This is a genomic window from Klebsiella sp. 64, assembly GCF_018223915.1.
Classification (GTDB): Bacteria; Pseudomonadota; Gammaproteobacteria; order Enterobacterales; family Enterobacteriaceae; genus Klebsiella; species Klebsiella pneumoniae.
Window position 1 is genome coordinate 113,714 of the sequence record NZ_JAGRQZ010000012.1, and the last position, 90,136, is coordinate 203,849.

The 90,136-nt window shown below is 57.0% G+C and carries 90 protein-coding genes, 1 other RNA gene and 1 pseudogene (1 of these 92 only partly in view); 42 read left to right on the forward strand and 50 right to left on the reverse strand.

Going from position 1 to position 90,136, the window contains the following annotated elements:
• Together rsmI and KHQ23_RS09670 are read left to right on the forward strand one after the other, a co-directional pair.
• Positions 1-789, forward strand: partial view of a 16S rRNA (cytidine(1402)-2'-O)-methyltransferase gene (rsmI, locus tag KHQ23_RS09665; RefSeq protein ID WP_015959049.1) — the 3' portion only. It extends 75 nt beyond the left edge of the window; only the last 789 of its 864 coding nucleotides appear in the window; the start codon falls outside the window, past its left edge; the stop codon is at positions 787-789.
• 114 nt (positions 790-903) lie between these two features.
• A complete protein-coding gene (locus KHQ23_RS09670; RefSeq protein ID WP_004150941.1) occupies positions 904-1,794 on the forward strand; it encodes a Fic family protein in 891 nt (296 codons plus the stop codon).
• A 34-nt stretch (positions 1,795-1,828) separates the two neighbouring features.
• On the opposite strand, the gene KHQ23_RS09675 is transcribed toward KHQ23_RS09670, so the two are convergent.
• The 10 genes from KHQ23_RS09675 to KHQ23_RS09720 all read right to left on the reverse strand — a co-directional run bounded on the left by KHQ23_RS09675 (position 1,829) and on the right by KHQ23_RS09720 (position 11,477).
• Positions 1,829-2,602: a DeoR/GlpR family DNA-binding transcription regulator gene (locus KHQ23_RS09675; RefSeq protein WP_002918124.1), complete on the reverse strand. Its 774-nt coding sequence runs from the start codon at positions 2,600-2,602 to the stop codon at positions 1,829-1,831.
• A 110-nt stretch (positions 2,603-2,712) separates the two neighbouring features.
• Positions 2,713-3,756, reverse strand: a complete 1,044-nt coding sequence (gene gatD / locus KHQ23_RS09680) for a galactitol-1-phosphate 5-dehydrogenase (RefSeq protein ID WP_004149917.1) — start codon at positions 3,754-3,756, stop codon at positions 2,713-2,715.
• A gap of 49 nt (positions 3,757-3,805) precedes the next feature.
• Positions 3,806-5,188, reverse strand: coding sequence for a galactitol-specific PTS transporter subunit IIC (locus tag KHQ23_RS09685; protein WP_002918121.1), 1,383 nt, complete (start codon positions 5,186-5,188; stop codon positions 3,806-3,808).
• Between the two features lie 5 nt (positions 5,189-5,193).
• Complete coding sequence (gene gatB / locus KHQ23_RS09690) at positions 5,194-5,478, reverse strand: PTS galactitol transporter subunit IIB (protein WP_002918119.1); 285 nt, start codon at positions 5,476-5,478, stop codon at positions 5,194-5,196.
• A 26-nt stretch (positions 5,479-5,504) separates the two neighbouring features.
• Positions 5,505-5,972, reverse strand: a complete 468-nt coding sequence (gatA, locus tag KHQ23_RS09695) for a PTS galactitol transporter subunit IIA (RefSeq protein WP_002918116.1) — start codon at positions 5,970-5,972, stop codon at positions 5,505-5,507.
• Positions 5,973-5,986: 14 nt separating this feature from the next.
• Entirely contained in the window at positions 5,987-7,258 is a 1,272-nt protein-coding gene (gatZ, locus tag KHQ23_RS09700; protein WP_002918071.1) for a tagatose-bisphosphate aldolase subunit GatZ, read from the reverse strand.
• A gap of 176 nt (positions 7,259-7,434) precedes the next feature.
• The gene (locus KHQ23_RS09705; RefSeq protein ID WP_009484028.1) at positions 7,435-8,250 is read right to left on the reverse strand and encodes an HPr family phosphocarrier protein; all 816 of its coding nucleotides are present in this window, start codon (positions 8,248-8,250) and stop codon (positions 7,435-7,437) included.
• A 10-nt stretch (positions 8,251-8,260) separates the two neighbouring features.
• Entirely contained in the window at positions 8,261-9,673 is a 1,413-nt protein-coding gene (locus tag KHQ23_RS09710; RefSeq protein ID WP_004149915.1) for a PTS fructose transporter subunit IIC, read from the reverse strand.
• 10 nt (positions 9,674-9,683) lie between these two features.
• Positions 9,684-10,598 (reverse strand): 1-phosphofructokinase, encoded by a 915-nt coding sequence (gene pfkB / locus KHQ23_RS09715; protein ID WP_002917970.1) that lies wholly within the window; start codon positions 10,596-10,598, stop codon positions 9,684-9,686.
• Between the two features lie 24 nt (positions 10,599-10,622).
• Positions 10,623-11,477, reverse strand: a complete 855-nt coding sequence (locus KHQ23_RS09720) for a tagatose bisphosphate family class II aldolase (RefSeq protein ID WP_002917968.1) — start codon at positions 11,475-11,477, stop codon at positions 10,623-10,625.
• Positions 11,478-11,827: 350 nt separating this feature from the next.
• On the opposite strand from KHQ23_RS09720, the gene KHQ23_RS09725 reads away from it, so the two are divergent.
• Together KHQ23_RS09725 and KHQ23_RS09730 are read left to right on the forward strand one after the other, a co-directional pair.
• Positions 11,828-12,631 (forward strand): DeoR/GlpR family DNA-binding transcription regulator, encoded by an 804-nt coding sequence (locus tag KHQ23_RS09725; protein ID WP_004218217.1) that lies wholly within the window; start codon positions 11,828-11,830, stop codon positions 12,629-12,631.
• Complete coding sequence (locus KHQ23_RS09730) at positions 12,631-13,581, forward strand: sugar kinase (RefSeq protein ID WP_002917963.1); 951 nt, start codon at positions 12,631-12,633, stop codon at positions 13,579-13,581. Before KHQ23_RS09725 ends, KHQ23_RS09730 begins: the two co-directional genes overlap by 1 nt.
• A gap of 54 nt (positions 13,582-13,635) precedes the next feature.
• On the opposite strand, the gene garD is transcribed toward KHQ23_RS09730, so the two are convergent.
• Positions 13,636-15,207, reverse strand: coding sequence for a galactarate dehydratase (gene garD / locus KHQ23_RS09735; protein WP_002917960.1), 1,572 nt, complete (start codon positions 15,205-15,207; stop codon positions 13,636-13,638).
• A gap of 392 nt (positions 15,208-15,599) precedes the next feature.
• Between garD and KHQ23_RS09740 the strand changes: the two genes are divergently transcribed.
• The 5 genes from KHQ23_RS09740 (at position 15,600) to rnpB (ending at position 20,270) form a co-directional block, all read left to right on the forward strand.
• A complete protein-coding gene (locus KHQ23_RS09740; protein ID WP_004149911.1) occupies positions 15,600-16,931 on the forward strand; it encodes an MFS transporter in 1,332 nt (443 codons plus the stop codon).
• 26 nt (positions 16,932-16,957) lie between these two features.
• A complete protein-coding gene (gene garL, locus KHQ23_RS09745; protein WP_002917954.1) occupies positions 16,958-17,728 on the forward strand; it encodes a 2-dehydro-3-deoxyglucarate aldolase in 771 nt (256 codons plus the stop codon).
• A gap of 26 nt (positions 17,729-17,754) precedes the next feature.
• Positions 17,755-18,645 carry a 2-hydroxy-3-oxopropionate reductase gene (garR, locus tag KHQ23_RS09750; protein WP_002917952.1) on the forward strand — a complete coding sequence of 297 codons (891 nt, stop codon included), beginning with the start codon at positions 17,755-17,757 and terminating at the stop codon, positions 18,643-18,645.
• A gap of 64 nt (positions 18,646-18,709) precedes the next feature.
• Entirely contained in the window at positions 18,710-19,855 is a 1,146-nt protein-coding gene (garK, locus tag KHQ23_RS09755) for a glycerate 2-kinase (RefSeq protein ID WP_004900844.1), read from the forward strand.
• A gap of 32 nt (positions 19,856-19,887) precedes the next feature.
• Positions 19,888-20,270, forward strand: an RNA gene (rnpB, locus tag KHQ23_RS09760) — RNase P RNA component class A.
• A 344-nt stretch (positions 20,271-20,614) separates the two neighbouring features.
• On the opposite strand, the gene KHQ23_RS09765 is transcribed toward rnpB, so the two are convergent.
• Complete coding sequence (locus KHQ23_RS09765; RefSeq protein ID WP_004150939.1) at positions 20,615-21,079, reverse strand: OB-fold putative lipoprotein; 465 nt, start codon at positions 21,077-21,079, stop codon at positions 20,615-20,617.
• A gap of 307 nt (positions 21,080-21,386) precedes the next feature.
• Between KHQ23_RS09765 and KHQ23_RS09770 the strand changes: the two genes are divergently transcribed.
• On the forward strand, positions 21,387-21,797 hold the full coding sequence (locus KHQ23_RS09770; RefSeq protein WP_004149907.1) for a Spy/CpxP family protein refolding chaperone: 411 nt from the start codon (positions 21,387-21,389) through the stop codon (positions 21,795-21,797).
• 73 nt (positions 21,798-21,870) lie between these two features.
• Here KHQ23_RS09770 and KHQ23_RS09775 read toward each other — a convergent pair whose 3' ends face one another.
• Both KHQ23_RS09775 and KHQ23_RS09780 read right to left on the reverse strand, forming a co-directional pair.
• The gene (locus KHQ23_RS09775) at positions 21,871-22,038 is read right to left on the reverse strand and encodes a hypothetical protein (RefSeq protein WP_002917926.1); all 168 of its coding nucleotides are present in this window, start codon (positions 22,036-22,038) and stop codon (positions 21,871-21,873) included.
• A 24-nt stretch (positions 22,039-22,062) separates the two neighbouring features.
• Positions 22,063-22,764: a pirin family protein gene (locus tag KHQ23_RS09780; RefSeq protein WP_047693955.1), complete on the reverse strand. Its 702-nt coding sequence runs from the start codon at positions 22,762-22,764 to the stop codon at positions 22,063-22,065.
• Between the two features lie 104 nt (positions 22,765-22,868).
• Here KHQ23_RS09780 and KHQ23_RS09785 point away from each other — a divergent pair, with 104 nt between their 5' ends.
• The gene (locus KHQ23_RS09785) at positions 22,869-23,765 is read left to right on the forward strand and encodes a LysR family transcriptional regulator (protein ID WP_004144865.1); all 897 of its coding nucleotides are present in this window, start codon (positions 22,869-22,871) and stop codon (positions 23,763-23,765) included.
• 41 nt (positions 23,766-23,806) lie between these two features.
• Here the strand turns inward: KHQ23_RS09785 and KHQ23_RS09790 are convergent, their stop codons facing one another.
• The 11 genes from KHQ23_RS09790 to KHQ23_RS09840 form a co-directional block, all read right to left on the reverse strand.
• Positions 23,807-24,175, reverse strand: coding sequence for a DUF805 domain-containing protein (locus tag KHQ23_RS09790; protein WP_002917923.1), 369 nt, complete (start codon positions 24,173-24,175; stop codon positions 23,807-23,809).
• Positions 24,176-24,301: 126 nt separating this feature from the next.
• Complete coding sequence (locus KHQ23_RS09795; protein WP_002917922.1) at positions 24,302-25,288, reverse strand: glutathione S-transferase family protein; 987 nt, start codon at positions 25,286-25,288, stop codon at positions 24,302-24,304.
• 80 nt (positions 25,289-25,368) lie between these two features.
• Positions 25,369-25,761, reverse strand: a complete 393-nt coding sequence (locus KHQ23_RS09800; protein ID WP_002917920.1) for a DoxX family protein — start codon at positions 25,759-25,761, stop codon at positions 25,369-25,371.
• A gap of 345 nt (positions 25,762-26,106) precedes the next feature.
• A complete protein-coding gene (locus KHQ23_RS09805; RefSeq protein ID WP_002917918.1) occupies positions 26,107-26,403 on the reverse strand; it encodes a YqjK-like family protein in 297 nt (98 codons plus the stop codon).
• Positions 26,400-26,798, reverse strand: a complete 399-nt coding sequence (locus KHQ23_RS09810; RefSeq protein ID WP_002917917.1) for a phage holin family protein — start codon at positions 26,796-26,798, stop codon at positions 26,400-26,402. Before KHQ23_RS09810 ends, KHQ23_RS09805 begins: the two co-directional genes overlap by 4 nt.
• A 2-nt stretch (positions 26,799-26,800) precedes the next feature.
• Positions 26,801-27,106: a YqjD family protein gene (locus KHQ23_RS09815; protein WP_002917916.1), complete on the reverse strand. Its 306-nt coding sequence runs from the start codon at positions 27,104-27,106 to the stop codon at positions 26,801-26,803.
• 45 nt (positions 27,107-27,151) lie between these two features.
• Complete coding sequence (locus KHQ23_RS09820) at positions 27,152-27,520, reverse strand: DUF1090 domain-containing protein (protein ID WP_004144860.1); 369 nt, start codon at positions 27,518-27,520, stop codon at positions 27,152-27,154.
• Between the two features lie 149 nt (positions 27,521-27,669).
• Positions 27,670-28,047: an EnvZ/OmpR regulon moderator MzrA gene (gene mzrA, locus KHQ23_RS09825; protein ID WP_073553681.1), complete on the reverse strand. Its 378-nt coding sequence runs from the start codon at positions 28,045-28,047 to the stop codon at positions 27,670-27,672.
• A gap of 8 nt (positions 28,048-28,055) precedes the next feature.
• Positions 28,056-28,718, reverse strand: coding sequence for a DedA family general envelope maintenance protein YqjA (gene yqjA / locus KHQ23_RS09830; protein WP_002917909.1), 663 nt, complete (start codon positions 28,716-28,718; stop codon positions 28,056-28,058).
• Positions 28,719-29,059: 341 nt separating this feature from the next.
• Positions 29,060-29,836, reverse strand: a complete 777-nt coding sequence (exuR, locus tag KHQ23_RS09835; RefSeq protein WP_032421847.1) for a transcriptional regulator ExuR — start codon at positions 29,834-29,836, stop codon at positions 29,060-29,062.
• A gap of 127 nt (positions 29,837-29,963) precedes the next feature.
• Positions 29,964-31,265 carry an MFS transporter gene (locus KHQ23_RS09840; protein WP_002917905.1) on the reverse strand — a complete coding sequence of 434 codons (1,302 nt, stop codon included), beginning with the start codon at positions 31,263-31,265 and terminating at the stop codon, positions 29,964-29,966.
• A gap of 480 nt (positions 31,266-31,745) precedes the next feature.
• On the opposite strand from KHQ23_RS09840, the gene uxaC reads away from it, so the two are divergent.
• The 3 genes from uxaC to KHQ23_RS09855 all read left to right on the forward strand — a co-directional run bounded on the left by uxaC (position 31,746) and on the right by KHQ23_RS09855 (position 35,348).
• Positions 31,746-33,158: a glucuronate isomerase gene (gene uxaC, locus KHQ23_RS09845; RefSeq protein ID WP_002917899.1), complete on the forward strand. Its 1,413-nt coding sequence runs from the start codon at positions 31,746-31,748 to the stop codon at positions 33,156-33,158.
• Between the two features lie 18 nt (positions 33,159-33,176).
• Complete coding sequence (locus KHQ23_RS09850; protein WP_002917898.1) at positions 33,177-34,664, forward strand: UxaA family hydrolase; 1,488 nt, start codon at positions 33,177-33,179, stop codon at positions 34,662-34,664.
• A 129-nt stretch (positions 34,665-34,793) separates the two neighbouring features.
• Positions 34,794-35,348 (forward strand): YgjV family protein, encoded by a 555-nt coding sequence (locus tag KHQ23_RS09855; RefSeq protein WP_002917897.1) that lies wholly within the window; start codon positions 34,794-34,796, stop codon positions 35,346-35,348.
• Positions 35,349-35,363: 15 nt separating this feature from the next.
• Here the strand turns inward: KHQ23_RS09855 and sstT are convergent, their stop codons facing one another.
• From sstT to KHQ23_RS09880, 5 genes are all read right to left on the reverse strand, one after another.
• Positions 35,364-36,611, reverse strand: coding sequence for a serine/threonine transporter SstT (gene sstT / locus KHQ23_RS09860; protein ID WP_002917895.1), 1,248 nt, complete (start codon positions 36,609-36,611; stop codon positions 35,364-35,366).
• A 266-nt stretch (positions 36,612-36,877) separates the two neighbouring features.
• Positions 36,878-37,849 (reverse strand): TerC family protein, encoded by a 972-nt coding sequence (locus tag KHQ23_RS09865; RefSeq protein WP_004144845.1) that lies wholly within the window; start codon positions 37,847-37,849, stop codon positions 36,878-36,880.
• 271 nt (positions 37,850-38,120) lie between these two features.
• Positions 38,121-39,110, reverse strand: a complete 990-nt coding sequence (locus tag KHQ23_RS09870) for a Gfo/Idh/MocA family protein (RefSeq protein ID WP_004181399.1) — start codon at positions 39,108-39,110, stop codon at positions 38,121-38,123.
• A 73-nt stretch (positions 39,111-39,183) separates the two neighbouring features.
• Positions 39,184-39,684, reverse strand: a complete 501-nt coding sequence (locus KHQ23_RS09875; protein ID WP_004144843.1) for a M48 family metallopeptidase — start codon at positions 39,682-39,684, stop codon at positions 39,184-39,186.
• Positions 39,685-39,703: 19 nt separating this feature from the next.
• Complete coding sequence (locus KHQ23_RS09880; protein WP_004210533.1) at positions 39,704-40,306, reverse strand: XRE family transcriptional regulator; 603 nt, start codon at positions 40,304-40,306, stop codon at positions 39,704-39,706.
• 43 nt (positions 40,307-40,349) lie between these two features.
• On the opposite strand from KHQ23_RS09880, the gene KHQ23_RS09885 reads away from it, so the two are divergent.
• Both KHQ23_RS09885 and rlmG read left to right on the forward strand, forming a co-directional pair.
• Positions 40,350-41,057 carry a B3/4 domain-containing protein gene (locus tag KHQ23_RS09885; protein WP_002917889.1) on the forward strand — a complete coding sequence of 236 codons (708 nt, stop codon included), beginning with the start codon at positions 40,350-40,352 and terminating at the stop codon, positions 41,055-41,057.
• An 85-nt stretch (positions 41,058-41,142) separates the two neighbouring features.
• Positions 41,143-42,273, forward strand: a complete 1,131-nt coding sequence (gene rlmG / locus KHQ23_RS09890) for a 23S rRNA (guanine(1835)-N(2))-methyltransferase RlmG (protein ID WP_032421846.1) — start codon at positions 41,143-41,145, stop codon at positions 42,271-42,273.
• A gap of 108 nt (positions 42,274-42,381) precedes the next feature.
• On the opposite strand, the gene KHQ23_RS09895 is transcribed toward rlmG, so the two are convergent.
• The 3 genes from KHQ23_RS09895 to lsrR all read right to left on the reverse strand — a co-directional run bounded on the left by KHQ23_RS09895 (position 42,382) and on the right by lsrR (position 47,203).
• A complete protein-coding gene (locus KHQ23_RS09895) occupies positions 42,382-44,403 on the reverse strand; it encodes an NADPH-dependent 2,4-dienoyl-CoA reductase (RefSeq protein ID WP_004181395.1) in 2,022 nt (673 codons plus the stop codon).
• Between the two features lie 192 nt (positions 44,404-44,595).
• Positions 44,596-46,194, reverse strand: coding sequence for an autoinducer-2 kinase (gene lsrK / locus KHQ23_RS09900; protein ID WP_004149900.1), 1,599 nt, complete (start codon positions 46,192-46,194; stop codon positions 44,596-44,598).
• Positions 46,195-46,231: 37 nt separating this feature from the next.
• The gene (gene lsrR / locus KHQ23_RS09905) at positions 46,232-47,203 is read right to left on the reverse strand and encodes a transcriptional regulator LsrR (protein WP_004144837.1); all 972 of its coding nucleotides are present in this window, start codon (positions 47,201-47,203) and stop codon (positions 46,232-46,234) included.
• Positions 47,204-47,421: 218 nt separating this feature from the next.
• On the opposite strand from lsrR, the gene lsrA reads away from it, so the two are divergent.
• The 6 genes from lsrA to lsrG are packed head-to-tail and all read left to right on the forward strand — an operon-like array spanning position 47,422 to position 53,134.
• Positions 47,422-48,909 carry an autoinducer 2 ABC transporter ATP-binding protein LsrA gene (gene lsrA, locus KHQ23_RS09910; protein ID WP_032421845.1) on the forward strand — a complete coding sequence of 496 codons (1,488 nt, stop codon included), beginning with the start codon at positions 47,422-47,424 and terminating at the stop codon, positions 48,907-48,909.
• Positions 48,906-49,940, forward strand: a complete 1,035-nt coding sequence (gene lsrC, locus KHQ23_RS09915) for an autoinducer 2 ABC transporter permease LsrC (protein WP_032421844.1) — start codon at positions 48,906-48,908, stop codon at positions 49,938-49,940. Before lsrA ends, lsrC begins: the two co-directional genes overlap by 4 nt.
• Positions 49,941-50,939: an autoinducer 2 ABC transporter permease LsrD gene (lsrD, locus tag KHQ23_RS09920; RefSeq protein ID WP_211776878.1), complete on the forward strand. Its 999-nt coding sequence runs from the start codon at positions 49,941-49,943 to the stop codon at positions 50,937-50,939.
• A 1-nt stretch (position 50,940) separates the two neighbouring features.
• Complete coding sequence (gene lsrB, locus KHQ23_RS09925; RefSeq protein ID WP_004185763.1) at positions 50,941-51,942, forward strand: autoinducer 2 ABC transporter substrate-binding protein LsrB; 1,002 nt, start codon at positions 50,941-50,943, stop codon at positions 51,940-51,942.
• Between the two features lie 11 nt (positions 51,943-51,953).
• A complete protein-coding gene (lsrF, locus tag KHQ23_RS09930) occupies positions 51,954-52,841 on the forward strand; it encodes a 3-hydroxy-5-phosphonooxypentane-2,4-dione thiolase (protein ID WP_002917724.1) in 888 nt (295 codons plus the stop codon).
• Positions 52,838-53,134, forward strand: coding sequence for a (4S)-4-hydroxy-5-phosphonooxypentane-2,3-dione isomerase (gene lsrG / locus KHQ23_RS09935; protein ID WP_004181386.1), 297 nt, complete (start codon positions 52,838-52,840; stop codon positions 53,132-53,134). The genes lsrF and lsrG overlap by 4 nt, the downstream gene beginning before the upstream one ends.
• A gap of 46 nt (positions 53,135-53,180) precedes the next feature.
• Here lsrG and ygjG read toward each other — a convergent pair whose 3' ends face one another.
• Positions 53,181-54,560: a putrescine aminotransferase gene (ygjG, locus tag KHQ23_RS09940; protein ID WP_021465185.1), complete on the reverse strand. Its 1,380-nt coding sequence runs from the start codon at positions 54,558-54,560 to the stop codon at positions 53,181-53,183.
• Between the two features lie 257 nt (positions 54,561-54,817).
• Positions 54,818-55,372 carry a PadR family transcriptional regulator gene (locus tag KHQ23_RS09945; protein WP_002917718.1) on the reverse strand — a complete coding sequence of 185 codons (555 nt, stop codon included), beginning with the start codon at positions 55,370-55,372 and terminating at the stop codon, positions 54,818-54,820.
• A gap of 237 nt (positions 55,373-55,609) precedes the next feature.
• Between KHQ23_RS09945 and KHQ23_RS09950 the strand changes: the two genes are divergently transcribed.
• On the forward strand, positions 55,610-56,386 hold the full coding sequence (locus KHQ23_RS09950; protein ID WP_004144829.1) for a siderophore-interacting protein: 777 nt from the start codon (positions 55,610-55,612) through the stop codon (positions 56,384-56,386).
• 155 nt (positions 56,387-56,541) lie between these two features.
• Here KHQ23_RS09950 and KHQ23_RS09955 read toward each other — a convergent pair whose 3' ends face one another.
• From KHQ23_RS09955 to KHQ23_RS09975, 5 genes are all read right to left on the reverse strand, one after another.
• Entirely contained in the window at positions 56,542-58,191 is a 1,650-nt protein-coding gene (locus KHQ23_RS09955) for a glycerone kinase (protein WP_032421842.1), read from the reverse strand.
• A 75-nt stretch (positions 58,192-58,266) separates the two neighbouring features.
• A complete protein-coding gene (dhaM, locus tag KHQ23_RS09960; RefSeq protein WP_023317298.1) occupies positions 58,267-59,688 on the reverse strand; it encodes a dihydroxyacetone kinase phosphoryl donor subunit DhaM in 1,422 nt (473 codons plus the stop codon).
• A 10-nt stretch (positions 59,689-59,698) separates the two neighbouring features.
• Positions 59,699-60,331 carry a dihydroxyacetone kinase subunit DhaL gene (gene dhaL, locus KHQ23_RS09965; RefSeq protein ID WP_004181378.1) on the reverse strand — a complete coding sequence of 211 codons (633 nt, stop codon included), beginning with the start codon at positions 60,329-60,331 and terminating at the stop codon, positions 59,699-59,701.
• 10 nt (positions 60,332-60,341) lie between these two features.
• Positions 60,342-61,412: a dihydroxyacetone kinase subunit DhaK gene (gene dhaK, locus KHQ23_RS09970; RefSeq protein ID WP_002917682.1), complete on the reverse strand. Its 1,071-nt coding sequence runs from the start codon at positions 61,410-61,412 to the stop codon at positions 60,342-60,344.
• A 155-nt stretch (positions 61,413-61,567) separates the two neighbouring features.
• Positions 61,568-61,753: a hypothetical protein gene (locus tag KHQ23_RS09975; protein ID WP_025367873.1), complete on the reverse strand. Its 186-nt coding sequence runs from the start codon at positions 61,751-61,753 to the stop codon at positions 61,568-61,570.
• 269 nt (positions 61,754-62,022) lie between these two features.
• On the opposite strand from KHQ23_RS09975, the gene KHQ23_RS09980 reads away from it, so the two are divergent.
• Together KHQ23_RS09980 and dhaR are read left to right on the forward strand one after the other, a co-directional pair.
• Entirely contained in the window at positions 62,023-63,120 is a 1,098-nt protein-coding gene (locus KHQ23_RS09980; RefSeq protein WP_002917681.1) for a glycerol dehydrogenase, read from the forward strand.
• 101 nt (positions 63,121-63,221) lie between these two features.
• Complete coding sequence (gene dhaR / locus KHQ23_RS09985; protein ID WP_002917680.1) at positions 63,222-65,147, forward strand: dihydroxyacetone kinase operon transcriptional regulator DhaR; 1,926 nt, start codon at positions 63,222-63,224, stop codon at positions 65,145-65,147.
• On the opposite strand, the gene KHQ23_RS09990 is transcribed toward dhaR, so the two are convergent.
• Genes KHQ23_RS09990 through KHQ23_RS10005 form a run of 4 tightly spaced genes read right to left on the reverse strand, consistent with a single transcriptional unit; the run spans position 65,125 to position 67,643 of the window.
• The gene (locus KHQ23_RS09990; RefSeq protein WP_002917679.1) at positions 65,125-65,655 is read right to left on the reverse strand and encodes a cob(I)yrinic acid a,c-diamide adenosyltransferase; all 531 of its coding nucleotides are present in this window, start codon (positions 65,653-65,655) and stop codon (positions 65,125-65,127) included. The genes dhaR and KHQ23_RS09990 overlap by 23 nt on opposite strands.
• Complete coding sequence (locus tag KHQ23_RS09995) at positions 65,656-66,009, reverse strand: glycerol dehydratase reactivase beta/small subunit family protein (protein WP_002917678.1); 354 nt, start codon at positions 66,007-66,009, stop codon at positions 65,656-65,658.
• 20 nt (positions 66,010-66,029) lie between these two features.
• A complete protein-coding gene (gene dhaT, locus KHQ23_RS10000) occupies positions 66,030-67,193 on the reverse strand; it encodes a 1,3-propanediol dehydrogenase (protein WP_004150927.1) in 1,164 nt (387 codons plus the stop codon).
• Between the two features lie 21 nt (positions 67,194-67,214).
• Positions 67,215-67,643: a heme-binding protein gene (locus tag KHQ23_RS10005; protein WP_032421841.1), complete on the reverse strand. Its 429-nt coding sequence runs from the start codon at positions 67,641-67,643 to the stop codon at positions 67,215-67,217.
• A gap of 413 nt (positions 67,644-68,056) precedes the next feature.
• Here KHQ23_RS10005 and KHQ23_RS10010 point away from each other — a divergent pair, with 413 nt between their 5' ends.
• Genes KHQ23_RS10010 through KHQ23_RS10030 form a run of 5 tightly spaced genes read left to right on the forward strand, consistent with a single transcriptional unit; the run spans position 68,057 to position 73,442 of the window.
• On the forward strand, positions 68,057-69,724 hold the full coding sequence (locus tag KHQ23_RS10010) for a propanediol/glycerol family dehydratase large subunit (RefSeq protein ID WP_032421840.1): 1,668 nt from the start codon (positions 68,057-68,059) through the stop codon (positions 69,722-69,724).
• A 12-nt stretch (positions 69,725-69,736) separates the two neighbouring features.
• Positions 69,737-70,321 carry a propanediol/glycerol family dehydratase medium subunit gene (locus KHQ23_RS10015; protein ID WP_021440746.1) on the forward strand — a complete coding sequence of 195 codons (585 nt, stop codon included), beginning with the start codon at positions 69,737-69,739 and terminating at the stop codon, positions 70,319-70,321.
• 2 nt (positions 70,322-70,323) lie between these two features.
• Positions 70,324-70,749, forward strand: a complete 426-nt coding sequence (locus KHQ23_RS10020; protein WP_002917670.1) for a glycerol dehydratase small subunit DhaB3 — start codon at positions 70,324-70,326, stop codon at positions 70,747-70,749.
• Between the two features lie 12 nt (positions 70,750-70,761).
• Positions 70,762-72,585 carry a diol dehydratase reactivase subunit alpha gene (locus tag KHQ23_RS10025; RefSeq protein ID WP_002917661.1) on the forward strand — a complete coding sequence of 608 codons (1,824 nt, stop codon included), beginning with the start codon at positions 70,762-70,764 and terminating at the stop codon, positions 72,583-72,585.
• Positions 72,586-72,638: 53 nt separating this feature from the next.
• Positions 72,639-73,442 (forward strand): MIP/aquaporin family protein, encoded by an 804-nt coding sequence (locus KHQ23_RS10030; RefSeq protein ID WP_002917658.1) that lies wholly within the window; start codon positions 72,639-72,641, stop codon positions 73,440-73,442.
• A gap of 52 nt (positions 73,443-73,494) precedes the next feature.
• On the opposite strand, the gene hdeB is transcribed toward KHQ23_RS10030, so the two are convergent.
• Both hdeB and KHQ23_RS10040 read right to left on the reverse strand, forming a co-directional pair.
• Entirely contained in the window at positions 73,495-73,800 is a 306-nt protein-coding gene (gene hdeB, locus KHQ23_RS10035) for an acid-activated periplasmic chaperone HdeB (RefSeq protein WP_002917655.1), read from the reverse strand.
• Between the two features lie 26 nt (positions 73,801-73,826).
• Complete coding sequence (locus KHQ23_RS10040; RefSeq protein ID WP_002917651.1) at positions 73,827-74,402, reverse strand: HdeD family acid-resistance protein; 576 nt, start codon at positions 74,400-74,402, stop codon at positions 73,827-73,829.
• 240 nt (positions 74,403-74,642) lie between these two features.
• Here KHQ23_RS10040 and KHQ23_RS10045 point away from each other — a divergent pair, with 240 nt between their 5' ends.
• Positions 74,643-75,305 carry a YfdX family protein gene (locus KHQ23_RS10045; RefSeq protein WP_004144810.1) on the forward strand — a complete coding sequence of 221 codons (663 nt, stop codon included), beginning with the start codon at positions 74,643-74,645 and terminating at the stop codon, positions 75,303-75,305.
• Positions 75,306-75,395: 90 nt separating this feature from the next.
• On the opposite strand, the gene KHQ23_RS10050 is transcribed toward KHQ23_RS10045, so the two are convergent.
• Together KHQ23_RS10050 and evgA are read right to left on the reverse strand one after the other, a co-directional pair.
• Positions 75,396-78,638: an ATP-binding protein gene (locus KHQ23_RS10050; RefSeq protein WP_211776877.1), complete on the reverse strand. Its 3,243-nt coding sequence runs from the start codon at positions 78,636-78,638 to the stop codon at positions 75,396-75,398.
• A gap of 4 nt (positions 78,639-78,642) precedes the next feature.
• On the reverse strand, positions 78,643-79,257 hold the full coding sequence (evgA, locus tag KHQ23_RS10055; protein WP_211776876.1) for an acid-sensing system DNA-binding response regulator EvgA: 615 nt from the start codon (positions 79,255-79,257) through the stop codon (positions 78,643-78,645).
• A gap of 301 nt (positions 79,258-79,558) precedes the next feature.
• Between evgA and KHQ23_RS10060 the strand changes: the two genes are divergently transcribed.
• A complete protein-coding gene (locus KHQ23_RS10060) occupies positions 79,559-79,924 on the forward strand; it encodes an HdeA/HdeB family chaperone (protein ID WP_004900718.1) in 366 nt (121 codons plus the stop codon).
• 68 nt (positions 79,925-79,992) lie between these two features.
• On the opposite strand, the gene KHQ23_RS10065 is transcribed toward KHQ23_RS10060, so the two are convergent.
• On the reverse strand, positions 79,993-80,265 hold the full coding sequence (locus KHQ23_RS10065; RefSeq protein WP_004889691.1) for a hypothetical protein: 273 nt from the start codon (positions 80,263-80,265) through the stop codon (positions 79,993-79,995).
• Between the two features lie 759 nt (positions 80,266-81,024).
• Here KHQ23_RS10065 and KHQ23_RS10070 point away from each other — a divergent pair.
• The 3 genes from KHQ23_RS10070 (at position 81,025) to KHQ23_RS10080 (ending at position 83,416) form a co-directional block, all read left to right on the forward strand.
• On the forward strand, positions 81,025-82,464 hold the full coding sequence (locus tag KHQ23_RS10070) for an integrase family protein (protein ID WP_064166689.1): 1,440 nt from the start codon (positions 81,025-81,027) through the stop codon (positions 82,462-82,464).
• The gene (locus tag KHQ23_RS10075) at positions 82,457-83,098 is read left to right on the forward strand and encodes a hypothetical protein (RefSeq protein WP_077267714.1); all 642 of its coding nucleotides are present in this window, start codon (positions 82,457-82,459) and stop codon (positions 83,096-83,098) included. Before KHQ23_RS10070 ends, KHQ23_RS10075 begins: the two co-directional genes overlap by 8 nt.
• 111 nt (positions 83,099-83,209) lie before the next feature.
• The gene (locus tag KHQ23_RS10080) at positions 83,210-83,416 is read left to right on the forward strand and encodes a helix-turn-helix domain-containing protein (protein WP_074192852.1); all 207 of its coding nucleotides are present in this window, start codon (positions 83,210-83,212) and stop codon (positions 83,414-83,416) included.
• A 154-nt stretch (positions 83,417-83,570) separates the two neighbouring features.
• Here the strand turns inward: KHQ23_RS10080 and KHQ23_RS26295 are convergent, their stop codons facing one another.
• Positions 83,571-83,762 carry a toxin-antitoxin system HicB family antitoxin gene (locus KHQ23_RS26295; protein ID WP_121598668.1) on the reverse strand — a complete coding sequence of 64 codons (192 nt, stop codon included), beginning with the start codon at positions 83,760-83,762 and terminating at the stop codon, positions 83,571-83,573.
• Between the two features lie 133 nt (positions 83,763-83,895).
• On the opposite strand from KHQ23_RS26295, the gene KHQ23_RS10085 reads away from it, so the two are divergent.
• From KHQ23_RS10085 to KHQ23_RS10115, 7 genes and pseudogenes are all read left to right on the forward strand, one after another.
• On the forward strand, positions 83,896-84,156 hold the full coding sequence (locus KHQ23_RS10085) for a host cell division inhibitor Icd-like protein (RefSeq protein WP_121598667.1): 261 nt from the start codon (positions 83,896-83,898) through the stop codon (positions 84,154-84,156).
• Entirely contained in the window at positions 84,149-84,349 is a 201-nt protein-coding gene (locus KHQ23_RS10090) for a hypothetical protein (RefSeq protein WP_127900054.1), read from the forward strand. The genes KHQ23_RS10085 and KHQ23_RS10090 overlap by 8 nt, the downstream gene beginning before the upstream one ends.
• 4 nt (positions 84,350-84,353) lie before the next feature.
• Positions 84,354-84,653, forward strand: a complete 300-nt coding sequence (locus KHQ23_RS10095) for a DUF4222 domain-containing protein (RefSeq protein ID WP_121598666.1) — start codon at positions 84,354-84,356, stop codon at positions 84,651-84,653.
• Positions 84,650-86,773 carry a DUF927 domain-containing protein gene (locus tag KHQ23_RS10100; protein WP_121598665.1) on the forward strand — a complete coding sequence of 708 codons (2,124 nt, stop codon included), beginning with the start codon at positions 84,650-84,652 and terminating at the stop codon, positions 86,771-86,773. The genes KHQ23_RS10095 and KHQ23_RS10100 overlap by 4 nt, the downstream gene beginning before the upstream one ends.
• 478 nt (positions 86,774-87,251) lie before the next feature.
• Entirely contained in the window at positions 87,252-87,446 is a 195-nt protein-coding gene (locus KHQ23_RS10105) for a hypothetical protein (RefSeq protein WP_044067013.1), read from the forward strand.
• Positions 87,443-89,356, forward strand: a complete 1,914-nt coding sequence (locus KHQ23_RS10110) for a ClpP-like prohead protease/major capsid protein fusion protein (RefSeq protein ID WP_121598664.1) — start codon at positions 87,443-87,445, stop codon at positions 89,354-89,356. Before KHQ23_RS10105 ends, KHQ23_RS10110 begins: the two co-directional genes overlap by 4 nt.
• A gap of 391 nt (positions 89,357-89,747) precedes the next feature.
• Positions 89,748-90,136 (forward strand): annotated as a pseudogene (locus KHQ23_RS10115) (tail assembly protein); the annotation flags it as partial.

Below are 90,136 nucleotides of genomic sequence, written 5' to 3' on the forward strand. Positions count from 1 at the left end.
GATATCACGCAGCGTGCACTGGAAGTGCTGCAAGCCGTTGATTTAATTGCAGCGGAAGATACCCGTCATACCGGTTTGCTGCTGCAACATTTTGCGATAAACGCCCGTTTGTTTGCGCTTCACGACCATAATGAGCAGCAAAAGGCGGAAACCCTGCTTGCCAAACTGAAAGAAGGGCAAAACATCGCGCTGGTTTCCGATGCCGGCACGCCGCTGATTAACGATCCTGGTTACCATCTGGTGCGCACCTGCCGCGAAGCGAATATTCGCGTGGTGCCGCTGCCGGGCCCCTGTGCGGCTATCGCCGCCCTGAGCGCCGCCGGCCTGCCTTCCGACCGTTTCTGTTATGAAGGCTTCCTGCCGGCGAAATCGAAAGGCCGCCGCGATACCCTGAAAGCGCTGGAAGAAGAGCCGCGCACCCTTATTTTCTATGAGTCGACCCACCGTCTGGTGGAGAGTCTGGAGGATATCTGCGCGGTACTGGGAGAATCCCGCTATGTGGTGCTGGCTCGTGAGCTGACCAAAACCTGGGAGTCGATCCATGGCGCGCCGATTGGTGAGCTGGTGGCGTGGGTGAAGGAAGATGAAAACCGTCGCAAAGGCGAGATGGTGCTGATCGTCGAAGGTTTCAAGGCTCAGGAAGAGGCGCTGCCGGCGGCCGCGCTGCGTACTCTGGTGCTGCTGCAGGCGGAGCTGCCGCTGAAGAAAGCCGCCGCGCTGGCCGCGGAAATCCACGGCGTGAAGAAAAACGCGTTGTATAAGTACGCCCTGGAGCAGCAGGGGGAGTAAACGATGAGCCGTTACCAACCGCCGTTTAGCATCACACCCTCGGTCCTCAACCTTGTCGTTGAGATTGGGGAATTGCTTGGGCATTGGTCGGCGAAACGTGGACAAGCATCGCCGTTGCTGCGTAAAGAAAACCGCATTCGTACTATTCAGGCGTCACTCGCGATTGAACATAATAGCCTGAGCATGGAACAGGTAACGGCGCTGCTGGAAGGCAAACGGGTTCTGGCGCCGGCTAAGGATATTCAGGAAGTGAGAAATGCCATTCGTGCTTATGAATTAATGCCCGGATGGCATGCGGCAAACATTAGCGATCTTCTGACGGCGCATAAAACGCTGATGACCGGGCTGGTTGATCGTCCAGGCGCTTTACGTGGCGGAAACGTCGGCATTTATCGCGGTACGCAGGTGATACATATGGCTCCGCCTGCTGCCCAGGTCCCAAGATTGATCGCTGATTTACTCAGTTGGCTGGAACACACCGAGCTACATCCTTTAATTGCCAGTTCAGTTTTTCACTACGAGTTTGAGTTCATTCACCCTTTCGCTGATGGCAATGGTCGGATGGGGCGTTTATGGCAGACGTTGATTCTAAGCCAGTGGCGTCAGGAATTGGCCTGGCTGCCGGTTGAAACGCTGATCCACCATCAGCAAGAACGTTATTACGACATTTTAGGTGCTTGTGATAAAACCAGTGATTGCACGCTATTCGTGACCTGGATGTTGCAAAATATCCTGGCGGCGCTGAAAGAAGGTCTGGAAACTTCATTCATCGTGTCGGAAGAAATGTCGGAAGAAATGTCGGAAGAAATCGACGTCAAATTAGCCCCACCGGAAAACGCAATTTTGCGTTTGCTAACCGAAAAGCCGGAATTAACGGCGAGAGCGCTGGCGGAGATCTTGGGGATATCAGCACGTACGGTTGAGCGTCATCTGCAAGGGCTACAGGCGAAAGGGAGATTGATTCGCATAGGCGCCAAAAAAGGTGGAAGCTGGCTGGTTAAGTAGAACCAGCCGCCATGATGTTCCACTCAGCGTGCAATTACACTATCTTCAGTTCCACCTTTTTGCTGCTTAACGCTGCACGGTCATTTTCACTAATGCCGTCGTCGGTGATCACGCAGTCTATCTTTTCCATCGGCAGTACCTGGTTAAAGCCCCGGCGATTGAATTTGCTGGCGTCGAGCACGGCGATCACCTGATGCGCGGCGGCGGCCATCACGCTGCTGATGGAGTAGCCTTCGTTAAAGGTGGTGATGCCATTGGTGGCGTCGATACCGTCGGCGCCGACAAACATCAAATCGGCGCAAATACCTTGCAGCGAACGTTCGGCAATCGTGCCGTGCATCGAATGCGTTTTGTGCCGCACGGTACCGCCGCACACCACCAGGGTGATATCTTTATTTTCTGCCAGAGTAAACGCGGCGGGCAGGCTGTTGGTGATGACGGTGATATTGGTCATCCGTACTAATGCCTCGGCGATAAGAAGAGTGGTGCTACCGCTATCGAGGATTACCGTCATACCTTCACGGATCATCGCTGCCGCGGCATGGGCGATGCGCTTTTTGGGATCGCTGGCAAGCTGATAGCGGTCTTCAAGCACCACTTCCTGATTCTCGGCGTCGGTCAGGTCGCTACCCGCACGGGCGGCGCCGCCGTGAAAACGGGTTAACAGTCCTTTTTCTTCCAGTAAGCGGAGATCGGCACGGATCGTTACCTCAGAGATGCCAAAGAGATTCGAAAGGTCTAGAACCAATACGCTACCCTGCGTATTCACCATATCGACAATTTTGTTCCTTCGTTCAAATGAGTTCATCTTGATTTGCCTGATAATTAACTCATCTCAGTGTAATCGAAGGGTAACGAAAGGTGAACGATAATTTTCGAAAGGTTGGATGAGCCAGCGCTGATGGCTGGCTCGGGCGGTCAAGAGAGTTTGAGCAGGATTTTGCCTTGCATTGGCGCGCCGTTGAGCGCCTGCACTGCACGAGCGAAGCTTTCTGCGTCGCCACGATGGGCGATCAGCGGCGCCAGCTGCAGGCGTTTTTCAGTCAGCAGACGGGTGGCCGTTTGCCACTCTTCTCCCGGCCACGGGCCAGAGTAGTTCATCCAGCTACCCACAATATTCAACTCCTTACGCAGAATCTGCCCGAAGGTGGCTGCCGGGAGGGTTAAATCGTGATGAAGCGTGCCAACCAACGCCAGCTGCGCCCGCGGACCGGCGGCCTCAATCGCCAGCGCGACGGTCTGCGGCGTACCGGCGGTCTCGAGGACTAACTGGTCGAACTGAATGGATTCCAGCGCCTGCTGAATCGCCTGGCCGCTCATCTCGCGACTGTTGAACACATGGGTTGCGCCGAGGGTTTTGGCCAGCTCCAGCTTCTGCGGATTGATATCGATCGCCGTGACGCTGTTGGCGCCCAGTTCGCGGGCGCACTGTAGCGCCAGCAGGCCGATGGTGCCGGCGCCGATAATAATCACGTTTTTACCTTCACAGCCCTGCGCCAGATGAAAAGCGTGCAGGCCAACGGTTATCGGTTCGATAAACGCGCCATCATCAATTGGCATCTGGTCCGGCAGGCGGAACAGGTTGGCGCGCTTTACCACCACATATTCGGCGTTGCCGCCTTCGCTGCGTGAGCCGACGAACTGATACTGTTTACATAAAGAGAAATACTCGCGCTGGCATTGCGGGCACTGGAAGCAAGGCAGCAGCGGCACGCAGGCGACGGCATCGCCGGGCTGCAGGTCGGTTACCGCCGCGCCGTAGGATTCCACATAACCGCTGAATTCGTGCCCCAGCGTAATAGGGTAGTAATGCGCCCCTTTGGCGAAAATGCGCGGGATATCGGAGCCGCATAACCCGGAACTGACCACTTTGACCAGGACATCGTTTTCCGTTTGCAGCGTGGGGATAGGGCGTTCTTCAACGCAGACGTTCCCCTCAGCATGGATTACCACTGATTTCATAACATTCTCCAGCTATAAGATTCAGGGGAGCGAACGCTCCCCTTTTAGATCAAGACATGCCTGTACTTTGTTGCGGGGCAGCGCTTTTTTCTGCTTTTTCCGCGGCGATGAAGCCGCGAGCGCGACGCCAGGTCAGTAGAACGCCGGCCAGATAGATGATGCCGATGACCGCGAAGCCAACCACATTTTGCCAGGTAAAGAGCTGGATCAGCAGCCAGGTAATCGGCGAACCACCCTGGTCCATTGAGGCCACCATGCCGCCGGCTTTCAGGGCCCCGGCGTTTGCCGCCAGCTGGGTGTGCAGGCCAATGGTCTGGGTGGCGATCCACAGGGTGATTCCCATAATGATGACCCCGGAAATCAACGTGCGGAACAGATTGCCCTGATGTACAGCCACTGCCATCGCTACGAAGAAGCCGATGGTGGCCAGGTCACCAAATGGCAGAACCTGGTTGCCAGGGACCACGACGGCGATAAGAATGGTCAGCGGGATGAAAATCAGGCTGGCCGAGACTACCGAGGTATGACCGAGCAGCAGCGCCGGATCGAGACCAATCAGGAATTCCTGGCCGCCGAATTTAGCCTGCAGACGTTTACGCGCCTGTTTGGCTATCGGGGTGAGGCCATCCATAATCGGTTTGATCACCCGGGGCATCAGCAGCATCACCGCTGCGGTTTTCACCGCCAGCTGAAGAATGCCCTTCAGGTCGTAACCCGCCAGCGCGCCAATCACCAGCCCCATGACGAAGCCAACGGTAACCGGTTCACCGAAGGGGCCGAAGCGTTTCTGAATGTCATCGGCGCTAAAGTGAATACGGTTAAGACCGGGGATCTTGTCGATGATGGTATCCACGAGGACGGCAACTGGCCCTAAATACGCCGAACTGCCGTGCGGGATCGCAATACCCTCGAGGCCGAAGAAATCGCGGGTATCTTTGGCAAACCAATCGCCCAGCTTATACACAAAAGCAGCATGCACCACCACGCCGAGAATACCTATCCAGTACGACCCGGTCGCGATATGCAGCATTGCGCCGGTAAAGGTCATATGCCAGATGTTCCAGATATCAACATTCACCACGCGGGTCATACGGGTAACCAGCATCACGATATTGACCGCGATGGCCACCGGGATCGCCACCAGGGCGATTTGCGACGCCCAGGTCATCGGTGATGAACCCGGCCAACCGATGTCTATCACGTGAAGATTAATCTGGAAATGCTCCGCCATCGCCTTTGCCGCCGGGCCGATGGAGTCGAGCATCAGGCCAATGACCAGCCCGATGCCGACAAACCCGATCCCGATATGTAGACCGGATTTAAAACAATCCCCGAGCTTCATCCCCAGTAATTTGGAGAAGATAATGATCACGATCGGCAGCATCACCGTCGGACCGAGATCGAGGATATAACGCATGATTTCGCTAAACATGGCGTTTACTCCGCGAGGATGCCGAGGATTTTCTGTTGTAAGGCTTCAATGCCGACGCCCGAGACGAATGGCATGCCGTGCACCACCGGAATGTCGCCGAAGGTCCGCTCCACGCGCGCGGTGGTGCAGATCAGGTCCGCCCCGTCCATGTAGGTTTCGATTTCATTGACCCGGCACTGCACCAAATCCAGTTCAATATTGTGGTCTGCACATAGCTCTTTAATCTCTTCTGCCGCCATCGTGGAGGTGGCGACGGCACCGCCGCAGGCGACGATAACTTTACGTTTCATAGGGTACCCCTTTTATTATCAGTATCTTATGAAGCCACGGCGCTAAGCTCGGGCTCAAGGATTAATTGCTGGAACCGCACCGGCAGCCGATCGTCGGAAGCGGCGAGCAGTGCCTCCAGCGTGTGCGGATTTTGTAGCTCACTAAATAACCGGCGCAGCAGCTTCAGCTGTGCCGCCGGGTTTTCAACAATCAGCGCGATGATGAGCGAAACGTCGATTTCGCCGTCGTCGTCAGCGCGCTGAAAAGAGACCGGCATGTCCGGACGTATCAGGTAAATGGCCGGTGATTTCGCGTGGATCGCTTCGCAGTGCGGGATAGCGACAGCATGCTTCTCCAGGGCGATGCCGGTGGGAAAAGTCGCTTCGCGTTCGAGCAGGGCGGCGGGATAGCTGTCATGTACGACGCCTCGCGCCAGCATCTCTGCGCCAATGTGTTCCAGTGCCTGCTGACTGGAACTGAAATGAATGCCGGTACGAACAAACAGTTGACTCATATATCCTCTTAACTTCACGCGGTTTCAGAAGAACAGCCGTAGCGATAGGCACGCAGGACATCCTGGATTTTGTCGAGGATCAGCGCGTGCGGCTCGGCGTTCAGTTCATTCAGCGACAGTCGTTCAAACTGCACCGGCATATACTGGCTGATAAGCCCCAGCGGTAGTTTAGCGTCGGTCAGATTAGCGATAAGTTTCTCAACGCTTTGGCGAATACGCGGATGCGGCCAGTAATAACGGATACGGTCGGAAAGGCTGAAGTGGATATCGACCATCGCCTGGCTCCAGGTGGGGCGATAGTATTTTTTCCAGTAGCCGGGTTCGTTAAGCATCACTTCGTCGATCACCTCCATCACGCGACTGCGAGACTCCGGGGCGATCAGCTCATTTTCCATTTGGGCGAGGGCAAAGATGGCTTCACGCAGGGCAAAGGTGAGCGCCGGGCCGACTTTCAGAATGGCGAAGTGGTCGCGGACCAGCGCACGATAAGCCTGGCGGGTCTGGTAGTCGGTGGAGTGCGCTTCGTAGACCATCGGGGTGCTTTCGATCCAGGCGGAGAGCGCTTTCGCTTCCTGCGGCTGGTAATGAATGATTTGCGTATGGTCGAACTCCACGCCGGGCTGCACGACGATGGCGATAACTCGCTCCAGCGCGGCGTCGAGCCCCAGCTTACGGAAGGCGGCTTCATGGGTTTCGAGCGTCGCGGCGGCATCCTGCGCCCGGGTGACATGTACGCTGCCGATGGTGCTGGCCTCGCCGCCAGGAACCGGAACTTCGGTCCCGATGACGTAGGTCAGGTGGCGCTTTTGCTCATCGCTGGCGGTCTCTTCGGCAGCCTGACACAGGCGAGCGGCGCGCTCAGCAACCACACCAGGATCCAGCGGCACCGGATCGTCAGCACAGGACATTGATGCATCGAGATGGATTTTACTAAAGCCGGCGGCGACGTAGGCTTTGATCAGGTCGATTGATTTTTCCATCGCCACGGCGGCCGGTTCGTCTTGCCAGCAGTTCGGTCCAAGATGGTCGCCGCCAAGAATAATGCGCTCCGCCGGAAAACCGACGGTACGCGCGATGTTGTAGACGAAGTCGCGGAAATCGGCCGGCTGCATGCCGGTGTAGCCACCAAACTGATTCACCTGGTTGGACGTCGCTTCGATCAGCACCTTATTGTTGGTCGACAGGTCGAAACGTAACGCCGCTTCGATAACCAGCGGATGCGCCGAACATACTGAACAGATACCGATATGTTCGCCTGACTTATGGCGAGTGATAATGTCTTTCATTTACAACCTCCGTTTTCTTTCGAATATATTCGTTATGTTTTGTTTTGGTCGCAAATGGCTTTGTTTTGATTTGTGATCTGTATCGATAAATAGTGGTGTAACGCAGTGAAAGGTATCGTCTTTCGAGACAAAAACGCCCTGATCACGAAGACAGGGCGTTTTTAATTGATTGAAAATTAACTAAATAGTCGGGATAGCCAGCTGCGTTTCGTTTTGACGGCTTCCTGGGAGACCTGCTGCGGCTGGGCGGCAATTTCGCCGAGACCGGCGTTAAAAGCGTCACCAATGGCTTTTAACGCCTGCTGTGCATCGTTGCCGCTGGCCATAAAGTGCAGACGATGACCCTGTTTGGCGCCCAGCGATACGACGCGCATCAGATTCTTGGCATCAACAATGGCGGAGCGCGTATCAAGGTTTTCGACCCGGATTTGCGATCGCCACTGCTTGACGGCTTTCACCAGCACCGCGCTGGGACGGGCATGTAGCCCGTGCGGATTACGCAGGGTAAAGGTGGCCTCTTCGTCAAATTGCGGCGCGGGTTGTGGTTCTTCGCCTGCTGGCAGAGGAATGTCGCCGGCGAGAATTTCCAGCACCGCCTGGGGGGTATCAGCGCGCGTCAGCGCCTCAGGTACTCGATCATCGCCCAGAGCATGGGTGAGCTGGCGCAAAATATCGAGATGCTCATTGTCCTGAGCCGCGATACCGACAATCAGATAGGCGGTTTGCTCCTCACCCCAGTCAACCCCCTGCGGACAAGCCAGCACCTTAACGCCCGTTTTAAGCACTGCGTCGCGACTGTGCGGCGTACCGTGGGGAATGGCAATGCCGTTGCCCAGATAGGTGCTGATTTGCCCCTCGCGCTCGCGCATGCCTTGTAGATAGTCTGCCCGCGTATGTCCGGCATGGGTCAGGGCTGCAACGACACGCTGTAGCGCCTCGTCTTTTGTTTTGACCTGACGATCGAAACAAATATCGGCAGAAGTCAGTTGCATAGCTTGCTCCTTATTTCATGGCGCCAGCAAGAGCTGTCGCTTTGTCAGTGCGTTTTTGCCACAGCCGCCAGCATCCCAGCATAAGTGCCCCGCAGGCGGAACCGGCGAGAATGCACAGCACCCACATCAACGGTTTACTGACCAGCGGCAGGATTAAGAAGCCGCCGTGCGGTGCCGGAACCTGAATATGCAGGCTGTAGCTGAGTACCGCAGAAATTGAGGAGGCGATCATCATCATCGGGATCACCCGCAGCGGATCCTTGGCGGCAAAGGGAATTGCACCTTCGGTAATGTGTGTGCAGCCGAGGATATAGTTGACCATCCCGGCGGCGCGTTCCTCCTCGCTAAAGCCTTTCGGAAAGAACGTGGTCGCCAGAGCGATGACCAGCGGCGGCGTGATGCAGGCGGCAGATACACCGGCCATAAAGAAGTAGTTACCTTGACCCAGCAGCAACGTACCGGTGACATAGGCCGCTTTGTTGACCGGCCCGCCGAAGTCGAAGGAGCACATTGCGCCTACCACGATCCCCAGCAGGATTGGGTTGGCTTCCTGTAAAGAGCTGAGCCAGTTCATCATGCCATTGTTGATCGCTGCCACCGGCTGGCCGAGCAGAACCATCATCACGCCGATCACCAGGACGCCGATCAGCGGCATAATAAAGATCGACTTCAGCCCTTCGTACTGGCGCGGCAGACCGTCGAGCAGATGACGGATCAGCAGCATAAAATATCCGGCGGCAAAACCGGCGATGATCCCACCGAGAAACCCGGCGCCGGTGGCGTTCGCCAGCAGACCGCCGACAAAACCGGCAACCATGCCAGGGCGGCCAGATATCGACCAGGCAATGTAGGCGGTAAACACCGGCACCATGATCGAGAACGCCTGCTGACCGACTTTCATCAGCGTGGCGGCAATCACGTTATACTGCGGTGAATTCGGGTCGGCGGAGTAGATGCCCCATAAGAAAGATACAGCGATTAAGATCCCGCCGGCGACAACGAACGGTAGCATGTTGGAAACGCCGCTCATCAGATGTTTGTAAATCTGTCGGCCGAACGATTCTCGCTCATATTTCTCGTCTGGATCCGTTGCCGCGGAGAATCCCTGACGACGCGGCGCCTGACCGTTAACGACTTTATTAATTAATTCCGCCGGATGATGAATGGCTTCTTTAACCGGCACCTCAATAACCGGTAAACCATTAAAACGTTCGGCATTAACATCTTTATCGGCAGCGATAATCACGCCATAAATATCCTTCAGGTCTTCCGGCGTAATGGCGTTTTCTACGCCGGAAGCGCCATTGGTTTCGACTTTTATTTCAACGTTTAATTTTTTCGCTGCGGTTTTTAAGGCCTCTTCAGCCATAAATGTATGAGCAATACCTGTAGGGCAGCCGGTCACGGCAATAATTTTTTTCATAATCGGACCTTTATAATTGGACGATCTGAAGTTGTTGTAATAATTCTTGCGTACGGTTTAATTTACCCAGCCCGGCGGAGGCGGCCACATCAGCGCCGGTGGCGCTGGCCAGCGCCAGGGCCTGGGGAATATCGTCTGTGTTAAGCCAATGGCTGAGGAATGCACCCAGCGCGGCATCGCCGGCGCAGGCCGAGCTGACCAGTTCGATTTTCGGTGCCGAGCAGAACCACAGTTGCGCGCCGTTCGAAAAATAGAGCCCTTGCGCGCCAAGGGTCAGCAGAACATTGCGAGCCCCGAGCTGGTGGAGCGTTTGCATTGCTTCGCGTACCCGCCGGGGGCTGCTGACATCCAGACCAAAGATCTCTTTCAGCTCGTCGTCATTGGGTTTAATCAATAGTGGACGCCACTCTAACAGCTGGCGCAGCACCGGGTGGCTGATATCTAAGATGACTTCACACCCTTTCTGCTGGCACAGCACCAGAATCTCGCTATAGAACCGGCTCTCTATTCCCGGTGGCAGACTGCCGCTGATAACTAAATAATCACCGGGCGCGACGCACTGTAAATGGTGAAGAATTTGTTCTTTTCCTTCATCGTCAATCCGCGCGCCGGGATTTACCAGTTTGTATTCATCACTGCCGTCGTTAATAAATATATTTATACGGGTCGGTTCAGCGACCCATGCCGGTGTGACATTAATATGCTGTTTGCGTAGTTCCTCAACGATATAGCGGCCGGTAAAACCGCCGAATATGCCCATGACATGGGTTGGCTGCTGGTAATGATGTAATACCAGCGAGACGTTAACCCCTTTACCATTCGGGCAATATTCCGTTTGCCGGGTGCGGTTGACTGCCGCCGGCTGGAGCGGATCGCAAAAGATATTCATATCGATCGCGGTATTCAGTGTCAGGGTGTGGATCACAACAAGGCTCCTTCGATCCGCTGATTACAGTTGTCCTTCGCAGCCACAAACGTGAATGACTTTGCGAACGACCTCTTTCATTGCCGCTTTCGCCGGTTTCATATAGTGACGAGGATCGTTGGCGCCCGGATTTTCCAGGAAGTAGGCTTTCAGCGCATCCGAGAAAGCGATTTTTAGTTCGGTGGCGACGTTGACTTTGCATACGCCCAGAGAAATGGCGCGACGAATATCACTATCCGGCAGGCCGGAAGCGCCATGCAGAACCAGCGGAACGTCAACGCAGTCGCGAATAGCCGCCAGGCGCTCAAAATCAAGCTTCGGTTCGGCGGTGTAAAGGCCGTGCGCGGTACCAATGGCGACGGCCAGCGAATCAATACCGGTACGAGCGACAAATTCGCGGGCCTGTTCGGGGTTGGTATAGAGCGCATCTTTAGCATCGACCACCAGATCGTCTTCAACTCCGCCCAGACGGCCCAGCTCGGCTTCAACGCTGGCATCATAGCGGTGGCTCAACTCCACCACGCTTTTTACCAGTGCCACATTCTCCTCGAACGGTGAGTGAGAGCCATCGATCATGACCGAGCGGATCCCTGCCTGCACTTTGCGCGTGATATCAGCCAGATCCTCGTGATGATCGAGGTGCAGGGCGAGCGGGAGATCCCACTTTTTTGCCAGATCGCGGGCGATCGCCACCACGTTGCCGGTGCCGGCATAGCTGTAGGTACCGGGGGTGCCGGCAAGGATCAAGGGGGAGCGCAACTCAGCCGCCGTTTCAACAACGACCTGCATGGTTTCGAGGTTATGGATATTGAAAGCCGGCACGGCATAACTCTGTCGCTGAGCTTTTAATAGCATGTTTTTACTGGAAATGATGTACATTTTAGTCCTCTGTTTTCATCTTGTAAGTTATTTTTGGTTAATAACCTTCAGTTTGAAAGTAATGTAACGATCGTCTCGCCTTTTAGGTGTGATCCACCGCACACAATGATGAATTAATTTTTAAAATGAAAGTTAATAGTATTTATAAGGTTTCTTTTTTAAAGTTTAAGTTGGTAAGGTGCCAATTTGTAACTACATGATTAATATCGATTTGCTGATTGATGGCGGGATAGGGCTACAGCCGCGGTTTGACATTGCAAGAGGGAAATTTAAAAATGAAAGTTATTCCAGGAGAAAATAATAAGGCATAAACCGTGGCAAAACCGTCAACCAGCTTGCTGAAAAGGCGCTTGGACATCGCAGAGATCGTTCGTAAGAACGGCGAGATCAAAGTCGACGATCTGGCAGAAATGCTGGCTGTTTCCGGGGTGACAATCCGTAACGATCTCAACTACCTCGAGCAGCAGGGCTACTTGAAACGCTCTTTTGGCGGGGCGATTTATACCGCCCAGGCTGGCGCGCCGGTTGCGATGACCCGAGAAGCGCCTGCCGTCAGAGATAAAGCGCTGGAGACGGAAATGGCTCGCCAGGTGGCGGCGCAGATAGAAAATGGCGAAACGCTGTTTCTAGGCCAGGGTTCCATTTTGCGTAAAGTGATCCCCTTTCTGGCCAACAGAGAAGAGCTTTGCCTGCTATTAAATGATCTGGGCCACGTCGCGCTGGCGCAGGAGTTTTTAAATGGGGAAACCGTTCTGCTTGGCGGGGTGTTGTCCGGTCAGGGGCGGATTGTGGAGGGCGAACTGGCGCTGAAGGCGTTGGGTCATTACCGCCCTTCACGTGCGCTGATAGCGGTGGACCACATTGCTGAAGACGGCACGCTAAGCGTGCGTAACGAGGTTACGGCACATTTGTTAAGCGAAGCGGTGGCCCAGAGTAAACGAGTCATTGCGATTGTCGCTTCCCGGCCGGTCTATGGCGAGAAACGTTATGCTGTGGGTGAATTACAGCAGATCAGCAGCGTCGTGACCCCTCAGGTCGTCGCGGCAGAGTACCATGCCTGCTTCCTCGCCGCGGGTTTGACCAACAGCTATACCAACAATGAATGCCTGACATGGCTCAACACGGCTTTGCATAAGACAAACCAGGAGCGGTGATGAACGTAACCATTTGCACCATCGGCGAGCTGCTGGTGGAGTTTCTCGCCAAGGAAGAGAATCAGGGGTTTTCCCGTCCCGGTGAATTTTGGGGGCCCTATCCCAGCGGGGCGCCGGCAATATTTGCCGATCAGGTGGCAAAGCTGGGTTTCGGCTCCGTGTTGTTTAGCTGTGTGGGCAACGACGCATTTGGCGAGATGAATATTGCGCGGCTGGAGAAAGACGGCGTCAACGTCAACGGCATCGCTATGCTGCAGAAAGCGACTACCGGTAGCGCCTTCGTCAGCTATCGTAGCCAGGCGCAGCGCGATTTTATTTTTAATATGCCTAACAGCGCCTGCGGTCTGCTGACTGCCGACCACATTGACGAAGCGTTGCTAAATCAGTGTCAGCATTTTCATATTATGGGGTCATCGCTATTCTCGTTCCGTATTATCGATGCGATGCGTAAAGCGATTGAAAACATTAAAGGCCGCAGCGGCACAGTATCGTTCGACCCAAATATTCGCAAAGAGATGCTGAACATCCCGGAGATGTCGCAGGCCTTTGAATATATCCTCGACTACACCGATATCTTCCTGCCGAGCGATGGCGAGCTGGATTACTTTGGTCTCAATCCGGAACGCAATGAGCAGGTCCTGGTTGATAAGCTACTGAAACGCGGCGTGAAGCATGTGGTGATTAAACGCGGGCCGCGTGGCGCAAGCTACTTTAGCGCCAACGAGACGCACCATGTCGCCGGCTTCAGCGTGCCGGTGGTGGATCCGACTGGTGCCGGGGATTGCTTTGGCGCCACTTTTGTTAGTCTGTTCCTCAATGGCGCCACGCCCCGGGAGGCGCTGAGATGGGCAAACGCCAGCGGCTCGCTGGCGATTAGCCAACGCGGCCCCATGGAAGGCACCTCGACGCAGGCGGAGATCAGCGCTTTTCTTGCCGCCCAGCATCCCTAACCAACAAGCCCGGATAGATCCGGGCTAAAAGTGGTTAAATCCTTACGCTCTCGATCAGGTTACCGGCGCCGGGTTAAATACCGCCAGCTGGTTGTGCAGGCCCCATTGATCGGAGAAGGTTTTTTTGCGTCCGCTGGCGACGTCGAGAATAAATTCGAACAGCTTCCGCCCGACATCCTCAATCGTCTCTTCGCCAGTGGCGATGGTCCCGGCGTTAATGTCCATTAAGTCATACCAGCGGTTGGCCAGCTCGGTACGGGTCGCCATTTTTATCACCGGTACCGCCATCAGTCCGTACGGCGTACCGCGACCGGTGGTGAATACCTGCACCGTGATGCCAGAGGCTACCTGCTGGGTGCCGCAGACAAAATCGCTGGCGGGGGTTGCGGCGTAAATGAGGCCGCGTTTGGTCGGACGCTGCCCCGGAGAGAGCACCTCAACGATGGCGCTTTTCCCTGATTTGGCAATCGACCCCAGCGCTTTTTCCACCACGTTGGCCAGACCGCCTTTCTTGTTGCCGGGGGAGGGGTTAGCGCTGCGGTCGGTTTTGCCCATATCAAGATAGTTATCGTACCAGGCCATCTCTTCCAGCAGACGTTTACCGACCTCTTCGTTAATCGCCCGCGGGGTCAACAGATGAATGGCGTCGCGTACTTCGGTCACTTCCGAGAACATCACCGTCGCGCCGCAGCGCACCAGCAGGTCGGACGCGTAACCTACCGCCGGGTTGGCGGTCACGCCTGAAAAGGCGTCGCTGCCGCCGCACTGCATCCCGACCACCAGCTCAGAGGCCGGGCAGGTTTCCCGCTGGCGCTGGTTCAGTTTCGCCAGGTGGCGCTCGGCGACCTGCAGAATGTCATCGACCATCGATTTAAAACCAACATGCTTTTCATCCTGCAGGCTGACGATGCTGGCGCTGTCCACCGGGATACTTTTGACGTCTTCCGTGCCCTGCAGCAGGCGTTCCGGCTGCAGCTTCTCACAGCCGAGGCCAATGACCATCACCTCGCCGCCGAAGTTTGGGTTGAGGGCGATATTATGAATGGTGCGAATCGGCACTACCGCCGCCGGCGCATTAATCGCCACGCCGCAGCCGTAGAGATGATTCAGGCCCACCACGCCATCGACGTTGGGATAGTTTGGCAGCAGGTCGCGTTCAATGATTTTCACCACGTAATCGACCACGCCAGCGACGCAGTGCACGCTGGTGGTAATACCCAGCAGATTCTTGGTACCCACGCTGCCGTCAGCATTGCGGTAGCCTTCGAAGGTGTAACCTTCCAGCGGCGGTAGCGGTTCAGGCACTTTAGTGGCCAGCGGCAGGGTATTCAGCGGCGGGGCGGTGGGCAGCTCCACCAGCGACTCGTCAATCCAGCTTCCCTGCGGGATATCGCGTACGGCATAGCCAATGACTTCGCCGTAGCGGATGATTTCACCATGGGCGGGGATATCCACCAGGGCAACTTTGTGACCCTGCGGGATATGCTCGACGAGCGTCAGGCCGTCCGGGAAACGCGTTCCGGCGGTTAAGCCGCGATCGTTGACAATAATCGCCACATTATCTGTCGGGTCAACTTTAATATAAAACGCGGTCGGCGATTGTTGTCGAATTGCAATGTCAGCCATTGTCCAGTCATCTCCAAACAGGTGCTAATAATAAAATAAAACGCTAATTCATTTGCTACGTATCAGTATGATGGAATAAAGGATGTCAGCTGAGTTGATTTTAAAATGTGATCGGCATCACTCCTTTTTATGACGCTAACCTCTGCAGGGCAGGCAATCGTAAGAAGTGTGGATTAGCGCCCATGACTTATGGCATAAGCACAATTATGGATTTAAATAATAACTTTATATTGTGGGTATGCATAGTGTCTGGCGGGGGCGTGCTGATTATACTGAGTCATGTTTTTGAGGTGATCGATATGCGAATAGACAATTTCAATATCGTCTTTTAAATAAATCAGAAACCACTTAAAACAATTATAAAAGGTGTTCTGTGCCCGAGGAATGTCTAAATGATTTTGGATTCTACATTAGATGAAAAAAAAGGAATACCGACCCGCTATTTAATTCTGTTGATGATATTTGTGGTGACGGCAGTGAACTATGGCGACCGCGCGACCTTGTCTATCGCCGGTACTGAAGTCGCGAAAGAGCTGGGGCTCAGCGCGGTGTCGATGGGATACATTTTTTCCGCCTTCGGCTGGGCTTATCTGCTGATGCAGATCCCTGGCGGCTGGCTGCTGGATAAATTTGGCTCGAAAAAGGTTTACTCATACAGTCTGTTTTTCTGGTCACTGTTTACCTTCCTGCAAGGCTTTATTGATGTGTTCCCGCTCGCCTGGGCCGGGGTCTCCATGTTCTTTATGCGTTTTATGCTGGGCTTTTCCGAAGCGCCCTCGTTTCCCGCCAACGCCCGCATTGTGGCGGCCTGGTTTCCGGCCAAAGAGCGGGGTACGGCTTCAGCTATCTTTAATGCCGCTCAGTACTTCTCGCTGGCTCTGTTCTCGCCGCTGCTCGGCTGGCTGACCTTCGCGCTGGGCTGGGAACATGTCTTTACCGTGATGGGGATAATAGGGTTTGTGCTCACCATCATCTGGGTGAAGTTTGTGCATAACCCCACCGATCATCCGCGAATGTCCGCCGCGGAGCTGAAATATATCTCAGAAGGCGGCGCAGTGGTCGATATGGACCATAAAAAAGAGGCCACCCCGGCGGCCGGGCCGAAGATGGACTATATCCGCCAGTTGCTGACTAACCGAATGATGTTAGGCGTATTTTTCGGTCAGTATTTCCTGAATACCATTACATGGTTCTTCCTGACGTGGTTTCCGATCTACCTCGTGCAGGACAAGGGAATGTCGATTCTGAAAGTGGGGTTTGTGGCTTCGATTCCGGCGCTGTTTGGCTTTGCTGGCGGCGTACTGGGCGGGCTGTTTTCGGATTATCTGATTGGCCGCGGCTGCACGCTGACTTTTGCGCGTAAGCTGCCCATTGTGCTGGGAATGCTGCTGGCGTCGTCCATCATCCTGTGTAACTACACGGCCAGCACGCCGCTGGTCATTACGCTTATGGCGCTGGCGTTCTTTGGCAAAGGCTTTGGCGCGCTGGGCTGGCCGGTTATCTCGGATGTCGCGCCGAAGGAGATTGTTGGCCTGTGCGGCGGGGTATTCAACGTCTTTGGCAATGTGGCCTCGATCGCCACGCCGCTGGTTATTGGCTACATCGTGAGCGAACTGCACTCATTTAATGGCGCACTGATTTTTGTTGGCGGCTCCGCGCTGATGATGATGGTCTGCTACCTGTTTGTGGTTGGCGATATCAAACGTATGGAATTGCAGAAGTAAGCAACGATTAACGCAAGGTAAAAATCATGGATAACGCAATTTTTCCGAACAAATTTAAGGCCGCGCTGGCGGCGCATCAGGTGCAGATTGGCTGCTGGTGCGCTTTGGCTAACCCGATTAGCACCGAGGTGCTGGGTCTGGCGGGGTTCGACTGGCTGGTGCTGGACGCGGAACACGCGCCAAACGACGTCACCACGCTCATTCCGCAGCTGATGGCCCTGAAAGGTAGCTCCAGCGCGCAGGTAGTCCGTGTGCCGACCAATGAACCCATCATCATCAAGCGTATGCTGGACATCGGCTTCTATAACTTCCTGGTGCCGTTTGTCGAGACGGCTGAACAGGCGGCGCAGGCGGTGGCTTCGACCCGTTATCCGCCGGAAGGGATCCGCGGGGTCTCCGTTTCCCACCGCGGCAATATGTTTGGCACCGTGCCGGACTACTTCGCCCAGTCCAACAAGAACATTTCCATTCTGGTGCAGATTGAGAGCCAGACCGGAGTAGACAACGTCGAGGCGATTGCCGCGACCGAGGGCGTGGACGGTGTGTTTGTCGGCCCGAGCGACCTGGCCGCCGCCTTAGGCCATTTGGGCAATGCCGCCCATCCTGAGGTGCAGCGCGCTATCCAACATATCTTCGCCAGCGCGAAGAAGCACGGTAAGCCAAGCGGCATTCTGGCGCCAGTGGAAGCCGATGCGCGCCGCTATCTGGAATGGGGCGCGACCTTCGTCGCCGTTGGCAGCGATCTGGGCGTCTTCCGTTCTGCAACCCAGAAACTTGCCGACGCGTTTAAAAAATAATCACCAGGATGAAGAGAGAGAACATTATGACAATCAAAGTAGGTTTTATCGGTCTTGGCATTATGGGCAAACCGATGAGCAAAAATTTGCTGAAAGCGGGTTACTCGCTGGTGGTGTCTGACCGTAACCCGGAAGCGATTGCCGACGTGATCGCCGCTGGCGCTGAGACCGCGACGACGCCGAAAGCGATTGCCGAACAGTGCGAGGTGATCATCACCATGCTGCCGAACTCTCCGCATGTTAAAGAGGTGGCGCTGGGTGAAAACGGCATTATTGAAGGGGCGAAACCGGGCACCGTGGTGATCGATATGAGCTCCATTGCGCCGCTGGCGAGTCGGGAAATCAGCGAAGCGCTGAAAGCCAAAGGTATTGATATGCTGGATGCGCCGGTGAGCGGCGGCGAACCGAAAGCCATCGACGGCACGCTGTCGGTCATGGTCGGCGGCGATAAAGCGATCTTCGATAAATACTACGATCTGATGAAAGCGATGGCCGGCTCCGTAGTGCATACCGGCGATATTGGCGCGGGCAACGTCACCAAACTGGCTAACCAGGTGATTGTCGCGCTGAACATCGCGGCGATGTCTGAAGCGCTGACCCTGGCGACTAAAGCCGGCGTCAATCCGGATCTGGTTTATCAGGCTATTCGCGGCGGTCTGGCGGGCAGTACCGTGCTGGATGCCAAAGCCCCGATGGTGATGGACCGTAACTTCAAACCGGGTTTCCGTATCGACCTGCATATTAAAGATCTGGCCAATGCGTTGGATACCTCACACGGCGTGGGCGCCCAACTGCCGCTGACGGCGGCGGTGATGGAGATGATGCAGGCGCTGCGCGCGGACGGTCTCGGCACTGCAGACCATAGCGCGCTGGCGTGCTATTACGAAAAACTGGCGAAAGTGGAAGTCACTCGCTAACAAGAAGGGCGCCCTGCGCGCCCTGTTATGCTTGCCTTGCGCGGCACTGTCAGGCTACAAAATTATGAAAATCGTCATTGCCCCAGACTCTTACAAAGAAAGCCTTTCTGCCAGCGAGGTAGCTCAGGCGATAGAAAAAGGATTTCGGGAAATTTTCCCTGATGCACAGTATGTTTCCCTGCCCGTCGCCGACGGCGGCGAGGGAACGGTGGAAGCCATGATTGCCGCCACGCAGGGAAAGGAACATTTCGCATGGGTAACGGGTCCGCTGGGTGAGAGAGTGAAGGCCTGCTGGGGCATGTCCGGCGACGGCGTCACCGCGTTTATTGAGATGGCGGCAGCCAGCGGTCTGGGGCTCGTTCCGCCCGACAAACGTAACCCGCTCATTACCACTTCACGGGGTACCGGGGAGCTAATATTACAGGCGCTGGAGCATGGTGCGGAACGGATCATTATCGGCATCGGCGGTAGTGCGACCAATGACGGTGGGGCGGGTATGATGCAGGCGCTAGGCGCCCGCCTCTGTGACGCCGAGGGACAAGAGATCGGCCATGGCGGGGGCAGTTTGAGCCGTCTGAGCCGGATCGATCTTTCCGCCATCGATCCGCGCTTACGTGACAGGATGATCCACGTGGCCTGCGATGTTACCAATCCGCTGGTGGGCGAGCGTGGGGCGTCGCGGATCTTTGGCCCACAGAAAGGGGCGACCGAGGCGATGATCGTCGAGCTGGATCGTAATCTGGCGCATTATGCCGACGTCATTAAGGCGTCGCTGCAGGTGGACGTGAAGTCGATCCCCGGCGCGGGAGCGGCCGGCGGCATGGGCGCGGCGCTGATGGCCTTTCTCAATGCGGAGCTGCGCAGCGGGATTGAGATCGTTACCGAGGCGCTGAAGCTGGAAGAACAAATCCATGACTGCTCACTGGTGGTCACCGGGGAAGGGCGGCTCGATAGCCAGTCTGTTCACGGTAAGGTGCCGGTGGGGGTGGCCCGGGTGGCGAAGAAATACCGTAAGCCGGTGATCGGTATTGCTGGCAGCCTGACTCACGATGTCGGCGTGGTTCACCAGCACGGTATCGATGCCGTATTCAGCGTGTTAACTTCCGTTTCGACGCTGGAAGAGGCATTTCGCGGGGCGTTTGATAATATTTACCGCGCGTCGCGTAATATTGCTGCCACCCTGCAGGTTGGGATGACCACTGAGGGATGACAACGGGCGGTAAACCCTCTATACTGCGCGCCGAAGCTGACCAGACAGTCGCCGCTTCGTCGTCGTCCTCCTTCGGGGGGAGACGGGCGGAGGGGAGGAAAGTCCGGGCTCCATAGGGCAAGGTGCCAGGTAACGCCTGGGGGGTGTCACAGCCCACGACCAGTGCAACAGAGAGCAAACCGCCGATGGCCCGCGCAAGCGGGATCAGGTAAGGGTGAAAGGGTGCGGTAAGAGCGCACCGCGCGGCTGGTAACAGTCCGCGGCACGGTAAACTCCACCCGGAGCAAGGCCAAATAGGGGTTCATAAGGTACGGCCCGTACTGAACCCGGGTAGGCTGCTTGAGCCAGTGAGCGATTGCTGGCCTAGATGAATGACTGTCCACGACAGAACCCGGCTTATCGGTCAGTTTCACCTTTTACGCAAAAGCCCCGCTCCGGCGGGGTTTTTGCTATTCGAATAGCGGAGAAAGGATGAATGACTGTCCACGACGCTATACCAAAAGAACGCGGCTTATCGGTCAGTTTCACCTTTTTATGTCAAAGCCCCGCTACGGCGGGGTTTTTGCTATTCGAATAGCGGAGAAAGGATGAATGACTGTCCACGACGCTATACCAAAAGAACGCGGCTTATCGGTCAGTTTCACCTTTTTATGTCAAAACCCCGCTTCGGCGGGGTTTTTGCTATCTGAACCCGTGACGAGGATGAATGACTATCCACGACGCTATACCAAAAGAAGGCGGCTTATCGGTCAGCTACCGTTATTTAACCACCTTAGGATTCTGTAGCGTCGGGATCGTGGAATCTTGCACCTGATGAACCTGGCCGACGATCGTGGCGACGCTGCCGTTGCTTAAAGCCTCTACGTCTGCGCTGTTATGCGAGCCAAAATTAAAGGTAAGACGTTTATCCGTTTTATTCTGTTCATCTCGCATGGTCACGATAAAATAGTAGCTGCCGGCGATACCGCTCTTCCGACGAATGTCGACAATCACCCCGCGTACCTTGACCCATTTACCCAGATAATCGCTGCTGGCTTTCGCCGGGTTGAGAGTAAACGGCTGCAGGAACTGAGCCACTGAATACGTCTGCATCGAAGCGACGGCGTCATCTCCGGGTTGAAATAATTTGTCTCCCGCGGAATAAAAGGCTTTAGAAGCCAGGCCGCAGCCGCTTAACAGCGAGATGACAAAAACCAGCGGTAATACGCGAAAACGTAATAACATCTCAATCTCCTTATCTATTTTTAAATGATATCCTTGATGCGCTGGATAACGTAATATGCGCTAATTAAATTAAAGGAAAAGTCACCACTGTCAAATATTTTGCTTGCTGTTGAAATTAAAATAAAACCTGGTGATGTTAGGGCGTCAACTATATAAGTTAACACGGTATTCATATTTTATATGTTTTAGTGAAGTATATTAGTGCTGTGGATATATATAATGTTTGGCTATCATTTTTTACATTTATTCACTGCGCCCTGTAAAATAATAATCCGCTATTTCTGCCACCTTTACTTCAGGAAAAAAAATGAAATTGATAACCCGTATTGCCTTTGCCACGCTGTTGACCACCGGTTTCTCTATCACGGCTCAGGCCGCAGACGTTAAGGCGGCGCCAGCACCGGCGCAGGATCCTATTGTTCAGCACTTAAAACTTACCAACGATCAGGTCGCGAAAATTAAAAGCCTGCATCAGCAGTTGGAGAGTAATGTCCAGCAGATTTCCCAACAGGAAATTAAAGACGGGGCTCTGATAAACGTAATTGATTCCGGTAAATGGGATGAAAAAGCGGTCAACGATCAGCTGGCGGCCTTCAGCAAGATTGATCAGCAGGTGCGTTATTACCGCGTGAAGTACTATTTTGAGGTGAATAAGGTACTGACGCCGGAGCAGCGCACGCAGGTGAAAAAAGATCTTGCCGACGCGCTGAGTGAATAATGCCATCGGCCCCTCGCGGGGCCGATATCTTCTTCAGGCCATTAATGAAAATCAACCCAGCCATTTTGCCGTTTCAGGCGAGACTTTCTTCATCCCGCAGGCGGATCTCCGCTTCGGCAACAATGGCTTCCAGTTCGCTAAGCATCTCATCATAACCAAAGCTGGCGGCCCCGGCGACTTGCGGTTGCACCGGGGCTAACGGCGTTGGTGACGCCTTTTTTCTGTTTTTCTTCTTACTCACTGACAGACTCCATCACTTCCGTTGTTACACCGGTAAATCTATCAGCAAAGCGCGCAGCGGCGTATCGGCGACGAGGGTAATGTTAGCTTCGTCACGAATAAATGCGCCGTCACCGCAGGTGAGAGCCTGCTTTTGCTGTTCCTGTGCGACGGCATGGACGGAGCCGTGAATCGACTGCAGGTAGGCGCGTGGACCATGTAATTGCACGTTGATCTGCTCACCTTTCTCCATCGCGATATGGTAGACCCAGGCCTGTTGGCGAAGCTGGAGGCTGTTATCCCCGCCCTCCGGAGAGGCCAGCAGCTGCAGCGTCGCGTCTGCGACATTGATTTTCTGCTGCAGCGGGTTTTCCCGCTGCGGGCAGGCATCAAGCCAAAGTTGCATTCGCGTTAACGACTGCTCTTTACTCAGATTATGCTCGCTATAGCTCACGCCAGGCTGGGTGGCGATCAGCAGCGCTTCACCGGCTTTGGCCTGCACGTGGTTGCCGTCGCTGTCGCGATACTCCGCTTCGCCTTCCAGAATCAGGTTCAGGATATCGACTCTTGGGTACGTTCTGGCCTGGAAGGAAGCGCCGGGCGCCAGCACTTCCTGGTTGAGGACGCGCAAGGATGCGAAGCCCAGTAATTTCGGGTCGAAGTAGTGGCCAAAGGAGAAGGTGTAGCGGGCCTGCAGCCAGCCGAAGTCTGCTTGTCCGCATTGTTTGGCTGTTCGGGTAGTAATCATGTTCTTGACCTCTCTTTACACTAAATCAATGGTAAAGGTATGGACGCTGTATTGTTAGCCAGATATTCTGCCCGGTATGTTCAAATTTCCTGAATGAGAAAGCGATGGCCAAAGAGAGAGCATTAACGCTGGAAGCGTTACGCGTGATGGATGCGATCGACCGGCGCGGAAGCTTCGCTGCCGCAGCTGATGAGCTGGGACGCGTGCCTTCCGCCCTGAGCTACACCATGCAAAAACTGGAGGAGGAACTGGACGTGGTGCTGTTTGACCGCTCAGGTCATCGCACGAAGTTCACTAACGTTGGAAGAATGCTGCTGGAGCGCGGGCGCGTGCTGCTTGAAGCGGCGGATAAACTCACCACCGATGCTGAAGCCCTGTCGCGCGGTTGGGAAACCCACCTGACGATCGTTACCGAAGCGCTGGTGCCCACTCCGGATCTGTTTCCGCTGATTGAGAAACTGGCGACTAAATCAAACACCCAGCTGTCGATTATCACTGAGGTGCTGGCCGGCGCCTGGGAGCGGCTGGAGCAGGGGCGGGCGGACATCGTTGTCGCACCGGATATGCATTTTCGTTCCTCTTCGGAGATTAACTCGCGCAAACTCTATTCGGTGCTCAGCGTGTACGTCGCGGCGCCGGATCACCCGATCCATCAGGAGCCGGAGCCGCTCTCTGAGGTTACCCGCGTGAAATACCGCGGCGTCGCGGTGGCGGATACCGCGCGCGAGCGGCCCGTTCTCACCGTTCAACTGCTGGATAAACAGCCGCGTTTAACGGTGAGTACGATAGAAGATAAACGTCAGGCGCTACTGGCCGGACTGGGCGTGGCGACTATGCCCTATCCGCTGGTGGAGAAGGATATTGCCGAAGGTCGCCTGCGGGTCGTCAGCCCGGAATACACCAATGAAATTGACATTATCATGGCCTGGCGACGGGACAGTATGGGCGAAGCGAAGTCCTGGTGTCTGCGTGAGATCCCCAAGCTGTTTGCCGGCAGATAGTGATGAAGACGCTCCTCCCGCTAGCGGGAGGAGCAGGAAGATTAGTAGGAAAAGGGTTTCGGATCGGGCCCGAAGCGATTATTGCCTTCGGTGCCGCGCTGGCAGTTAAAGATCAGGATCACCAGCCAGCCGATGACCGGGATCAACAGCAGCAATAGCCACCAGGCCGAACGATCGGTGTCATGCAGACGGCGAAATTGCACCGCCCACCACGGTAAAAAGACCAGTACGCCATAGATAGTGGTCAGAATGCCTTCGCCGCCAGCCCGCTGCCAGCCCAGCATTTTATCGATGATGCTCAATACGCCGGTCAGGATGAGGTTGACCAGAATAAACATCCAGTACTCTTTGCGCCGCGCACGGCCGCCAAATCCTATATAGTTTTTTAATACCTTGAGATACCAGTCCATTTCTACGCCTCAATTAACCGTCAATCACTTGTTTTTTAAGCGATCGCAATAAGAATAGACGTGAATGAATGGTGGGTAAATATCTGTTTTCTGAATTATTGGGCGCCATCACTGGCGCCCGACAGATCAACGGAAGCGCTGATCGCGACCGTGCGGTTCGTTGAGATCCTGCTGCGGCCCAATGGAAATAATACCGGTAGGGTTAATGGTTTTATGGCTGCGGTAATAGTGGTGACGGATATGCGGAAAACTCACCGTCTCGGCGATACCCGGCATCTGGTAGATGTCGCGCAGGAAACCGTACAGATTGAGGTAATCGCTGATGCGCCGTTTATCGCATTTAAAATGGGTCACATATACCGGGTCGAAGCGTACCAGCGTTGTCCACAGGCGAATGTCGGCTTCCGTTAGCTGATTGCCCGTCAGATAGCGATGCTGGCCGAGGATCTGCTCCAGCCGCTCCAGCGAGGTAAAGACCGCATCCACCGCTTCGTCGTAAGCTTGCTGGCTGGTGGCAAAGCCGGCTTTATACACGCCGTTGTTGACGTTGTCATAGATCCAGCCGTTCAGCTCATCGATTTGTTCCCGCAGCGCTGGCGGGTAGTAATCCCCGGCCCGGGCGCCAAGGCCATCGAAGGCGGTATTAAACATGCGGATGATTTCTGCCGACTCATTGCTGACGATGGTCTGCTGTTTTTTATCCCACAGCACCGGCACGGTCACGCGTCCGGTGTAGTGCGGGTCGGCGTGCAGATACAGCTGATAGAGAAAGTCATGCTGGTAGAGGGTATCGCCGGTGGCTTCCGGGAAGCTATCGTCAAAGGTCCAGCCGTTTTCCAGCATCAGCGGATTGACCACGGATACGGGGAGAAAAGGCTCCAGACCTTTTAATTTACGCATAATTAACGTGCGATGCGCCCACGGGCAGGCGAGAGAAACATACAAATGATAGCGATCCTTTTCCGCTGCAAAACCGCCTTCACCGCTGGGGCCAGCCGCGCCGTCGGCGGTCAGCCAGTTACGGAAGGCGGAAACGGAACGTTTAAAACGCCCACCGGTGGATTTTGTGTCATACCAGGTATCCTGCCAGACGCCGTCGACTAATTGTCCCATCTTTGCTCCTCCTTCAGACTACAGATAGCAAAAGCGAGGAGTGGTCTCCTCGCTTTTTTCATTCATTCAGTATAGTGCGCTTACCATTTCTTATTCAGTACACGGTCAATACTGAAGGCGCCCGGTCCGGTAATGGCCAGCAGCAGGTAACCGCCCGCAATGGTCAGGTTTTTCATGAACATCAGGGAGTTCACGCCTTCCGCAAAGTTGCTATGGAACAGGAACGCGGTCAGCAGCGTAAAGCCCGCAGTGAACAGCGCGGTGGTCCGGGTCAGGAAACCGAACAGAATCGCCAGACCGCCGCCGAACTCAAGGAGGATGGTCAGCGGCAGCAGCGCGCCCGGGACGCCCATGGCTTCCATATACTGCTGGGTTCCCGCATAACCGGTGATTTTGCCCCATCCTGCAGTGATAAACAGAATCGGCATCAGAATACGCGCTACCAATACACCAACATCTTCTAATTTTTTCATTTGTTACTCCAGAAAACCCAAAGGGCGGCGGTTTTGTTTTTTAGTGCAATCCCGCGTAGTTACGCGGTGTTGCTGTCGATGGAGAGGATAGTAGCGAGGCGGAGAGGGAATTGTTAGCAAGGAAAACTGTAGATCTATTTCAAAGTTTCTGAGCAATCAGTACGCGGAGGCGAAAGAGTACCGAACGCGATGGGCCACCACCGGACCTGGTATGGCGTAAGGTAAAGGGCGTCGTAGAGAAGGGCGCGCTACGGAAAAGGCGCATGTTGCTGCGAACAGCGTGCAGTAAGGGACAGGGAAATGGCAGAGCGTGGGCGCCAGGGAAAGCGCCCACGCTCAGGGCCGCTAGCGAACTGCCGACTGGCGCAGGATCCCGCGCACCAGGCGCCAGGTGCTCCACAGTCCGAGTCCGCGTTTGGTCCAGCGCATTAAAAAATGCGGATGTCGTACGGACCATACGGCCATCAGACCGCTGCCAACCATCAGCCACGAACGTAAACTCAGCAGCGTATGCCAGCCGCGGTCGAGGGGCGCAGTCGCCTCGTGCCAGTGACGGCGGCAGGCGCTGAGCTCCAGCCGTTGCTGCTGGATCTGGCGCAGCAGCTGCGTCTTTTGCCGTTCACGCTCCTGTCGGCCATTCACGATTTATCCTCCTCCAGAAGGGCACGGTCGTTCTCCAGCTCTTTACGCGTTAGACGCAGCAGCGTGGAGCGGCGCGCCTTACGTAGGGTTAGGATACCCACGATCGCGGCGGCGAGGAGCAGCACAACGGTGGTGGCGATCATCACGTGCAGGCGGTACTGAGCGTCAACGGCCCAGATAACCAGCACCAGCAGACTCATGAGGCCAAACGCGGCAAACAGCAGCGTCAGTCCGGTCATGATCAGCAGCTGGAAGAGGTTGGCTTTCTCCTCCTCCAGCTCCACGACGACCAGACGCAGCCGCGTTTCCACCATTTCGACCAGCAGCGTGACGATGCGCTGACCAATGGAGAAAACGCGCTGACCCGGTCCCTGCGTGTGTTGAGTATTCGCCATAATCAGCGACGCGACAGCAGGACACCCAGCACCAGCCCGACGGCGGCGCCAATTCCTACCCCAGTCCACGGATTTTCGCGAACATAATCATCCGCTCGCGCGGCGGTCTCACGAGTTTGACGAAGAATCGCTTCGCTGGTTTCACCCAAACGAGCGCGGCTCTCTTTCAGCGCACTCTCGGCTTTACTGCGCAGTTTACCCATCTCTTCTTTCGACTTGTCCGCCGAGGAATTTAGTACTTCCTCCAGGGTATCCGCCAGCGTTTTCAGTTCTGCACGAAGGTCGTCAGTCACATTCTCTTTAGCCATGTCGTTCTCCTGTAGCGTGGTCCGTGTTGCGAAAGTTAATGGTGATTAGTAATCCCGAGACTCCAGCGTTTTTAACTCCTGTTGCGCTTCATTGAGTTTATGCTGGCGTTTGTTAATTTTGTCCGCATCGCCTTTCTTCCGGGCTTCCTGCAGATCGCGCTGACGTTCAGCGATCTCTTCCCGCTGTTTGGCAATTTTTTGCTGATGATCGGCTTTGAGTTTACTGTCGCTACAGTTTTCCCGAACCTGACGTAGCGCGGTATTTAGCCCATCAATGCGACTTTGATTATGATGCTTTTCGGCGTAGCTGATCTCTCGTTGAATATCCTGCTCTTTTTCCTGGCAGGGAGAGGCGGCTAGGGCGCTGGCGCTAAGTGAAGTCAGGACCAGAAGCAGAGCGATGCGGTGTTTCATGGATAGTACCTTCCATTGTCTGAGGGGATACCCGGAGGATATACCCGTTCCCGTTGGTGAACGTGAATGCGTTGATTCCCGCAGGTTTAAGCATAGTAACAAATGCGGGAAACCACCAGACTGGGTTAAAAACGCAGTCTGGCGGCAGCTTACCCGAGGCGATGCGGCGCGTCGCGCAGGCGGGATAGCCAGGCGGTGGGCGAGTTATCGTCCTCCAGCAGGGCAATAATATAACCATGTGGCAGAGCGCGGCCGAGAACTTCTTTCGCCGCCGCGCCCTGGGCGGTGGAATCGAACTTAATCAGCAGACCATCCTTCTGCGGCGTGATGCTTTTAAAGCGGATGCCGTTGGCATCGAGATGATGCCAGACGGAGAAACCGTCCGGCATTCCGATACCCTGGCCAACCGGGCGTATCGCCAGCGTGGCCTCCTGCTGCTGCACCGCCAGCCAAAGCCAGAACAGGGCGCCGAGCAGAAGAGAACCACCCAGCAGCCAGCTGAACTGGCGCGGGGAAGGGCGTTTCATGACCATCATTAGCCCCGGCTTCTGTATTTTTTCTTCCACAGCACCACCAGCGAGCCGATCAGTCCGAAGACCAACAGGGCAACCGGCAGGAGCATCAGGCAGGACATCAGCTGATCTTCATACTTGAGGAATACCGGGGTTTTACCCAGCAGATAGCCAAGCGAGGTCAGGATGAGCACCCACAGCAGGCCGCTCATCCAGTTGAAAAACTGAAAACGGGCGTTATTAAGGCCGGAAAGCCCGGCGATGGTGGGCAGCAGCGTGCGTACGAAGGCGATAAAGCGGCCGATCAGCAGCGCGGAGAGCCCATGCTTATGAAACAAGTGATGCGCACGCTGGTGATAGTGCGAAGGCAGGTGTGACAGCCAGTTTTGCACGATCCGCGTATTACCCAGCCAACGCCCCTGAATATAGCTTAGCCAGCAGCCGAGGCTGGCGGCGGCGGTGAGCAGCAGCAAGGTTTCCGGAAAACCCATCGCCCCTTTGGCGATCAGCACGCCCACGAGCACGAGCAGACTATCCCCCGGTAAAAACGCGGCAGGCAATAACCCGTTCTCAAGGAACAAAATCATAAACAAGACAAAATACAGCATGCCTATCATGGAGGGATTCGCGAGCGTTTCGTAATCCTGAGCCCACAAGGCATTCAATAACTGGGTAAATAGTTCCATTCACGATTCCTGGTACATCGGTTAACGGCACGTCTGAGCGCGTGGCATATAGGGCGACAAGATTTTTATGAGATTATGGTCGCTGCTTAGGCGCTCTGAACGCTTCCCTGTATAAGACTGAAGTAAGTAAATACCTACCCCCCAGAACGACAAAATGCATCTAATTGTAACAAATCACCTGACTTTCCGTCAGAGAAATTGCAAGGTGTTGCTCGTTGATTTTGCTGATTGCGGAGATGGGAGGCGAGAGGATTTACACAGGCTGACACTATATATGACTTGCTTACTCCAGCCTCACTGTCAGACAGGCGCGCAGGGGGGCGCGCCGGAGGGATAAGGCCTTATTTCGCGCCGTTGACTGCGGTATCGAGATGAACGACTGGGTTTTCGGCAAATAAGTAGCGATCGGCATTAAATTCAAAGTCATCGCTGGTTTCGTTAAACAACATTTGCTTGGTATTTTCCAGATGCTGCCACATCGCCAGCTTGGCGGCGTTGGGATCTTTTCGCAGCAGAGCTTTCAGGATCTGATCGTGGTCGTCGCACCAGTTATCGACCGTACGCAGGTCGATATGCTCATGCAGCTTTTTCCAGTAGGGGTTATGCACGCGCTGGGTCCACATCTTTTCCACGATCGCCGCCAGCGCGCTGTTCTGCGTCGCCAGCGCCACCTGGACGTGAAACTGCAGGTCCCACTCGGAGTCGCGGAAACATTTCTCGTTACGCGCTTTCTCCTGAATCTCCATCAGCTTCATGATGTCCTGTTTGGTCACCTGAGTCGCCGCGAATTCGGCAATATTGCTTTCAATTAGCTGCCGCGCCTGCAGCAGTTCAAAGGGGCCATAGTTGGCGAACTCAAGGCTTTCATCGGCCACCTGCTGGTATTTCGGATGGTTGGAGATAACGTGGATACCCGACCCTTTGCGGACTTCGACATACCCTTCCACTTCCAGCATGATAATGGCTTCACGAACCACGGTGCGGCTGACGTTTTTTTCATCGGCGATGAAGCGCTCGGCGGGCAGCTTATCCCCTACAAGGTAGACACCTTGTTCGATGCGCGTCTTCAGCTCAGCGGCAAGCTGCTGATATAGACGGCGTGCTTCAATGATTTCCATATTCGCTCCCGGAAGATGGCGACAATATTCGATTTGTTATACCACTTTTACGCGCTTTCCACCACTGGCAGGCATGAAAAAGCCGCCTGAGAAGGCGGCTTGATCGGCGATTACCTTGCCATTCGATCTAACTCTGCGTGACCGGTTTGCGGCTGCTAAGCGGCGTCGAGTCATCGTCAGCCGGTTTGTTTTTCAGCACCGTCCAGATAACCAGCGCGCCCAGCAGGTCAAAGACGGCCAGTACCGCAAACAGCGGGCTAAAGCCGATGGTGTCTGCCAGCGCGCCGACGACCAGGGCGAACATGGTGCTCGCCAGCCAGGCGGCCATCCCGGTCAGACCGTTGGCGGTAGCGACTTCGTTACGGCCAAAGACGTCGGAAGAGAGGGTAATCAGCGCCCCGGACAGCGCCTGGTGAGCGAACCCGCCGATGCACAGCAGGGCAATCGCCACGTACGGGCTGGTGAACAGGCCGATCATCCCCGGGCCAATCATCAGCAGGGCGCCCATGGTGACCACCATTTTACGCGACACGATCAGGTTGACGCCAAACCAGCGCTGGAACAGCGGCGGCAGATATCCGCCGACGATGCAGCCGAGGTCGGCGAACAGCATCGGCATCCAGGCGAACATGGCGATCTCTTTCAGGTTAAAACCGTAAACTTTGAACATGAACAGCGGGATCCAGGCGTTAAAGGTCCCCCAGGCCGGCTCGGCGAGGAAGCGCGGCAGGGCGATACCCCAGAACTGACGGTTGCGCAGGATTTGCCACGGCGACATTTTCTTCGCGTTATTGGTCTGATGCTGAGACTCCTGACCGCCAATGATGTAGTCACGTTCTTCGTCAGATAATTTTTTCTGGTCGCGCGGGTGTTTGTAGAAGATAAGCCAGGCGATAGCCCAGGCGAAGCTCAATACCCCGGAGATGATGAACGCCATCTGCCAGCTGTGCATGACAATCGCCCATACCACCAACGGCGGCGCGATCATGGCGCCAATAGAGGAACCCACGTTGAAGTAGCCCACCGCGATAGAGCGCTCTTTTGCCGGGAACCACTCTGAGCTGGCCTTCAGGCCGGCGGGGATCATTGCGGCCTCCGCTGCGCCGACTGCGCCACGGGCCAGCGCCAGTCCACCCCAGCTGCCGGCCAGCGCCGTTGAGCCGCAGAATACCGCCCAGGCGATGGCGAAGAAGGCATAGCCAATTTTGGTCCCCAGAATATCAAGGACATACCCCGCGACGGGCTGCATAACGGTATAGGCAGCGGAATAGGCTGCAATGATATAGGAGTACTGTTGGGTCGAAATGTGTAACTCTTCCATCAGCGTCGGCGCGGCCGCCGCTACGGTGTTACGGGTCAGGTAGCCCAGCACGGTGCCCAGCGTCACCAGCGCGATCATGTACCAACGTAACCCTTTAATTTTACGCATGTAAACCTCATCGTCTGTTATCTTTCCGCATCAGGTGCGGCCTTTACCGAGCGCAATAAGCGGCCGGGAAAGCGAAACGGAGGATTCAGGAGGGTAGTCCCCTCTGGCCTGAACCTTACCATCAGTTGTTATGTTGAAAGTCGGTATCCATTCCGTATAAGCCGATGCCATAAGCACCGGTAATGCATTCCGTCGGTTTATATGTTGCGACGGCAGAAAGATAACTTGTCATACAACTTTAAAAGTTGAGAGCTGTCACAAAAGTGGGAAAGTTAGTGTGGTCTTTATCCCTTGCCTGGAAAGCCAGAGATGGCGCGCTCTGGCGAGGTGTTTTGCTCCAGGGCGGTCATTTTTTTATCGACGTTTATTGATCTAACTCACGAAAAACAGTTCGGTCTGTAGAAATTGGTGTGATAACTTTGTCAGCATTGTAGTCAATCATCTGAAAGGCTCCCGCACTGGAGCGAAGAGGACACGCGAATGACATCGTTTATGACTGAAGATTTTCTACTTGATACCGAGTTTGCCCGCCGTCTGTACCATGATTACGCCAAAGATCAGCCGATTTTCGACTACCACTGCCACCTTCCGCCGCAGCAGGTTGCCGAAAACTATCGCTTTAAAAACCTGTATGACATCTGGCTGAAAGGCGATCACTATAAATGGCGCGCAATGCGCACTAACGGCGTGCCGGAGCGTCTGTGTACCGGTGATGCGTCCGATCGCGAGAAATTTGACGCCTGGGCGGCCACGGTTCCGCACACTATTGGCAACCCGTTATACCACTGGACCCATTTAGAGCTGCGTCGACCTTTTGGTATTACAGGTAAGCTGTTGTCGCCATCCACCGCCGATGAGATCTGGGACCAGTGTAATGATTTGCTGGCTCAGGATGCCTTCTCCGCCCGCGGAATCATGAAGCAGATGAATGTGAAGATGGTCGGTACCACCGACGATCCGATTGATTCTCTTGAGCACCACGCGGCTGTCGCCAAAGACAACTCCTTTGACATCAAAGTGCTGCCGAGCTGGCGCCCGGATAAAGCCTTCAACATCGAGTTGGCGACCTTCAATGATTATATGGCTAAGCTGGGCGAGGTATCCGATACCGATATTCGCCGCTTCGCTGACCTGCAAAGCGCCCTGACCAAACGTCTGGATCATTTTGCCGCACACGGCTGCAAAGTCTCCGATCATGCGCTGGACGTGGTGCTGTTTGCCGAAGCGACCGACGCCGAGCTGGATGACATTCTGGCGCGCCGCCTGGCTGGCGAGACCCTTAGCGAACACGAAGTGGCGCAGTTCAAAACCGCGGTGCTGGTGTTCCTCGGCGCAGAGTATGCCCGTCGCGGCTGGGTCCAGCAGTACCACATTGGCGCTCTGCGTAATAACAACCTCCGTCAGTTCAAACTGTTAGGGCCAGACGTCGGCTTCGACTCGATCAACGATCGTCCGATGGCGGAAGAGCTGTCTAAGCTGCTGAGCAAGCAGAACGAAGAAAACCTGCTGCCGAAAACGATTCTCTACTGCCTGAACCCGCGTGATAACGAAGTGCTGGGCACCATGATCGGTAACTTCCAGGGTGAAGGCATGCCAGGCAAGATGCAGTTCGGCTCCGGCTGGTGGTTCAACGATCAGAAAGACGGTATGGAGCGGCAGATGACCCAGCTGGCGCAGCTCGGGCTGCTGAGCCGCTTCGTCGGGATGTTGACCGACAGTCGCAGCTTCCTCTCCTACACGCGCCACGAATACTTCCGCCGCATTCTGTGCCAGATGATCGGCCGTTGGGTGGCTGCCGGCGAAGCGCCTGCGGATATCGCGCTGCTGGGCGAGATGGTGAAAAACATTTGCTTTAACAATGCGCGTGACTATTTCGCCATTGAACTGAACTAAGGCCAGAGGTCGGTTGATATGCAATACATCAAAATCCATTCGCAGGATAACGTCGCGGTCGCGCTGACGGATATCGCTGCCGGTAGCGTGGTGACGATTGATAATGACTCGGTCACCCTCGGCCAGGATATCGTTCGCGGCCACAAGTTTGCACTGCGCGCTATCGCGAAAGGGGAAAACGTCGTTAAGTACGGGTTGCCGATTGGCCATGCGCTGGCGGATATCGCGCCGGGAGAGCATGTTCATGCGCACAATACGCGCACCAATCTCAGCGACCTTGACGCGTATCGCTATCAACCGGACCTGGTTGCCCAACCGCCACAGCCTGCGGATCGCGAAGTGCAGATTTATCGTCGCGCCAACGGTGACGTCGGCGTGCGCAATGAGCTGTGGATCCTGCCGACCGTCGGCTGCGTCAACGCGATGGCCAGACAAATGCAGAACCGTTTCCTGAAAGAGACGTATGGCGCTGAGGATATCGATGGGGTACATCTCTTCAGCCACACCTATGGCTGCTCGCAGCTTGGGGACGACCATATCAACACTCGCACCATGCTGCAAAATATGGTTCGTCACCCGAACGCCGGGGCGGTGCTGGTGGTTGGCCTTGGCTGTGAAAACAACCAAGTGGAGGCCTTTCGCGAGACGCTGGGCGAGTTTGACCCGCAGCGCGTGCACTTTATGGTTTGCCAGCATCAGGACGATGAAGTGGAGGCGGGGGTTGAGCATCTGCATCAGCTGTATGAAGTGATGCGTCAGGATAAACGCCAGCCGGGCAAGCTCAGCGAGCTGAAGTTTGGCCTCGAGTGCGGGGGATCGGACGGCCTGTCGGGCATTACCGCTAATCCGATGCTGGGCCGCTTCTCAGACTATGTGATCGCCAACGGCGGCACTACCGTGCTGACCGAAGTGCCGGAGATGTTCGGCGCTGAACAGTTGCTGATGAGCCACTGCCGCGACGAAGCGACCTTCGACAAGCTGGTGACCATGGTCAATGACTTTAAGCAGTACTTTATTGCTCACGACCAGCCTATTTACGAAAACCCCTCGCCGGGTAATAAGGCCGGAGGGATCACTACCCTCGAAGATAAGTCGCTGGGCTGTACTCAGAAAGCGGGCTCCAGCCAGGTGGTGGATGTTCTGCGCTACGGCGAGCGCCTGAAGGTTCATGGTCTGAATTTACTGAGCGCGCCGGGCAACGACGCGGTCGCCACCAGCGCGCTGGCCGGCGCCGGCTGCCATATGGTGCTGTTCAGCACCGGTCGCGGCACGCCGTACGGCGGCTTTGTGCCAACGGTGAAGATCGCCACCAATAGCGAGCTGGCGGCGAAGAAAAAGCACTGGATCGACTTTGATGCCGGGCAGCTGCTCCACGGCAAAACGATGCCGCAGCTGCTGGAAGAGTTTGTGGATGCCATTGTAGCCTTCGCCAACGGTAAACCGACCTGTAATGAGCAGAATGACTTCCGCGAGCTGGCCATCTTTAAAAGCGGTGTTACCCTGTAAAGGCGTATTTGCGTTGGCGCCCAGAGGCTTGGTTTGTGTATCGGCCTGATAGCGTAGCGCCATCGGGCTCGTAACAGCGGCGTTTCAGCCAGTGAAGCGCCGTTTGTTTTTTTCAGTCAGGGAGCTTACATGACCGCGTATTGGCTGGCCCAGGGGGTCGGCGTCATCGCCTTTCTTATCGGCATTACCACCTTTATCAACCGCGATGAACGCCGTTTCAGGCTACAGCTGGCGGTCTATAGCGCTATTATCGGCGTTCATTTTTTCCTGATGGGCGCCGGGCCGGCTGGAATGAGCGCCGGGCTCAATGCGCTTCGCACGGTCATTTCCTTACGCACCCGTAGTCTGTGGGTGATGACAGTCTTTATCCTCCTGACGTTGATTCTCGGCCTGGGTAAACTGCAGCATGCCATGGAGCTGCTGCCGATCATTGGCACCGTCGCCAGCACCTGGGCGCTGTTTCGCTGCAAAGGGCTAACCGTCCGCTGCGTGATGTGGTGCTCCACCGCCTGCTGGGTCACGCATAATCTGTGGTTGGGTTCCATTGGCGGGACGCTGATAGAAGGCAGTTTCCTGATCGTCAACGGGCTGAACATCATTCGCTTCCGCCGGATGCAAAAGCGCGGTATCGATCCGTTTAAGGTTGAAAACGCAGTACAGGAAGAGAGCCCCTCCGCCCGATAGCGGAGGGGAAAGGCGTTATCCGCGCAGGGCGTTTTTCGCCAGCTGGTCGTCTTCCGCCATGCAGGCCGCGGCGGTAAACAGGGCGTCGGTGGAGGAGTTCAGCGCGGTTTCGCAGGAGTCCTGCAGCACGCCGATAATAAAGCCAACGGCAACCACTTGCATCGCCACATCGTTCGGGATCCCAAACATATTACAGGCCAGCGGGATCAGCAGCAGCGAGCCGCCCGCCACGCCGGAGGCGCCGCAGGCGCACAGCGAAGCGACCACGCTCAGCAGCAGCGCCGTCGGCAGATCCACCGGAATATTCAGCGTATGCACCGCCGCCAGCGTCAGCACGGTGATGGTGATTGCCGCGCCTGCCATATTGATGGTCGCCCCCAGTGGAATAGAGACCGAATAGGTATCGCGATCCAGATTCAGCTTCTCGCACAGCGCCATATTCACTGGAATGTTGGCGGCGGAACTGCGGGTGAAGAACGCGTAAACGCCGCTTTCGCGCAGGCAGGTGAGCACCAGCGGATAGGGGTTGCGGCGGATCTTCCAGAACACCAGCAGCGGGTTAATCACCAGCGCTACCAGCAGCATACAGCCCACCAGCACCAGCAGCAGCTGGGCATAGCCCCACAGGGTCTCGAAACCGGTGGTCGCCAGGGTGGAAGATACCAGGCCGAAGATCCCCAGCGGCGCAAAGCGGATCACCACTTTAACGATAAAGGTCACCGCGTGGGAGACGTCGTTGATCAGGTTTTTGGTGGTGTCGTTACCATGACGCAGGGCGAAGCCAAGCCCCACCGCCCACACCAGAATGCCGATATAGTTGGCGTTCAGCAGAGCGTCGATCGGGTTGGACACCATGCTCATCAGCAGGCCGCGCAGCACCTCAACAATCCCCGACGGCGGCGTGATGCTGTCGGCGGCGGTGGTTAAGTGCAGGGTCGAGGGAAAGAGAAAGCTGAACAACACCGCGGTCAGCGCCGCGCTAAAGGTGCCCAGCAGATAGAGAAACAGAATGGGGCGTATACTGGTTTTTTGTCCGTGCTGATGGTTGGCGATCGAGGCCATGACAAGCATCAATACCAGCACCGGCGCTACCGCTTTTAACGCGCCGACGAACAGGGTCCCCAGCAGACCGACGGCGATAGCCGCAGGCTTAGAGACCAGCGCCAACAGTACGCCAAGCACCAGGCCGATTAAAATTTGTTTCACCAGGCTGCCTTGCGCCAGGCGGGAGAGCCACCCTGATGAGGGAGTGCGTGTTGTCATAATTCATTCCTTCCAGTGATGTAGCAAGCCATCCCAGCCACGTATTATTTTTTACGTTTATGTCAGGATGTAAGTAGATGTTTGCATAGTCGAGTATACGGAAAGAAAGACTGGCGGGAAGCGTAAAATACTGTGATTTTAATATGGATCTTATTTTTTAACTGCGTAGTAACATAATTGTGACATGAGCAGGTATTCTCGTTACGAGAACGTCTGCTATAGCTGATTACCGCGCCGCCAGCGAGGGCCGACGGCGCGGTAGCAGATTACTCTGGCAGTTTGCGCTGCTTGTCGTGCTGCCTGTTGACCCAGGCGTTAATCAGCAGCGTGACGGCCAGGATGCCGCCCACCACGCCCAGCGAGATGGCAACCGGGATATGGTAGAAGTCGACGATCAGCATCTTCACGCCAATAAACACCAGAATCACCGACAGACCGTATTTGAGCATCGAGAAGCGCTCAGCGACCCCCGCCAGCAGGAAGTACATGGCGCGCAGGCCGAGGATGGCGAACAGGTTCGAGGTCAGCACGATAAACGGATCGGTGGTGACCGCGAAGATTGCCGGGATACTGTCGACGGCGAAAATCACGTCGCTCAGTTCCACCAGAATCAGCACCAGCAGCAGCGGGGTGGCGAACAGCACCCCGTTTTTACGGGTGAAGAAGCGCTCGCTCTCGATTTTATCGGTCATCCGCAGATGGCTGCGGATCCAGCGCACCAGCGGCTTATCGCCGATGCCGGAGTCGTCCTCCTTCGCCAGCGCCATCTTCACGCCGGTAAACAGCAGGAAGGCGCCAAAGACGTACAGCAGCCAGTCGAACTGCGAAATCAGCCAGCTGCCGGCGAAGATCATAATGGTACGCAGAACGATCGCGCCCAGTACGCCATACACCAACACCCGGCGCTGCAGAGCAGGCGGTACGGCGAAATAGCTGAACAGCATCAACCAGACGAAGACGTTATCGACCGCCAGCGCTTTTTCAATCAGATAACCGGTGAGGAAGGCTAAGGCCTGCGGATCGGCGACGGCCCGGCCCTGGGTTTGCACCAGATACCACCAGAAGGCGGCGTTGAACAGCAGAGAAAGCGTGACCCAGAGGATTGACCAGCCAGCGGCCTGCTTCATGGTCATGCTATGCGAACCGCGTCGTCCCTGAAGCAGCAGGTCGATTGCCAACATGATCGCGACAACGACAGCGAATCCACCCCATAGCAACGGCGTGCCGACAGTATTCATTTGATATTCCTTACATAAAAACAAAACGGCTGACGTCGGAAGACGGCAGCCGCTGCGCTTTTATGCATAGACCTCGCCTTCCGGCAAGGTCTCACTTACAACAACCAAAGTACATCGCGATGGGCTTTGGTTATTGCCCGGCGACCGGATGCGGTATTGCACGCATCGTAATGACGATCAACCGGCAAGGAAGTTACTCCCCTTTGCACGTAACAAAATATGTCACAGGGCGGTTTTCGTCAATGGCGGCCGGTCGGGCCTTTACACTCTTTTACGCCAGCGGCTGCGTATCGGCCGGGAAGATCACTCCGGTCTGGCGACGAATTTCGCTGGACAGTTTGGCGGTGATCCGGCTCACCGCCAGGCCCGGGTGATCCACATCCTGTGTCTCCACCAGGCGCGCAAAGGTCTCCGCCTCATACAGCATGGTATTAATGTGCTGGGGCTGCGTCAGGTCCTGGGCTTTACCGCCGCGCGGCACAAACGCCAGCTTCTGACATTCGGAGATTTTTTCGATCACTAACGCGCCGTCTTCGCCCTGAATTTCACTGGGGATCGCGGAATCGCTAACTTTGGAGTGATGCAGCGTCACGTCGAAGTCGCCATAGCTCAGCACCACGGTGCCCTGGGCGTCTACGCCGCTGTCCAGCAGGCTGGCGGTGGCAAGAACGGCCTGCGGCTCGCCCCACAGCGCCACAGCGGACGCCAGGCAATAGAAGCCGATATCCATAATCGAACCGTTAGAGAACGCCGGGTTAAAGGTGTTGGGGTTTTCGCCGTCAAGGTAGCGCTGATAGCGCGAGGAGTACTGACAGTAGTTGATAAAGGCTTTGCGTAGTTTGCCCACTTTAGCGAGCGTTTCTTTCAGTAGGAGAAAGTTAGGCAGACTGGCGGTTTTAAAGGCTTCAAACAGCACCACGTTATTTTCTTTCGCCAGCGCTATCGCCGCCTCGACTTCCTGCAGGTTCGACGCCAGCGGCTTTTCGCAAATGACGTGCTTCTTATGGCTCAGGAACAGCCGGGTCTGCGGAAAGTGCAGCGAGTTCGGGCTGGCAATATAGACCGCGTCAACGTCAGGGCTCTGTGCCAGTTCATCGAGCGAGGTAAACAGATGCTCGACCGGATAGTCTTTGGCGAAGGCTTGCGCCTGTTCGAGGCTGCGGGAGTAGATGGCGGTAAGTTTATATTTGCCGGTTTCATGGGCGGCATCGACAAACTGCTTGGTGATCCAGTTTGTGCCAACAACTGCGAAACGTATCATAAACGTTGACGAACTCCGTTAAAGGGAACCTGCCGCCACTCTATCATGCCGTCATGACAAAACCAGGGCGTCACTACGCAGAACGATTTAACGAAAGGTGCGTCAGCCACAGGCGGGTGTCGAACTCCAGCTGGTGGTACTGCGGCTCCATATGGCAGCACAGCTGATAGAAAGCCTTGTTGTGATCCTTCTCTTTCAGATGCGCCAGTTCATGAACCACGATCATCCGCAGAAAGGCTTCCGGCGCGTCGCGAAATACCGTCGCCACGCGAATTTCCGCTTTAGCTTTCAGCTTACCGCCCTGCACGCGGGAAATGGCGGTATGCAGGCCGAGCGCATTGTTCAGCACGTGGATCTTACTGTCATACATCACTTTGTTGATCGGCGCCGCGCCGCGCAGAAAGCGGTTTTTCAAGTCCTGGGTGTACTGATACAGCGCTTTATCGCTGTTAACGTCGTGCCCTTGCGGATAGCGCTTTTGCAGCACCTCGCCGAGGCGGCCTTGCTCGATTAACGTGGTCACCTGCGCCAGAAGCGATTCAGGATAGCCCTGTAAATAAATGAGTTTTGTCATCGTCTTATCATTATGTCTGTCAGGAGGGCAGTTCAGCCACGGTCATGGTAAAGACCAGCGGCGCGGTACCCTCATTGCGGTAACCGTGCTCTATTTCGGTGCGGGCCACCGCCGATTCCCCGGCCGCCACCGTGCGGCAGGTCTCGCCAAGCGTCAGCGTCAGCGCGCCGGCTTCCACGTGCAGCAGCTCGAAGGTTGTTGCCGGGTGGCCGGGCGAGGTAAAGGCTTCGCCGGGCTGCATCTCCCAGCGCCACAGCTCAATCATATTCGGCCCGGCGGTGCCGGCGAGGAGCCTGGCGCTGCCCCCCAGCGGGCCTTGCCAGAGGGTGGGGATCTGCTCGGCGGGAATAATATGCAACGCGGGTTCGCTTGCCACATTGACAATATCCGCTACCGATACGCCCAGCGCGGCGGCGAGTTTGCAGAGGATCGCAATGCTGGGATTGGCGGCCTCTTTTTCCATCTCGACCAGCATACCTTTGCTGATGCTGGCCCGGCGCGACAGCTCGTCCAGCGACATTTTTTTCGCTTTACGGTAGGCCTTCAGCCGCGTGGCGACGGCGCGACTTACCTGGTCGACATCAGATCCTGAATCGGTCGTTATATTGACTTTTACGTTCATTGGTCACTATGATGAAACAAATTGGTCATTACAGGATTATCGAATGCGTAGCGTAACGCCGTCAATCGAATCTGCGGTCAGCCGCCTGGCGCCGGGCTTTCGGGCATTAAGTATTGTGGTGGAGAGCGCGCCGGTGGCCGATCCCGCCGTCGCGGAGCAGGCGCTGGCCGAGGCCTGCCTGGCGGTGCAGCAGGATGATGTGCCCTGGGCGCAAGCGCACCTGGCGGCATGGGATGAAGCGTTCAGCGCCTTCGGCGCGAAGGCGAAACGTACCCCCTGTTCGGCGCAGGCGCTGCGCAAGCGGGTGCTGAAAGAGGGGAGCCTGCCGGCCATCGATCCGGTGGTGGATATCTACAACGCGATCAGCATTCGCTATGCCGTCCCGGTCGGTGGGGAAAATCTGGCCGCCTACCGTGGCGAACCGCGGCTGGCCATTGCCCGCGGCGATGAGCCATTCGATACGCTAAAATCGGCAGAGCCGGTAGTGGAATATCCGGAGCCGGGCGAAGTCATCTGGCGGGATGATATAGGCGTAACCTGCCGACGCTGGAACTGGCGACAGGGCGTGCGCACCCGGCTGGACAGCGGCGCGCAGACGATGTGGTTTATTCTCGAAAGCCTGCCGGCGATGCCGTTGTCGGCCCTGCATGAGGCGGGAGAGCGGCTGGTAGGTTATCTGCAGCAGCTGATGCCCGGCGCCCGCGCGTCGATAACGCTGCTCCGAGCCGATGACGAGGGCGATCTACGCTGAGCGGCGATGATCAGCGATCTCTCTTCAACTGGACAGGATTTGCGTATAAACTCGCGGGTTTTACTATTCCGGAGGCGGAGAGGCGATGAGCCAGGCAGAGTTAAACGGTGAGTTATTCACATTAGAGCGGTTCCCACCTAACGCTGAAGAAGAAGCGCTTCAGGCATGGGAAGCGGCGGATGAATATCTGCTGCAACAGGTGAATGACGTCGACGGCCTGACGCTCATCTTCAACGACGGCTTCGGCGCGCTCGCCTGCGCGCTGGCGGAGCGCAACCCGGTCAGTATCAACGACTCCTTTATTTCCGAGCTGGCGACCCGCCACAACCTGCGGATGAACGGTATCGATGAAGAGAGCGTGCGCTTTCAGGATAGCCTGAGCCCGCTACCGGCCGCGCCGGCGCTGGTGCTGATTAAGGTGCCAAAACAGCTGGCGCTGCTGGAACAGCAGCTGCGCGCCCTGCGCGAAGTAGTCACGCCGGAAACCCGCATCATCGCCGCGGCGAAAGCCCGTGATGTGCACAACTCGACGCTGGCGCTGTTTGAAAAAATCCTCGGCACCACCACCACCTCGCTGGCGTGGAAAAAAGCGCGTTTGATCCACTGCGTTTTCACCGCTCCTGAGCTTGCCGATGCGCCGCAAACCTACAGCTGGAAGCTGGACGGCACGCCGTGGACCATCCATAACCACGCCAACGTTTTTGCCCGCAGCGGGCTGGATATCGGCGCGCGTTTCTTCTTGCAGCATTTACCGTCTGATCTAGAAGGCGAGATCGCCGATCTCGGCTGCGGCAACGGGGTGATTGGCCTGAAGGCGCTGGCGCAAAACCCGAACGCGCGGGTCATGTTTACCGATGAGTCGCGCATGGCGGTGGCTTCCAGCCGGTTGAACGTCGAGCGCAATCTGCCGGACGATATCGCACGCTGTGAATTTATGGTCAACAACTCGCTCTCTGGCATTGAGCCCGACCGCTTTACGGCGATCCTGTGTAATCCGCCGTTCCATCAGCAACACGCTATTACCGACCATATCGCCTGGCAGATGTTTAACGATGCCCGCCGCAGCCTGAAATACGGCGGCGAGCTGTACGTCGTCGGCAACCGCCACCTCGATTACTTCCGTAAGCTGAAGCGCGCGTTTGGTAATTGCACGACGATTGCGACGAACAATAAGTTTGTCATTTTGAAAGCAACCAAGGTGCGTAAGCAGCGCTGATTCTTGTCGCGGTTTCCCCCGGCTCGCGGCTGTCGCCTTAGCCGGGCTAGCGTGCGGGATTATCGTGGTAGCCCGGGGAAGGCGCATCGCGCCGCCCCCGGGACAGGGCTAAATCGCCAGCGCCAGTTTAGTGCCCTGGGCAATCGCCCGGCGCGCATCCAGTTCCGCCGCCACGTCGCAACCGCCGATGAGATGCACCGTTTTCCCCGCCGCGCGCAGCGGATCCGCCAGCTCGCGGCGCGGTTCCTGACCGGCGCAGATCACCACCTGATCGACCGCCAGCAGTTGGCGCTCGCCGCCGATAGTGACATGTAACCCTTCATCATCGATCTTTTCATAGCTGACCGCCGGGATCATTTTCACCCCGCGCGCCAGCAGCGTCGCGCGGTGGATCCAGCCGGTGGTTTTGCCGAGCCCTTCGCCCGGTTTGCTGGCTTTGCGCTGCAGCATCACAATCTGTCGCGGGCTTTTACTCAGTTGCGGGCCTTCAGCACTCAGCCCTCCCGCCGTTTGCAGGCTGGTATCGATACCCCATTCGCGGCAGAACTCGCCGATATCCTGGCTGGTGGCCGCGCCCGACTGGCTTAAAAACATCGCGGTGTCGAAGCCGATGCCGCCGCAGCCGATAATCGCCACCTTCGCGCCAACCGGCGCTTTATCGCGCAAGACATCAAGATAGCTCAGCACTTTTGGATGATCGATCCCGTCGATCGCCGGCAGGCGCGGGGCGATACCGGTGGCGAGGATCGTCTCATCGAACGCCAGCAGATCGTCTGTCGTGACGCGGGTGTTCAGGCGTAGATCGACACCATGGAGATCGAGCATGGTGCGGTAGTAACGCAGCGTCTCGTGAAACTCCTCTTTGCCGGGGATCTGTTTGGCGATATTAAACTGACCGCCGATCTCCGGGAGCGCATCAAACAACGTGACGTGATGACCGCGGGCGGCAGCGTTTACGGCGAAGGCCAGACCGGCAGGCCCGGCGCCGACCACCGCCAGCCGTTTAGGCGCGTTGGCCGGCAGGACCGGCATCAGGGTTTCATGACACGCGCGCGGGTTGACCAGACAGGAGGTGACTTTGCCGACGAAGATCCGATCGAGACACGCCTGATTGCAGCCGATGCAGGTGTTGATCTGATCGGCGCGATCGTCCTGCGCTTTTGATATAAATTCGGCGTCGGCAAGGAACGGGCGGGCCATCGATACCATATCGGCATCGCCGCGGGCGAGAATATCCTCCGCGACCTGCGGATCGTTAATGCGGTTGGTGGTGATCAACGGGATCGACACCGCGCCCTTCAGCTTGCGGGTGACCCAGCTGAAAGCTCCGCGCGGTACCGGCGTGGCGATGGTCGGAATGCGCGCTTCGTGCCAGCCAATCCCGGTGTTGATGATGGTCGCTCCCGCCGCTTCAATCGCTTTGGCCAGTTCGGTGACTTCCGCCAGCGTGCTGCCGTCGTTGACCAGATCGAGCATCGATAGGCGGTAGATGATAATGAAATCGTGGCCGGCGCGCTGGCGTACCGCCTTAACCACCTCTACGGCGAAACGCATGCGCCTGGCATAATCGCCGCCCCATTGGTCGTCGCGCTGGTTGGTGCGCGCGGCGAGAAATTCGTTAATCAGATAGCCCTCAGAGCCCATCACCTCGACGCCGTCATATCCCGCTTCACGCGCCAGTTGGGCGCAGTGGGCAAAATCATCGATCAGCGTCAGGATCTCATCGTGGCTCAGTTCATGGGGGGTAAAACGGTTGATCGGCGCCTGTAGCGCCGAAGGGGCCACTAGCGCGGGCTGGTAGCTGTAGCGCCCGGTGTGCAGGATCTGCAGGGCGATTTTGCCGCCTTCCTGATGTACTGCGTCGGTAATATGACGATGGTGCGCCAGATGGCTGGCATCGTTGAGTACCGCGCCGCCGGCCATGGTGACGCCAGAGGGCGCCGGAGCGATGCCGCCGGTGACGATCAGCGCCACGCCGTGACGGGCGCGTTCGGCGTAAAAGGCCGCCAGCCGTTGCGCGCCGTCCGGCAGCTCTTCCAGCCCGGTGTGCATTGAGCCCATCAACACGCGGTTTTTGAGCGTTGTGAAGCCCAGCTCAAGCGGGGCGAAAAGCGACGGATAGCGGCTCATAGTGGCTTCCAATGTAAAATTATTGTTATGTGGTCGGATGAGTTACTAATTTAGCCATCGTGGAGAAAAAGGGAAAAGGGGAGTGCGGTGATTGTGATGGGATTCAAAGAACGGCGAAGCGTTGCCCCACACCCCGGCCCTCTCCCAAAGGGAGAGGGGGGAAAGGCGGGAAAGGCGGAGCGGCACCGGTAGTTAGGGTGAGGGGGAAGACGCAACGCGCTGGCGGCGTTCCAGACCCGGCGCCTGCCACATCGACGTTGTCAGTCCGCTATCGACAAGGCCAAGCTGATCGGCGTACACCGTCTGCCATTTGCTCATCATCTCCTGATACAGCTCGCGATGCTGCGGATTTGGGGTGAACTCGCGGTGCCAGCTCACTAACCGCTCTCCGGTGCTGGCCATATCGTCATACAGCCCGGCGCCGGTTCCGGCGGCGATGGCGCAGCCCAGAGCGGTGGCTTCGCGGACCACCGGCACCCGCACCGGCAGGCCGGTGACGTCGCTGAGGATCTGGCTCCACAGCGCGCCTTTAGAGCCACCGCCGGCAAACACCAGGCTGTCGAATGTCACCCCGGAGAACTGGGAGATCTGCGCGAGGTTGCAGGCGGAGACAATCGCTGCGTTCTCCTCCAGCGCGCGGAACAGGGTCGCTTTATTGCACTTTTCCGGATCGATGGAGAGGTTAATAAACGACGGCGCGGCGTGGTACCACTGCTTAAAGTGCATAGCGTCAGAAAAAATAGGCATCACGCCGTGGGAACCGGCGGGGACGCGGCTGGCCATCTCCTCCAGCAGCGAATAGGCATCGACGCCGAGCCGCTCGGCAATCAGTTTTTCTTCAGCGCAGAAGGCGTCGCGAAACCAGCGCATGGTCAGGCCGGTAAAGAAGCTGATCGATTCCGCCTGCGCCATGCCGGGAATCACGTGAGGATTAACGCGAATATTCATCTGCGGATCGGTGCGCACCTGCGGCAGGTTGACCACCTGCTGCCAGAAAGTGCCGCCGAGTACCGCAGTTTGCCCGGCGCGCACCACACCAAGGCCCAGGCAGCCGAGCTGGACGTCGCCGCCGCCCATCACCACCGGCGTCCCGGCGCGCAGGCCGCTCTGCTGCGCCGCCGCTTCGGTGACGGCGCCCAGCAGGGTACCGGTCTCTTTGACCGGCGACAGCATATCGGCGCGCAGCCCGGCCATATCCAGCAGCGCCGGACGCCAGTCGCGGCTGAACAGATCGAGCATGCCGGTGGTGCCGGCGTTTGACGGGTCGACCGCCAGCTCGCCGGAAAGCTTCGCCGCCAGCCAGTCGCTGATCATGGTGATGGTTGCCGCTTTGCGGTAGATATCGGGGCGGTGGTGCGCCAGCCACAGCAGGCGCGGCATGGCGCTGAGCGCCAGGGTTTGTCCCGAGACCTCGTATACCTCGGATTCGAAGCGATAGTCGTGGATCTCCTTAAGCTCCGCCACTTCGCGGCTGGCGCGGGCATCGACGTTGGCGCAGGCCCAGATGGCCTCGCCGTTGCGGTCATAGAGAACGATGCCTTCGCGCATCGAACAGCAGGCGACGGACTGAATATCGGCGGCAGAGAGCCGAGCGGCGTCGAGCGCCTGGCGAATGCACTGGCAGGCCAGCTGCCAGTTGGTGGTAAGGTCGAACTCCATCGAGCCGGGGACGTTATCAACGCTCAGGTGTTTCCATTCGGCCTGGCCTACCGCCAGCTGGCGGCCATTAAGATCGAAAATAACCGCCCGAATGCTGCCGGTCCCGGCATCTAACGCTAACAGGTAACTCATGACATGCGCCTCGCTGTTGTCGCGCGGCGCCAGGCCGTCAGGAGGCCAGGGTAAGCACCGCGCGTGCTGTTGTCTCTTCCGTTACCAGGCCATTAATGCGCTTGCCAATCAGAGCGGCATAAATCGCCTGCGCTTTTTCTTCTCCCCCGGCGACGCCAACGATGGTCGGCAGCTGCGCTAGCTCATCAAGGGTCACGCCGAGCAGTTCCCGATGGATCTCCAGTCCTTCTACCGGCCTGCCGTCGGCCTGCAGGAAATAACCTAAAATGTCGCCGACCGCGCCTTTGCGGGCGTACATCAGCTGTTCGCCCTCGCTGATATAGCCGGAGCGTAAAATGGTGGCGTCGCGCCGCTGATCGATGGCGCCGATGCCAACCACCGCCGCGTCCGCCGCCGTCGCCGCGAGGATCACGTCGCGCACGCTCGACTCACGGCGCAGGATCTCGGCGACCTCCGCCGAAGAGACCCGCAGCGGCGCCGGGATAATGCTGACGCTGCAGGCGGCATCCAGCTGGCCAATACCGGTCATATACGGGCCGACGCCGCCGGAGAGCGTCACCAGCCGCACCTGCTGCGAGCCGATAAAGCCGCTGAGATGCTGCAGGCAGCTCATGGTGGCTTCGCCGAAGCCGACCGCCAGCAGCTGTCCCGGCTGCAGAATGCCCATCAGCGACTGCGCCGCGCCGATACCCAGCCGAGTATTCATCGGCGGGGTGTTGAGCGCCGGCAGCACGCGGGCAATCTTGAGGCCAAAACGCTGCTGGAGTTCACTTTCCAGCGCCAGACAGCCCTCATAGCGCGAGTTGATCTGCACGCGGATCACCCCGGACTGGCGGCCTTTCTCCAGCAGGCGGGAAATCTTCAGCCGCGGCAGCCCCAAACGCTCGCCGATGTCATTTTGCGTCAGGCCGTCGTGGTAGTAGCACCACGCCACCCGCGCCACCAGCTCTTCCTCGGCTAACGCCAGCCCGGCGTAGCGGTTCTCTTCCGTAATGCGTTTTTCGCTCATAAATTGAACTCTTATAAAAATTTAGATCATATGTTCGCTATTGCGCGGCCGGAAAGTGTGAGCCGACTGGCAAAACGGATCTTTCATCGCTGGCCCATTTTTTCCTGAGGATCTAAAGCGCCAAACTGTGATCTTCGCACGGTTGTAAATATAGTTCACCGTCTACGCTTTTGAACATTATTAAATTTAAAAATCATTTGTTCAAACGAGGCGCGACGATGAAGCCACTGCTTGAAGCTCGCCAGATCCGCAAACAGTTCTCCGGCGTTGCCGTGCTGAAGGGCATCGACTTTACGCTATGCGCGGGCCAGGTGCATGCCCTGATGGGAGGCAATGGCGCGGGTAAATCGACGCTGATGAAGATCATCGCCGGCGTCGAAACCCCGGATAGCGGTGAACTGACGATCGGCGACCGCGCGTTTGCGCGCCTCAGCCCGGCGCTGGCCCACCAGCTGGGCATCTATCTGGTGCCGCAGGAGCCGATGCTGTTTCCCAACCTCAGCGTGCGCGAGAACATTCTCTTTCGTTTGCCGAAGCGGGCGGATACCACCGCGCGACTGCAGGAAAAACTGCAGCAGCTGAACTGCCAGATCAACCTCGATGCCAGCGCCAGCACGCTCGAGGTAGCCGATCAACAGATGGTCGAGATCCTGCGCGGCCTGATGCGCGAAGCGCGGATCCTGATCCTTGATGAACCCACCGCCTCTTTAACCCCGGGCGAAACGGAGAGGTTGTTTAGCCAGCTCCGCGCGTTACAGGCGCTGGACGTGGGGATCGTGTTTATCTCGCACAAACTGCCCGAAATCCGCCAGCTTGCCAGCCATATTTCGGTGATGCGCGACGGGGCGGTAGTGCTGAGCGGCGAGACCGCAACTTACCGCGATGAGCAACTGATTAGCGCTATGACGCCGGCCAGCCGCGACCATACGCTGAGCGACACGCAAAAGCTGTGGCTGGCGCTGCCGGGCAACCGCCGCACCCAGGCGCAGGATTTTCCCGTGCTGCGGGTGGAGGATCTTACCGGAGAAGGCTTTATCGATCTCAATCTGGAGATCCGCGCCGGGGAGATCGTCGGCCTCGCCGGGCTGGTGGGATCCGGGCGCACCGAATTTGCCGAAACCTTATACGGCCTGCGTCCACCGCGCGCCGGGCGGATCTGGCTGGAGAATCGCGAGATTAGCAATGACAGCACCCGCGCCCGGCTGGCCAGCGGGCTGGTCTATCTGCCGGAAGACCGCCAGGTCTCGGGGCTGTTTCTTGATGCGCCGGTGCGCTGGAACACGGTGATGTTCAATCAGCCGTCGTGGTGGCAGCAGGGGAAACGGGAGGCGGCGGTGGTTGAGCGCTATCACCGGGCGCTGGGGATCAAGCTGGCCGATGGCGATCAGCCGGTGCGCACTCTCTCTGGCGGTAACCAGCAGAAGGTGCTGCTGGCGCGCTGTCTGGAGGCCAACCCGCTGCTGCTAATTGTCGATGAGCCGACGCGCGGCGTGGATGTCTCCGCCCGCGCCGATATCTATCAGCTGCTGAAAAGCGTCGCCGCGCAAAATGTGGCAGTGCTGATGATCTCCTCCGATCTGGATGAGTTCATCGGCCTGGCCGACCGGGTGCTGGTGATGCATCAGGGCCGCTACAGCGGCGAGCTGGCGCGGCAGGCGGTGACCGTCGATCGCATGATGACCCTGGCCTTCGGAGGGCAGGCATGAAAACGTTACTCAAGAATCGCGAACTGAGCGCCTTCTTTGCCATCGTGGCGCTCTTTGTTGTGCTGGTGGCGCTCAATCCGGCCTATTTCAGCCTGCAGACCCTGGCGATGATTTTCGCCAGCTCGCAAATCCTCTGCCTGCTGGCATTGGGCGCGACCCTGGTGATGCTGACCCGCAATATTGACGTGTCGGTAGGCTCCACCGTTGGGCTATGCGCCATCGCCGTCGGCGTGGCGCTGAACAACGGCTACGGGTTGGCGACGGCCATCGCCTTCGCGCTGGCGATTGGCGCGCTGGCCGGGGCGTTTAACGGCCTGCTGGTGGTGGGGCTGCGCATCCCGGCGATCGTCGCGACGCTCGGTACGCTGGGGTTGTATCGCGGGGTGATGTTGCTGTGGACCGGCGGGAAATGGATCGAAGGCTTGCCCGACAGCCTGAAATCGCTCTCGGAGCCCGCGTTTATCGGCGTGTCGCCGCTGGGCTGGCTGGTGCTGGCGCTGCTGCTGGCGGGCGGCTGGCTGCTGTCGCGCACCGACTTTGGTCGTGATTTTTACGCCGTTGGCGATAACCTCGCCGCCGCGCGCCAACTGGGCGTGGCGGTCAACCGCACGCGGATGCTGGCCTTTACTCTCAACGGTATGCTGGCGGCCTGCGCCGGGATCGTCTTCGCCGCGCAGATTGGTTTTGTGCCTAATCAGACCGGCAGCGGCCTGGAGATGAAAGCCATCGCCGCCTGCGTGCTGGGCGGGATCTCGCTGCTCGGCGGTACCGGCACGCTGCTTGGCGCGTTTCTCGGCGCCTTTTTCCTTACCCAAATCGACACCGTACTGGTGCTGTTCCGCCTTCCCGCCTGGTGGAACGACTTTATCGCCGGCCTGGTGCTGCTCGGGGTGCTGGTGCTCGATGGCCGTCTGCGTCAGGCGCTGGCCCGCCATCAGCGGGCGCTGAAGTACAGCCGTTTCCAGCCCGGTAACAAAGGGGGGAAACAGGTTGCCCGCTTTCCCGAACGCAAAAGCAAAGAGGTGGCTTAAATGAAGCTGAAGCTTAACTGGGAAAGCGCGCTGCTGGCGTTGCTGATCGTGGAGATCCTGCTGTTCGGCGCGCTGAATCCGCGCATGCTGGATCTCAATATGCTGCTCTTTAGCACCAGCGACTTTATCTGCATCGGCATCGTCGCGCTGCCGCTGACGCTGGTGATCATCAGCGGCGGGATCGATATTTCGCTGGGCTCGACCATCGGCCTGTGCGCCATCGCCCTCGGGGTGATGACCCAGGCGGGCTGGCCGCTGTGGCTCGCGGTATCGCTGACGTTGCTCTTGGGACTGCTGTGCGGGTTATTCAACGCCGCGCTGATCCACTACACCGGCATCAGCCCGCTGGTGATCACGCTTGGTACGCTTTATCTGTACGGCGGCGGCGCGCTGCTGCTTTCCGGGATGGCCGGCGCGACCGGTTACGAGGGGATTGGCGGTTTTCCCGATAGCTTCACCGCCTTCGCCAATTTAACCCTCGCCGGACTGCCGCTGCCGCTGGTGCTGTTCGCGATTATCACCTTTTTCTTCTGGCTGCTGACCCGTCGCGGGCGCTTTGGCCGCCACCTCTTTTTACTCGGGCAAAACCCGCGCGCCGCGCGCTATGCCGCGCTGTCGGTGAACGGCATCCCGTACGTGCTGTATGGCCTGGTTGGCGTCGCCTCGGCGGTCGCGGCGCTGGTGATGGTCTCCTATTTCGGCTCGGCACGTTCGGATTTAGGCCGCGACCTGCTGATGCCGGCGCTGACCGCGGCGGTGCTCGGCGGGGCCAATATTTACGGCGGCTCGGGATCGATACTGGGTACCGCGCTGGCGGCATTGCTGGTGGGGTATCTGCAACAGGGTTTACAGATGGTCGGCATCCCCAACCAGGTGTCGAGCGCGCTGTCAGGGGCGCTGTTGGTTGTGGTGGTGATGGGGCGTTCGCTGAGCCTGCACCGTGAATGGGTGCGCGCGACCTGGCGGCGTCTTTTCTCGCATAAAACAATCGGAGCATAAAATGAAATTAAAACTGATCGTGCTGGCGCTGGCGATGAGCGTGGTTACCGCGCAGGCGGCGGACCGCATCGCCTTTATTCCTAAGCTGGTCGGCGTCGGCTTCTTTACCAGCGGCGGCAACGGCGCGAAAGAGGCGGGGAAAGCGCTGGGCGTGGATGTCACCTATGACGGCCCAACCGAGCCCAGCGTCTCCGGCCAGGTGCAGCTTATCAACAACTTCGTCAACCAGGGCTACAACGCGATTATCGTTTCCGCTGTCTCGCCGGACGGCCTGTGTCCGGCGCTGAAGCGGGCGATGCAGCGCGGGGTGAAAGTCCTGACCTGGGATTCCGATACCAAGCCGGAGTGCCGCAGCATCTATATCAATCAGGGCACGCCGCAGCAGCTTGGCGGCCTGCTGGTCGAGATGGCGGAAAAGCAGGTGACGAAGCCTACTGCCAAGGTAGCGTTTTTCTACTCCAGCCCGACGGTGACCGACCAGAACCAGTGGGTGAAGGAAGCCAAAGCCAAAATCGAAAAAGAACATCCGCAGTGGCAAATCGTCACCACCCAGTTTGGCTATAACGATGCCACCAAATCGCTACAAACCGCCGAGGGGATCTTAAAAGCCTATCCGGATCTCGACGCCATTATCGCGCCGGATGCCAATGCGCTGCCGGCGGCGGCGCAGGCGGCAGAGAACCTCAAGCGTCAGGGCGTGGCGATTGTCGGCTTTAGTACGCCGAACGTGATGCGTCCGTACGTTGAGCGCGGCACGGTGAAAGCGTTCGGCCTGTGGGATGTGGTTCAGCAGGGCAAAATTGCGGTTAACGTCGCCGATCGATTACTGAAAAAGGGCGATCTTAACGTGGGCGACAGCGTTGAGGTGAAAGATATCGGCTCGCTGAAGGTCGAACCGAACAGCGTGCAGGGCTACCAGTATGAGGCGAAGGGCAACGGTATCGTGCTGCTGCCGGAGCGCGTGGTGTTCAGCAAAGAGAACATCAACAACTACGACTTCTGACGGAGGAAAAGATGGCTGATTTAGACGATATCAAAGAGGGTAAGGACTTCGGCATCGACCGCCCGCAGCAGAATACGCTGTATACCCTGAAAGGCTGTGGTTCACTGGATTGGGGCATGCAGTCACGGCTGGCGCGCATCTTTAATCCGCACAGCAACCGCACGGTGATGCTGGCCTTCGATCACGGTTACTTCCAGGGGCCAACCACCGGGCTGGAGCGTATCGACCTGTCGATTGCGCCGCTGTTTGCCGACACCGACGTGCTGATGTGCACCCGCGGCGTACTGCGCAGCCAGGTACCGGCGGCCACCAATAAGCCGGTGGTGCTCCGCGCCTCCGGCGGCAATTCGATTTTGAGCGAACTCTCCAACGAATGCGTGGCGGTGGCGATGGAAGACGCGCTGCGGCTCAACGTATGCGCGGTGGCGGCGCAGGTCTATATCGGCAGCGAATACGAACATCAGTCGATCAATAACATCATCAAACTGGTGGACGCCGGCAATCGCTACGGTATGCCGGTCCTGGCGGTTACCGGCGTCGGCAAAGAGATGACCCGCGATGCGCGCTACTTCTCGCTGGCCAGCCGGATTGCCGCCGAAATGGGGGCGCAGTTTGTGAAGACCTATTTCGTTGAGGAAGGCTTTGAAAAAGTGACCGCCAGCTGTCCGGTGCCGATCGTTATCGCCGGCGGTAAAAAACTGCCGGAGCATGAGGCGCTGGAGATGTGCTGGCGGGCGATCGACCAGGGGGCTTCCGGGGTGGATATGGGGCGCAATATCTTCCAGTCCAGCGCCCCGCGCGCGATGCTGAAGGCGGTGAAAAAGGTGGTGCATGAGAATCTGAACGCGCGCGAAGCGTATCAGTTCTGGCAGGAAGAGAAACAGGGAGAGCTGAAATGAACGTCACGCTAGTGGAGATCAATATTAAACCCGAGCGGGTGGATGAGTTTCTCGAGGTGTTTCGCGCCAACCACGAGGGCGCGCTGCGGGAGCCAGGCAACCTGCGCTTTGATGTCCTGCAGGATCCCGAGGTGAAAACCCGCTTTTTTATCTACGAAGCCTATAAAGACGATGAGGCGGTGCTGGCGCATAAGAAGACGCCGCACTATTTAGCCTGCGTCGAAAAGCTGGAGGAGATGATGTCGCAGCCGCGGCAGAAGCGCAGCTTTATCGGCCTGTTACCGCAGGTGTGAGGGTTATCCTTCACCCTCTCAGAGGGAGAGGGTGAAGGACACTTTATTACGCTTCTTCGACCGAAACGCGCAGGGCCGCCAGCGCCTTGCGTGCCGCCTTCAGCACCTGCTCGCACTGCTCAAGGGTGAGCGTCAGCGGCGGTTCAATGCGGATCGTCTTGGCGTTGTTTAACGTCCCGGCGACCAGCACCCGCTGTCTGAACATCTCGCTGGCAAAGTCGTAGCCAATCTCGTTATCAACAAACTCGATAGCCATCAGCATGCCTTTCCCGCGCACTTCATTCACCAGGTCCGGATACTCCTGCGCCAGCAGGCGGAAACCGTCCAGCAGCATATCGCCTTTCTGCGCCGCCTGCGCCGGCAGGTTTTGCGTCAGCAGCACGTTGATCGTCGCCAGCGCCGCCGCACAGGCCAACGGGTTGCCGCCGAAGGTGGTGGTGTGCAGGAACGGGTTATCGAAGAGCACCGAGAAGACCTCTTCCGTCGCCACCGTCGCGCCGATCGGCATCACACCGCCGCCGAGCGCTTTCGCCAGACACAGAATGTCCGGCTGGACGTTCTCATGCTCGCAGGCGAACATCTTGCCGGTGCGGCCCATGCCGGTCTGCACTTCGTCGAGGATCAGCAATGCGCCAAACTCGTCGCACAGTTTACGCACCGCCGGTAAGTAACCCGCCGGCGGGAGGATCACGCCCCCTTCGCCCTGAATCGGCTCGAGGATCACCGCCGCGACGTCGTCGCCGGTTTTCTTGCACTCGCTCAGCATGGTGCGCATGGCGTTGATATCGCCGAACGGCACGTGGCGGAAGCCCGGCAGCAGCGGCATAAACGGCTTGCGGAAGGTCGACTTGGCGGTGGCCGACAGCGCGCCCAACGATTTACCGTGGAAGGCGCCGCTGGTGGCGATGAAGGTAAATTTACCGCGCGGCGACTGATAGGCTTTCGCCAGCTTGATGGCCGCCTCTACCGATTCGGTACCGCTGTTGCAGAAGAAACTGTACTTTAGTTTCCCGGGCGTTAAGGCTGCCAGGGTTTTCGCCAGCATCGCGCGTAGCGGGTCCAGCAGCTCCTGACTGTGAAGCGGTTGTTTCGCGAGTTGATTCTCGACGGCGGATACCACAACTGGATTACGGTGCCCTACATTGAAGATGCCAAACCCACCAAGGCAGTCGATAAACTCCTGTCCCTGGGTGTCGACAAGCGTATTTAACCCTCCCGCTTGCCACTCTACGGCTCCGTAATCCCCGCCGGCTGTGACCGATTTTCGATACTCTAAAAACCCCGGATTCACATGCTCTTTAAAGTATTCCCTGACCTCCTGGTTAAGTGCTTTCATTTCCTCATGATCAAGCGTGCGCTTTTCAATGAGATTCAGTGCGTGTGCGCTGCAGGCCAGAGCCGATGCGCTGGAAGGTAACCTGTTCAAAATGTGCTCCTGGGGCGGACGTATCACACGATACTGGATTAAGTATTGCAGGGATTACGCCAGTTCGGCAGAAGCGGTGAAAATCGGGATAAATGCAAAGTAAAAGACGAATTGTGTAAAATTTAATCTCATTGCGCCACTATTGGCACGTTTTATTCCTGAGCTGACGAGATTTTCTGCCTGGCGGCAATAGACGGGGCGATCCGCCGTGGTGCGGGCTGCCCCAGCGCGGGGCAGCCGGTGATGAAAAAAGAGGCTTAGTCGAGCTGAGAGATCTCCATCGCCGCCCGGTCAATAATGCCGATGATCTGCTTGAGCTGGGCGGCACTGCTGGCCTGCTGGTTCACTTTCAGGTCGAGGACCGCTTTGAAGTTTTCCAGCGCGCGCTTCATCTGCGGATCGCGGCGCAGCTCGCAGCCGACCATCCGCGCCTGCAGGCGCTCCTGGATATGGGCCAGGTGCTCCTGGTTCTCGGCGTGCAGCTGTTTTCCTTCCTCGCTGATAAGGATTTTCTTGCGTCCGTTGTCGTCTTCCACGCTGATAAGGCCCTGGTCCTGGAGCAGATCCAGCGTCGGATAGATCACCCCCGGGCTGGGGCTGTAGTTCCCCTGGGTAAGCGTTTCGATCTCTTTGATCAGCTCATAGCCATGGCTGGCGCTGCGGCTGAGGATATCCAGAATGATCAGCCGCAGTTCGCCGTGGCCAAAGAAACGCTGGCGACGTCCGCCGCCGCGGCGGCCATGGTCGCCGTGTTCGCTGGGATCACCGTGGCGCCCGCGTGGCCCACGCCCTTCTTCATGATGATGTCGCATGGTTACCTCCTGCTGTTTTTGATATATCTAATTTATATCTAAAAAATGAATGTTCGCAATGCTGGTTGCTATTTATTTTTTAAGATGTTGATATATATGTGGTTGTTTTCTGACTGTGGATTTTGATGCGGTTTGTTTTGACTATATCAAAAAAAGACTTGCATTCTTTTTAGTTGGCAATCATTATCATTTGCATCAAGTTTAGATATATCTATTTACCGTTCACGAAGGCAATCGATGATGACAAAAACCAAAGCAGACAAGTACCCGCAGCGTGTCCGCAATGAGCTGCGTTTCCGTGAGCTGACGGTGCTGCGCGTGGAGCGCGCAGGCGCGGCGTTCCAGCGTATCGTGCTGGGAGGCGAGGCGCTGGAAGGCTTCGCCTCTCACGGCTTTGACGACCATACCAAGCTTTTTTTCCCCGAGCCGGGCGCGGCATTTACCCCGCCGCAGGTGACCGAGGAGGGGATTGACTGGGGGGAAGGCGTGCGGCCTGCCACCCGCGACTATACGCCGCTGTACGATGCCGAACGTCACGAGCTGGCTTACGATTTCTATATCCACGATGGCGGTATCGCCAGCCGTTGGGCGCTGGAAGCAAAAGTGGGCGATAAGCTGGTGATCGGCGGCCCGCGCGGCTCGCTGGTGGTGCCGGAAGATTATGCCTGGCAGCTGTATGTTTGCGATGAGTCCGGCATGCCGGCGCTGCGCCGTCGTCTGCTGGGATTACGCCAGCTGCCGGCGAGGCCGCAGGTGACGGCCATCGTTACTATCGCCGATGCGTCGTATAAAGATTATCTGGCGGATCTCGACGGCTTTAACATCGAGTGGGTGGTGGGCCACAATCCGGCCTTCGTCGCCGAGCGTCTGGCGCAGGTGAAGGTGCCGGCGGAGGATTATTTTATCTGGCTGACCGGCGAAGGCGCGGTGGTGAAATCGCTGCTGGCGCGCTTTGAAGACGAGAGCATCGATCAGCAGCTGGTGCGTTCCCAGGCGTACTGGCACAGCAAGTAAAAAGCCATCGTGGTAAAACCCGGATAGCGGCGCGTCGCGCCTTATCCGGGCTACCGGCGGTGCCGTTTTTTGTCGGGTGGCGGCTTACGCCTTACCCGACCTGCTATTCGGCGGTGTTACATCGCCCCGGTAAGCGCAGCGCCACCGGGGAAGGCTTAGCGTTCCGCCAGCGCCTTAAACACCATCGCCACCGCGTGGGCGCCGGGGTCCATGTTGCCGAGCAGGCTATCGCTGTTGAGATAGGACGCGCGTCCGGCGCCGGCTTTGCTTGACTGGCAGGTGCGATCCGCCCCGGCCTGCGCCGCGGCGAAAGCGGCCTGCAGATTCTCCGGTTCGGCCAGCAGCGCCGCCAGGGCCGGCTGCAGAGCGTCGATCATCGTCCGGTCTCCCTCATCGGCGCCGCCGTAAAACTTCATCTGTTCCAGACCGGCGTTCAGCGCCTCGGCCACGCTGGCGCCTTGCCCCAGCTTCTGCCCGGCAGCGGTGAAGAAGATAGACATCAATACCCCGCTGGAGCCGCCCATCACCACCGTCAGGCGTTCGCCGATCAGCGCGAAGAGCGTTGGCAGATCGTTCAGCGGCAGCTGCTGACGCTCGAGCCGCTCGGCAATCTCGCGCGCCCCGGCGGCGAAGGTGGAGCCGGTATCGCCGTCGCCTACTTTGGCATCCAGCGCGTTGAGATGTTCTTCAAGATCGATGAGGGCGCCGGTCACCTGCGCCACGTAATCGCCCACCTGTGGGTTGGCCGAGGGCGTAAAATCCACCCGGGCGCTGTCGAGGGTGGACGGCACGACGTTGATAGTCCGCGGCTGCACCGGCTTCTGCCAGCTGGCGGTTTCCACATCCGAAAGCAGCGCTTTCTCAATACTCTCCTCCAGCACGATGGCGGTCAGCGAGAAGCCTTTCATATCCAGCGCCGTCACCAGCGAGGCCGGGCCTATTAACCAGTCAATGCGCGCCTGCAGCGGGGGGTTGGCCAGCTCGCGGGTCAGAATCGCCATCTCAGCCACCGACACGCCGCCGAGGTTATTGAGCATCACCGCCAGGCGGCCGGTTTCCGGTAGGGCGGCGGTCAGTTTTTCCACCATCAGGTTAACGATTTCCGCACTGTTTTGCGTGGCGATCGTCGAGGCGCCCGGCTCTCCGTGGATGCCCATTCCCAGCTCGGCGTGACCGGCCTGATGGCGCGGCGCGCTGTCGGCTTCCTGCGGCAGGTGGCAGCTGGCCAGCGCCACCCCGATGCTGGCGGTATGGCTGGCGGCGTATTGCGCTTCACGCAGGACGGTGGCGAGGTTGAAGCCGCGCTCGGCGAAATAGCCCGCCACTTTATGCACCAGAATGGTCCCGGCGATGCCGCGCGGCTGTTTGTTATCCGGCAGCGAAATATCGTCGCCGACGATCAGCATCTCCACGTTGTAGCCGAGTCGGCGCGCTTTCTCCGCCGCCAGACCGAAGTTAAGCCGATCGCCGGTGTAGTTTTTGACGATCAGCAGGCAGCCCGCCTCGCCGGTCACTGCCTGAATGGCGGTGAGCACCGCGTCGACGCTTGGCGAGGCGAACAGATCGCCGCAGACCGCGGCGGTCAGCATGCCTTTACCAATAAAGCCGACGTGCGCCGGTTCATGGCCGGCGCCGCCGCCGGAGATCACCGCCACGTTGTTTTTATTCAGATCGCGACGGACCACCACCCGGATCGCCGGGTCGCTCTCCAGACGGGCGAGGTTATTCCACGGGCTGGCGATAATGGTACCCTCAATCACATCGTTGACGAGGCTGGCGCGCTGGTTAAAAAAGAATTGAGACATAGTGGTTCCTGAAGAGTAAGCGAAAACTCACCCTCCGGAGGCAGGCCCCCGGAGCGGTAACGGTCAACGTGAATTTTAGTCACGGATAAGGCGCTGGTGGCGCATATCGAGCACGATAGTCTCGCCGGGCTGCACGCTGTTCAGCGCCTCGCCCTGCTGGCTCAGCCAGGCGATCCCCGCCGCGCGGGCGATAATCGCGCCGTGAGCCTGTTCGCTGCCATCGCGCAGGCACAGGCCTTTAACGAAGCTGGCATCCAGCTGTAAGACGGTTGAGGGATAAATGTTGTCGGCAATAATAATTGTTGGCTCGCCGGGCGTCGGCACTCTCTCCTGAACGCCCTGCAGATGGCGCAGGGTGCGCTGCAAAATATCTTCGATATCGATATAGCGCGCCTGCAGGTAGGGGTCATCCAGCTGGCGATACTGCTGGCTGAGCTCCATCAACACCTGATGCCATGCCCATTCCGCCGTGCATTGTTCGGTGAGCAGACGATCGTTGGCGGCATCAAACAGATCGTCATCGTCGAGCAGGGTGTGGTGCCCGGCGAAGATCGCCGCGATATCGGCGTTAAATTTATTTTCCGCCAGCTCGGTCAGGGCGATAAGATCCGCCAGCGTCTGGTCAATGGCCTGGCGCAGGCGCTGCTGCTCGCGGGCGGCATCGGCGGCAGCCGGGCGGAGCGGCTGGATCAGGGCCAGCGGATAGCGCAGGGCAGCGCCTTCGACGCGCTCGGGCGTTGCCGGAGCCGCTGCCGGTTGCGCCGCAGGCGATTCACCGAAGTTATCGGCGGCCAGCGCCTGAAACGCCTCCAGCGCCGCGTCGGCATCCGGACCGCGGGCCAGCAGGCGCAGCTTATCGTTGCGGCGGACCTGCAATAGCGCGATTTGGTTGAGGCTGTCCGGTTTGACGCACTTCCCGTTTTTCTCCAGCAGCAGATCGGCGTTAAAGCCCGCCAGCGCGGCGACCAGCTTCGACGCCGGACGCACGTGCAGGCCGTTATGATTGTTAATAATGACTGACACCGATTTTGTGTCGCCGTCGTCGGCAAGCATCGGCGCCGGCGCGGCGTCAGAAGTTGGCGAAGGTAAACCCAGCTGAACCCGCTTGGCCTCCAGGGCGCTCATGGCGTCGGCGATCACCTTGTCGATCCCGGCGCCGGAGGCAGCGCTGACGGTGGCCGCCAGCGTCCCTTCCACCAGCGGCGCGGCGCACAGTCGCACCTTCGCGGCAATCGCCGGATCGAGCAGATCGAGGGCGGTTTCGGCGCTGAGCAACGCGCTGCCGATATCCATCATCACCAGCACGTGATCGGTATCGGCCACGGATTCGATCGCCTCCATGACTTTAAGCGGATCGGTGCCGATCGGGCTGTCGGGATCGTCGATCCCGGCGGCGATCGCCAGTTTGCAGCCATCGTTGATTAACATCTGCCGGGCCAGTTCTCCGACACCTTCGCCCAGCCGGGCGCTATGAGAAACAATAACCAGGTTTACCATCGCAATTTCCTTACTCTTTGGCGGCGGCGGCCAGCATCTGAACCATAAACAGCACCGAGGTCGCGCCGGGATCCTGATGTCCGATGCTGCGCTCGCCGAGATAGCTGGCGCGGCCTTTACGCGCCTGCATAGTGATGGTGGCGTGGGCCGCACGCTCGGCCACTTCGCAGGCGGCATCCAGCGCGGCGGCGATCGACAGGTGCTGCTCGCTGGACTGGCGCAGGGAGTCCACCACCGGCAGCCAGACGTCGCACATGGTTTTATCCCCTGGCTCCGCTTTGCCGCGGTTGACGACACCGTCCGCACCTTCGCGGATCATCAGGTACAGCTCGTCGAGCGTCAGGCTCTGGTGGGCCTGGGTCACCTGCGCGGCGCGAATGAAGAAGGTGCCGAACAGCGGGCCGCTGGCACCGCCGACGTTGGAGAGCAGCGTCATGCCGGTGTTTTTGAGGATAAAGCCAATATCTTTATCGGCAATCGACGGCAGCTTTTCGACCACTTTACTGAAACCGCGGTGCATATTGAGACCGTGGTCGGCGTCGCCAATCTCTTTATCGAGGCCGGTGAGAAAATCGCTCTCTTTGGTGAAAATATCGCCGCAGCGGTACAGCCAGTCGACGATTTGCGTTCTGTTCAGTGACATGTCGTGCTCCTTAGTTTCCCCAGTTCAGCGCCGGGGTGTGAACCGGGGCGTCCCATAGCGTCAGCGTCTCGTCATCCACTTTCAGCAGAGTGATGGAGAAGCCCGCCATATCCAGCGAAGTACAGTAGCTGCCGATGAGGTTGCGTTCGATGATGATGCCGGACGCTTCGCAGCGCTGGGCGAGGCGGTTATACACGCCATACAGTTCGGAAAGCGGAGTGGCGCCGAGGTTATTAACCAGCGCGATAACCCGGTCGCCGTTTTGCAGCGCGGTTTTGCTCTGCTGCACTTCCTGCCACGCGCCCTTGACGGTATCCCACTGGCGCAGCGTGCGGCTGTAAGCGCCGTTTTCCAGCAGGGTATCGAACATCTCATCGACGGTTTGGTCCAGCGAGCTGAAGCGGCGGCGGTCGATGCCCGGCTCGCCGTGAATGCCGACGCCGAACTCCATCTCGTCATCTTTCAGCGTAAAGGATGGCTGCCCGGCAGCCGGTACGGTGCAGGCGCCAAGGGCGATACCAATCGAGTGGCCGAGATTGTTCAGGCGGCGGCCCAGTTCAGCGCAGGCTTCCAGCGAGTCGCCGCGCTCGGCGGCGGCGCCGACCAGTTTTTCGATCAGTACGGTGTTGGCGACGCCGCGACGACCGGCGGTATAGAGGCTGTCTTTCACCGCCACGTCGTCGTCGACCACCACGGTGGTGACTTTAATGCCGCTCTCATGCAGCAGCTCGGTGGCGGTCTCAAAATTCAGGATGTCGCCGGTATAGTTTTTGATAATTAGCAAGACGCCTTCGCCGCCGTCAATTTGCATCGCGCATTCAAACATTTTGTCCGGCGTCGGCGAGGTGAAGATTTCCCCCGGACAGGCGCCGGAGAGCATGCCCTGGCCGATATAGCCGCAGTGCATCGGTTCATGTCCGCTGCCGCCGCCGGAGAGCAGGGCCACCTTGCCAGCCACCGGCGCGTCGGTGCGGGTCACATACAGCGGGTCCTGATGCAGGGTCAGCTGCGGATGGGCTTTAGCCAGCCCCTGTAATTGTTCATTCAGTACATCTTCAACACGGTTAATCAGCTTTTTCATTATTCAGTGCTCCGTTGGAGAAGGTTCGATGCCGCCTCTCTGCTGGCGGAGGCAGTCATCGCGTAGGGGTATCGTCTGACGGTGGAGCGTGCCTGGCGATATGATGATTCTGGCTGAGCGGACGAAAAAAAGAATGCCCCGACGATCGGGTTTCATTACGAAACATTGCCTCCTTGTTTTGTTTCTTTATGGAACGTTTTTGCTGAGGATATGGTGAAAATGCGAGCTGGCGCGCTTTTTTTCTTCTGCCATAAGCGGCGGTCAGGATAGCTGGCGAAGCGGGTGGAAAAAAATTTTTTGCTGATTTTCTGCCGACTGCGGGAGAAAAGAGGATCAAACACGGAGGATTGCAAGGGCATTATGCGGCAAAGTAGCGGATCGGGATCGCAATCCTGACAGAGATTAGGGTTTTTTGTTCCAATATGGAACGTAAAAAATTAACCTGTGTTTCATATCAGAACAAAAAGGCGAAAGATTTTTTTGTTCCCTGCCGGCCCTACAGTGATCGCACTGCTCCGGTACGCTCCGTTCAGGCCGCGCTTCACTGGCCGGCGCGGATAACGCCAGGGCTCATCATGTTTACATGCGCACTTATTTGAGGGTGAAAGGAATGCTAAAAGTTATTCAATCTCCAGCCAAATATCTTCAGGGTCCTGATGCTGCTGTTCTGTTCGGTCAATATGCCAAAAACCTGGCGGAGAGCTTCTTCGTCATCGCCGACGATTTCGTAATGAAGCTGGCGGGAGAGAAAGTGGTGAATGGCCTGCAGAGCCACGATATTCGCTGCCATGCGGAACGGTTTAACGGTGAATGCAGCCATGCGGAAATCAACCGTCTGATGGCGATTTTGCAAAAACAGGGCTGCCGCGGCGTGGTCGGGATCGGCGGTGGTAAAACTCTCGATACCGCGAAGGCGATCGGTTACTACCAGAAGCTGCCGGTGGTGGTGATCCCGACCATCGCCTCGACCGATGCGCCAACCAGCGCGCTGTCGGTGATCTACACCGAAGCGGGCGAGTTTGAAGAGTATCTGATCTATCCGAAAAACCCGGATATGGTGGTGATGGACACGGCGATTATCGCCAAAGCGCCGGTACGCCTGCTGGTCTCCGGCATGGGCGATGCGCTCTCCACCTGGTTCGAGGCCAAAGCCTGCTACGATGCGCGCGCCACCAGCATGGCAGGAGGACAGTCCACCGAGGCGGCGTTGAGCCTCGCCCGCCTGTGCTATGATACGCTGCTGGCGGAGGGCGAAAAGGCCCGTCTGGCGGCGCAGGCCGGGGTAGTGACCGAAGCGCTGGAGCGCATCATCGAGGCGAACACTTATCTCAGCGGCATTGGCTTTGAAAGCAGTGGCCTGGCCGCTGCCCACGCAATCCACAACGGTTTCACCATTCTTGAAGAGTGCCATCACCTGTATCACGGTGAGAAAGTGGCCTTCGGTACCCTGGCGCAGCTGGTGCTGCAGAACAGCCCGATGGACGAGATTGAAACGGTGCTGGGCTTCTGCCAGCGCGTCGGCCTGCCGGTGACGCTCGCGCAGATGGGCGTCAAAGAGGGGATCGACGAGAAAATCGCCGCGGTGGCGAAAGCCACCTGCGCGGAAGGGGAAACCATCCACAATATGCCGTTTGCGGTGACCCCGGAGAGCGTCCATGCCGCTATCCTCACCGCCGATCTGTTAGGCCAGCAGTGGCTGGCGCGTTAATTCGCGGTGGCTAAACCGCTGGCCCAGGTCAGCGGTTTTTCTTTCTCCCCTCCGGCAGTCGCTGCCGGAGGGGTTCTCTATGGTACAACGCGGAAAAGGATATGACTGTTCAGACTCAGGATACCGGGAAGGCGGTCTCTTCCGTCATTGCCCAGTCATGGCACCGCTGCAGCAAGTTTATGCAGCGCGAAACCTGGCAAACGCCGCACCAGGCCCAGGGCCTGACCTTCGACTCCATCTGTCGGCGTAAAACCGCGCTGCTGACCATCGGCCAGGCGGCGCTGGAAGACGCCTGGGAGTTTATGGACGGCCGCCCCTGCGCGCTGTTTATTCTTGATGAGTCCGCCTGCATCCTGAGCCGTTGCGGCGAGCCGCAAACCCTGGCCCAGCTGGCTGCCCTGGGATTTCGCGACGGCAGCTATTGTGCGGAGAGCATTATCGGCACCTGCGCGCTGTCGCTGGCCGCGATGCAGGGCCAGCCGATCAACACCGCCGGCGATCGGCATTTTAAGCAGGCGCTACAGCCATGGAGTTTTTGCTCGACGCCGGTGTTTGATAACCACGGGAGGCTGTTCGGCTCTATCTCGCTTTGCTGTCTGGTCGAGCACCAGTCCAGCGCCGACCTCTCCCTGACGCTGGCCATCGCCCGCGAGGTGGGTAACTCCCTGCTCACCGACAGCCTGCTGGCGGAATCCAACCGCCACCTCAATCAGATGTACGGCCTGTTGGAGAGCATGGACGATGGGGTGATGGCGTGGAACGAACAGGGCGTGCTGCAGTTTCTCAATGTTCAGGCGGCGAGACTGTTGCATCTTGATGCTCAGGCCAGCCAGGGGAAAAATATCGCCGATCTGGTGACCCTCCCGGCGCTGCTGCGCCGCGCCATCAAACACGCCCGCGGCCTGAATCACGTCGAAGTCACCTTTGAAAGTCAGCATCAGTTTGTCGACGCGGTGATCACCTTAAAACCGATTGTCGAGGCGCAAGGCAACAGTTTTATTCTGCTGCTGCATCCGGTGGAGCAGATGCGGCAGCTGATGACCAGCCAGCTCGGTAAAGTCAGCCACACCTTTGAGCAGATGTCTGCCGACGATCCGGAAACCCGACGCCTGATCCACTTTGGCCGCCAGGCGGCGCGCGGCGGCTTCCCGGTGCTACTGTGCGGCGAAGAGGGGGTCGGGAAAGAGCTGCTGAGCCAGGCTATTCACAATGAAAGCGAACGGGCGGGCGGCCCCTACATCGCCGTCAACTGCCAGCTATATGCCGACAGCGTGCTGGGCCAGGACTTTATGGGCAGCGCCCCTACCGACGATGAAAATGGTCGCCTGAGCCGCCTTGAGCTGGCCAACGGCGGCACCCTGTTTCTGGAAAAGATCGAGTATCTGGCGCCGGAGCTGCAGTCGGCTCTGCTGCAGGTGATTAAGCAGGGCGTGCTCACCCGCCTCGACGCCCGGCGCCTGATCCCGGTGGATGTGAAGGTGATTGCCACCACCACCGTCGATCTGGCCAATCTGGTGGAACAGAACCGCTTTAGCCGCCAGCTGTACTATGCGCTGCACTCCTTTGAGATCGTCATCCCGCCGCTGCGCGCCCGACGCAACAGTATTCCGTCGCTGGTGCATAACCGGTTGAAGAGCCTGGAGAAGCGTTTCTCTTCGCGACTGAAAGTGGACGATGACGCGCTGGCGCAGCTGGTGGCCTACTCGTGGCCGGGGAATGATTTTGAGCTCAACAGCGTCATTGAGAATATCGCCATCAGCAGCGACAACGGCCACATTCGCCTGAGTAATCTGCCGGAATATCTCTTTTCCGAGCGGCCGGGCGGGGATAGCGCGTCATCGCTGCTGCCGGCCAGCCTGACTTTTAGCGCCATCGAAAAGGAAGCTATTATTCACGCCGCCCGGGTGACCAGCGGGCGGGTGCAGGAGATGTCGCAGCTGCTCAATATCGGCCGCACCACCCTGTGGCGCAAAATGAAGCAGTACGATATTGACGCCAGCCAGTTCAAGCGCAAGCATCAGGCCTAGTCTCTTCGATTCGCGCCATGGAGAACAGGGCATCCGACAGGCGATTGCTGTAGCGTTTGAGCGCGTCGCGCAGCGGATGCGCGCGGTCCATGGCCGTCAGCAGGCGTTCGAGCCGACGGGACTGGGTGCGCGCCACGTGCAGCTGGGCAGAGGCGAGATTCCTCCCCGGGATCACGAACTGTTTTAACGGGCCGCTCTCGGCCATATTGCGGTCGATAAGCCGCTCCAGGGCGGTGATCTCCTCTTCGCCGATCGTCTGGCTCAGGCGGGTCAGGCCCCGCGCATCGCTGGCCAGTTCAGCCCCCAGCACGAACAGCGTCTGCTGAATATGGTGCAGGCTTTCCCGCAGCCCGGCGTCGCGGGTCGTGGCGTAGCAGACGCCCAGCTGGGATATCAGTTCATCGACGGTGCCGTAGGCCTCGACGCGAATATGGTCTTTCTCGATGCGGCTGCCGCCGTACAGGGCGGTGGTGCCTTTATCCCCGGTGCGGGTATAGATACGATACATTCAGTTTCTCTCACTTAACGGCAGGACTTTAACCAGCTGCCCGGCGTTGGCGCCGAGCGTACGCAGATGATCGTCGCTATCGGTGACGTGTCCGGTAGCCAGCGGCGCGTCCGCCGGCAGCTGGGCATGAGTGAGGGCTATCTCGCCGGACGCGCTGAGCCCGATACCCACCCGCAGGGGCGAGCTTCTGGCCGCCAGGGCGCCCAGCGCAGCGGCGTCACCGCCTCCGTCATAGGTTATGGTCTGGCAGGGGACCCCCTGCTCCTCCAGCCCCCAGCACAGCTCATTGATGGCGCCGGCATGGTGCCCGCGCGGATCGTAAAACAGGCGTACGCCTGGCGGTGAAAGCGACATGACGGTCCCCTCGTTATCACTCAGAATGCCTGGCGGAAAATCGCGGCAATCTCCTGCTCGTTGCCTTTACGCGGGTTCGAGAACGCATTGCCGTCTTTCAGAGCCATCTCCGCCATGTAGGGGAAGTCGGCCTCTTTTACTCCCAGATCGCGCAGATGCTGCGGAATACCGATATCCATCGACAGACGCGTGATAGCGGCGATGGCTTTTTCCGCCGCGTCGAGAGTGGACAGTCCGGTGATATTTTCGCCCATCAGTTCAGCAATATCGGCGAATTTCTCCGGGTTGGCGATCAGGTTGTAGCGCGCCACATGCGGCAGCAGGACAGCGTTGGCCACGCCGTGCGGCATGTCGTACAGGCCGCCCAGCTGGTGCGCCATGGCGTGCACGTAGCCGAGGTTGGCGTTATTGAAAGCCATCCCGGCCAGCAGAGAGGCATAGGCCATGTTTTCCCGCGCCTGCAGATTGCTGCCGAGGGCCACGGCCTGGCGCAGGTTGCGGGCGATGAGGCGGATCGCCTGCATGGCGGCGGCGTCCGTCACCGGGTTAGCGTCTTTGGAGATATAGGCCTCTACGGCGTGGGTCAGGGCATCCATCCCGGTCGCCGCGGTCAGGGCGGCCGGTTTACCGATCATCAGCAGTGGATCGTTGATAGAGACCGACGGCAGGTTGCGCCAGCTGACGATCACAAACTTCACTTTGGTTTCGGTGTTGGTCAGGACGCAGTGGCGGGTGACCTCGCTGGCGGTGCCGGCGGTGGTATTGACCGCGACGATAGGCGGCAGCGGGTTGGTCAGGGTCTCGATTCCGGCATACTGGTACAGATCGCCCTCATGGGTGGCGGCGATGCCGATGCCTTTGCCGCAATCGTGCGGGCTGCCGCCGCCCACGGTGACGATGATGTCGCACTGTTCGCGGCGAAACACAGCGAGGCCGTCGCGCACGTTGGTGTCTTTCGGGTTCGGCTCGACGCCGTCAAAGATCGCCACCTCGATCCCGGCCTCCCGCAGATAATGCAGGGTTTTGTCCACCGCGCCATCTTTAATTGCCCGCAGGCCTTTGTCGGTGACCAGCAGGGCTTTTTTCCCCCCCAGCAGCTGGCAGCGTTCGCCGACTACGGAAATGGCGTTGGGGCCAAAAAAGTTAACGTTTGGCACCAGATAATCAAACATACGATAGCTCATAATATACCTTCTCGCTTCAGGTTATAATGCGGAAAAACAATCCAGGGCGCACTGGGCTAATAATTGATCCTGCTCGACCGTACCGCCGCTAACGCCGACGGCGCCAATTACCTGCTCATTAAAAATAACTGGCAGGCCGCCGCCAAAAATAATAATTCGCTGTTGGTTGGTAAGCTGCAGACCGTACAGAGATTGTCCTGGCTGGACCGCTGGCGTAATTTCATGGGTACCTTGCTTCAGGCTGCAGGCGCTCCAGGCTTTATTCAGGGAAATATCGCAGCTGGAGACGAAGGCCTCGTCCATCCGCTGGATAAGCAGCGTGTTACCTCCGTGGTCAACCACGGAAAACACCACCGCCACGTTGATCTCAGTGGCTTTTTTTTCCACCGCCGCCGCCATTTGCTGGGCGGCGGCCAGGGTGATTGTCTGAACTTGTTGGCTCTTGTTCATCATTCTCTCCCGCACCAGGATAACGCTGGCGCGAATAGTCAGTAGGGGGCGATAGTAAAAAACTATTACCATTCGGTTGGCTTGCTTTATTTTTGTCAGCGTTATTTTGTCGCCCGCCATGATTTAGTCAATAGGGTTAAAATAGCGTCGGCAAAACGTAATTAAGGGCGTTTTTTATTAATTGATTTATATCATTGCGGGCGATCACATTTTTTATTTTTGCCGCCGGAGTAAAGTTTCATAGTGAAACTGTCGGTAGATTTCGTGTGCCAAATTGAAACGAAATTAAATTTATTTTTTTCACCACTGGCTCATTTAAAGTTCCGCTATTGCCGGTAATGGCCGGGCGGCAACGACGCTCGCCCGGCGTATTCGCTACCGTCTGCGGATTTCACCTTTTGAGCCTATGAACAATGAAAAGATCAAAACGATTTGCAGTACTGGCCCAGCGCCCCGTCAATCAGGACGGGCTGATTGGCGAGTGGCCTGAAGAGGGGCTGATCGCCATGGACAGCCCCTTTGACCCGGTCTCTTCAGTAAAAGTGGACAACGGTCTGATCGTCGAGCTGGACGGCAAACGCCGGGACCAGTTTGACATGATCGACCGGTTTATCGCCGATTACGCGATCAACGTTGAGCGCACAGAGCAGGCAATGCGCCTGGAGGCGGTGGAAATAGCCCGTATGCTGGTGGATATTCACGTCAGCCGGGAGGAGATCATTGCCATCACTACCGCCATCACGCCGGCCAAAGCGGTCGAGGTGATGGCGCAGATGAACGTGGTGGAGATGATGATGGCGCTGCAGAAGATGCGTGCCCGCCGGACCCCCTCCAACCAGTGCCACGTCACCAATCTCAAAGATAATCCGGTGCAGATTGCCGCTGACGCCGCCGAGGCCGGGATCCGCGGCTTCTCAGAACAGGAGACCACGGTCGGTATCGCGCGCTACGCGCCGTTTAACGCCCTGGCGCTGTTGGTCGGTTCGCAGTGCGGCCGCCCCGGCGTGTTGACGCAGTGCTCGGTGGAAGAGGCCACCGAGCTGGAGCTGGGCATGCGTGGCTTAACCAGCTACGCCGAGACGGTGTCGGTCTACGGCACTGAAGCGGTATTTACCGACGGCGATGATACTCCGTCGTCAAAGGCGTTCCTCGCCTCGGCCTACGCCTCCCGCGGGTTGAAAATGCGCTACACCTCCGGCACCGGATCCGAAGCGCTGATGGGCTATTCGGAGAGCAAGTCGATGCTCTACCTCGAATCGCGCTGCATCTTCATTACCAAAGGCGCCGGGGTTCAGGGGCTGCAAAACGGCGCGGTGAGCTGTATCGGCATGACCGGCGCTGTGCCGTCGGGCATTCGGGCGGTGCTGGCGGAAAACCTGATCGCCTCTATGCTCGACCTCGAAGTGGCGTCCGCCAACGACCAGACTTTCTCCCACTCGGATATTCGCCGCACCGCGCGCACCCTGATGCAGATGCTGCCGGGCACCGACTTTATTTTCTCCGGCTACAGCGCGGTGCCGAACTACGACAACATGTTCGCCGGCTCGAACTTCGATGCGGAAGATTTTGATGATTACAACATCCTGCAGCGTGACCTGATGGTTGACGGCGGCCTGCGTCCGGTGACCGAGGCGGAAACCATTGCCATTCGCCAGAAAGCGGCGCGGGCGATCCAGGCGGTTTTCCGCGAGCTGGGGCTGCCGCCAATCGCCGACGAGGAGGTGGAGGCCGCCACCTACGCGCACGGCAGCAACGAGATGCCGCCGCGTAACGTGGTGGAGGATCTGAGTGCGGTGGAAGAGATGATGAAGCGCAACATCACCGGCCTCGATATTGTCGGCGCGCTGAGCCGCAGCGGCTTTGAGGATATCGCCAGCAATATTCTCAATATGCTGCGCCAGCGGGTCACCGGCGATTACCTGCAGACCTCGGCCATTCTCGATCGGCAGTTCGAGGTGGTGAGTGCGGTCAACGACATCAATGACTATCAGGGGCCGGGCACCGGCTATCGCATCTCTGCCGAACGCTGGGCGGAGATCAAAAATATTCCGGGCGTGGTTCAGCCCGACACCATTGAATAAGGCGGTATTCCTGTGCAACAGACAACCCAAATTCAGCCCTCTTTTACCCTGAAAACCCGCGAGGGCGGGGTAGCTTCTGCCGATGAACGCGCCGATGAAGTGGTGATCGGCGTCGGCCCTGCCTTCGATAAACACCAGCATCACACTCTGATCGATATGCCCCATGGCGCGATCCTCAAAGAGCTGATTGCCGGGGTGGAAGAAGAGGGGCTTCACGCCCGGGTGGTGCGCATTCTGCGCACGTCCGACGTCTCCTTTATGGCCTGGGATGCTGCCAACCTGAGCGGCTCGGGGATCGGCATCGGTATCCAGTCGAAGGGGACCACGGTCATCCATCAGCGCGATCTGCTGCCGCTCAGCAACCTGGAGCTGTTCTCCCAGGCGCCGCTGCTGACGCTGGAGACCTACCGGCAGATTGGCAAAAACGCCGCGCGCTATGCGCGCAAAGAGTCACCTTCGCCGGTGCCGGTGGTGAACGATCAGATGGTGCGGCCGAAATTTATGGCCAAAGCCGCGCTATTTCATATCAAAGAGACCAAACATGTGGTGCAGGACGCCGAGCCCGTCACCCTGCACATCGACTTAGTAAGGGAGTGACCATGAGCGAGAAAACCATGCGCGTGCAGGATTATCCGTTAGCCACCCGCTGCCCGGAGCATATCCTGACGCCTACCGGTAAACCATTGACCGATATTACCCTCGAGAAGGTGCTCTCTGGCGAGGTGGGCCCGCAGGATGTGCGGATCTCCCGCCAGACCCTTGAGTACCAGGCGCAGATTGCCGAGCAGATGCAGCGCCATGCGGTGGCGCGCAATTTCCGCCGCGCGGCGGAGCTTATCGCCATTCCTGACGAGCGCATTCTGGCTATCTATAACGCGCTGCGCCCGTTCCGCTCCTCGCAGGCGGAGCTGCTGGCGATCGCCGACGAGCTGGAGCACACCTGGCATGCGACAGTGAATGCCGCCTTTGTCCGGGAGTCGGCGGAAGTGTATCAGCAGCGGCATAAGCTGCGTAAAGGAAGCTAAGCGGAGGTCAGCATGCCGTTAATAGCCGGGATTGATATCGGCAACGCCACCACCGAGGTGGCGCTGGCGTCCGACGACCCGCAGGCGAGGGCGTTTGTTGCCAGCGGGATCGTCGCGACGACGGGCATGAAAGGGACGCGGGACAATATCGCCGGGACCCTCGCCGCGCTGGAGCAGGCCCTGGCGAAAACACCGTGGTCGATGAGCGATGTCTCTCGCATCTATCTTAACGAAGCCGCGCCGGTGATTGGCGATGTGGCGATGGAGACCATCACCGAGACCATTATCACCGAATCGACCATGATCGGTCATAACCCGCAGACGCCGGGCGGGGTGGGCGTTGGCGTGGGGACGACTATCGCCCTCGGGCGGCTGGCGACGCTGCCGGCGGCGCAGTATGCCGAGGGGTGGATCGTACTGATTGACGACGCCGTCGATTTCCTTGACGCCGTGTGGTGGCTCAATGAGGCGCTCGACCGGGGGATCAACGTGGTGGCGGCGATCCTCAAAAAGGACGACGGCGTGCTGGTGAACAACCGCCTGCGTAAAACCCTGCCGGTGGTAGATGAAGTGACGCTGCTGGAGCAGGTCCCCGAGGGGGTGATGGCGGCGGTGGAAGTGGCCGCGCCGGGCCAGGTGGTGCGGATCCTGTCGAATCCCTACGGGATCGCCACCTTCTTCGGGCTAAGCCCGGAAGAGACCCAGGCCATCGTCCCCATCGCCCGCGCCCTGATTGGCAACCGTTCCGCGGTGGTGCTCAAGACCCCGCAGGGGGATGTGCAGTCGCGGGTGATCCCGGCGGGCAACCTCTACATTAGCGGCGAAAAGCGTCGCGGAGAGGCCGATGTCGCCGAGGGCGCGGAAGCCATCATGCAGGCGATGAGCGCCTGCGCTCCGGTACGCGACATCCGCGGCGAACCGGGCACTCACGCCGGCGGCATGCTTGAGCGGGTGCGCAAGGTAATGGCGTCCCTGACCGGCCATGAGATGAGCGCGATATACATCCAGGATCTGCTGGCGGTGGATACGTTTATTCCGCGCAAGGTGCAGGGCGGGATGGCCGGCGAGTGCGCCATGGAGAATGCCGTCGGGATGGCGGCGATGGTGAAAGCGGATCGTCTGCAAATGCAGGTTATCGCCCGCGAACTGAGCGCCCGACTGCAGACCGAGGTGGTGGTGGGCGGCGTGGAGGCCAACATGGCCATCGCCGGGGCGTTAACCACTCCCGGCTGTGCGGCGCCGCTGGCGATCCTCGACCTCGGCGCCGGCTCGACGGATGCGGCGATCGTCAACGCGGAGGGGCAGATAACGGCGGTCCATCTCGCCGGGGCGGGGAATATGGTCAGCCTGTTGATTAAAACCGAGCTGGGCCTCGAGGATCTTTCGCTGGCGGAAGCGATAAAAAAATACCCGCTGGCCAAAGTGGAAAGCCTGTTCAGTATTCGTCACGAGAATGGCGCGGTGGAGTTCTTTCGGGAAGCCCTCAGCCCGGCGGTGTTCGCCAAAGTGGTGTACATCAAGGAGGGCGAACTGGTGCCGATCGATAACGCCAGCCCGCTGGAAAAAATTCGTCTCGTGCGCCGGCAGGCGAAAGAGAAAGTGTTTGTCACCAACTGCCTGCGCGCGCTGCGCCAGGTCTCACCCGGCGGTTCCATTCGCGATATCGCCTTTGTGGTGCTGGTGGGCGGCTCATCGCTGGACTTTGAGATCCCGCAGCTTATCACGGAAGCCTTGTCGCACTATGGCGTGGTCGCCGGGCAGGGCAATATTCGGGGAACAGAAGGGCCGCGCAATGCGGTCGCCACCGGGCTGCTACTGGCCGGTCAGGCGAATTAAACGGGCGCTCGCGCCAGCCTCTCTCTTTAACGTGCTATTTCAGGATGCCGATAATGAACCAGACTTCTACCTTAACCGGGCAGTGCGTGGCCGAGTTTCTTGGCACCGGATTGCTCATTTTCTTCGGCGCGGGCTGCGTCGCTGCGCTGCGGGTCGCCGGGGCCAGCTTTGGTCAGTGGGAGATCAGTATTATCTGGGGCCTTGGCGTCGCCATGGCCATCTACCTGACGGCCGGTGTCTCCGGCGCGCACCTAAATCCGGCGGTGACCATTGCCCTGTGGCTGTTCGCCTGTTTTGAACGCCGCAAGGTGCTGCCGTTTATTGTTGCCCAGACGGCCGGGGCCTTCTGCGCCGCCGCGCTGGTGTATGGGCTCTATCGCCAGCTGTTTCTCGATCTTGAACAGAGTCAGCATATCGTGCGCGGCACTGCCGCCAGTCTTAACCTGGCCGGGGTCTTTTCCACGTACCCGCATCCACATATCACGTTTATACAAGCGTTTGCCGTGGAGACCACCATCACGGCAATCCTGATGGCGATGATCATGGCCCTGACCGACGACGGCAACGGAATTCCGCGCGGGCCGCTGGCGCCGTTGCTGATTGGCTTGCTGATCGCCGTGATCGGCGCGTCGATGGGGCCGCTAACCGGCTTTGCGCTGAATCCGGCGCGCGACTTCGGCCCAAAACTGTTTACCAGTCTGGCCGGGTGGGGCTCGATCGCCTTTACCGGTGGGCTGGCGATCCCTTACTTTCTGGTGCCGCTGCTGGCGCCGGTGGTGGGGGCGATTATCGGGGCGTTTTTGTATCGCAAGCTTATCGGCCGCCATCTGCCGTGCGAATGCGGTATCGATGAGTAAAGCGGGACCCGCCGCAGCGCGGCGGGTTTCCCCGGCCTGATGCCGGGGGGGGTTATTTTTTGATGACCGCGCTGAGATCGCCAAGTTTAGCGGCGGGGTTCTTGTGGCACTCCTGCAGCATTTTCGGTACCGAAACGGTCTCGACTTCATGCCAGTCAACATAGTCGCCGCCGCTAAAGTCGGTGTTGCGATTCACTACCCAGAAGGCCACCGGGGTCATGCTTTTTGGGTTCATATCCATAAATTCCTGACAGGTCATATTCTGCGGCGTGGTTTCCTCAACCGCGAACGCCGGGCTGGTCATCAGACAGAATGTGGTAGCCGCCACGGTCAATACGAGTGCTTTAGGTAAATTCATTTTCTTCTCCAGTGACAAAATAGGGCTTAAGCCTGAGCGTGCTTCATTTTATTGCGCAGGACCAACAAGCCGATGGCGCTAAATATCATTTCAACGCCGATAAAGGCGGTAATAAATAACCAGCTTTGCTGCGGGTTCATGGCCAGCCACAGGCAGGCGATAAGTAAATCCAACAGGCCGATAAAAATATTCCAGCCAGCGCCGCTTTGTTTGCGGGTTTGACATCCGTTAACGATGCGGGAAATACCGCCGAGAACAAATAAAAAGCCAAATAAAATGGCCAGACTGCTCATACCGTTGAGAGGATTGACGACAAAGCTCAGGCCGAGCACGATCCAGGCGATGGCGAAGATCAGCGCCACCAGGCGTGATTTCCAGTGCTGCTGGCGGAAGACAATCAGGCTGTACAGCGAATAGAAGCCGCAGATCATCAATAACATGCCGGTTACTGTGGCGAGATACCAGCCGGCGACCAACGGCCAGGCCAGACAACAGGCTCCGCAGATAAACAGCAATACCGCCATCAGGCAGGCATGCCGTTTATATCGAATGAAGACGCGTGGGCTAAACGCATTTAAGGTGTAATGGCTAAACATAAACATAATTGCTCCGCAGATCCCGGTTGGCGGCCTGACGCTGAATAAAAAGCGTGAGGGTTTATTCAGCGGGCCAAAAGAAAGGTCTGAGGAAAATAGTAGGCCGCGCGATCGGCAGGCGTAAATAAGAGCGCCGAGGCCACTTTATACGCCTGGTCTGACAGCTGTCAGACCAGGCCCGCAATATTACTTCCGGGCTCTGATTCTCAATGCCCGCGATATTTTTTAAGCTGGCTGCGTTTGGTGATGCTTACCGATTTTAATCAGGAGTCAACGATGAAAAAAGTCATTCTGGCGAGCCTGCTGGCAACCATGATGAGTACCTCTCCGGTATGGGCAACAGATAGCGCGACGGCAGCGCCAGCCGCGGCAGCCACGACGCAGGTACAGAAAGAAGCCGCCGATGTGCTGCAGGTGGCGGTGCAGGGCGCGAATGCGATGCGCGACATCCAGTTCGCCCGTCTGGCGCTGTTCCATGGCCAGCCGGATAGCGCCAAAAAACTGACAGACGACGCCGCCGCGCTGCTGGCCGCCGATGATGCCAGCTGGGCGAAGTTTGTGAAAACTGATGCTAAAGCCAAAATGATCGCCGATCGCTATGTGATCATTAACGCCTCTATCGCCCTGTCTGAAGACTATGTGGCCACGCCGGAAAAAGAGAGCGCTATCCAATCCGCCAACGAAAAGCTGGCGAAAGGCGATCAGAAAGGGGCTATCGATACCCTGCGTCTGGCCGGTATTGGCGTGATTGAGAACCAGTATCTGATGCCGCTTAACCAGACCCGTAAGGCGGTAGCGCAGGCGCAAGAACTGCTGAAAGCCGGTAAATATTACGAAGCGAATCTGGTGCTGAAGGGCGCTGAAGAGGGCATTGTGGTGGATAGCGAGATGCTGGTGGCAGGCAACTGATACTTGTTCCACCCTGAGAGAGCGCAGAGGAAAAAACTGACAAGGATGTCCCCTTAACGCTCGGGCAGGCGGACTGCCCGAGCGGAACGGCTAGCGGCCGATCAGGGCGTCGATTTCGCCATCGATCTCGCGCATGACGCCGGTGATGCGCTGTACCACCTCCAGACAGCTTGCCGGCGTCAGCGAATCAGGCCGCTTTGCCTCAAAAGGGGCGCACAGTTGTTGTAGCGCAGTAATCCCCAGAATTTGTGCTGAACAGTGCAGACGGTGCAGCGCCCGCAGAAAGATCTGCGGCTCATGCCGGGCGATTGCCTGTCCGGCAGCCTGTAAATCCGCGGCCGACGCATCGCGGAACGTCTCCAGCATCTCATTCATCAGCGCCTGGTCTCCCCCCGTATTCTCGCTCAGCACGCTGAGCTTCAGGTGCCGGGTAGCGTGAGGTGATGCGCGGCCCACCGCTAAACGGCTGAGCTCATGACTCAGCGTCTGGACCGACACCGGCTTAAACAGACACATATTCATGCCGCTGGCCAGACACGCCTCCCGCGACTGCGGCAGCGCGCTGGCAGTCACGCCCCAAATTACCAGGCCCGGATAGCGACGGCGTAGCGAGGCCGCCAGCGCCAGGCCATCTTTCTTCGGCATATTGAGGTCCGTTATCAGCAGATCGTAATGTTTGCTGGCGAGCTTATTCTCTGCCTCTTCACCGTCGCAGGCTTCATCGACGCTATAGCCGATAGTGCTGAGCTGGCGCTTGAGCAGTAGCCGGTTGGTGGGGTGATCGTCCGCTATCAGTATCGCCAGCCCGGGTAGAGCCTGCGGTCTGGCGGGCGACGCCTGCGGCGCGTGGATCGCGCAGCGGCTCGCCTTGACCGGCAGCGTGATGGTGAAAGTGGTCCCCACGCCCGGACGGCTGACCATCTCCAGGCGACCCTGCATCAGCGCAACCAGCTCTTTGCAAATGACCAGCCCCAATCCGGAGCCGGTCTGCTGTCGTCCCTGGCGCGCCTGGGCATAGCGGTGGAAGAGGGTGGCCTGCTCTGCTTCACTGATCCCGCAGCCGCTGTCGCTAACCATGAGGGCCAGCTCTCCCTGTGTCTCATTCGCCGGCGTCAGCCGGCAGGAGACCTGAATTGCGCCTTCGACGGTAAACTTCAGCGCATTGCCGATGAGATTATTGAGGATTTGCCGTAGCGCCTGCGGGTCGACCCACAGCATGGTCCCTTCCTGCAGCGCGTTATGGTAGTGCAGATCGATGCCCTTTTGCTGCGCCAGCGCGTCGAAGGTATGACACTGCTGCGACACTAACTGTGCGACATCGCTCCACTGCGGGGTAACCTGGTATTTTCCCGATTCAATCTTGTCGATATCAAGAATATTGCCGATAAGTCCCAGCAGGGTTTGCGCCGTCGACCCCGCCAGCTCGATCGCCTCTTTACGCTGGCCGACGTTCAGCTCAGGTTTCGCCAGCAGCTCCAGAAAGCCGACGATGGCGCTCACCGGCGTGCGCAGCTCGTGGCTCATGCTGGCCAGAAAGCGGCTCTTGGCTTTTGTCGCCTGAATCGCTTTGTCTTTTTCGCGCTCCAGCGCACAGGAGAGGGCTTCCTTCTGCGCCAGCTCCTCCTCGAGCCGCTGCTGGGAGTCTTTACGTTTGCGCACTTCCCGACACAGGGAGAGTCCCCAGCCGAGGCTGATGGCGATCAGCACCAGCGCAAAGGCGATCAGCTGGTAAAACTGGCGGCTGTACTGGCTCCAGTTCTCTATTTGCTGACTGGAGATTTTCGACCACTTCTCGGTCATCTGCAGAATATCCCGTGGCGGAATAACCTGCAGCGCTTTGTTAAGAATGGCGGCCAGCACCGGTTCATCGCGCGGGATGGCCAGCCGAATGGCCGCGACGGGGAGTCCATCAATGCGGGTGTAGTGCAGACCCTGTGGATAGTAGTGGTCGATCATATAGCGGGCGGAAAGCTCCGAGGCTACGGCGGCATCCACTTCGCCTTCCTCTACCATCTTCATGGCGACGCCAACGTTATCCGTTTCCACCCAGTTAATCAGCGGAAAACGCGCTTTCAGATCATGGGCGGCGATAGGCCCGACCGGCAGGGCGATCCGTGCCGAGCGCGTCAGCAGATGCTGGTCGGGGGCGCTGCCGCGGGCGACCAGCACAAAGGCCACGTTAATAAGCGGATCGCTGAGGGTGACGTAGGCCTGCGGCTGTGGGGTCAGGGTGGCGGCGGGCATGATCGCCCAGTCCTCTTTTTCCATGCGCTTTGCCAGAGCCTGACGGTTGCGCACCAGAATAGGGTCAAACTGCAGGCCGGTCTGGAGTGAGACAATATTCAGCATATCGGCCATGATGCCGCGCAGTTCATCCTCGTTATCCACCAGGGTAAATGGCGGAAAATAGGGGTTCACCAGCAGGCGGACGCGACGATACTTCTGCAGCCAGCGCTGCTCTTCGGGGCTAAAGGTAAGCGGGGTATTGAGAAACGACAGATCGCCACGGTTGAGCCAGTTTTGCATGATCCGCATCGCGGTGTCGCTGTCGACGGCATGGATAAAACGGTCGAAGAGTTGATGCAGCTCTGGCCGATCGTCACGGGTGACAAAGCGGTTGTGTTGCTCCTGCTGACGAAAATAGTGCGCGATAACCAGCGATTGCGAGAAATATTTCGAGATGCAGTGGCCAGTGGTGATGTTGTTGCCGATAAAATACTGATTCTCGCCGCTGACCACCGAGGCGAGAGCCTGATAGTCGCTATCATAAAGGGTGATTTTGGCGTTGGGAAACGCCTGCTGAATAATATCGAAAAAAGCGCAATCGCGGGTGCAGGCCAGCGTGACGCGGCGGTCAGTGGTCAGCGGCGGCAGAGGGGATTTCAGCGAGGTGACCAGCGTCGGCCAGGTTTTAAGCAGCGGCGCGGATTGATCCAGGCCCGGGGCGAGCGCATCCCGGTGCGCCACCTGAGTGAGCAGGGTATCCACCTGGCGGTCGGCCAGGGCGGTGAGCGCCTGCTGCTCGGTGTCATACTGGCGGATAATCACCTTCAGTCCGAGGCTGTGCGCCATCAGCGCCAGATAGTCGGCGTTAATGCCCTGATAACTTTTCTCGTCGCCGTCATAGACGATGGGCGTCCTCTCGGGAAGCCAGGTCCCGACGGTCAGCGTAGGCTGCGCCGCCAGCCATGCTTTCTCCTTACCGCTAAGCGGGATATCGATCGCCGCGATATGAGAATGGCTCTTCAGCTCCAGCTGTTTCATGGCATACGCGGCAGGCGAGAGGCTCAGCGCCAGCCCGACAACGACGGATAAAATAAGACGAACCGCCATGCCATCACCCTATTTTATTGCGTTGCGCAAAGTCATATAGCTCAAGCAGGGTGCTGCAGCCTAATTTATCCATCAGACGGACCTTATAGGTACTTACCGTTTTATTGCTGATATTCATTTTGCTGCCGATGGTGGTGTAGTCGACGCCGCTGAGAATATAGCGGAACACCTTCATCTCCTGCGTTGACAGCGTATCCAGCCGGTCCTGATCGGTGATGCCGTGGGTGCAGAAGCGTTCCAGTGAAAAGGGGAAATAGCTGTAGCCATTATTGGCTGCGTCGATTGCGGCGAGGATATTATTCATTCCCTCTTTTTTACTCACAAAACCATTTGCTCCGCAGTCGGCGCGGCGTTTGCCGTAGAACAGTTCATTCTTAGCGGAAATGATGATGATTGTTCCCTGGTAGCGGCGTTTGCGCAGCTGCTCCAGCACCTCGATACCGCTGAGCTCCGGAATATCGACGTCGACGATGAGCAGGTCAGGCTGCATGCTTTCCGCGGTCTGCACGGCATGAGCGCCGCTGTCGAGCTCTGCCGCGACGGTAATACCGTTGCTGTCGAGAAGGTTGCGAATGGCGATACGTGCCAATGGATGATCGTCAATGATTATCGCATTCATGGGGGCGTAAATCCTGATATGAAAAAAGAAGGGCGATGCCTGGTGCAGGTGCGGCGGGGGTTATTTTTATCGATGCCGTTATAAGGCGTAATTGTAACACAAATCGTTTTGGGCCAGGGAAATATTGTGGAGCTGAGCCAGACGAATATATTTGCATAGCTGGATGACAGCTGTAGGAACGGGCGTTCACTTGCTTCAGCGCGGTCTGCTGTTAAAAAAAATGCAAACGATTAATCTGCTCTTATTAAGGTGAGTTCTCGGGAATATCGTCCGGCGACAACTGGCAGGTAAAATAATAACAATGGCGAAAGAAAAACGCGCCTTCTGGCGAAAATGGGTTTGGAAACATCTGCTGGCAGGAATAACAGTACTGGCAATGAGTAGCGCCGCGGTGGGAAAGGATGTCGTCCCCGATGAGGCGCGGACCCGAGATATGATGCGCTGTCAGGATTATCTGCAACTGGATCCGCGCGCCTGGACGCCGATGGTGATTTGGCTGATGAACGATCCTTTTTCACTGGAGCCGCCGGAGTGGACCGACTTCCATGAAGCCGAGCTGGTGCTGACGCCGATCCTCACCGAAATCTGCCGTCAGGAGCCGGATGTCTGGCTCACCTCGCTGCGGGAACGGCTCAATTCTTATCAGCAGGTGCGGTCGCTGAACTAAGCGACCGCGGTAAAACGGCAGAAAAAGTGATTAAATGCGCAGTTAGCGGCCTTCTTCTGCGCAAAGGCTCAGCAGCGGCCCGCTTTCTGCGACAGGGCGTCGCAGGTTTTGCTCGCTAGCGTCGGGTTGGCGCCGGCGCAGATGGCATCTGAGACGGTGCTACCGCCGCCCAGTGGGATCAGCCCGTAAAGTTTCGGCTCGGCGGCTTTCGTCACATAGCAGCGATGGCTGGTTTTGCCGATAGTGGCCACAAAGTTGGTTTTCACATCCTGCTGCCTCGCATCGGAAATTGTCACCTGCGAAGCATCGACATTAAAAGCAAACGCGGCGGCCTCTTTCATTTCATTTTCCGTCGCCATGGGTGGTTTAGCTACGCAACCCATTAATAACAGTGCCAGACAGGTACTGATTGATATATCCCGTATTTTCATCATTTCATCCTTTTTGTAAGTCAGCGGGTTATATATAAGAGCGGGGGGAGGAACGCGTTGATTTCGATCAGCTGGCGCAGGCTATGGTTATTTTTCGGAAATTGACCTGTGTTGTTACATTTATCGTGAGTAGTATGAATTCCAGCATTGCAGGAATGAAAGATATTTTAAGACTACGTTGCGTAGTTAGACAGAAGTCAACAGGAGTGCGGCGATTATGGGCTGCCCGAGATGCTCTGAGCAATATTTTGCTAAGGCAGAATGCTATCTGTTTTAGCGTAAGCGCAAATTTTCCCTGCGTTATAACGGACTTTTTATCCTCTTAATGGGATAGCGACAACACGCTAAGCCATGCGCGCTGCTCAGCGGTTTGTGGTGCCATTTTAAAATTCAGGAACAAAAAAGCCACTCTTTCGAGTGGCTTAATTATATGATTTTAAATCTAAAATTTGGTGGCCCCTGTTGGGTTTGAACCAACGACCAAGCGATTATGAGAATGGCGTTACCATCCTACCTTAAGATACTTTGTCATAATAAATCAATGAGTTAACAAACTCATTGACACTGTATAAATAACCAGAAATACTCTGTTTTACCTGTTTATGGCACCCCCACGGGACCCCCAGAATGGAACCCCCGTGACCAAACGATCTTTTTTGCGCAACGAGTATGACTGAAAAAACGTTCAGATTTACCAAATCGAGAATTGAGGGTTTACCTCCGGCGTTAAAAGGTTCCCGGGTGGAATACCGTGATACTGAGGTACCCGGGCTTATCCTGCGCGTTACCGCTGGTGGAGTGAAGACGTTCAGTGTCTCGCGTAAAAAGCACGGTGAGCACTTTCGGGTGACGCTGGGGCGATTCCCGGATCTAAGCGTCGAAAATGCCAGAGTGATGGCCATAAGGTCTCTGGGTGAAATGAGCATGACCCGGAAGAACCCAAACGACCTGCGGAAGCAGGATGAAAAACGGCTGATAACGTTGCTGGATGCTTTTGAAGAGCGCCTGAAGGTGAGAGGGCACCGGATTAGCCAGACCACAGCTGATCAATACCGAGGGCTACTCACCAATTATTCCGGTGACTGGATGAATCAGCCAATGCTGCATATCACCCGTGAACGAGTAGAGAAGCGACACAAAGCCATTTCGGAAGGTACTGTGTGGTTTGGTGAGGATCGTTCAAAGTTTCGCGCAGGTGTCGGAACGGGAAGCAAATCACAGGCCGATGCCTGGGGACGAGCTATCCGGGCTGTATTCCGTTTTGCATGGGATCATTATCGGGACGATGAGGGCCGTAGTCTGTTACCTGAACCGCCGACTATGGTACTGAGCACTAAAGGGCACTGGCACGGGTTGGTGCGTAAAACTGAGCGTGTCAGGAATACCGATCTGGGACGCTGGTTCGCAGCTATTGAGCAGGTACGCCTGCAGGCCGCTGAAAATCGCGATGACTTCGCACAAGCAGCGTGTGACGCAATATATATGGCGATGTTTACGGGACTCCGTAAGTCTGAAATTCTTCAACTTGAGTGGAGTCGGGTTAATATTCCTGCCCTTTACTTCTGGATTGATAAGACGAAGAACGGCGATCCGCTGGAACTTCCAATTATCCCCTCGTTATTGAAAATGTTCCGCCGCCGGTTATCACTTCGAAAAGGTGATGAGCCATATGTATTCCCCGGAAAAGATGGTGGTGTTATCAGTGAGTCGAGAAAGGTAATAAACAGGATTGTCGCTGCAACTGTTCCTGTACCTAATCCTGATGCTTTGCCGCCAGTTAGTTTCAAATACCACGATGCCCGCCGTACGTTTGGATCTGCTGCTGCTCTTGCTGGCCTGGGGCATGACTTGATTAAACGGCTGTTGAACCATAGAACACTACGTAGCGCTGACGTAACGGAAGGGTACTTGCATTTTGGCGCTGATGAGTTGCAGGAACATGCTGAGAAAGTGGAGCGCTATTTGTTGGAAAAGGCTGGACTGATGGAGAGTAAAAAGGCTATTGATGCACAGCTGCTGGCAGTCATGGCATCGATGAGTGATGAAGAAAAAAGGACGCTAATTTTCAATCTGATGAATCAGACTTCTGCAGGAGCTGCTAATGATTAACTTAACTCAAAAAATTGAAGAGGCTATTCATCAGGTTTCAGTTGGAGCTATTAAACTTTCGTCTTTACGCGGTGATTTTAACGCCGTATTGAATGCCTTAACCATAAATAAAAAAGATTATGAAGAACCTGTTTTATATGAAATTCCAGATAAGTATTCCGATGCCTTTAATAGACTGACATTAAGTGGCGAGTTATCAGAGTTGGTACTATTTACAGAGAAATATGGTATCAAATGCTCCCAGGACGATTCTCAGGCAATGAGTGCGGCTATTCTCCTGTATTCTCAGTCTCAGTTTGAGATAGCTCAGACTGTGGCCGATAGAATCTATGCCGATAGGTTGAGAATGCGCATATATCCTAATGTATTACGAGACCTCCAAGATCGAGCATACAAAGAAAGACTAAAAGAAAATGCGAAGAAGCCACGTAATAAACATTACAGCGAGGCAATTAGGATCGCTAAGGACACATGGAGCCGTTACCCTACGGCTAGTAAGAATGGGATGTGTCAAAAACTCCATGGGTATTTCAATGGACAGGTTAGCATCGACACTCTTGATCGTTGGATTAAGGCAGCCAAAATAAAACCTCCTGTAACATCAAAAGCAACGTCATTTTCATTGATTTTGTAGGTAGGTGCATAGTAGCTATGCACCCTGCATAGCTCTTATCCCTGCCTGCCTAATTGTTTTCATCAACAATAGAGTAACTCCGGTGCTAACTTGTCATATACGGAGCTACTTATGCATTTAGTTGAATCGAATACTCCTAAGAGACTCACCCGCAATGAGGCCGCTGCTCACCTTGGCGTTAATGCTCAGACATTGGCGAACTGGGCTCATACAGGGCGGGTAAAAATCCCATTTCATAAAGTCGGGCGCAAGGTCATTTATTTCAAATCCGATCTTGATGCTTATCTGGATTCCACGCGTAGAACTCAGACGGCGTGAGGTGGGCTATGGCAGATAAAACAAAGGCGGCCATGCTGGGCCGCCAATGCAGTAACACTAAACATATTCAGGGTATCTGGCTTGCCGCTGGTGGTCAAAGCCGGGATGCTTTTTTTTCCGTATACCTGCCGGGTACGGCGATGGCGTATACCTCTCAGCCTTTCGGCTCGATTCCTTGCCGGCGCAATTCTGCGCGCGCTAGCTCTTTCATCCAGTTACCAAGGCTAACACCGGATTTGGCAGAGACTTCATCGAGTTGTTCCTTAAATTCCGGACTTAAGCGCATACTAAAAATCGGTGATTTACCTGCGCCCTTTGGGCTTTTATCTCTCTTTATTGTTGACATGTATGGACCCGTTAAAATACTATCATTGACATTAGGTCCATACACTAACATGTGTATACCTGAAAAAACAACGCCCCGGACTGCGGGAACAGTGCCAGGGCGTCTAACCAAAACGTTATACGAGGTAACGAATATGGCTGGATCACAGCATACCCAAACTCGCCCTAAATTTACATGGTTGTTCCTGGCTAAGCCTAAAAGCCATCCTAATTGCCATCCAGTAATCGTCCGTTTTAGTGCAGATACAGAGGATGCGGCACGGCAGGCGTTTCCTGGCTGGAGCCTGACCTTTGCCGCAAAGATTCGTACAGAATTCCCTTGCCGCTTTGCTTTCCACGATTACGCCTCCGGAATGTCGCTGGCGTTCGATAACGGTGAGGTGCGCCATGCATAGTCAGATTCCGGTACTTAATGTTGATCTCCACGTCCCCCTGGATTTTTCCGGCCGCATCATGCTTTATGTTGAAAATGGTCTTGTGAAATCTGACTTACCATTGCTGCCGGATGAGATAATCGGAACGCCGACACTGTTTAATCAATTGCTTGAACGTGCCGGATATCGCGTAACCCCAGTAGAAAGGGATTAAAGCTATGAGAAAGAAAAATACCGGATTTACCTCCGGGGGTCTTACTCATCCTGAGATCCTCCCGGGCGATGTTTACCAGGATAAACGGGGAGAGCGTGTAACGGTTTTATCTGCGACACCAAACCGCATCTGTTTTATTCGCAACGGGTATACGGGGGAATGTGCATTTCCTGCGGTTCGTTTTCTGAGGGAGTTCACGCCAGTGAAGCGCCAGACAATCGCCGAATGGTGCGACACCAACAATACAGCAGAAAAGATAAAGAAAATTCGCGCGATGATTGCCGCTAAGAGAGCAGGGAAATGAAAAACGCACCGAACGTGAAGCAGCTGCCGAAGGACAAATTTACGGAGGCGATTATTTTTGCTGGTGCTGACGCATGGAGTCATGCCAAACAATGGGAAGAGGGATTAGGTAAGCAGATTGCGGAAGACACCACGCCTCCTGTTTATCTGGGGCCGAGGCAACTGGAGGAACTGGACAATCTGCGCATTATCGATGATGGCCGCCGAGCTGCGCGGGTGTACCTGGCTGGCGAGATTGAGCCGCTGATGATTAACGCGATTGGTGTCCGGCTGGCGCTCGCAGGTGTGCAGGATGCCAAGTTGTATAAAGGCATTCCGGATCGCCATCCGGAGGACTGGCATGATTATCTTAAGCGTCTCAGGGAAGAGGCGGAGAGCGGGGAGAGCACAGTGGTAAATCTTCCGGTGAAGAAACGAGAGCCGAAGCCTGACACTAGTGATGAATTGAAACCCCGTGTTGAGAGCCGCGATGATGGCCTGTACTGGATAACCCCAAAAGTGGATAAGGATAGCGGCGAGATCATCAACAATGAAACGTGGTTATGTTCCCCGCTTGAAGTTGTCGGGTCTGGTAGTGACGGAGCAGAGCGATATCTTGTTTTGCGCTGGCGTTCGGCGTGTGGCCGGGAAGAAATCACCAGGGCGATACCGTGTGCGGATATCGGGGAGCGAGAGGGCTGGCGGGTGCTGAAATCTGGTGGTGTTCAGGTTACAACGAAAAGCACATACCGGGCGATTCTGGCCGACTGGCTACAACAAAGTAGCACCGGGCAGGAATGGCGGATCAGCCACACATCCGGATGGCAGCACGGCGCGTACATCATGCCGGACGGCGAAGTTATCGGGGATCCGGAAACGCCGATTCTGTTTAACGGTCGCAGCGCGGCGGCGGGCGGCTATGTGGTGGCAGGAACGGCGGAAGGCTGGCGTGATTCGGTGGCCCGGCTGGCTGGTGGCAACCCGTCAATGATGCTGGGTGTTGCCACATCGCTGGCTGCGCCGCTGGTGGGGTTGGTTGGTGCTGATGGGTTCGGGGTTCACCTTTTCGAGCAGTCGAGCGCGGGTAAAACGACTACAGCCAATATTGCGAGCAGTCTTTGGGGCGAACCGGACGCGCTGCGCCTCACCTGGTACGGAACCGCGCTGGGTATAGCCAATGAAGCGGAGGCGCACAATGATGGCCTGCTACCGCTGGATGAAATCGGGCAGGGGAGCAACGCGCGTGATGTGGCTACGTCTGCTTATACCCTGTTCAACGGCGCCGGAAAGCTGCAGGGGGCTAAAGAGGGGGGAAACCGCGAGTTAAAGCGCTGGCGCACCGTAGCGATCAGCACCGGAGAGATGGATATTGAAACCTTCCTTGCTGCTGGTGGGCTAAAGGTCAAAGCGGGGCAACTGGTGCGCCTGCTGAATATCCCGATGGAGAAATCGACGGTATTTAACGGTCAGCCGAACGGAAAGGCCCATGCCGACGCTCTGAAAGAGGCGTGGATCGATAACCACGGAGCGGCGGGGCGTGAGTGGGTTAAGTGGCTGGCAACCCACCAGCAGGAAGCAAAACAGGCTGTAAGGGACGCGCAGACGCGCTGGCGTGGCCTTATCCCGGCAGACTACGGCGAACAGGTTCACCGTGTGGCTGAGCGTTTCGCCATTCTGGAGGCAGCGCTGGTAACGGGTACGACAATAACCGGATGGAGTGAGCAGGCCTGTCGTGACGCTATCCAGTACAGTTTTAATGCTTGGGTGAAAGAGTTCGGCACCGGGAACAAAGAGCACCAACAAATCATCGAGCAGTGCGAAGCGTTTTTGAATACCTACGGATTTAGCCGTTACCTTCCATACCCGGAAAGCGACGCTCGCGATCTGCCGATTAAAGAGCTTGCGGGGTACAGAACGGGAAGTCAGTCCAGTGATGAAGTATTTAAGTTCTACACCTTCCCCGCGGCATTTGAGCAGGAGATAGCCAGAGGCTTTAACCATACGCAATTTGCCAGGGCTTTAGCCAGTGCCGGGATGCTTGAGACCGGGGATAAAGGGAGGCACAAGAAGAAAGCACTACGCAAGATGGGCGGCAAGCAGCATGTGTTTTATGTGCTGATGTTCTCACCTGATGATGAGTAATTTTTTATACACGTGAGGTAAAAATTAGTGGGTTACGTGGGTTATACAGTGGATAAGTGCATTAAGGTAATGATTTTAAAGGAACATCGTAACCCACTCGTAACCCACTTTACCCCGTTTATAACCCACTGACAGGGCAAAATAACCCACCAGCGAAATCGTAACCCACTTTAAAAACGGCTTAGTGGGTTATTTCATGGGGTTAGTGGGTTACGTTTTTGTGTTGATTAAATGTTAACTCGTTGAATGTATGAAATAAAAAATACTTAGCAAGCGAAGATAACCCAATAACCCACGTAACCCACCACGTTTTGTATCTATACGCATAAAAAAATTGAGTAAATCTTGCTGCCGGGTAAACCCGGTTTTTTTATGCCTCAATCTAATTAATCTGTTTTTCTGATTAAAATGATTTTACTTACCACTTTTATTGATCAATGATTGCGAATGTACCATCAATCACGATAAGGGTAAGAAGATGGCAGAACGGAACAATAAGCAGCACGATAAAGGCGGTACGGTTCATATCGATGCTGAAACTATGAAGAAGATCGAAGAGTACCAGGCATTCATCCGCAAGAATCACCCGGAAATGCCTGTACCCACTAAAGGCCAGATTGTGCGTAGCAGCGTGAACTACTGGCATCACCATACGCTGGGGGCATGGCTATGAAAGGCTGGTACACCATTAAAGCATCCAACGACGCCACCAGCGCCAATATCAGTATTTACGAGGAGATCGGCGGCTGGGGTATTACTGCTCAGCAGTTCTCTGAAGACCTGAAAGCCCTGGGCGATATTTCCCATATCAGCCTTCACATCCACTCACCCGGCGGTGACGTATTCGACGGCATCGCTATCTACAACCTCCTGAATAAACACCCGGCAAAAATCACGGTGTATATCGATGGGCTGGCAGCTTCTATGGCATCCGTTATTGCAATGGCGGGTGATCGTATCGTCATGCCGGAAAATGCCCTCATGATGATTCACAAGCCGTGGGGCATTTCCGGTGGAAATGCCAATGACATGCGTGACTATGCCGAGTTGCTGGACAAGGTGGAAAACGTCCTGATCCCCGCCTACGCACGCAAAACAGGTAAGTCTGCTGAGGTGCTGGCGTCTCTGCTGGAGGAGGAGACTTGGATGGATGGTAGAGAATGTGTGGCGCAGGGATTTGCGGATGAGTTACTGCCGGCCGTCAGTGCGATGGCTCGCATCGAATCAAAACGAATTGAGGATTTTGAACATATGCCCAAAAACATCAAAGGGATGATCACCCAACCTAAAGGCTCTACTGGTTCAGTTGTGCCGGAACAGAACCGTATCAACGGTATTAAAGATTTGTTTGCCATGTTTGGCGGCAAGCATGATGCGCTGAAAATGCAGTGCCTGGAAGATGCCGACTGTACACCGGATAAAGCAAAAGACCTGCTGCTGGCCGAAATAGGGCGAAATGCCACACCATCCAACAAAAACTCTTTTTCCCATGTTTATGTGGGCAACGGTAACATCGTGGGTGACGGTATTCGACAGGGGTTAAATGCCCGTCTGGGTCACGAACGCGCCGAACGCGGGAACCCTTATGCCATGATGAGCCTGTTTGATATGGCTCAGGCATCGCTGGTGGATCGTGGCATTAGTATCAGCGGCTTTGGCAACCGCTCGCAAATTGTGAATCTGGCCTTTACGCACAGTACCAGCGACTTTTCCCATATCCTTGCTGGTGGCGCTGAGAAATCTGTTCTTACAGGCTGGCAGAACAGCGGTGAAACTTTCCAGCAGTGGACGAAAACCGGCTCGCTATCCAACTTCCATGAAGCCAAGCGCGTTGGGCTGAACGGCTTTTCTGAGCTGGAAAAGGTGCCAGAGGGGGCTGAATACAAATATGTCACTACCAGTGACAGCGGCGTACCTATCGCGCTTGCGACGTATGGCAATATCTTCTCCATTACCCGCCAGGCCATCATCAATGACGATTTGAGCCAACTGACGACCGTTCCTCAGGCTATGGGCCGTGCTGCTGCGCGTACTGTAGGGAATCTGGTCTATCTGAACCTGACTGCGAACAGCAAGTTTACAGACGGTAAGCCGCTATTCCATGCCGACCATAAAAACCTCATCGCTAAAGGGATGGACACAGACGGACTGAATGAAGCCCGTAAGGCTATGCGACTGCAAGAGGACGCGAACGGCGATCCAATTAACGTTATTCCAGCCTACATCCTTGTTCCTGCGGCTCTGGAAGGTGCAGCGAATCGCGCTGTACTTTCTTCATCCTCACTGTTCCCGGTAGACCAGGACGGCACTCTGAACCAGAACCCCGGCATTATCAACGTGGTTAAAGATATGGCACAGGTGATCGTTGAGCCGCGTCTGGATAAAGCCAATAACGCGCAGTGGTATGTCGCAGCAGCACAGGGCACAGACACCATCGAGGTGGCTTATCTCGACGGGATGGATACGCCATATCTTGAGCAGCAGGAGGGCTTCACCGTTGATGGTATCGCCTGGAAGGTGCGCATCGATGCAGGTGTGGCTGCGCTGGACTACCGCGGGCTGGTCAAATCGAGTGGGGCATAAGAGCAGAGGGGCGGCCACGGCTGCCCATTTCTCGTGGGTCCTCCGGGCGGGGCGACCTGCCACGGGGCGGCGCGCTCGCGGGAAACGGCTGGTTTTTGAATTCTATAGACATCATCATCATTTGCTAACTGATTGATTTTAAATGCATGAAAATCTTAAAAAGTGGCAATGATGATGGGTTGTGTGTTTTTTGTTCATCATCATCGGAGGGTAATGATGAAAACAATACGGCTGACAATTACTGAACTGGCCGACGTCACCGGAGTTCACCGACAAACGGTATCAAAGCGCCTGCAGGACATTCCGCCTGAGTCGGGCAGTAGCTGTAAGAGAAAGTATTACGATCTGAAATTAGCATTGGCGGCAATTTACTCTAACGGAGAAAGACATAATGCCAAGTAAAGAAGTGATGACCCGTATTGAACTTAGTGGTGTATTAGCTAAGACGTTCGGTCGTGTTCACCACCGAGTAATCAGAACGACTCAGGAAGCAGGCGTGGCATTAGCGGCGACAATTCCGGGTTTTGAGCGATTCATGATCGATAGCAAAGACAAGGGGCTGACCTTTGCTGTTTTCAGGGGTAAGACAAATATTGGCGCCGATGATTTGGGTTATCCGGTAACGGGTGACGCTATTCGCATTGTCCCGGTTATTGCCGGCAGCAAAAAATCCGGTTTGCTTCAGACAATAATGGGGGCCGTGCTCGTCGCCGCGGGAGCTATTGCAACCTTTGTTTTCGATCAGCCATGGGGTGTTAAGGAAGGTGCGAATAAGCAGGT

What these genes read in the sequence shown, in the direction of transcription:
- KHQ23_RS09675 (WP_002918124.1), bottom strand. Translation starts at nt 2,602, where the DNA reads ATGAACTCATTTGAACGAAGGAACAAAATTGTCGATATGGTGAATACG.
- gatD (WP_004149917.1), bottom strand. Translation starts at nt 3,756, where the DNA reads ATGAAATCAGTGGTAATCCATGCTGAGGGGAACGTCTGCGTTGAAGAA.
- KHQ23_RS09685 (WP_002918121.1), bottom strand. Translation starts at nt 5,188, where the DNA reads ATGTTTAGCGAAATCATGCGTTATATCCTCGATCTCGGTCCGACGGTG.
- gatB (WP_002918119.1), bottom strand. Translation starts at nt 5,478, where the DNA reads ATGAAACGTAAAGTTATCGTCGCCTGCGGCGGTGCCGTCGCCACCTCC.
- gatA (WP_002918116.1), bottom strand. Translation starts at nt 5,972, where the DNA reads ATGAGTCAACTGTTTGTTCGTACCGGCATTCATTTCAGTTCCAGTCAG.
- gatZ (WP_002918071.1), bottom strand. Translation starts at nt 7,258, where the DNA reads ATGAAAGACATTATCACTCGCCATAAGTCAGGCGAACATATCGGTATC.
- KHQ23_RS09705 (WP_009484028.1), bottom strand. Translation starts at nt 8,250, where the DNA reads ATGCAACTGACTTCTGCCGATATTTGTTTCGATCGTCAGGTCAAAACA.
- KHQ23_RS09710 (WP_004149915.1), bottom strand. Translation starts at nt 9,673, where the DNA reads ATGAAAAAAATTATTGCCGTGACCGGCTGCCCTACAGGTATTGCTCAT.
- KHQ23_RS09720 (WP_002917968.1), bottom strand. Translation starts at nt 11,477, where the DNA reads ATGTACATCATTTCCAGTAAAAACATGCTATTAAAAGCTCAGCGACAG.
- KHQ23_RS09730 (WP_002917963.1), top strand. Translation starts at nt 12,631, where the DNA reads ATGAACGTAACCATTTGCACCATCGGCGAGCTGCTGGTGGAGTTTCTC.
- garD (WP_002917960.1), bottom strand. Translation starts at nt 15,207, where the DNA reads ATGGCTGACATTGCAATTCGACAACAATCGCCGACCGCGTTTTATATT.
- KHQ23_RS09740 (WP_004149911.1), top strand. Translation starts at nt 15,600, where the DNA reads ATGATTTTGGATTCTACATTAGATGAAAAAAAAGGAATACCGACCCGC.
- garL (WP_002917954.1), top strand. Translation starts at nt 16,958, where the DNA reads ATGGATAACGCAATTTTTCCGAACAAATTTAAGGCCGCGCTGGCGGCG.
- garR (WP_002917952.1), top strand. Translation starts at nt 17,755, where the DNA reads ATGACAATCAAAGTAGGTTTTATCGGTCTTGGCATTATGGGCAAACCG.
- garK (WP_004900844.1), top strand. Translation starts at nt 18,710, where the DNA reads ATGAAAATCGTCATTGCCCCAGACTCTTACAAAGAAAGCCTTTCTGCC.
- KHQ23_RS09765 (WP_004150939.1), bottom strand. Translation starts at nt 21,079, where the DNA reads ATGTTATTACGTTTTCGCGTATTACCGCTGGTTTTTGTCATCTCGCTG.
- KHQ23_RS09770 (WP_004149907.1), top strand. Translation starts at nt 21,387, where the DNA reads ATGAAATTGATAACCCGTATTGCCTTTGCCACGCTGTTGACCACCGGT.
- KHQ23_RS09780 (WP_047693955.1), bottom strand. Translation starts at nt 22,764, where the DNA reads ATGATTACTACCCGAACAGCCAAACAATGCGGACAAGCAGACTTCGGC.
- KHQ23_RS09785 (WP_004144865.1), top strand. Translation starts at nt 22,869, where the DNA reads ATGGCCAAAGAGAGAGCATTAACGCTGGAAGCGTTACGCGTGATGGAT.
- KHQ23_RS09790 (WP_002917923.1), bottom strand. Translation starts at nt 24,175, where the DNA reads ATGGACTGGTATCTCAAGGTATTAAAAAACTATATAGGATTTGGCGGC.
- KHQ23_RS09795 (WP_002917922.1), bottom strand. Translation starts at nt 25,288, where the DNA reads ATGGGACAATTAGTCGACGGCGTCTGGCAGGATACCTGGTATGACACA.
- KHQ23_RS09800 (WP_002917920.1), bottom strand. Translation starts at nt 25,761, where the DNA reads ATGAAAAAATTAGAAGATGTTGGTGTATTGGTAGCGCGTATTCTGATG.
- KHQ23_RS09810 (WP_002917917.1), bottom strand. Translation starts at nt 26,798, where the DNA reads ATGGCGAATACTCAACACACGCAGGGACCGGGTCAGCGCGTTTTCTCC.
- KHQ23_RS09815 (WP_002917916.1), bottom strand. Translation starts at nt 27,106, where the DNA reads ATGGCTAAAGAGAATGTGACTGACGACCTTCGTGCAGAACTGAAAACG.
- KHQ23_RS09820 (WP_004144860.1), bottom strand. Translation starts at nt 27,520, where the DNA reads ATGAAACACCGCATCGCTCTGCTTCTGGTCCTGACTTCACTTAGCGCC.
- mzrA (WP_073553681.1), bottom strand. Translation starts at nt 28,047, where the DNA reads ATGAAACGCCCTTCCCCGCGCCAGTTCAGCTGGCTGCTGGGTGGTTCT.
- yqjA (WP_002917909.1), bottom strand. Translation starts at nt 28,718, where the DNA reads ATGGAACTATTTACCCAGTTATTGAATGCCTTGTGGGCTCAGGATTAC.
- exuR (WP_032421847.1), bottom strand. Translation starts at nt 29,836, where the DNA reads ATGGAAATCATTGAAGCACGCCGTCTATATCAGCAGCTTGCCGCTGAG.
- KHQ23_RS09840 (WP_002917905.1), bottom strand. Translation starts at nt 31,265, where the DNA reads ATGCGTAAAATTAAAGGGTTACGTTGGTACATGATCGCGCTGGTGACG.
- uxaC (WP_002917899.1), top strand. Translation starts at nt 31,746, where the DNA reads ATGACATCGTTTATGACTGAAGATTTTCTACTTGATACCGAGTTTGCC.
- KHQ23_RS09850 (WP_002917898.1), top strand. Translation starts at nt 33,177, where the DNA reads ATGCAATACATCAAAATCCATTCGCAGGATAACGTCGCGGTCGCGCTG.
- KHQ23_RS09855 (WP_002917897.1), top strand. Translation starts at nt 34,794, where the DNA reads ATGACCGCGTATTGGCTGGCCCAGGGGGTCGGCGTCATCGCCTTTCTT.
- sstT (WP_002917895.1), bottom strand. Translation starts at nt 36,611, where the DNA reads ATGACAACACGCACTCCCTCATCAGGGTGGCTCTCCCGCCTGGCGCAA.
- KHQ23_RS09865 (WP_004144845.1), bottom strand. Translation starts at nt 37,849, where the DNA reads ATGAATACTGTCGGCACGCCGTTGCTATGGGGTGGATTCGCTGTCGTT.
- KHQ23_RS09870 (WP_004181399.1), bottom strand. Translation starts at nt 39,110, where the DNA reads ATGATACGTTTCGCAGTTGTTGGCACAAACTGGATCACCAAGCAGTTT.
- KHQ23_RS09875 (WP_004144843.1), bottom strand. Translation starts at nt 39,684, where the DNA reads ATGACAAAACTCATTTATTTACAGGGCTATCCTGAATCGCTTCTGGCG.
- KHQ23_RS09880 (WP_004210533.1), bottom strand. Translation starts at nt 40,306, where the DNA reads ATGAACGTAAAAGTCAATATAACGACCGATTCAGGATCTGATGTCGAC.
- KHQ23_RS09885 (WP_002917889.1), top strand. Translation starts at nt 40,350, where the DNA reads ATGCGTAGCGTAACGCCGTCAATCGAATCTGCGGTCAGCCGCCTGGCG.
- rlmG (WP_032421846.1), top strand. Translation starts at nt 41,143, where the DNA reads ATGAGCCAGGCAGAGTTAAACGGTGAGTTATTCACATTAGAGCGGTTC.
- KHQ23_RS09895 (WP_004181395.1), bottom strand. Translation starts at nt 44,403, where the DNA reads ATGAGCCGCTATCCGTCGCTTTTCGCCCCGCTTGAGCTGGGCTTCACA.
- lsrK (WP_004149900.1), bottom strand. Translation starts at nt 46,194, where the DNA reads ATGAGTTACCTGTTAGCGTTAGATGCCGGGACCGGCAGCATTCGGGCG.
- lsrR (WP_004144837.1), bottom strand. Translation starts at nt 47,203, where the DNA reads ATGAGCGAAAAACGCATTACGGAAGAGAACCGCTACGCCGGGCTGGCG.
- lsrA (WP_032421845.1), top strand. Translation starts at nt 47,422, where the DNA reads ATGAAGCCACTGCTTGAAGCTCGCCAGATCCGCAAACAGTTCTCCGGC.
- lsrC (WP_032421844.1), top strand. Translation starts at nt 48,906, where the DNA reads ATGAAAACGTTACTCAAGAATCGCGAACTGAGCGCCTTCTTTGCCATC.
- lsrD (WP_211776878.1), top strand. Translation starts at nt 49,941, where the DNA reads ATGAAGCTGAAGCTTAACTGGGAAAGCGCGCTGCTGGCGTTGCTGATC.
- lsrB (WP_004185763.1), top strand. Translation starts at nt 50,941, where the DNA reads ATGAAATTAAAACTGATCGTGCTGGCGCTGGCGATGAGCGTGGTTACC.
- lsrF (WP_002917724.1), top strand. Translation starts at nt 51,954, where the DNA reads ATGGCTGATTTAGACGATATCAAAGAGGGTAAGGACTTCGGCATCGAC.
- lsrG (WP_004181386.1), top strand. Translation starts at nt 52,838, where the DNA reads ATGAACGTCACGCTAGTGGAGATCAATATTAAACCCGAGCGGGTGGAT.
- KHQ23_RS09945 (WP_002917718.1), bottom strand. Translation starts at nt 55,372, where the DNA reads ATGCGACATCATCATGAAGAAGGGCGTGGGCCACGCGGGCGCCACGGT.
- KHQ23_RS09950 (WP_004144829.1), top strand. Translation starts at nt 55,610, where the DNA reads ATGATGACAAAAACCAAAGCAGACAAGTACCCGCAGCGTGTCCGCAAT.
- KHQ23_RS09955 (WP_032421842.1), bottom strand. Translation starts at nt 58,191, where the DNA reads ATGTCTCAATTCTTTTTTAACCAGCGCGCCAGCCTCGTCAACGATGTG.
- dhaM (WP_023317298.1), bottom strand. Translation starts at nt 59,688, where the DNA reads ATGGTAAACCTGGTTATTGTTTCTCATAGCGCCCGGCTGGGCGAAGGT.
- dhaL (WP_004181378.1), bottom strand. Translation starts at nt 60,331, where the DNA reads ATGTCACTGAACAGAACGCAAATCGTCGACTGGCTGTACCGCTGCGGC.
- dhaK (WP_002917682.1), bottom strand. Translation starts at nt 61,412, where the DNA reads ATGAAAAAGCTGATTAACCGTGTTGAAGATGTACTGAATGAACAATTA.
- KHQ23_RS09980 (WP_002917681.1), top strand. Translation starts at nt 62,023, where the DNA reads ATGCTAAAAGTTATTCAATCTCCAGCCAAATATCTTCAGGGTCCTGAT.
- dhaR (WP_002917680.1), top strand. Translation starts at nt 63,222, where the DNA reads ATGACTGTTCAGACTCAGGATACCGGGAAGGCGGTCTCTTCCGTCATT.
- KHQ23_RS09990 (WP_002917679.1), bottom strand. Translation starts at nt 65,655, where the DNA reads ATGTATCGTATCTATACCCGCACCGGGGATAAAGGCACCACCGCCCTG.
- KHQ23_RS09995 (WP_002917678.1), bottom strand. Translation starts at nt 66,009, where the DNA reads ATGTCGCTTTCACCGCCAGGCGTACGCCTGTTTTACGATCCGCGCGGG.
- dhaT (WP_004150927.1), bottom strand. Translation starts at nt 67,193, where the DNA reads ATGAGCTATCGTATGTTTGATTATCTGGTGCCAAACGTTAACTTTTTT.
- KHQ23_RS10005 (WP_032421841.1), bottom strand. Translation starts at nt 67,643, where the DNA reads ATGAACAAGAGCCAACAAGTTCAGACAATCACCCTGGCCGCCGCCCAG.
- KHQ23_RS10010 (WP_032421840.1), top strand. Translation starts at nt 68,057, where the DNA reads ATGAAAAGATCAAAACGATTTGCAGTACTGGCCCAGCGCCCCGTCAAT.
- KHQ23_RS10020 (WP_002917670.1), top strand. Translation starts at nt 70,324, where the DNA reads ATGAGCGAGAAAACCATGCGCGTGCAGGATTATCCGTTAGCCACCCGC.
- KHQ23_RS10025 (WP_002917661.1), top strand. Translation starts at nt 70,762, where the DNA reads ATGCCGTTAATAGCCGGGATTGATATCGGCAACGCCACCACCGAGGTG.
- KHQ23_RS10030 (WP_002917658.1), top strand. Translation starts at nt 72,639, where the DNA reads ATGAACCAGACTTCTACCTTAACCGGGCAGTGCGTGGCCGAGTTTCTT.
- hdeB (WP_002917655.1), bottom strand. Translation starts at nt 73,800, where the DNA reads ATGAATTTACCTAAAGCACTCGTATTGACCGTGGCGGCTACCACATTC.
- KHQ23_RS10040 (WP_002917651.1), bottom strand. Translation starts at nt 74,402, where the DNA reads ATGTTTATGTTTAGCCATTACACCTTAAATGCGTTTAGCCCACGCGTC.
- KHQ23_RS10045 (WP_004144810.1), top strand. Translation starts at nt 74,643, where the DNA reads ATGCTTACCGATTTTAATCAGGAGTCAACGATGAAAAAAGTCATTCTG.
- KHQ23_RS10050 (WP_211776877.1), bottom strand. Translation starts at nt 78,638, where the DNA reads ATGGCGGTTCGTCTTATTTTATCCGTCGTTGTCGGGCTGGCGCTGAGC.
- evgA (WP_211776876.1), bottom strand. Translation starts at nt 79,257, where the DNA reads ATGAATGCGATAATCATTGACGATCATCCATTGGCACGTATCGCCATT.
- KHQ23_RS10060 (WP_004900718.1), top strand. Translation starts at nt 79,559, where the DNA reads ATGGCGAAAGAAAAACGCGCCTTCTGGCGAAAATGGGTTTGGAAACAT.
- KHQ23_RS10065 (WP_004889691.1), bottom strand. Translation starts at nt 80,265, where the DNA reads ATGAAAGAGGCCGCCGCGTTTGCTTTTAATGTCGATGCTTCGCAGGTG.
- KHQ23_RS10070 (WP_064166689.1), top strand. Translation starts at nt 81,025, where the DNA reads ATGACTGAAAAAACGTTCAGATTTACCAAATCGAGAATTGAGGGTTTA.
- KHQ23_RS10075 (WP_077267714.1), top strand. Translation starts at nt 82,457, where the DNA reads ATGATTAACTTAACTCAAAAAATTGAAGAGGCTATTCATCAGGTTTCA.
- KHQ23_RS10080 (WP_074192852.1), top strand. Translation starts at nt 83,210, where the DNA reads ATGCATTTAGTTGAATCGAATACTCCTAAGAGACTCACCCGCAATGAG.
- KHQ23_RS26295 (WP_121598668.1), bottom strand. Translation starts at nt 83,762, where the DNA reads ATGTCAACAATAAAGAGAGATAAAAGCCCAAAGGGCGCAGGTAAATCA.
- KHQ23_RS10085 (WP_121598667.1), top strand. Translation starts at nt 83,896, where the DNA reads ATGGCTGGATCACAGCATACCCAAACTCGCCCTAAATTTACATGGTTG.
- KHQ23_RS10090 (WP_127900054.1), top strand. Translation starts at nt 84,149, where the DNA reads ATGCATAGTCAGATTCCGGTACTTAATGTTGATCTCCACGTCCCCCTG.
- KHQ23_RS10095 (WP_121598666.1), top strand. Translation starts at nt 84,354, where the DNA reads ATGAGAAAGAAAAATACCGGATTTACCTCCGGGGGTCTTACTCATCCT.
- KHQ23_RS10100 (WP_121598665.1), top strand. Translation starts at nt 84,650, where the DNA reads ATGAAAAACGCACCGAACGTGAAGCAGCTGCCGAAGGACAAATTTACG.
- KHQ23_RS10105 (WP_044067013.1), top strand. Translation starts at nt 87,252, where the DNA reads ATGGCAGAACGGAACAATAAGCAGCACGATAAAGGCGGTACGGTTCAT.
- KHQ23_RS10110 (WP_121598664.1), top strand. Translation starts at nt 87,443, where the DNA reads ATGAAAGGCTGGTACACCATTAAAGCATCCAACGACGCCACCAGCGCC.